A 112,388-nucleotide genomic window follows, 5' to 3' on the forward strand; every position below is an offset into this window, starting at 1 on the left:
CGTCCATGAGGGCGTCGACGGCGGAGGCGTCGGCGAGGCGCATCTCGAACATCCAGCCCTCGCCGTAGGGGTCGGAGTTGATCAGCTCGGGCGATGCGTCCAGGGCGGCGTTGGTGGCGGTGACCTCGCCCTCGAGCGGCGCGTAGACGTCGCTGACCGACTTGGTGGACTCGACCTCGCCGCAGGAGTCCCCGGGCGAGACGGTGTCGCCGACGGCCGGGAGGGAGACGTAGACGACGTCGCCGAGGGCGTCCTGCGCGAAGGACGTGATGCCGATGCGGACCACTCCGTCGTCGCCGACGCGGACCCACTCGTGGTCGCTGGTGTAGCGCAGGTCGGAGGGGTAGTCCAGGTCGCTCATGTCGCTCCTTCGTCGGTGGCCGGCCCGAGGAGGGCCGGGTTGGCTGCGGTGGCTTCGCGGAGCCGGTGCCGACGTCGCATGCGCCGGCACCTGAGAGGATGCCATGCCCGTGCCGCGTGCGCAGGAGGTGGTGCCAGCGAGTCGTGGAGATCTGCCCCGACGCGGGCACCGTCACCCGCGGATGGTCACTCCACCGGCTTGGCGTGGGTCATCTCGACGGGTCGGTGGAGCGAGGTGATCTCCACGAGGCTCGACTCGGTGATGGTGGCGTTGGCGCCCTTCTGGCGCACGGTCTCGACGATGCCACCGGGGATCGTCATGGCCGACGAGAGCGTCTTGGAGTCGCCGATCGCCTTGACCACGATCGGGCGACTCACCTGGGACCCGTCGACGACGAGCTCGCCGTTCCGGTCGCCGATGAACGACGACGCGACCACCCGGACCCCGCCGACGTCGATCGACTCGGCACCGGCGTCGCGCAGCTCCTGGATGAGATCGAGGACGATCGGCCCGTTGACCTGCTTGCCGGGGTCGGAGATGCGCAGCGTGATCCCGGGCCCCTTCGTGGCGATCGTGCCGGCGAGGATGCCCAGGGTGTCGACCCGCTTCTGGGCCTGGTCCAGGGCCTCGCCCGCGGTTCCTGTGCCGCTCTTGAGGCGGTCCCGGGTGACCTCGAGCTCGCGTACCTGCTGGTCGAGGCGCGACGAACGGGCGGAGACGTCGTCGAGCACGCGTACGAGGTCGGACTGGCTCAGCTCGTCCAGCCCGCGCTGGTTGGTCAGCTGCACCTGGGCGGCGATCCCGGCACCGAGCAGGATGGCCAGCAGCGCGGCCAGGAGGTTGGCGCGGGTGGCCCTCGGCCGGCTCATCTTGAAGAGCCGGCCCCAGGCGTCCTTGCCCTCGACGGGCGGGCGGGCCGTCACCAGCTCGCGTGCCTCGGGCGAGGTGAAGTCGGGGTCGGCGCCGTCGTCGACGGCCGTGCCGAAGACGGGGGCCGGCGGCGTGGCCTCGACCTGCTCGACCTGCTCGGCCTCGTCGACCTCTTCGACGGGCTCCGTGGCGTCCTTCTTCCGGCGATCGACCATGCGTCAGGCCCTGAAGAGGTGGCGGCGGATCGAGGCGACGTTGGAGAAGATGCGCACGCCGAGGACGACCACCACGCCGGTGGACAGCTGGGAGCCGACGCCGAGCTGGTCGCCGAGGAAGACGATGAAGGCCGCGACGACGACGTTCGACAGGAACGACACGACGAAGACCTTGTCGTTGAAGATGCCGTCGAGGATGGCGCGGAGCGCGCCGAAGACGGCGTCGAGGGCAGCGATGACGGCGATCGGAAGGTACGGCTGGAGCCACACCGGCACCGAGGGATCGAGGAAGAGCCCCACCGCGAGTCCGGCCAGCAGGCCGAGAACTGGGATCACGAGGGACGCTCCTGACTGGTCGGCGGTGTGGGGGTGCTGGTCCCGCCGGATCCCGGGCTCCGCTGCGGGTTGGTGGTGCCCTGCTGCAGCCCGGGCACGCTGGGCGCCGAGGAGCCTACGGGTGGTCGAACGGGTTCTGCGACCTCGAGGCGTGCCGCCGAGTCGCCCGGCACGGTGAGGTTGTCGCTGCCTGCGAGGATCGAACGGATCTTGAACTCCTCGGTCAGCTGCGACAGGTAGACGCCGGCGAAGGAGGGCTCGAAGAGCTGCTGCATCGCCTGGGCGTCGCCCAGGGCGGTGATGACGTAGGGCCGGGCCAGGGGCCGGAAGTCGACGATGATCGCCTGCCCGGCGAACCGGATCGCGGCCGTCGAGCTCAGCCGGTGGCCGTTGATCGAGATCGCCTCGGCGCCGGCGCCCCAGAGGCCGTTGACGATGATCTGGAGGTCGGCGGAGGTCACTCGCCCCTCCTCGAAGCCGCCACTCGGCCGGTTGCCCGCATCGGCGTCGGTGACGGTCGACGCGGCGTCGTCGAGCGTGAGGGTCAGCCCGGGTCCCTTGAGGGGCACGGCGGCCGCCTGCACCTCGAGGCTCTTGATGGTGCTCGTCAGGTCCGCTCCCCCGGACTGCTGGAGCGCGAGCGCCTCGTAGTCGCGCACCTGCTTGCCCAGCGCCGCGACCTTGGCCTCCTGCTGCACGCCGTGCTCCTGCAGCGCCTCGATGCGGGTGACCAGCTCGCCCTTGATGGCGGCGGCGGCCGTCGGCCTGGGCCGGAGCGACTGCGCGGCGACGGCGAAGAGGAACCCGGTGAGGATGGCGAGCACGACCACCAGCACGGTGCGGGTCGAGGTCGCCCGGGGCAGCCCGGCCGCGACCCTGCGGTCGGCGGCCTCCTGGTAGCCGGCGTCGAGCGGCCGCTCCATCATCGTCGTGAGGAGCGTCATCGAGGCGTCCGGCCGCCGGTCGGGCGTCACGGCGTGACCACCCTCGAGCGTCGCGACAGCACGATGCGGGCGTGGACGGCGTACAGCACCGCGGCGAGCCAGTAGAGGACGACGCCCCACCACGCGAACCCCCACCCGACGGGACGGGCGATGTCGCCCACCCAGTCGTCACGGTGGGCGAGCAGGAGCAACGGGAACGCGTACAAGAGGTTGAAGGTCGCGGCCTTGCCGACGAAGTGCACGGGCAGGCCGACCTGCCCCCGCGACTTGAGGTAGGCGAGCATCAGCGCCATGACGCCCTCGCGCGCCAGCAGCACGACGACGAGCCACACGGGGATGATCTCGCGCCACGCCAGCCCGAGCAGGGTCGTGAGGATGTAGAGGCGGTCGGCGATCGGGTCGAGGAACTGCCCGAGACGGCTTTCCATGTTGAACTGGCGGGCGATCTTGCCGTCGAGGTAGTCCGTGACGCCCGAGAAGAGCAGGAGCAGCAGCGCGAGGCCGTCGTGCTCCGACAGGATCGCCCAGAGGAAGACCGGCACCCCGAGGAGCCGCAGGACCGACAGGACGTTGGGAATCGTCAGCAGGCGCTCCGACACGACATGCCGCTCCCCCGCGTTCTCGACCTCCACGGCGGCAAGCCTAACCGCCGGGCCCGGCGGTCGTTGCGCGCGGTCGGCATCGATCCGGACACGGCCGCCGACCGCCCGGACCCGTGCGACCGCCGCCGCGGCGGGCGCCTCTGGCAGACTCGGTCGCATGGCGGGCGGACACTCCCACACGCACAGTCACGACGGACCCGGCAGCCGCGGCTCCGTCGCCGTGAGTGTCCTGGCCCGGGTCGGGCTGACGCTGCTGCTGGTGGCCGCGGCCGCCGTCACGGTCTTCGGTGTCGTGCGGTACTGGCCGGACGACGCCCGGACGGCGAACCAGGTCGGAGCCACGGCCTACGCAGCGCCCGGGGTCACGTTTCCCGTCGCGGAGGTGACCAAGGTGCTCCCGGCGTGCGAAGGGGCCGACGCCGCGACGGGGGCCAAGCCCGCAGCGGGACAGGGCGGCGACGTCGTGTCGGCCGACGCGACCTGTGGCGCCGTCACGGTGCAGCTCGAGCACCCCACGGCGACGTCGGGCGACGTGCGGCCCACGGTCTCCGTGTCGGTCCCACCGGCGGTGTCGACGTCGGGGCTGCAGCCGGGCGACACCGTCCAGCTGCTGCGGATCCCGGGCGGGAAAAGCCAGCCGGAGTCGTACTCCTTCCTCCAGGTGCAGCGCGGCGCCCCCCTGTCGCTCATGCTCGCCCTGTTCCTCGTTGTCGTGGCCGTCGTCGCCCGCTGGCGCGGAGTGCTGGCCCTCGCCGGTCTCGGGTTCGGTGGCCTGGTCGTCGTGAAGTTCATGCTGCCGGCGTTGATCTCGGGCCAGTCCGGTCTGCTCGTGGCCCTCATCGGCTCCTCGGCGATCATGTTCGTCGTCCTCTACCTGGCGCACGGGCTGTCGGTCCGCACGAGCACGGCGCTGGCCGGCACCCTCTTCGGTGTGGCCATCACGGCGGGGCTGGGCCTGCTGGCCGTCGACCTCGCGAGACTCAGCGGCGTCGCCGACGACGAGGGGGCCCTGGTCGCCGGCTTCGTCACGTCCCTGAAGCCGCAGGAGCTGCTCACCTGCGCGATCATCGTGGCCGGCCTCGGGGTGCTCAACGACGTGACGATCACGCAGTCGTCCGCGGTCTGGGAGCTGCGCGCCGCGGCGCCGTCGCTGGGACGTCGTGAGCTCTTTCGCTCCGGCATGCGCATCGGCCGTGACCACATCGCCTCGACGATCTACACGATCGTCTTCGCGTATGCCGGTGCCGCCCTTCCCGTGCTGCTGCTCCTCTTCCTCTACGAGCGTCCCGTTCTCGACCTGCTGCAGACGGAGTCGATGTCCGAGGAGATCGTGCGCACGCTGGCGAGCGCCATCGGCCTCGTCCTCGCCGTGCCGGTCACGACGGCCATCGCCGCGTTGACGGTCGGCGGCGCCAAGGAGGAGCCGCCGGTTCCCGCCGGCGTGGGCGGCGACTCGGCTGCGGGCCCGGACGGTCTGGGCCGGGACCCTGAGCACGATGGGCACCGCGGTCCGTCGGCTGCTGACCTGGTGGCAGCCGCAGGTGGTCCGCCTCCCCCGGCGACCCGGGCCGAGGCTCGCGCCAGGATGGCCGCTCGCTGACGGGTCCCGCCCTCAGGGCTTGAAGGCCACCGAGGCGACGTCCGTGACGACCGAGCCTCGGAGGCCACGGACCCAGAACGTCTGCTGGCCGCTCTTGGGGGTGAAGACGACACCGGGCGAGCAGGCGGTCCAGCCCGTCGGCAGCGGCGTGCTGCCGCCGTTGGTGTTCTGGCACTCGTAGGTGTATCCGGCCACGCTCGTCCAGGTCGCCGTCGCGCTCGTGGCCGATCCGCTGACCTGCAGGTTGCTCGGGGCGTTCGGAGCGGCCGCGACGAGGAAGGACTGCGTGATCCGGGGCGCAGCGTTGTAGCCCGCGTTGCCTGCCTGGTCCGCGTTGACGGTGCAGGTTCCGGCTGCGACGTAGCTGACCGTGGACGCACTGACCGTGCAGACGCTCGGAGTGGCGCTGGAGAAGGTGACGGCGAGCCCGGAGGAGGACGTCGCCGCCACCGTGAAGGCGGCGTCACCCATCGTCGCGCCGGTCGGAGCCGCCGACGTGAACGAGAGCGTCTGTGCGGCCTTGACGACCGCGAACGACTGGGACCGCTGGGGCGCGGCCGCGTATGCCGCGTTGCCGGCCTGGTCGGCCAGCACCGTGCACGTGCCGGCGCCGACGAACGTCACTGTGGAACCGCTGACCGTGCACACCGCCGGCGTCGCCGAGGAGAACGTGACGGCGAGTGCGGACGATGCGCTGGCGGCGACGGAGTACGTCGTCCCGCCCACGGTCGCGCCCGACGGTGCCGTCGAGGTGAAGCTGATCGTCTGGGTCTGCTGGTTGACGACCTGGCTGAGCGCGGGCGACGTGGAGGCCGTGAAGGGTGCCGATGCGGCATACGCGGCAGTGATCGAGCGGGTGCCGCTGGTGCCGAACGCGACGACGCACGTGGCCACGCCGGAGCTCAGGGTCTGGCTGCCCCCGGTGCACGAGATCGCAACGCCGCCGTTGCGGAAGACGACGGCGCCCGTCGGCGTGCCCGTGGCCGCGCTGACCGTGGCGGTGAAGGTGACGGACTGTCCGACCAGGCTGGGACTGCCCGATGACGTCAGCGCCGTCGCGGTGGCGACGCTCTGCTGGACCGTGACGGGGTTGCTGTCGGCGCTCGTCGCCGTCCATCCGGTGCGCAGGGCGAGCACGGCGTAGCGGTAGGTCCCGTCGGGAACCGAGCCGTCCACGCACGAGGTCGCGGTGACGGGGGACGTGACGGACGTGCCGCAGCCCGCGACGGCGGTGCCTGTCGCGGTGTCCGTGCGGAAGACCTGGTAGCCGGCCGGTGCCACCCCCGTGGCCGGAGCGGCCCAGGTGACGGTCACACTCGTGGCTCCGACGGGCGCCGAGGCCGTGACCCCCGTCGGTGGGGCGAGGGTGCTGGTGCTCGCCGAACCGGTTCCCGATCCGGTCATGGCACCCGTCTGGGTCCAGAACGCCATGGCAGGTCCTGAGAGCGTCATGAAGGTCAGGAACAGCACGCAGACGTGCAGGACGCGCGCGCCGCGGCCCGTGGCCGCGCGACGTGCGCGCCTGTGCTGCTGGACCCGTGGGCGCATCAGGTCGTCGCCGTTCCGGACCAGACGAGCATGAACGACTTGCCCTTGCAGACGTCCTGGTTGACCGTCGGCAGGTCACGCAGACGGATCCGCGGGTTCGCGACACCACGCTCGGCAAGCGTGACACGGCCCCCGGGCGGGACCGTGATGTCTCGGTTCGGATCCCAGTCGGCCTGCTCGATCTCGACGTTGGTGCTGGTCCGGCATCCCGGCGGCGCGCTGTCCATGGCGACGGACAGGACCAGGGAGGTGACCCGGATGGTGACGGCGTTGGGGTTGTGCACCGTGGCCGCGACCGGTCGCCACAGCCCCGGAGCGAGGCCCGTCACGCTGCCGGTGACGGTGAATGGGAGGCTGCCGGCGGCGTTCGCCGAACCGAGGCCGAACGAGGCGACGAGCGCGCGTTCGGCCGCGCGTCCTCCCCCGAAGCCGTCGGTGGCCGCGCCGGCACCCCCCGAGGGGGTGCTCGGCCGGCTCGTGCCGGCCGGCTGGTCGGCCGAGGTACCCGTGGCCACGACGGGCATGCCATGGACGGCGAGGAGGATCGCGGCGAAGACGGCGAGCAGCAGCAGCGCTGCCGGCTTGGCCTTCGTCCTCGTCGTCATCGGGTCCTCCGGGTGCTCGCGGTGCGTGTCGTGGGTGCGTGGCCTGCCACCGACGAAGGGATGGCCGCCGAAACCGGCGCCCATCCCTTCGTGGTTCAGCTGGCGATGTAGTGGACCGTCACCGTGGCGGCCTGGCAGGCGTTCTGGTTGGCGTTCGCCTTGTTGTTGAACTGGAGCGTGAAGTCCACCGTGGTCGTGCCGGCCGGCGCGAGATCCTTGGCGGTCAGGCCGAGGGAGACGGCCCCGGCGGCGGTGGTCGGTGCCACCGAGCCGTTGAGCTTGTAGTCGGTTCCGTCACAACCCGTCTTGTCGGTCGTGAGGTACGCCTTGACCGCGGAGACGGTGTAGGTCTCGGTGCCGTTGTTGGTGACCGTGGCGGTGACCGTCTGCGCGCTGTCACCCGGGAACATCGCCTGGGTGCTGCCGCCCGTGACGCCGAAGATGTTGCTGGCGCCGTCGCGGGTGGTGGCCGTCCCGCTGCCGCCGCCGGCGGACGTCCAGTAGGCGTAGGCCCCACCGGCGGTCGCGAGGCCGAGGACGCCCGCGGTGACGATGGCAGCGGCCTTCTTCTTCGAGCTCTTCTTCTGCTTCTGCGTGCCCATGGGAATCCATGACCCTTTCTTTACCGGTGCTTGGTGATCTGCTGGTCTGGACTTTGACATGGCAAATCGCCGTAGAACCCGCAAGTCGGGCAATGTTGCGCGTTCCTTGCGCATGACTTGTCGGACTTCGGGTGCCCTTGCAGGCATGACCGGGTCACGTTGCAGCACAGCCCCGTCCGCTCGGGCCGTCGAGGGGTGGCCGACGCTGGGTGAGGGAGGGTCGCGTGCACCGGTGCCGGTGGGACTCCATGACCCTCGGGCCGAGTTGCCCGGGACGACGAAGAAGGGCTTGTTGCCACGACTCTCGCCGTGCAACAAGCCCTTCCGCGTCTGTGTCGGGCTGTCAGTGTCCTGGTCGGGCACATAGGAAACGGGTGTCTCGGGACATAGGAAACCTCGGCACGGTCAGATGCGGCCATGTCCAAGGCGCGTCTGATCATCACCGCGGTCGTGGTGCAAGGCCGGTCCCAAGCCGACGTGGCCCACGCGTACGGGGTGTCCAAGGGATGGGTGTCCAAGCTCGTAGCCCGCCACCGCGCCGAGGGCGAAGCGGCGTTCGAGCCACGATCCCGCGCCCCGCACCGCCACCCGAACGCCACCCCCCAGGCGACGGTCGCGCTCGTCATCACGCTGCGCCGGCAGTTGCACGCCGCCGGACACGACGCCGGCCCGGACACCATCGCCTGGCACCTGCGACAGCACCACCGAACCACCATCGCCCGCTCCACGGTCGCCACGATCCTCACGCGCGCCGGCCTGGTAACCCCGGAACCGCGCAAACGCCCCAAGAGCTCCTGGACCCGGTTCGAGGCCGACCAGCCCAACGAGTGCTGGCAGTCCGACTTCACCCACGTACGCCTTGCCGACGGCACCGACGTCGAGGTCCTGGCCTGGCTCGATGACCACTCCCGCTACCTGCTGTCCCTGACCTGCCACCGTGCCGTGACCGTCACCGACGTCCTGGCCACCTTCACGGCTGCCTGCCAGCAGCACGGCACCCCTTACTCGACCCTGACCGACAACGGCCTGGTGTACACCGCCCGACACCGCGGCGGCCGCAACGCCTTCGAACACCAGCTGCGCCAGCTCGGCGTGGTGCAGAAGAACTCACGACCGAACCACCCGACCACCTGCGGCAAGGTCGAACGCTTCCACCAGACCCTCAAACGCTGGCTCGCCGCTCGACCCGCCCCGGAAACCCTCGAGGACCTACAACGCCTGCTCGAGACCTTCCAGCGCGAGTACAACACCCAACGCCCGCACCGCGCCTTGAACCGGCGCACCCCGCACGCCGCCTACTGCGCCACCCCGAAGGCCGCACCCACCGGCAGCCACACCGGAACCCAGGCCCGCGTGCGCACCGACCGCGTCGACAAGGCCGGCAAGGTCACCCTGCGGATCAACAGCACGATGTTCCACATCGCCGTCGGGCGAACCCACGCCCGAACCCCTCCATCAAGATGCTCGTCCACGACCTGGACGTCACCATCATCGACGCCACCACCGGCGAGCTCCTCACCGAACTGACCATCGACACGAGCCGCCGCTACCAACCCCTAAACGCCAGGAAACCCCCGAACCCGTAGGTTCGAGGGTTTCCTATGTCCCAAGAGAGGACATGTGTCGGGCTGACAGGATTTGAACCTGCGACCCCTTGACCCCCAGTCAAGTGCGCTACCAAGCTGCGCCACAGCCCGTTGCCCCGTGGGGCGAACGAGACGAAACCTTAGCGCACGGTGTGCCGCCCGTCCCAATCGGGCCCCGCGGGGCGGCGAGGGTCAGCGTCGACGCTTCTCCCGGACCCGGACGGACACCTCGATCGGGGTGCCCTCGAAGCCGAACTGCTCGCGCAGCCGGCGCTCGATGAAACGTCGGTAACCGGCCTCGATGAAGCCGGAGGCGAAGATGACGAACCTCGGCGGACGGGTGGAGGCCTGGGTAGCGAAGAGGATCCGCGGCTGCTTGCCACCGCGGATCGGGTGCGGGTGCGCGGCGACGATCTCGCCGAGGAACGCGTTGAGCCGGGCGGTGGGGATGCGGGTGTCCCAGGAGCCGAGAGCGGTCTCGATGGCGGGCACGAGGCGGTCCATGTGGCGGCCGGTCCGTGCCGACACGTTGGCGCGCGGAGCCCAGGGAACCTGCACGAGCTCCTTCTCGATTTCGCGCTCGAGGTAGTAGCGACGCTCCTCGTCGAGGGTGTCCCACTTGTTGTAGGCGATGACGAGGGCGCGGCCGGCGTCGATGACCTGCTGCACGACACGGACGTCCTGCTCGGCGATCGGCTGCTCGGCGTCGATCAGGACGACGGCCACCTCCGCCTTCTCCAGCGCCGTCTGGGTGCGCAGCGACGCATAGAAGTCGGCACCGCGGGACTGGTGCACCCGGCGACGGATGCCGGCGGTGTCGACGAAGCGCCACGTCTTGCCGCCGAGCTCGATCATCTCGTCGACGGGGTCGCGCGTGGTGCCCGCGACGTTGTCGACGACGACGCGCTCGGACCCCGCCAGGCGGTTGAGCAGGCTCGACTTCCCGACGTTGGGACGACCGATGAGCGCCACGCGTCGGGGACCGCCCTGGGCGTACGCGCCGTGTGCCGACACGTCGGGCAGGACCTCGAGCACGGCGTCCAGGGCGTCGCCGCTGCCGCGGCCGTGCGCGGCCGACACCGGCCACGGCTGGCCGAGCCCGAGGTTCCACAGCATCGCGGCGTCGGCCTCGCCGCGCTCGTCGTCGACCTTGTTGGCGACGAGAACGACCGGCTTGCCCGAGCGACGCAGCAGCTTGACGACGGCCTCGTCGTCGTCGGTGGCTCCGACCGTCGAGTCGACGACGAACATGACGACGTCGGCGAGGTCGATGGCGATCTCGGCCTGCTCGGCGACGCGCAGGTGGATGCCGGTGGCGTCGGCCTCCCAGCCACCCGTGTCGACGATGGTGAAGCGGCGACCACCCCACTCGGCCTCGTAGGACACCCGGTCGCGGGTGACGCCGGGCACGTCCTCGACGACCGCCTCCCGGCGGCGCAGGATGCGGTTGACCAGGCTCGACTTGCCGACGTTGGGGCGGCCGATGACGGCCACGACCGGCAGCGGACCCTGCTCGGCGGCGTCTCCGGCGTACGGCCCCTCTGCGTCGAGCAGGGCCTGGTCCTCCGGGCTCAGCTCGAAGTCGTCGAGCCCCGCGCGGAGCGCGCGCTCCACGGAGGCGTCGTCGACGGCGGGGTCGGAGGTCGAGATCGGAGCGCCCCCGTCGATGGGGCGGGCGGTCTCGTCAGTCACGGTGTCCTCGAATCAGTGAACGTCTGTTGACGGACCATTCTCCACCCGCGAGCGACGTACATGTGACGCGAGGGCGTCACGCAGCTGCTCGCTGGCCAGCCGGAGGCGGTCACGCCCGGGCACCGCGGGATCGACGACGAGCTGGAACGGGTCGCCGAAGTCGACGACCAGGCGGGACCGGAGGGAGGGCCAGTCGTCCTTGCCGGCACCCGGTACGCGTGTGCCCATGACGGCCACCGGCACGACCTGCGCCTTGGTGCGCAGCGCGATCCAGGCGGCCCCGGAGTTGATCTGCTGGACCTCGCCCGTACCACGATTGCCCTCGGGGAAGATGCCGACCGCTCCCCCGCGCTCGAGGACGGCGGTGGCGGTGGCCAGCGCCGCGCGGTCGCCGACGCTGCGGTCGATCGGGATCTGGCCGACGTTGCGGATGGTCCAGCCGAAGAAGCCCGAGAACGCCTCCTGCTTGACGAGGAAGCTGACGGGGCGCGGCGCGAGGCCGAAGACGAGCGGACCGTCGAGGAACGCCGCGTGGTTCGCCACCAGGATCACCGGCCCGGTCAGCGGGACGCGTTCGGGGTGCAGGGCCGAGCCGCGGTAGAGGGCGCTGAAGATGAGCTTGCCGATCGGGCGGCCGATCCGGGCCCGGTTCGGGTGGGGAGCGACCGGCTGGTTCACGCGCGCGCCGCCTCGACCACCTGGAGCACCGCCTCGACCGAACCCTCGAAGTCGAGGTCCGACGTGTCGATGGTCGTCACGCCGTCGGCGGCGACGGTGAACTCCGACACGGCCGAGTCGGCCTTGTCGCGGTCGACGACCTGCGAGCGGGTCGCCGCGACCGCGTCTGCGTCTGCGGCGCCGTGCAGCTCCCTCGAGCGTCGGGCGAGCCTGGCCTCCTCCGAGGCGGTGAGCAGGATGCGCACGGGGGCATCGGGGGCGACGACCGTCGTGATGTCGCGGCCCTCGGCGACGACGCCGCCGTTGGCGCGCCCCGTGTCGGAGATGAGCCGTCGCTGGAGCCGGCGGAGGATCTCGCGGACGGGGATCACCGTGGCGACGGCCGAGACGTTGGTCGAGATGCGCGTCTCGCGGATCGCGGCCGAGACGTCGGTGCCGTCGACCTCGACGGAGGGGGCGTCAGGGTCGGTGCCGATGGTCAGGGGGAACCGCTGCGCGGCGGCTTCGACGGCGTCGGCGTCGGTGAGGTCGACGCCCTGTTGGAGGCACCACCAGGTGAGGGCCCGGTACATCGCGCCGGTGTCGAGGAAGCCGTAGCCGAGGGACCGCGCGACCTGCTTGCTGACGCTGGACTTGCCCGAGCCCGAAGGTCCGTCGACCGCGATGACGAAACCGGACAGGTGCTCCTCGGGGCTCTCAGGCATGCGCTCGAGGATAGTGCCTCGTCGCGAACCGCCCGACCGGTGCCCGACCCTGCGGCAGTCAGTCGTGCAGTCTCCAGCCGAGGCGCGTCAGCTCGGCCCGCAGCGGCTCCACCGAGGCCGGCACGACCGAGAGCTCGGCGACGCCGACGGCCTGGCCGAGGCCGTGCTCGAGGTGCAGGTCCTCGAGGTTGATGCCGGCGTTGCCCATGTCGCCGAACAGCCGCCCGAGCGAGCCGGGCTCGTCGGGGACGATCACCGACACCACCTCGTATGCCGCCGGGGCAGCACCGTGTTTGCCGGGGATGCGCGCATGGCCGAGGTTGCCGGCCTCGAGGACCCGGCTCAGCGTGCCGAGGGAGCCCTCACCGTCCGACTCGACGAGCGAGTCCAGCGCGGTGACGACCTCGTCGACCTGGACGCGGACCTGGCGCAGGACGTCGCGGACTGCCGGCGCGTTGCCGGCGAGGATCTGGGTCCAGAGCCGCGGGTCGCTGGCCGCGATTCGGGTCACGTCGCGCAGGCCCTGCCCGGCGAGGCCGACGGCCGACTCGGGCAGCTCGCGCAGGCACGCGGCGACGATGCTCGCCGCGAGCTGGGGCACGTGCGACACGGCGGCCACGGCCTCGTCGTGATCGTGGGCGGGCATGACGCGCACGGCGCTGCCGACGGCTGTCGCGATCTCGCGCACGCGCCGGATGGCTGCGTCGGTCGAGCCCTCGTGGGGCACGACCACCCAGGCCCGACCGTCGAAGAGATCGCCTCGGGCAGCTGCGGTGCCGGATCTCTCGCGTCCGGCCATCGGGTGCGAGCCGACGTAGCGGCTGGAGTCGGCGCCCGAGTCGAGGATGTCGACCAGCACCGCCTCCTTGACCGAGGCGACGTCGGTGACGACGGCGTCGGGCCACCGGTTGAGCGCCGCGATGACAGCCTTGGCTGCGACGTCGGGCGGTGCTGCTACGACGACGACGTCGGGGGCGTCCGTGCCCTCGTCGGCGATCTCTCCGGCCCGCAGGTCTCGCGCGAGCCGGACCGCGGTCGGGGACGGGTCTTCGAGCGAGACGCGGAAACCGTTGCCGGACAGGCAGATTCCGAGGCTGGCCCCGATCAGGCCAACCCCGACGATGCGGACGTGCGTGGTCACCCCGTCAGCGTAGCGACGCTGCCGCGCCGTCGACGGGACGTCCGGCTCACAGACCGGCGGCCTTGTAGAGCGCGCCGATCTCTGCCTTGTTGAGGCGGCGGGTGCGTCCCGACTTGAGGTCGGCCAGGCGGATCGGGCCGACCTCGGTGCGCACGAGCTCCAGCACCGGGTGACCGACCGCCTCGAGCATGCGTCGCACGACGTGCTTGCGCCCCTCGTGCAGCACGACCTCGACCATCGCCTTGCCTGGCTGGTGGTCGACGATGCGGAACGAGTCGACCGTGACGGGCCCGTCGTCGAGCTCGACGCCCTCGCGCAGGCGCTTGCCGACGTCGCGCTGCACCGGCCCACGGATCGTCGCGATGTACGTCTTGAGCACGCCGTATGCCGGGTGCTGCAGACGGTGCGCGAGGTCGCCGTCGTTCGTGAGCAGCAGCAGGCCCTCGGTGTCGGCGTCGAGACGACCGACGTGGAAGAGGCGCTCCTCGCGGTTGCCGACGTAGTCGGCCAGCGAGATGCGGCCGAGCTCGTCGTTCATCGTCGTGACGACGCCCTTGGGCTTGTTGAAGGCGAGGTAGACGCGGTCCTCGTCGAGGTTCACGCGTACCCCGTCGACGTGGACGACCTGGGTGCGGGGGTTGATGCGCACCCCGAGCTCGGTGACGACCTGGCCGTCGACCTCGACGCGGCCCTGCTCGATGAGGTTCTCGCAGACGCGACGAGAGCCCACTCCCCCGGCGGCCATGAGCTTCTGGAGGCGCACGCCCTCGGGGTCGTGGACGTCGATCTCGGGGGTGGACCGACGCTCCGGCAGCTTGGTGGGCTGGCTCGCCTTGGTGGAGCCGGCGAACCGCGCTCCGCCGGCTGTGCCTCCCTTACCGCTCTTGCCGCCCTTGCCGACACGGGCAGCCCCGCCCCGGCTCGGGCCTCCACGGCCCTTGGCGCCACCCGCGGCCGTGCCCTTCTTGCGGGGCTGGCGGGGCGACCTGGAGTACTCGCTCATGCGTGTCCTTCCTCGATGAGCTCGTCGATGACATCGGCGTCCGGCAGGTACGGCGCGAGGGCCGGGAGCTCGTCGAGCGACGACAGCCCCATCCGCTGCAGGAAGTAGGGCGTGGTGCGGTAGAGGACCGCGCCGCTCTCTCCGGCGTCCTCCACCTCCTCGATGAGGCCTCGGGACGTCAGGGTGCGTACGACCCCGTCGACGTTGACGCCACGGACCGCGCTGACGCGGGCACGTGAGACCGGCTGGCGGTACGCGATGACGGCGAGCGTCTCCAGCGATGCCTGGGTGAGCTTGGCCTGCTGCCCGTCGAGCACGAACTTCTCGACCACGGGCGCGAAGTCGGAACGGCTGTAGACGCGCCACCCGCCCGCGACACTGCGCAGGGTGAACCCGCGCTGCGCGGCGGCATACTCCTCCTCGAGCGCCACCAGGTGCCCGCGGACGTCCTCGACCGGAAGCTCGAGGGCCGATGCGAGCGCGACCTCCGTCACCGGCTCGTCGACGACCATGAGCACGGCCTCGAGCGCCGACCGGGCGCCGCCCGGGAAGTCGTTGATGTCGAAGGCGATCTGCTCGTCGGCACCCTCACGGTCGTCGAGCACGTTGGGCTCGGCGGTCGCGTCGGGCCCCTGCGCCGACTGCTCAGTCATCGTCTGTTCCTCCTCCGGGGGCGGCGGTTCCGCCCGCGTCGTGCTCTGCCTCGTGGCGTCCTGTGACGGGCGCCGGGTCGTCCGCCGGGTCATCCACGCCGTCTTCCTCATCGTCCGCCTTGTCGGGCGCGTCGTCGAACTCGTCGTCGAACTCGTCGTCGAACTCGTCGTCGATGGCCACGTCACCGAGGTCGGCCCCGGTCCAGCGGATGTCGAGCTCGCCCAGCGCTTCGGCCTGCTCGAACGCGATAGCGGCCTCCTTGAACAGCTCGAGGAGCGCGAGGAAGCGGGCCACGATGACCAGCGTGCTGTCTGCGTCGGACACCAGGCTGCGGAACGACACCTGTCCGCGGCTGCGCACCCGCTCGACGATGATCGCCGCCTGTTCGCGGACGCTGACCTGCGGAGCGTGCAGGTGGTCGAGGCCGACGGTCGGCGGGATCTTCGGGGTCATCGCGCGGGCGGCGATACGGGCGAACTGCTGCGGCGTCACGGCGATGACGAGCTCGGGCAGCAGGCTCGTGAACTCCGCCTCGAGCCCCGCCTGTCGTGGCGTGATGCGCCCGGCGGTGGCCATGCGGTCGCGGAAGGTGTTCGCGATCTCCTTGTAGGCGCGGTACTGGAGCAGGCGCGCGAAGAGCAGGTCGCGGGCCTCGATGAGCGCGAGGTCCTCGTCGTCCTGGGGGCCCGACTGGGGCAGCAGCCGTGAGGCCTTGAGGTCGAGGAGGGTCGCCGCGATGAGGAGGAACTCGGAGGCCTGCCCGAGGTCCCAGTCGGCGTCGGCGGCCTGGGCGGCCTTGATGTGCGCGACGAACTCGTCGGTGACCCTGGCCAGGGCGACCTCGGTGATGTCGAGCTTGTGCTTGCTGATGAGGCCGAGGAGCAGGTCGAACGGGCCGGAGAAGACGTCGAGGTGCACCTCGAACGGCGCCGCGGTGCGCCGCGTGATGACACCACCTGGGACGAGCTCCGGGCGCGCGTCAGCACCAGACCCGGCCGAGGGCACGACGGGGTGGGGGTCGACCGCGTCGCGGTCGACGGTGTCCTGCCCGACCATCAGTTCACTGCGGATCAGGCTGCCCCACCGCGCGCGATGAGCTCGCGGGCGAGCTGGCGGTAGGCGTTGGCGCCGGAGTGGTCGGACGAGTAGGAGGTGATCGGCTCGGCGGCGAGCGTGGCGTCGGGAAACTTCACCGTGCGGCTGATGACGGTGTGGAAGACCTGGTCGCCGAAGTGGTCGACGACGGAGCGCACGACCTCACGGCTGTGCAGCGTGCGGCTGTCGTACATCGTCGCGAGGATGCCGTCGACCTGCAGGCGCGGGTTGAGCCGGTCGGTGATCTTGTCGATCGTGTCGATGAGCAGCGCGACTCCGCGCATCGCGAAGAACTCGCACTCGAGCGGCACGATGACGCCGTGCGCCGCCGTCAGCGCGTTGACCGTCAGCAGGCCCAGCGAGGGCTGGCAGTCGATGAGGATAACGTCGTACTCGTCGACGACGGGTCGCAGCACGCGTGCGAGGATCTGCTCGCGGGCGACCTCTCCGACGAGCTGCACCTCGGCCGCCGACAGGTCGATGTTGGCCGGCACGAGGTCGAGGTTGGGCGTGCGGGTCTGCTGGATGACCTCGTGGATCTCGTGGCCGCGCTCGACGAGCAGGTTGTAGATCGTCGTGTCGAGCTCCTGGGCGTTGACGCCGAGGCCGACGGAGAGCGCACCCTGCGGGTCGAAGTCGATGACGAGCACCTTGCGCCCCAGCTCGGCGAGGGCGGCCCCGAGGTTGATGGTGGTCGTCGTCTTGCCGACCCCGCCCTTCTGGTTGCACATGGCGATGATGCGCGCCGGACCGTGGCTGGAGAGCGGTCCGGGGTCGGGGAAGTCGGGAAGCGGACGACCCGTCGGGCCCATCGCACCCGAGCCTGCCGACTCGGTGCCGGGCAGCTGGGCGACGGCGACGGAGCTGAGGGTGGGGTGGCGGGGTGGGTCGAGGTCTTCGGACGGCACGGACTGCATGCTCTGGTGTGACTCCTCGTTCACCGGGTGTTCCACTCCGCTCGGCGTTGCCCCTGGGATGCTGTGGTCAGCCTCTCGCTGATCAGGTGCGACCCTATCAGCGGGCACGGGGGTGGGCGCCCGCATACACCTCGCGAAGTCGGTGCACCGAGACCATCGTGTAGATCTGCGTCGTGGTCACGGAGGCGTGCCCGAGCAGCTCCTGGACGACGCGCACGTCGGCGCCCCCGTCGAGCAGGTGGGTGGCGAAGGAGTGGCGCAGCGTGTGCGGCGAGACGTGCTCGAGGCCGGCGCGCGCGGCGGCTCGCTGGATGATCGCCCAGGCCGACTGGCGCGAGAGCCGGGCCCCGCGCTGGTTGAGGAACAGGGCCGGACCCCCCTTTCCGTGCGTGGCGAGGGCCGGACGGCCCCGGACGAGGTATGCCGTCACCGCCTCGAGGGCGTAGCGACCGACCGGCACGACGCGCTCCTTGCCGCCCTTGCCGTGCAGCCGCACGGAGCCGACTCCCCCGCGCGAGGGCGCGCCCGCGGTCGGGTCGACGGTCGGGTCGGCGGGGTCGGCGGCCTCGAGGTCGTCGACGTCGAGACCGACCGCCTCACTGATGCGGGCGCCCACGCCGTAGAGCACCTCGAGCAGGGCGCGATCACGGAGCGACTCGGGCGTGTCGCCGACCGCCGCGGCCGCCAGGAGCCGTTCGACGGCGTCCACCGGGATCGCCTTCGGCAGGCGAGCGGGCGGTTTGGGTGGGGCGACGTTGGCGGCCGGGTCGGCGGGCACCTCGCCCTCGAGGGCGAGGAAGCGGTGGAAGCCACGGACCGCGACCAGGGTGCGCGCAGCCGACGAGGCCGCGAGGCCGCGCTCGCGCAGCGAGGCGAGGAAGTCGGCGACGTCCGCCTCCGTGACGCGCGCGGCGTCGTCGATGCCCTTGGCAGCCAGGAACGCAACGTAGCTCCGGAGGTCGCGTGCGTAGGACTTCAGCGTGTTGTCCGAGGCGCCCTTCTCGACCCGGACGTGGTCGAGCCACCCGCGGACGTCGCGCTCGAGGCGCGTGACCCGTGCCGCGGGTGGACCGGTGGAGACCTGCTGCGTCAGGACAGCGCCTCGTCGAGGGTGACCGAGGCCATGCCGTGCGCCTCGGCGACGCCGGCGTAGGTCACGTGGCCGTCGTGCGTGTTGAGCCCGAGACCGAGCGCGTGGTCGCCGCGGAGCGCGTCGCGCCAACCCTGGTTGGCCAGCTTGACGGCATACGGGAGAGTGGAGTTCGTCAGGGCGTACGTCGACGTGTTGGGCACGGCGCCCGGCATGTTGGCCACGCAGTAGAAGACGGAGCCGTGCACCTGGTACGTGGGGTCGGCGTGCGTCGTCGCGTGGCTGTCCTCGAAGCAGCCGCCCTGGTCGATCGCGATGTCGACGAGCACCGAGCCCGGCTTCATCTGCGACACCAGCTCGTTCGAGACGAGCTTGGGCGCCGCGGCGCCGGGGATGAGCACCGCGCCGATGACCATGTCGGCCTGGAGCACCTGCTCCTGGATCGTCAGCTTCGACGAGGCGAGCCCGTGGACCTGGTTGTCGTAGCGCCAGAACGACATGCGCAGCTTGTCGAGGTCGGTGTCGAGCAGCGTCACGTCGGCGCCCATGCCGAGCGCGATGTTGGCGGCGTTCTGGCCCGAGACGCCCGCGCCGAGGATGACGATCTTGGCGTTCGCGACGCCGCCGACGCCTCCCATGAGCACGCCGCGGCCGCCCTGGGCCCGCATGAGCGCGTGCGCGCCCACCTGCGGTGCGAGGCAGCCGGCCACCTCGGACATCGGGTAGAGCAGCGGCAGGCCGCCAGAGGGCAGCTGCACGGTCTCGTACGCGATGCCGGTGACCTTGCGCTTGACGAGCTCCTCGGTGAGCGGCTTGTCGGCGGCGAGGTGCAGGTAGGTGAACAGCGTCAGGCCCTCCCGCATGCGGTGGTACTCCTCGGCCACGGGCTCCTTGACCTTGAGCACCATGTCGGCCTCGCCCCAGACGTCGTCGGCCGAGCCGATGATGCGGGCACCGGCCGCGACGTAGTCGTCGTCGCTGATCTGGGACCCGACGCCGGCGTCCTTCTCGACGAACACGTCGTGCCCGTGGTCGGTGAGCTCGTGCACTCCCGAGGGTGTGATGGCCACGCGGTACTCGTGGTTCTTGACCTCGCGTGGGATGCCGACCTTCATGCTGTTGCACTTCCTTCCGGGCTGACGCCGCCCGGCGCCGTTGCCGTGGCGGACGAGGGCCCCTCGCGGGGCCGCGAGCCAACTGTATCCACGGCAGTCCGGGCCCCGTCACGTCCTCGTGCTACTGCCATCCGGCCGTGTGCCGTGCTGCCGGAGGGGGCCACCGCACCCCTCGCGGTCACCGGGCAGGGACGAGCCTGCCGTCCGCAGTCTGCGTCGACCGGACGTGCGCGACGTGCTCCTCGACGCCTTGTTCGCCACGATGGTCCGGTGAAGCTCTACGCAGACAGCCCCGCCCGCCGCACCCGGCAGATCCTGGCCGACGTCCTGATGCTCCTCTGGGTCGGCGCCTGGGTGTATGCCGGCCGGCAGGTCCACGACACCGTGCAGGGCCTGCGCGCGCCGGCCGACTCGATCACGTCGGCGGGCCGGTCCGTCAACGGTGCCCTCACCGGGGCCGGAGACCAGGCCGGCCAGATCCCGCTCGTCGGCGACCAGCTGAGGACCTGGCTGAACCAGGCTGCCGGATCGGGCACCACGCTCCAGCAGGCGGGGACCTCGATGGCCGACACGGTCGAGTCCCTGGCGCTCGGGCTCGGCTTCGCGACGGCCCTCGTCCCGATCCTGCTCGTCCTCGCCGTGTGGCTCTACGTGCGGGTTCGCTTCGTACGCAATGCCACCCGGTCGCAACGCTTCATCGACGCGGGCGAGGACCTCGACCTGTTCGCGCTCCGGGCGATGGCGAACCAGCCGATGCGCGCTCTGGCGAAGGTCTCCGACGACCCGGTCGGCGCCTGGCGCCGTCAGGACCGAGACGTGATCCGCCGGCTCGCGCACCTGGAGCTGCGCGACCAGGGACTGCGCCCGCCACCCGGTGCCTGAAGCGGTCTTGCCGGCGTGCTCAGTCCCCGACGGCAGGCACCGGTCGGGTGGTCAGCCCTGTTCGGCGCGGGTGACCGTCGGCACGAGGTCATCGGCCGGGGGTGCCCACGTGTCGGCGGAGGCCGCCACCTGCGTGCCGGTGCGGATGTCCTTGACCTCGTGGCCCGACTCGGTCGCCCCGGGGAACCAGACGTACGGGATGCCGCGGCGTTCGGCATACCGGATCTGCTTGCCGAACTTGGCGGCCGAGGGCGCCACCTCGCAGGCGATCCCCCTGCGGCGCAAGGCCGTTGCGACGGCGACGGCGTCGTCGCGCGACTCGTCGTCCTTGAGGGCGACGAGCACCGCAGCAGGCGTGGAGCGTGACGCGGTCACGAGGCCCCGACCGATGAGGAGGCCGAGGATGCGGGTGACGCCGATAGAGATGCCGACACCGGGGTAGGTGGTGCGGCCGTCGCTGGCGAGAGCGTCGTAGCGGCCGCCGGAGCAGAAGGAGCCCCACGACTCGTGCCCGACGAACTGCGTCTCGTAGACGGTTCCGGTGTAGTAGTCGAGGCCGCGGGCGATGCGCAGGTCCGCGACGAGCTTGCCCGGCGCGTGTGCCATGCCGGTGCGGATGACGTTGGTGAGCGACTCGAGACCCTCCTCGAGGAGCGGGTGCTGGACGCCCAGGGCGCGCACCTGCTCGACGAACCCGAGGTCGGTGGAGCGGATCTCGGCCAGCGCGAGGCACTGGTCGGCCTGCGCGTCGGTGGCGCCCGCCTCCAGGAGCATCGCCTTGACCTTCTCGGGGCCGATCTTGTCGAGCTTGTCGACGATGCGCAGGGTGCCGATGACGTCGGTGATGCCGATGCCCTGGTAGAAGCCGTTCGGGATCTTGCGGTCGTTGACCTGGATGACGAAGTCGCCGACCGGGAACTTGCTGAAGACGTCGGCGATGACCAGGGGCATCTCCGCCTCGAAGTGCGACGACAGGTCGCCCACGTCGACGACGTCGATGTCGGCCTGGGTGAACTCCCGGTAGCGGCCCTCCTGTGGCCGCTCGCCGCGCCACGCCTTCTGGATCTGGTAGCGCCGGAAGGGGAACGAGAGCTTGCCGGCGTTCTCGAGGACGTAGCGCGCGAACGGCACGGTCATGTCGAAGTGCAGACCCCAGCGAGCGTCGTCGTCACTGCCGCCGGCGAGCCGCGAGACCGCGTAGATCTCCTTGTCGGCGTCCTCGCCCTGGGAGCTCAGCCGCTCGATCGGCTCGATCGAGCGCGTCTCGACCGACGAGAAGCCGTGCAGCTCGAACGTCTCACGGATGACGTCGAGGAACCGCTGCTCGACGATGCGCTCGGACGGGAGGTACTCGGGGAAGCCACTGATCGGCAGGACCTTCGTGGCCTTCGGCTGGGAGGTGCTCACGCGGACAAGTCTTTCAGGTAGGGGTTGGTGGCGCGCTCCTGGGCCATCGTCGTGGCCTGGTAGTGGCCGGGGAGCACGAGCGTCGTGTCGGGAAGCGGCAGCACCTTGTCGCGCAGGCTGCGCTGCATCGCTGCGGCGTCTCCTCCCGGCAGGTCGGTGCGCCCGATGGACCCGGCGAAGAGCACGTCGCCGGTCACCATGGTGCGGTCGACGTCGACCTGGTCGCGGATGCCGTCGGGAACCCGGTCCAGCCCGAACATCACCGAGCCCTCCGTGTGCCCGGGAGCGTGCAGCACGTCGACGTCCATGCCTGCCAGCGACAGCCTCGTGCCGTCGACGATCTCGACGACGTTGGTCGGCTCGGTCCACGTCGCGGCCGTGCCGAACTGCTGCTCGAGCATCGCGACGAGACCCGGGTTGCTGCGGGCCAGCAGGTCGTGCAGCCGGTAGCGGTCGTCCGGGTGGATGTACGCCGCGGTGTCGGCCCCGCACACCGGCGTGACCGAGTAGACGTGGTCGACGTGCCCGTGGGTGAGCAGCACCGCAGCGGGGCGGAGACGGTGCTCGTTCAGCACCTCGCGCAGCGTCTCCTCCACGCCGACGCCGGGGTCGACGATGAGGCACTCCTCCCCCGCGCCGGGCGCCAGCACGTAGCAGTTGGTGTCGAACGCCTGGGCGGGGAACGCGATCGTCAGCACGCTCGGAGCCTAGCGAGGGCGCACCTGCGGGGCACACGGCATACGTGGTCGGACGGGCGTCGGGCGGGGCGTCGGACGGGCGTCGGACGGGCGTCGGGCGGGGCGTCGGCGCCTGTCCCGCACGCTGGCGTATGCCGTCCGGCGAGCCTGCGGGCGTAAATCCGCCGGTCAGAAGGGAGTTGTCACGGACTCGTGACCCGTCCCGCTGCGTACGCTCAGCAGTCGTTCCATAAAATGACCGGACGCCCGGGGACAACCCATGTGGCCCGTACGAGGAGAGGTCAGTGACCAAAGAGCAGGAACGCGCACGTGCGCGCCGCCGCCACGAAGAGCAGCAGAAGACAGCGAAGCCGCCGGTGAGCGACTCGACGCGCGACAAGCAGGTCTTCGGCGTGATCCTCGCGGTCATCCTCGTCATCGCAGCCGTGATCGTCGTGCCGAAGCTCATCGGCAGCTCCGACACGCCGGCCGCGGCGAGCGCGAATCCCTCCGCCACGCCGACGGCAGGCGCGACCCCGACCTCGAAGGGCGGCCTCGTGGCCGGCCAGAAGCTGGCGGCCGGGTGCACCGCTCCCCCGGCCAACCAGGCCAACCCGAAGCAGCAGTCGACGGTGCCGCCCAAGGCCGAGGCCGCCGGCAAGACCTTCGTCGCCACGGTGAAGACCACCTGCGGCACCATCACCATGGAGCTCGACGGCACCAAGGCCCCCCAGACGGTCGCCTCGTTCCTCAACCTCGCCAAGACCGGCTACTGGGCCCCGAGCCCCTGCCACCGCCTCACCACCGAGGGCATCTACGTGCTCCAGTGCGGTGACCCCACTGGCAGCGGTGAGGGCGGCCCCGGGTACCAGTTCGGCATCGAGAACGCTCCGGCCGACGGGAAGTACCCCCGTGGCGTGCTGGCCATGGCGCGCATGCAGGACCCCAACTCCAACGGCGGCCAGTTCTTCATCACCTACAAGGAAACCCAGTTGCCCACCGAGGGTGGCGGCTACACGATCTTCGGGAAGGTGACCAAGGGTCTGGACATCGTCGACAAGATTGCGGCGGGCGGCCTGGTCACTGCAGGCCAGCCGACGCCCGTGAACCCGATCAGCATCCTCAGCGTCAGCGTGACGGAGAAGAAGGCATGACCGACATGAACCAGCCCGAGCCCGACGAGACCACCGGCGCGCAGGCCCCGGCGCCCTCGGAGCCGTCCGACTCGTCCACGCCGTCGGCACCCACGCCGTCGGCACCCACGGCGACGGCCGACGACGCCGCGGCCGCAGATACGGCGGACGCCGTGGACTCGGTGGCGTCGACGGAGTCGGGGGACGCGGTGTCGGCGAGGGAGCTCGAGGCCGAACAGGCGGCACCCGCTGCGGAGCCGGAGGCGTCCGCGCCGGCCGACACCGAGCCCGAGGCCGTTGAGGCGGCTCCCGCTGCGGAGCCGGATGCGTCCGAGCCGGCCGTCACCGAGCCCGAGGCGGCTGAGCCGGCTCCGGTTGCCGAGCCGGAGGCGTCCGAGCCGGCCGGCACCCAGCCCGAGGCCGTTGAGGGGGCTCCCGTTCCCGAGCCCGAGGCGTCCGAGTCGGCTGTCGAGGAGCCCGCCACGGAGCCCGCCACGGAGCCCGCCACGGAGCCCGCCGCCAAGGCCGAGCCTGCGCCCGCGGCGCCCACCCCCGCGCCGGCACCAGTGCCGACGCCCGCGTCAGTGCCCAAGCCGTCGGCGATCCCGACGCCGGCGGCCCTGGCCAAGGCCGTTCCGCACCCTGCGGTGACCACCGTCGCTCCCCCGGCCATCACGACCGACCACTCGGCGTCAGCGGCCTTCGGTCGCGTCGACGAGAACGGCACCGTCTTCGTGCGCACCAAGGAGGGCGAGCAGGAGGTCGGCTCCTACCCCGGCGCCAGCGACGCCGAGGCGCTGACCTACTTCGCGCGCAAGTACGACGAGCTCTTCGCCTCCGCGGTGCTCCTCGAACAGCGCCTCGGGCAGCCCGAGGTCCCGTCCAAGGACATCGCCGAGGGGCTGAAGACCCTTGCGGCACAGGTCAAGGACGCCACCGTCGTCGGCGACCTCGATGCCCTCGCGAGCAAGCTCGACGAGATCCAGTCGGGCCTTGCGGCCAAGCGAAACGTCGAGCAGCAGCACCGGGCCGAGGCCCGGGCCGCGGCCACCGCGGAGCGCGAGAAGATCGTGGCCGAGGCCGAGGCGATCGCTGCCCAGCCCGAGAGCCGCATCCAGTGGAAGAGCAGCGGCGCCCGCATGCGCGAGCTGCTCGACGAGTGGAAGGCGCACCAGCGCGCAGCCACGCGCCTCGACCGAGAGACCGAGTCAGCCATGTGGCAGCGTTTCAGCGCTGCCCGGAACGGGTTCGACAAGGCCCGCCGGAGCCACTTCGCCGGCCTCGACGCGGCGCACGCCGACGCCAAGTCGGCCAAGGAGCGCCTCGTCGGCGAGGCCGAGAAGCTGGCGACGAGCACCGACTGGGCTGCCACCGCAGGCGCGTTCAAGCGCCTCATGGACGAGTGGCGCCGCGCGGGTCGGGCGAGCCGTTCCGACGACGACAAGCTGTGGGCGCGGTTCAAGGCGGCCCAGGACGCGTTCTTCGCCGCCAAGGACGAGGTCGTCGCCGCCGAGGAGGAGCAGTTCCGCGGCAACCTCACCGTCAAGGAGGGCCTGCTCGCCGAGGCGGAGGCGATCCTGCCGGTCACCGACCTCGAGAAGGCCAAGGCGCAGCTGCGCGTCATCCAGGACAAGTGGGACGCGGCGGGCAAGGTGCCGCGCGCCGACATGGAGCGCGTCGAGAAGGCCATGCGCCGGGTCGAGCAGACCGTGCGCGACGCCGAGGACCGCAAGTGGAAGTCGAGCAACCCCGAGGTGGCTGCCCGCGCCAAGGCGATGGTCGACCAGCTCGAGCGCGCCGTCGCCGACCTCGAGGACGACCTGGCGAAGGCCGAGGCGTCCGGCAACGCCAGCAAGGTGCGCAAGGCCCGTGAGGCCCTCGAGGCCCGTCAGGTCTGGCTCGACCAGGCCCGGGCCGGCGTCGCAGAGTTCGGCGGCTGACGCGCGCCCCACCCCCAACCGTCGAGAGGCCAGCTCCTGCCCGCAGGAGCTGGCCTCTCGACGTCGGACAGGCGGCACATGGTGGCCACTCGACCGTTGATCTGTGGGGTCAGGAGCGCATGACGGCGTCGGTGGACTTGCTGCCGTTGACGCGGTAGACGTCGAAGACGCCGTCGATGCGCCGCACCGCCTTGATGACGTGGTCGAGGTGCGTCGGGTCGCCCATCTCGAAGGTGAACCGCGAGATCGCCACGCGGTCCCGTGAGGTCTGCACCGAGGCCGACAGGATGTTGACGTGCTGGTCGGACAGCACGCGCGTGACGTCGCTCAGCAGCCGGTTGCGGTCGAGCGCCTCGACCTGCAGCTGGACGAGGAAGACGCTGGCCGAGCTCGGCGCCCACTCGACGTCGATGAGACGCTCGGGGTTGGCCGTGAGCTGGTCGGCGTTCGTGCAGTCGACGCGGTGCACCGAGACGCCGTTGCCGCGGGTGACGAACCCGATGATCGGGTCGCCGGGCACGGGCGTGCAGCACTTCGCGAGCTTGACCCAGACGTCGGCCGTGCCGACCACGACGACACCGGGGTCACCGGTACGTCGACGGCTGGCAGCCCTCGTCGGGACCGTGGCCTCGGCGAGGTCCTCGGTGGCGCCATCGACGCCGCCCATCGACGCGACGACCTTGCCGACCACGTGCTGGGCGGAGACGTGCCCCTCGCCCACCGCGGCATACAGCGCCTCGATGTCCTGGTAGCGCAGGTCGGTGGCGACGGCTGTCATCGACTCGTGGCTCATGAGCCGCTGCAGCGGGAGGTTCTGCTTGCGCAGCGCCTTGGCGATGGAGTCCTTGCCGGCCTCGATGGCCTCCTCGCGGCGCTCCTTGCTGAACCACTGCTTGATCTTGTTGCGGGCCCGCGGGCTCTTGACGAACTGCAGCCAGTCGCGCGACGGCCCGGCCCCGTCGGCCTTCGACGTGAGCACCTCGACGACGTCGCCGTTCTCGAGGGTCGACTCGAGCGGCACGAGCCGGCCGTTGACGCGGGCACCGATGCAGTGGTGGCCGACCTCGGTGTGCACGGCGTACGCGAAGTCGACGGGCGTGCCACCCATCGGCAGCGCCACGACGGAGCCCTTGGGGGTGAAGACGTAGACCTCGCTGCTGCCCATCTCGAAGCGCAGGGAGTCGAGGAACTCGCCGGGGTCCTCGGTCTCGCGCTGCCAGTCGAGCAGCTGGCGCAGCCAGGCCATGTCGTTCTGGGGCGTGATCTCGCCGGGGCGCGCCGCGCCTCCGCCGTTCGTCTGGTCCTTGTACTTCCAGTGGGCCGCGACGCCGTACTCGGCGCGACGGTGCATCGTGTGGGTGCGGATCTGGATCTCGACCGGCTTGCCCTGCGGGCCGATCACGGTCGTGTGCAGCGACTGGTACATGTTGAACTTCGGCATCGCGATGTAGTCCTTGAACCGGCCGGGAACCGGGTTCCACCGCGAGTGAAGGGCGCCCAGCGCCGCGTAGCAGTCGCGCACCGTGTCGACGAGCACGCGGACCGCGACGAGGTCGTAGATCTCCTCGAAGTCACGGCCGCGCACGATCATCTTCTGGTACACGGAGTAGTAGTGCTTCGGACGGCCCGTGACGACTGCCTTGATCTTGGCGGCGGTGAGGTCCTCGGTGACCTGGCCGCGCACGCCCGCGAGGTACTCCTCGCGAGCCGGGGCCCGCTCGGCCACGAGACGCACGATCTCGTCGTAGACCTTCGGGTAGAGCGTCGCGAACGAGAGGTCCTCGAGCTCCCACTTGATGGTGTTCATGCCGAGGCGGTGTGCGAGCGGTGCGTAGATCTCGAGCGTCTCGTTGGCCTTGCGCTTGGCCGACTCGGGGCTGACGTAGCGCCAGGTGCGGGCGTTGTGGAGCCGGTCGGCGAGCTTGATGACGAGCACCCGGATGTCGCGCGCCATCGCGATGACCATCTTGCGCACGGTCTCGGCCTGCGCGGCCTCGCCGTAGGTGACCTTGTCGAGCTTGGTGACGCCGTCGACGAGCATCGCGATCTCGTCGCCGAAGTCGCGTCGCAGCTCGTCGAGGCCGTATGCCGTGTCCTCGACGGTGTCGTGCAGCAGCGCCGCCGCGAGGGTCGGGGGCGTCATGCCGAGCTCGGCGAGGATCGTCGTGACGGCGAGCGGGTGCGTGATGTACGCGTCACCGCTCTTGCGCATCTGGCCGTCGTGCGCGTGCTCCGCGACGGCATACGCCCGCTCGATGACCGAAAGGTCGGCCTTGGGGTGGTTCTGCCGGACAGCCGTCATGAGCGGCTCGAGGACGGGGTTTCCCGCGGGGCGGGCCGCCCCGAAGCGCGCGAAGCGGGCGCGCACCCGCGACGGGGTGGACAGCTCGCTGCGGACGTCCTCGCTCATGAAGAGAGTCTAGGCGTTCTGCTCGTGGTCACACCGTGAGGATGGCGTTGACGGGCCGCTGCGGGAGGCGGTCGCGCCCGTCGAGAAAGCCGAGCTCGATGACGAACTCGATGGCGCTCACCTTGGCTCCGCCGCGCTCGATGAGGTCGCAGGCGGCTGCTGCGGTTCCGCCCGTCGCGAGCACGTCGTCGATGAGCAGCACGCGGGCGCCGGACGCGAAGGCGTCGGACTGCACCTCGACCTCGGCGCTGCCGTACTCGAGGGAGTACGTCGAGGCGATGGTGTCGCCGGGGAGCTTGCCGGCCTTGCGGATCGGCACGAAGCCGACACCCAGGGCAAGGGCCACCGGCGCCCCGAAGATGAAGCCGCGTGCCTCGATGCCGGCGACGACGTCGACCTGGCCCGTGTAGCGCTGGGCGATGTCGTCGACGAGCGACCTGAAGGCCGCCCCGTCGGCCAGGAGCGGCGCGATGTCCTTGAACACGATGCCCGGCTTCGGGAAGTCGGGCACGTCGCGGACCCTCGCGGCCACGAGGTCACTGGTCTGGCTCACGCCGTCTCCTGCTGGGTGTCGAGAGCGGAACGCGGACGGGTGGCCCGCGTGGCGGGCCACCCGTGTCAGCGGCGGGACTTGGGAGCGCGCTTCGGCTGGTTGCGCGGGCCCGCGGCCTGGGCGTACTTGTGCACGGGTCGCGGGGCCCCGTCGGGCAGGCCCGCGGTGGCGGCAGCGCCGGTCGAGTCGGACCCGACCGGCACCGGCTCGCCTGCCTCGTCGGAGAGCTCGGGGGCACGCTCGGCGACCGCCTTGGCGCCGTGCCGCGCGACGTACTTGTCGAGCTCGCGGACGGCCGGCTCGTTGCGACGAAGGTCGACGAGCAGCGGGGTGGCGATGAAGATCGACGAGTAGGCGCCGACACCGATACCGATGAAGAGGGCGAGCGACAGGTCGAGCAGCGTGCCGGGGCCCAGCAGCGTGAAGCCGACGACGAGGACGGCCGCGATCGGCAGCAGCGCGACGACCGTGGTGTTGATCGAGCGCACCAGCGTCTGGTTGACGGCGAGGTTGGCCGCCGCCGAGTAGGTCATCCGCTTGGTGCGGAAGGCCTCGGCGGTGTTCTCGCGCACCTTGTCGAAGACGACGACTGTGTCGTAGAGCGAGTAGCCGAGGATCGTCAGGAAGCCGATCATCGACGACGGCGTGATCTCGAACCCGAAGAGGGCGTAGATGCCGACCGTGATGACGAGGTCGTGCAGCAGCGCCACGAGTCCTGCGACGGCCATCTTCCACGTGCGGAAGTAGAGCGCCATCACGATGGTCACGAGGATGAGGAAGACGATGAGGCCCTGGATCGCCTGCTGGCTCACCGACTGGCCCCAGCTCGGCCCGATGAGCGAGGCGCTCACCGAGCTCGTGGGCACCCCGAACTCCTTGGCGAGGGCGGTGGACGCCTCGTCGGTGCGCTCGGAGGCGGCTTCGGACTGAACACGGACGGTGTTCTGGCCGACGATCGTCGACACGACGTTGCCGTCGATGCCGGCGGCGCCGATGGCGGTCTGCGCCTTCTGCTCGTAGTCCTGGCTGTTCGTCACACCCTGCACGCGGAACTCCGAGCCACCGCTGAACTCGATGCCGAAGTTGAGGTGCTTGACGAAGATGCCGACGAGGGCGAGTGCGATGAGCACGGCCGAGACGGCGTACCAGGTCTTCTGGCGCTTGATGAACTCGATCGAGCGCTTGCCCGTGTAGAGGTCGTTGCCGACCTGAGCGAAGTTGATCATGCCTGGGCCTTCCCCTCGGCGACGCGGGCCGAGCCCACGGTGGCGGGCGGGCGCTGGGTGCCGGCCGTCCCGAACTGGCCGCGGCCGCGGTAACGGAGGGTCTCCTTGGCGCCGAGGCGCTGCGGGTCGAGACCCGACCACCTGTGGCCACCGCCGAAGAACTTCGTGCGGGCGAGCAGCTGCACCGTCGGGTGGGTGAAGAGCATCACGACCGCGAGGTCGATGAGCGTCGTCAGGCCGAGGGTGAAGGCGAAGCCGCGCACGTTGCTCGAGGCGAGGAAGTAGAGCACGCCGGCAGCGATGAAGTTGACGGCGTCGGCCGCGATGATCGTCCGCCGTGCGCGCTTCCAGCCCGTCTCGACGGCAGCGACGAGCGGACGCCCGTCGCGCACCTCGTCGCGGATGCGCTCGAAGTAGACGATGAAGCTGTCGGCGGTGACACCGATCGCGACGATGAGGCCGGTGACCCCGGCCATCGTCAGGCGGAAGCCGTGCGTCGTGCCGAGCACCGTGACCGCGAGGTAGGTGATAACCGACGCGACGACGAGCGAGGCGACGGTGACGAACCCGAGGGCGCGGTACTGCAACAGCGAGTAGACGACGACGAGCAGCAGGCCGACGAACCCGGCGAGCAGGCCGATGCGCAGCTGCTCCTCACCGAGCTGGGGCGTGATGTTGTCCTGCGTCTGCAGCGCGAACGAGATGGGCAGGGCGCCGAACTTCAGCTGCTCGGCGAGCTGCTTGGCCGAGTCGATGGTGAACGACCCGGTGATCGAGGCGCGACCGTCGGAGATGACGGCACGGGCCTGCGGTGCCGTGATGACGCTCTTGTCGAGCACGACGGCGAACTGGTCGAGCGGCGGCTCGGACTGCAGCCCGTAGAGGCGCTTGGTGACGGCCGCGAACTTGGCCTTACCGGTGTCCTTGAACGACAGCGCGACCTCGACGATCGAGGTGGGCTGGCCGTTCGGGCCGGGCTGGTAGCCGCTGCTCGCGTCGGCGATCTCGCTGCCGTTGATCTCGCTCGGACCGAGGACGTACTTCGTCGTGCGGTCGTCGCCGCAGGTGGCGATCGGCTGGTCGGGGTCGTCGACGATCTTGTCGATGGCGCCCGGGGTCGAGCAGTTCAGCGCGACGTACTGCTTGGCGACCTTGGTCGCTGCCTCGTCGGCCTTGGCTTGGGCCCAGCCGATACCCGTGAGGCCCTTGACGGCCTGGGCCTTGACGGCGGCCTCGGTCTGCGCCTCGGTGGGCGCAGCCGGCGCGGTGGTCGTTGCGGCGGGGGCCGGCGTGGTGGGCTTCGCGGTGGCCGTGCCGGTGGGTGTCGCCGGGGTCGTGGCCGCACGCAGGGCGTCGGGAACGGCGCCGTTCTGGGCCGTCGCGGACGTCGACGGGGTCGCGGCGCCCGTGGCGGAGGGCGTGCCGGTGGCAGGGGTGGTCGCGGTGCCGGTCGGGGTCGGGGTGCCGGTGGCGCCACCGCCCGGCTTGACCTGCGTCGCGTTGGTGTCGAGCGCCTGGACGTACACGGCGCGGAACCGCAGCTGCGACGGCTTGCGGATGGCGTCGAGCTGCTCCGGTGACGGCGACCCCGGGATCGACACGACGATGTTCTGGCCGCCCTGGGTGGCGATCTCGGCCTCGGAGACGCCGTTGGCGTCGATGCGCTGGCGGATGATGTCGACCGCGCGGTTGACCTGGCCCTCGTTGATCTTCTCGGTGCCGACGAGGACGGGCTGGAGCACGAGCTCCGTGCCGCCCTCGAGGTCGAGGCCCAGCCTCGGGGTGGCCGAGCCGCCACCCCACGCGGTGAGGCCGCCGACGAGGCCGCCGAGGCCGAGGATGACGACGATCAGCGCCAGGAGGCTGCGTCTCGCCGACTTCTTGGTGGAGCTGCGTGCCACGAAACCCTCACTGACCGTTCTGCTGCGGACCGGGAGCGTCCGTGGCGTCGTCGGGCACGGTGTCGTTGCCCGTGGTGCCCTGCGCCGCCGGCGCGCCGGGCGTCGAGGCGGCGTCGGCCTGCTTCATCGCGATGGCCCGGCGGTCGAAGCGGACCGTGGTGCCCTCGGCGATCTCGAGCCAGGCGGTGCTGTCGTCGAGGTGCTTGACGGTGCCGTACACCCCGGACGAGGTGACCACGTGGTCGCCGACGTTGAGCGACGAGCTGAACTCGCGCATCTGCTTCATCCGCTTGTTCTGGGTAAAGAACAGCCAGCCCAGCAGCAGCAGGGGCAGCGCGAAAATCAGCAACGAGAAGGCCCCGTTGTTGTTCATGTCAGCTCAGTCCTTCGTGTCTTCGTCGGTTGTCTGGCGCACACCTCGACCCTTCGGTTCGGGTCGGGTCTCGCGTCAACGACCGGGAGCACCGGATGGTGCCGCGGCAGCGGCGATGGTGCCCGCAGGAGTCTACGTGCGCCGGTGCAGTTTGTCAGACCAAGGGAGGCCTCGCGACGCAAGCCCGTGTCACGTTTTGGTCGCGCCCGAGGGGGCCACCCGCCGCCCCGCGGCGCCCGCTGGATCGGGGCGTCACGAGTCGAAACGGCCTCCGCCGGACTCCTCGATGGGCAGGGTCGCGGACCACATCGACTGCGCGTCGACAGCGGGTGTGAGGCCGAGGTGCTCCCAGGCGAGCGTCGAGGCGGCCCGTCCGCGCGGCGTACGCACCATGAAACCCTCGCGCACGAGGTAGGGCTCGGCGACGGTCTCGACGGTGTCGGGCTCCTCCCCCACGGCCACCGCGAGGGTCGAGAGACCGACCGGTCCACCGTTGAACCGGCGGCAGAGCGCCTCCAGGACAGCGCGGTCGAGACGGTCGAGCCCGCGCTCGTCGACGTCGAAGAGCTCGAGGGCCTGCCGGGCGGCAGCGTGGGTGACCCGGCCGTCGCCGTGCACCTGGGCCCAGTCACGTACGCGTCGCAGCAGGCGGTTGGCGATGCGGGGGGTGCCGCGCGAGCGGAGCGAGATCTCGCGGATGCCGTCGTCGTCGGCGTCGAGCCCGAGCAGCCGGGCCGACCGGTGCAGGATCGTCACGAGGTCGGCGGCCGTGTAGTAGTCGAGGTGTCCGGTGAAGCCGAACCGGTCGCGCAGCGGGGCCGGCAGCAGGCCGGCCCGCGTCGTCGCCCCGACGACCGTGAACGGCGGCAGCTCCAGCGGGATCGCCGTCGCGCCCGGGCCCTTGCCGATGATGACGTCGACGCGGAAGTCCTCCATCGCGAGATAGAGCATCTCCTCGGCGGAGCGCGACATGCGGTGGATCTCGTCGAGGAAGAGCACCTCGCCCTCCGCGAGCGAGGAGAGGACCGACGCGAGGTCTCCGGCGTGCTGGATCGCCGGCCCGGACGTGATGCGGATCGGCTGCTCGAGCTCGCTCGCGACGATCATGGCCAGCGTCGTCTTGCCGAGGCCGGGCGGACCGGAGAGCAGCACGTGGTCAGGCGGGGTGCCGCGGCGCCGCGCCGCCTTGAGGACGAGGCCGAGCTGCTCACGCACGCGGGGCTGCCCGGGAAAGTCGTCGAGGCGCTTGGGCCGCAGCGCCGCCTCGACCTGGCGCTCGTCGGTGTCGCTGCCGGCGTCGACGATGCGGGCGGTCGCGTCGTAGCCGTCGTGCCAGGTGTCGGGCGCCTCGTCGACGTCCCAGGAGCGGTCGACGCTCATCGTCCGAGCTCCTGCAGGGCGGCCCGCAGCAGGGCGGAGACACCGGCACCGTCGGCGGCCAGCGGGGCGACCTTGTCGAGCGCGTCGTCGGCCTGACGAGCCGTCCAGCCGAGCCCGACGAGGGCCTCGCCCACCTGCTCGCGCCACGCCTCGCCGGTGTCCAGGGCGACGGGCTCGGCCACGCCGCCCGTGCCCGGTAGCGCGCCGAGCTTGTCCTTGAGCTCGAGAACCAGGCGCTCGGCGCCCTTCCTGCCGATGCCGGGCACCTTGGTCAGGGCGACGAGGTCGCCCGTGCCGAGCGCCACCCGGACCGCGTCGGGCGTGTGCACGGCGAGGACTGCCAGGGCGAGCCGCGGCCCGACGCCCGAGACGGTCTGTACCGTCTCGAAGACGTGCTTCTCGTCGTCGGTGGCGAAGCCGTAGAGGGTCAAGGAGTCCTCGCGGACGACGAGGCTGGTGGCCAGCTCGGTGGGCTGCCCGAGCCGCACCGACGTCGCCGTCGCGGGCGTCGTGTGAACGAGCATGCCGACGCCGCCGACGCCGACCACGACGGAGTCGAGGCCGACCTTGAGAACGGTGCCGGAGAGCGAGGCGATCATCGGGGTTGGGCTCCAGGGTCGGTCGGGCTCGGGCGCGACTGCGGGGCCGAGCGTGCGGATCGGGCGGCGGCAGCGGTGCGCAGGCGCCGCTCGGCGGGTGCCCCAGCACGAGGAAGTCGACGGGGTATGCCGCCGCCCCCGGTGCCCGTACGCGCGAGCACGTCGAGGCGGGCCTGCTCGAGCCGGCTCTGGGTGCCGCCGCGCCAGACGTGGCAGATCGCGAGCGCCAGGGCGTCGGCGGCGTCGGCCGGCTTCGGCGGGGTGTCGAGCCCGAGCAGCCTCGTCACCATCGTGGTCACCTGCGCCTTGTCGGCGCGGCCGCTGCCGCTCACCGCGGCCTTGACCTCGGTGGGCGTGTGGAGCGTGACGGGCAGCCCGAGCCGCTCGGCGAGGATCATGACGATGCCGGTGACCTGGGCGGTGCCCATGACGGTCGAGACGTTGGTGTCGGCGAAGACCCGCTCGATGGCGACGGCCTGGGGCCGGTGCCGCTCGAACCACTGCCGCATCTCGTCCTCGACGGCGACGAGGCGCTTCGGCGTCGGGTCGCTCGACGGCGTGCGGATGACGCCGACCTCGACGAGCGACAGCCGCCGCCCCGGCACGCCGTCGACGACACCGACGCCGCAGCGGGTCAGGCCGGGGTCGACCGCGAGGACGCGCACGGCATACCTCCTGGGCTGCGGGTCGGACGGCGAGCTGATGCGAACAGGTGTTCGGGACAACGCTAACCGCCCTCCCCCGAAAGGACGGGAGGCACGCCGGTCACCGGCGTGCCTCCGCGGCTCGGCTCCGCCGAGCTCACTCCTCTTCGTCGAGCTGGGCCAGCACGTCGTCGGGGATGTCGCCGTTGGCGAAGACGTTCTGCACGTCGTCGCTGTCCTCGAGCGCCTCGATGACACGGATCATCTTCTTCGCGCCGTCGAGGTCGAGCGGGACCTGCAGGTTCGGGACGAACGAGGCCTCGGCCGACTCGTAGTCGATGCCGGCGTCCTGGATGGCCTTGCGGACCGCGACGAAGTCGGTGGCCTCGGAGATGATCTCCCAGGTGTCGCCGTTGTCGTTGACCTCCTCGGCGCCCGCCTCGAGCACGACCTCGAGGATGTCGTCCTCGGAGCCGGCCTCCTTGTGGACGGTCACGACACCCTTGCGGTTGAAGACGTAGGACACCGACCCCGGGTCGGCCAGCTGGCCACCGTTGCGGGTCAGTGCCGTGCGCACCTCGGCGGCGGCGCGGTTGCGGTTGTCGGTGAGGCACTCGATGAGCACCGCGACACCGTTGGGTGCGTAGCCCTCGTACATGATCGTCTGCCAGTCGGCCGCACCGGCCTCGGCGCCGGAGGCGCGCTTGACCGCACGGTCGATGTTGTCGTTGGGCACCGACGTCTTCTTCGCCTTCTGGATGGCGTCGTAGAGGGTCGGGTTGCCGGTGGGGTCAGCGCCGCCCTGACGGGCCGCGACCTCGATGTTCTTGATGAGCTTGGCGAAGAGCTTGCCGCGCTTGGCGTCCTTGGCCGCCTTCTGGTGCTTCGTGGTGGCCCATTTGGAGTGGCCGCTCATGCAGTGTCCTCGCGTTCCGGTGACTGGCTGGCACCGGACTGCTGGAGTCGGTGCGCTCTGACGATCGAGACGAACTCGGCGTGGATCCGGCGGTCGCCACCCACCTCGGGGTGGAACGAGGTGGCCATGAGGTTGCCCTGCCGGACCGCGACGATCCTACCGGCGGCGGCGCCCTCGCTCACGCGGGCGAGCACCTGCACGTCCGCGCCGGCCTCCTCGACCCAGGGTGCGCGGATGAAGACGGCGTGCACGGTGCCGCTCGAGTCGGGGTCGGACCACACGTACTCGAGGTCCTGCTCGAACGAGTCGACCTGGCGGCCGAAGGCGTTGCGGCGGACCGTGACGTCGAGACCCCCGAGCGTCTGCTGGTCGGGTCGGGCGTCGACGATGCGGTCGGCGAGCATGATCATCCCGGCGCACGAGCCGTACGCGGGCATGCCCTCGGCGATGCGGCGCACCAGGGGTTCCCGCAGCTCGAAGGCGCGCACGAGCTTGTCCATGACGGTCGACTCGCCGCCGGGGATGACGAGACCGTCGATCTGCTCCACCTCGGACGGTCTGCGCACGGTGACGGCCTCGGCCCCGAGCGCGGTCAGGGCGGCGAGGTGCTCGCGCACGTCGCCCTGCACGGCGAGGACGCCGATCCGCACCGTCTGGGCGGGTGCAGGCTGGGTGACGGTCTCGCCGCTCGTGGTCGTGGTGCTCACCGGGCAAGCGTAGGGCGGGCCGGCGGCCAGTTCGTCGCGGGGCCTCGCGATGCCCGAGGGCGACGAACCGTCTGGGATGCGAGACGATCCCGGGAGGTCCCCTGACATCTCCTCGCGGCCACCGGCTACGTTGCGGCCATGACGACGGTGCAGACCCACGACGCCCTTCTCGCCCGCGCCGAACGCGCCGACGCCGAGTCGCCCCTTCGGGGAACGCGCGACCTCTTCGACCTGCCCGACGGCCTCATCTACCTCGACGGCAACTCGCTCGGAGCCCTCCCCCGTGCCGTGCCGGCCGTCGTCGACGACGTCATGCACCGGCAGTGGGGCGAGCGCCTCATCCGTTCGTGGAACGAGGCCGACTGGTGGGGTGCCCAGACACGCGTCGGCGACGCCGTGGGCCACATCGTCGGGGCCGCACCCGGCCAGGTCGTCGTCACGGACTCGACCTCGGTCAACCTCTTCAAGGCGGTGGTCGGAGCCGGGCGTCTGCGCCCGGGACGCCACGTGGTGCTCACCGACCCCGACTCGTTCCCCACCGACCTCTACATGACCGAGTCGGCCGCCGCGCTGGCCGGGTTGGAGGTCCGGCGCGTCCACCCGCGGGACGCCGTGGCCGCGATCGCCGAGATCGGCGAGGCCCTGGCCCTGGCGTCGTACTCGAGCGTCGACTATCGCACCGGTGAGGTGTGGGACCTCCGCGCCATCACCTCGGCCGCCCACGCGGTCGGTGCGCTGGCCTGCTGGGACCTGTGCCACTCGGCGGGGGTGCTCGAGGTCGACCTCGACGCCGGAGGCGCCGACCTGGCCGTCGGCTGCGGCTACAAGTACCTCAACGGCGGTCCGGGTGCGCCGGCCTTCCTCTACGTGGCGCAGCGCCACCAGGACGACTTCGACCAGCCGCTCACCGGCTGGCAGGGCCACGCACGCCCGTTCGAGATGAGGCCCGACTACGAGCCGGCCCCCGGCATCACGCGTGCCCGGGTCGGCACTCCGCCGCTGCTGTCGGTGCTGGCCCTCGAGGCCGCGCTCACCGCGTACGACGGGCTCTCCCCCGCCGACGTGCGCGCCGTGTCGCTGTCGGTGACCGGCACGTTCGTCGACGCCCTCGACGAGCTCGGTGTGGACCTGCCGCTGGCGACGCCGCGCGACCCGGCTCGGCGCGGCTCACAGGTCTCGCTGCGCCACCCCGAGGCGTTCGCCGTGGTGCAGGCGCTCATCGCCCGCGGCGTCATCGGCGACTTCCGCGAGCCCGACATCATTCGGCTCGGCTTCGCCCCCCTCTACGTGACCCACGTCGACGCCGTCCGGGCCGCCGTGCACGTCAAGGAGGTGCTCGACGGGCGCGAGTACGAGCGGCCCGAGTTCGCCGAGCGTGGCGCGGTCACCTGACGGATGAACCCCCGAGCGGGGGGCACCTCCGCGAGGCCGTCGACGCGCGGCGTCGACGAGGACGTCGACGTTCTCGCTCCACTGTTCCGCCGACCCGACGCCACGGGGCAGCGCCTGCACGTCAGCGTCGGTCACAGACTCCTCCAGCAGCCGCACCACCTCCTCCCGCACTGCGAGGTACGGCCGGTCCCAGAACGGCTCGATCGGATCGGCCACGGCTGGCAGGCCCGCTGTTCGCTGGATGTCCGTCAGCAGGCGCAGTGCCTCGACGAGGCCCGCCTCACGATCCCTCCAGCTCGTGGTCGAGACGGCCTCGGTCAGCGGTCTTGTGACCGCCGACCCCTCAGGGAGCGCCAGCAGGCTCGTGCCGAGCCACTTCGCGTAGGGCGGCCACCGACGTTCGATCAGGTGCGCGAGGTGCATCGCCACGTGGACCAGCCGGGCCGCGATGACGCGTGAGCCCAGGTCGTCGCCGCGCTCCCCGGTGCGCCCCACGAACGGCAGCTCCTGGCGCAGCCGCGCCCAGTCGGTCGCCACGAGGTGACGCCAGAGGTCGTCGGGATACCAGACGAGCCGACGACGTATGCCGTCCAGCTCGCCGGCGTCGTCGCTGAAGACGGCGCCGGCCGTGGTCTCCAGCACGGCCTGGCCGGTCAGCGAGAGCCAGTCGTCGATGCCCAGGTCGCGTGTCGGGTCGATGCCGAGCCGCGACACAGCGAGGTCGCGCGCCGAGCCGACCTCGACGCGGTGTCGGACGACGGGGTCCCACGACGTCGCGAACCGCACCGGGTGGCCGAGGAACGACGCCGGCAGCGTCGCCTCGAGGTGGCTCTCCACCTCGGGCGCCGCCGACGCGGGGACGAGGAGGTTGAGTCGCAGGCCCCAGTCGTGGTCGCGGGACATCGCGTCGTCAAGGCCCAGCACATCCGAGCCGCTGCCGAGCCGGGCGGCGGCACACGGCATCCCGGGCCACCGGCCGCGCACGAGGGGCTCGACGACCTCCGCCCAGTAGGCACGTGACACCTCTGTTCCCGAAGGACCCATGCCCCGATGCTGCCAGCACGGGAACGCGGCCGCTGCCGCGTGGGCACGAAGCGGGGTCAGCACCCCCCCGGACGGTGCACACGCGGGGTGTGCCGGGCGACGACGCACGTGTGCCGCCGCACCCGGTGGGCACGGCGGCATACGTCAGCGGTGGGCCGGGTGGGCCGGGTACGAGCCTGAGGTCACCAGCCTCGCTCGGACAGGCGGTGCGGCTGGGCGATCTCGTCGACGTTGATGCCGACCATGGCCTCGCCGAGGCCGCGCGACACCTTCGCGATGACGTCGGGGTCGTCGTGGAAGGTCGTCGCCTTGACGATGGCCTCGGCGCGCTGGGCCGGGTTGCCCGACTTGAAGATGCCGGACCCGACGAAGACACCCTCGGCGCCGAGCTGCATCATCATCGCGGCGTCGGCCGGGGTGGCGATGCCGCCCGCGGTGAAGAGCACGACGGGGAGCTTGCCGGCCTCGGCGACCTCCTTGACGAGCTCGTAGGGCGCCTGCAGCTCCTTGGCCGCGACGTAGAGCTCGTCCTCGGGAAGGTTCTGGAGGCGGCGGATCTCCTGGCGGATCTGGCGCATGTGCGTCGTCGCGTTGGAGACGTCGCCCGTGCCTGCCTCGCCCTTGGAGCGGATCATCGCCGCACCCTCGGTGATGCGGCGCAGGGCCTCGCCGAGGTTGGTGGCGCCACAGACGAAGGGCACGGTGAACTGCCACTTGTCGATGTGGTTCGCGTAGTCGGCCGGGGTGAGCACCTCGGACTCGTCGACGTAGTCGACGCCGAGGCTCTGGAGCACCTGCGCCTCGACGAAGTGGCCGATGCGGGCCTTGGCCATGACGGGGATCGAGACGGCCTCGATGATGCCGTCGATCATGTCGGGGTCGCTCATGCGCGACACACCGCCTTGGGCGCGGATGTCGGCGGGGACGCGCTCGAGGGCCATGACGGCGACGGCGCCGGCGTCCTCGGCGATCTTCGCCTGGTCGGGCGTGACGACGTCCATGATGACGCCGCCCTTGAGCATCTCGGCCATGCCGCGCTTGACGCGGGTCGTGCCCTTCATGCTCGTGCCGGTCTGCTGGTCAGCCGCGGGCGTGCTGCCCGTGGTCGGGGTGGAGCTCACGATGTCCTGCTTTCCCGTGATCTTGGGCTGGGGATGCACACAGGGTAGGCCCACCCGGGCACTGCGCACGACACGGTCCGTTCCCGCCCGCACGAGCGCTGGCGGGCTGTGACGCAGGTCGCTCGTTCCGGCGGCTGCAGGCGGCTGCAGCCGCCGGTCAGGCGACCACGAGGTGCTCGGGAGCCTCGTCGTTGAACTCGACGGTGCGTGGCAGCGGTGTGTGGCCGGCCAGGTGGAACACCCGGATGGCCCACTTGCGGCGAACCCGCCGGACGTCGGTGACGGCGTCGTTGTGGAAGCGACGCGCCAGCTGCACACGGGTGCACGCCGAGCTGAGACGGGCGAGGACGTCGGTGCCCAGGGCCGTGGCCTTGAGGTCGGCGACGGTCTCGGGGGTCAGGGCGACGTCGAGGGCCTCGGTGAGGTCGTTCTCGGCGAGCTCGCGGGCGCCTCCGTGCTCGGAAGGTGCCTCCAGCGAGCCTGCCGCGGCGTTGGCGAGGATGAGCGAGGTCGCGCCGTCGAGCAGCCCGCTGTTGGCGAGCTCGACGGCGGCCTCGGCCCGGCGCACCAGCCGGGCGTCCAGCGCCGCCAGGGTGCCGCTCAGGCGCACGTGGAGCCGGTCGAGCCGCGCCGCCGTGTAGCTGAGGTACCACGCGATGACGACGAGGACGAAGAGGACCGCGAAGACCCAGGAGAGGACCTCGCTCACCGGGCACCCCCGCGCAGGAAGCGGTTCCAGCGGCCTTGCGGTGGTGTGGCGGCGGCGCGTCCCTCGATGACCGTCTCGTAGACGGCGAGGATCTTGTCGGCCACGACCGACCAGTCGAAGATGCGGGCACGCAGCTGGCCGGCCTCCGCCAGCGAGGCCCGCCGCTCGGGGCTGCGGAGCAGCTCGACGAGGGTGCGCGCGAGGTCGTCGGGCTGCTCGTTGGCGAACATCGCACCCGCGCTGCCACCGTCGAGCACGCGGGAGAAGGCCGACAGGTCGCTCGCCAGCACGCAGGCTCCGGCACTCATGGCCTCGATGAGGATGATGCCGAAGCTCTCGCCGCCGGTGTTCGGGGCGACGTAGACGTCGACCGACGCCAGCAGCGAGGCCTTGTCGTCGTCGGAGACGGCGCCGAGGAACTCGCACGCGCCGACGACCTCGGGAGGCCAGCCCTCAGTCACCTCGTCGGGGTCGCCGGGGCCCGCGACGAGAACCCGGAGCCCCGGCACGGCCTTGACGACGGCGGGCAGCGCGGCGGCGAGGACCGGCAGCCCCTTGCGGGGCTCACCCATCCGTCCGAGGAACGCGATGGTCGGCGCGGCGGGCGTGCCGATCCAGGCCGACCGCCGTGGCGCCGAGGCGAACCGGTCGACGTAGACCCCGTTGGGGATGACGACGGCGTCGCCGCCCACGTGCGTGGTGACCGTGCGGCGGGCGTCCTCGCTCACCGCGATACGGCCCGCGATCTTCTCCAGGCTGGGCCGGATGATGGGGTATGCCGTCTGCATCGTGCGCGAGCGCAGCATCGACGTGTGGAACGTCGCCACGATGGGGCCGTCGGCCGCCATGAGCGCGAGCACGCTCACGCTGGGCGTCACGGGCTCGTGCAGGTGGAGCACGTCGAACTCGCCCTGGTCGAGCCAGCGCCCCACCTTGGACGCCGTCACCGGCCCGAAGTTGAGGCGCGCGACGGAGCCGTTGTAGCGCACGGCCGTGGCGCGGCCGGCCGACGTGACGTACTCGGGCAGCTCGGTGTCGCTGTCCGCGGGCGCGAGAACCGAGACCTCGTGCCCCTGTCCGATGAGGTGCCCGGCGAGATCGCGGACGTGGAACTGCACCCCGCCCGGGACGTCGAAGGAGTACGGGCAGACGATGCCGATCCTCATGGCGTGGCCCGGGTGCTGGCAGCCGCGGCGGTGGGGTCGTGCACGGGATCCTTGGTGGGGTCGAGGTCGTCGACGAAGACCCGCTGCAGCATGTGCCAGCTCGACGTGTGCTCGCGGATCGTGACGGCGAGGTGGTCCGCGCACTGCTGGATGAGGTCGGCGGCCTTCGCCCCCGTCGGGCCCTCGACCCGTGGCACGAGCCGTTCGCTGAACTCGATGACGGTGCGGTGGCCGCCGAGCCCCTCGCCGCGCGGTGCCTTCTCGTACCAGATGCGGGCGGCGTAGAGCGGCACGCCCGTCATCAGCGAGAGCACGGCGGGTCCCTTGGCCATGCGTGCGCGGTGCCCGAGCAGGTCGACCTCGACGCCGCCGTTGGTGAGGTCGCGGTCGGCGGCCAGGGCGATGATCCGGCCTCCGCCGCGGGCTGCGGAGAGCAGCCCGTGGAAGGGGTCGTCGCCGCCGGTCAGCGGGATGATGTCCATGTCGATCAAGCGCCGGAAGGTGACGAACTCCTGGTAGACCTCCTCGGGCTTCAGCCGTTCGGCGACGGTCGTCACCGGCATGAGGTTGCCCGCCGACCACGCCGCTGCGAGGTCGAAGTTGCCGAGGTGGCCGACGAAGACGACGACCGCCTCGCCGCGTGCCGACAGCTCGGCGACCTCGTCGGCGCCCTTCGTGACGACGGCGCGGTCGATCTGCCCGCGCTGCAGCGACGGGAGTCGGAACGCCTCGCAGTAGTAGCGCATGTAGGAGCGCATCCCTGCCGTCACGAGGTCGTCGAGCTCGCGCTCGCCCAGCTCGGGGCGTACGCGCCGGTAGTTGGAGCGCAGCCGCTGGATCCCCTTGCCGCCGCGGCGCACGGCGAGGTCTGCCACGCGGTCGAAGAGGCCGTATGCCGCCCACTCCGGGAGGGCGCGTACGGCCGACCAGCCGACCTTGAAGCCGAGCACGCTGACGGTGTCGGTGGCCCGGCGCACGACGGAGGTCACGTGTTGACCTCACCCGAGGCGAGAGCCTGGCGACGCACGGTGACCATGCGCTGCAGCACGGTCACGAAGCTGGCGACCGCCAGCAGGCCGAGCACGACACCGAGGAGCAGCGTCGAGCTGAGGAGATCGGCGAAGAAGGCCGCGACGAGCACCGCCACGAGCCGGTCGGCCCGCTCGGCGATGCCGACGTCGGCCGTGTAGCCGAGCCCCTCGGCGCGTGCCTTGGCGTAGGAGACGACGCTGCCGAGGATCAGGCAGGCGAGTGCGAGGCCCGCCATCCAGAAGTTCGCGCCCGGGCCGGCGTAGTAGAGCACGAGGCCACCGAAGATGGCGCTGTCACCGATGCGGTCGAGGGTCGAGTCGAGGTAGGCACCCCACTTGCTCGAGCGCCCGGACTCGCGGGCCATGATCCCGTCGACGTTGTCGGAGAAGACGAACGCCGTGATGACGAGGACGCCGACCCAGATGTTGCCGCGGGGGAAGAAGGCCAGCGCTCCGACGCAGACCCCCAACGTGCCGACGATCGTGACGACGTCGGGACTGATGCCCAGACGGAGGAACAGGTGGGCGATCGGTGCGAGGAGCCGGGTCATCGACGCGCGCAGGAGTCTGTTGAGCATGGTGGTGACAGCGTAACGACCGGGGCTCAGCCTGCGGGCCAGGCGGCCACGAGGCGGGCTCGGGTGTCCTCCAGGAGCACGGGAAGCGCCTTGGTCTGGCCGACGATCGGCAGGAAGTTCGAGTCCCCGCTCCAGCGGGGCACGACGTGCTGGTGCAGGTGTGCGGCGACGCCGGCCCCGGCTACGGCGCCCTGGTTCATCCCGAGGTTGAAGCCGTGCGGCTCGGAGGCCCCCTGCAGCGCACGGATCGCCTGCTTCGTGAGGGCCGTGAACTCCGTCGTCTCCTCGTCTGTGAGCTCGACGTAGAGCGACACGTGACGGTAGGGGCAGACGAGCACGTGGCCGGGGTTGTACGGGAACAGGTTCATCACGACGTAGCAGTGCTCGCCGCGGTGGACGATCAGGCCCTCGGCGTCGGTCTTCTGCGGGGCGGTGCAGAAGGGGCAGCCGCGGCCCGCCGCCTCCGTCGGCTTGTCGCCGAGGATGTAGGCCATGCGGTGCGGCGTCCAGAGCCGCTGGAAGCCGTCCTCGACGTGGGCGAAGTCCTCGGCCAGCTCGGGCGCGCTCCCCTGGTCGGTCATGGTTGTCGATCCTAGGGTGGGGCGCCGGGGAACGTGAGCGGCCCTGCGGTCTCACACACCGCAGGGCCGAACCCCATTCAACCGTGCGGCGGGGCCGAAGCCGAAATCGACACGCCTCGCGGGCGCGGCGGCGCGAGGAGCTGGGCCGGGACGCAGATCAGCCCCGCGGGTGTGAGAGCCGCGGGGCCGAGGTGCCCAGGCGTGCCGGATCGCTGCGGACGGTGCGCTGGGAGACCTGAGAGAGGTGAAGGCCCGGGAAGTATGAGTTCCCGGGCCTTCTGTTCTGTCTCACCGAGGTGAGTCAGAAACCGTTCCGCCGAAGCGGATCGGTAAGGACAGTTCTAGACCACGACGAGGCGTCTGGCAAGAGACGACCAGGGGAATTCTCGCCGCACGTGACCAGAACCGGCGTGTCCCGCCCGACACCCCGTGAAGGGCCGTCAACAGACCCGTCGGCGCACGTCGTCGCCGGACCCGGAACCCGCGTCGGTCAGCCCAGGCTGACGGCGTAGACCTCGAAGCGGTCGTCGCCGGGCAGCGTGATCGACTGCAGCTGCCTGCCCGGGTCGGCGGCCACCGTGGTGCCGAACAGCTGGACGGGCGGCCCGTCGACGCCCGAGCCACCCTTGATGCGGTGGTTCATGGCGATGGCGACCCGGTTGCCGTTGTGGCCGCTGCCCGCCGCCCAGTCGGTCAGCGAGATGGGCACCGACTGCACGCTGCCGTCGGTGTAGGTCAGGCGCAGGGCCGTCGAGACGTCACCGTTGTGGGTCGCCCCGATGACGTGGATCGCACTGCCGCCGGCGGCCCGGACGAGGATGGTCTGCCCACGCCCCTCGACGAAGTTCGGCGTCGTGCCCGAGGTGACCGGGGCGGCATACGTGGTGCCGTTCCACGACCACGTCGCGCCCGTCGGCAGCAGCGCGGCGTCGTAGCTCCAGCCGCTGCTGTCGAAGTTGCCCTCGCTCGGGGACGTCACGGTCGCCGTGCCGTCGTGGTTGCGGGCCGGCGTGAGGTCGAGGGCGCAACCCGTGACTCCGGGCACGCAGTCGAGGGCCTCCTGCAGCTGCACCGTCACCACCTTCGTCACCGGGTCGACCCCCGGGGCAGACGCCGTGACCCGCACCTCATGGGTGCCGACGCCGAGTCCGGCCGGCAGTGTCAGGGTGACGCGCACGGAGGTGCCTGCGGGCACACCGTCGCTGTGCAGCACGACCGCACCGTCACCGCCGCGGCCCACCGTGGCCGACCAGCCCTGCGGGGCTGCGGCGTCGACCTGCACCGGGAGGCTCTTGGGCGCCTGACCGACGAGGTCGACGGACAGCCTCGCCTCCCGGGCCCCGGCCGGCACGACGACGGGGTCGGGGCGCGCCGTCATGGACAGCGACAGGCGCGGGTCGCGGCCGGCCGAGACCGCCGAGGGCGGGACGTCCGCCGGCGTCGTGCCCCATCGGCTCGGCGTGGTGGCCACGGTGTGGGCGAGGGAACCACCTTGGCGCAGGTCGTCCCAGCCGACCCAGCTCTTCGTGCTCTTCACACCGTTGACCGCCAGGGTCTGGACGTAACGCCGCTCGTCGGAGACACCGGGGGCCGTGATGGTGAGCGACCCGCCCTGCCCGCTGCGGACGGACGTCGGCGTGGCCACGTCGATGTCGACCCGCTCGAACTGCGGCGAGCTGACGACGAAGGAGTTCGCGCCGCTCATCGTCGGGTAGAGGCCCCACGAGGAGAAGACGTACCAGGCGCTCATGGTGCCCAGGTCGTCGTTGCCGGTCATGCCGTCGGCGCCGTCGGTGAAGAGGGTGAAGGCGGCTCGGGCCACCGTCGCGATCTTCGCCGGCCGCTGGACCCACGCGTACGTGTAGGGCGCGAGCAGGTCGGGCTCGTTGTTCGGGTTGTACGTCGGCTTGCTGTAGTAGGCGTAGGTCGCCTCGATCCAGTCGGTGCGCGCGGTGCCGGCCGGGTCGGTGAGCAGCTTGTCGTAGGCGAAGAAGTCGTCGAGGCGCTTCTCGGTGGGTGCGCGCCCACCCATGAGCGTGACGAGACCTGCCGGGTCCTGGGGCGCCAGCCACTGGTACTGGTACGAGCCCCCCTCATGGAAGGCGTGCGAGGCCTCGACCGGGTCGTACGGGTCGAGCCACGTGCCGTCGCTCAGTCGCGGCCGGAAGGTCTGCGTGCCCGCGTCCCAGAGGTTCTTGTACCACCCGCTGCGCTCGGTGAGCATCGATGCGTCGGCGGTGTGCCCGAGTGCCCTCGCCATGATCGCCAGGGACGCGTCGGCCGCGGCGTACTCCATCGTGGCGGACGCGGGGTGGGCGCAGTCGTTGTCCCCGCCGTGCGAGACGCAGTCGGTGCCGACGCGCAGGCCGAACGGGATGTAGCCGAGCCTCTCGTAGTAGTGCTGCCCCGACCGCCCGTTGTACTGGCTGTCGGCCGGCGGCTGCTCGGTCGCGTTCTGCTCGAGCAGGGCGTAGGCCTCCGCCTCGTGTCCGGCGAGGAAGCCCTTGCTCCAGCCCTCCACGAGGAAGGGGGTGACCGGGTCGCCGGTCATGATGTTGGTCTCGCTGTTGACGAGCGCCCACCGCGGCAGCCAGCCGCCCTCGCGGCCGATGGCGAGCACCGACAGGTACGACTCGCGCGCGACGTCTGGGGCGAGCATCTCGAGCAGCTGGTTCTGCGGCCGGTAGGTGTCCCAGAGCGAGAAGTTCTGCCGCGGCGTGTAGCCGTCGGCGACGTGGTTCCTCCCGTCCCAGCCGTGGTAGGTCCCGTCGACGTCCGAGGCGAGGTTCGGGTGCATGAGCGAGTGGTAGAGGGCTGTGTAGTACGCGGTGCGCCGCTGCTCGGAACCGCCGGTGATCCGGGCGTGGCCGAGCTGCTGCTCCCACCGCTTGGTGAGGGCGGCGCGGGTCGCGTCGAAGTCGAACCCGTCGCCTGTCTCCTTCGCGAGGTTGGCGCGGGCGCCGTCGGCGCCGGTGTAGCTGAGGCCGACCTTCATCGTCACCGACGTCGTGCCGGACGGGAACGTCACGGCCGCACCGTTGCCGCCGTCCTTGGTCGACGCCTCCCGCGCGCCGGAGGTGAGGGTGGATCCGCTCCAGGTGCCGAATGAGCTGAAGGGGCGGTCGAACTCGGCGCGGAACCACACGGTGTGCTCGTCCTTGCCGGCGCAGAAGTTGCCGTCGTGGATGCGTCCCTCGACGACGCGGTCACCGACGACGTGCACCTCGGAGTCGAAGACCCGCATGTTGGCCTTGCCGGTGTTGAGCAGCACGTTGGCGGCCTTGTCGGCCGGGAAGGTGAACCGCTGCCACCCCGTGCGGTCCGTCGCCGTGAGCTCGGCCCCTACCCCGTAGGTGGGCAGACCGACGCGGTAGTAGCCGGGGCCCGCCTCCTCGTCGGAGTGCGAGTAGCTCGACGCGTAGCGCGAGGGGTCCACGGTCGTGACGGCACCGCTCGTCGGCATGACGGGCAGCTCACCCACGACCGGGCAGCCGACCCCGGAGAGGTGCGTCTGGCTGAAGCCGTAGATCGACTTCTGCGAGTGGTCGTAGCCGCCCTCTCCCCCGGTGTCGGGGCTGACCTGCACCATGCCGAAGGGCGCGCTCGCGCCGGGAAAGGTGTTCCCGTTGTCCTGCGTGCCGATGAACGGGTTGACCGACCCGACGAGGGGTTCGGCGGCCGCGGCCGTCGGTGGCGCCCCGGATGGGAGCACCGGCCCGAGGGCGGTGGCGGCGAGGACGACGGTGCCGAGCGATCTGAGCACGATGCGCATGGACGTTCCTTCACGGGGGACGACGGTGTCGTGCCCGACACTTGTGCCGTCCCGCAGGTCCGGCAACCCGATCCCGTTGTCCTGTCCGATGGACGCGCGACATCGGACAAGAAGGACGTATGCCGCCGGGCGGGGTCACGTTGACGCGGACCCGGCCCGGCGGCATATGTCGTCGGGCGTGCGGGTGGTGCTCAGACCTGGGCGCGGCTCTCGATCGCGGCCAGCACCTCGGCGATGGCGTCGTCGACGGGCACGCCGTTCTTCTGCGACCCGTCGCGGTAGCGGAACGACACGGCACCCGCCGCGCGGTCCTCCTCACCGGCGATGAGCGTGAAGGGCACCTTCGACTTGCTCGCGTTGCGGATCTTCTTCGGGAAGCGGTCGTCGCTCGCGTCGAGCTCGACGCGAACTCCCTTGCGCCGCATGCGATGCAGCACCTCACCGAGGTAGTCGGCGTAGTCCTCGGCGACGGGCACGCCGAGGACCTGCACCGGCGAGAGCCAGACAGGGAACGCACCGGCGTAGTGCTCGACGAGCACCCCGAGGAAGCGCTCGATGGAGCCGAACTTCGCCGAGTGGATCATGACGGGCTGCTGGCGCGAACCGTCGGCGGCCTGATACTCGAGGCCGAAGCGCTCGGGCTGGTTGAAGTCGTACTGGATCGTCGACATCTGCCAGGTGCGCCCGATCGCGTCGCGGGCCTGGACCGAGATCTTCGGGCCATAGAAGGCGGCACCGCCCGGGTCGGGCACCAGCTGCAGGCCTGAGGCGACGGCGACGTCCTCGAGGACCTTCGTGGCGACGGCCCACTGCTCGTCGCTGCCGATGAACTTGTCCTTCTTGTCGCCGTCCTCGTCGCGCGTCGACAGCTCGAGGTAGAAGTCGTCGAGGCCGAAGTCGCGCAGCAGGCTCAGCACGAAGTCGAGCAGGTGCTGGATCTCGGCGGGCGCCTGCTCCGGCGTGACGTAGCTGTGCGAGTCGTCCTGCGTCATGCCGCGCACGCGGGTCAGCCCGTGCACGACGCCCGACTTCTCGTAGCGGTAGACCGACCCGAACTCGAAGAACCGCAGCGGCAGCTCGCGGTAGGAGCGACCGCGGGAGCTGTAGATGAGGTTGTGCATGGGGCAGTTCATCGCCTTGAGCTGGTACTTCGCGCCCTCGAGCTCCATCGGCGGGAACATCGTGTCGGCGTAGTACGGCAGGTGGCCCGAGGTGTGGAAGAGGCCGTCCTTGGTGATGTGCGGCGTGCCGACGTAGTCGAAGCCCTCCTCGATGTGGCGGCGGCGGACGTAGTCCTCCATCTCGCGCTTGATGACGCCGCCCTTGGGGTGGAACACGGGCAGGCCCGAGCCCAGCTCGTCGGGGAAGCTGAAGAGGTCGAGCTCGGCGCCGAGCTTGCGGTGGTCGCGGCGCTCGGCCTCGGCGAGGCGGTCGAGGTAGGCCTTGAGGTCGTCCTTCGTCGGCCACGCGGTGCCGTAGACACGCTGCAGCTGCGGGTTCTTCTCGGACCCGCGCCAGTAGGCGGCGGCGGAGCGCATGAGCTTGAACGCGTTGCCGATGAGCTTGGTGCTCGGGATGTGCGGACCGCGGCACAGATCGCCCCAGGCGCGCGTGCCGTCGCGGCGGATGTTGTCGTAGATCGTCAGCTCGCCGGCCCCGACCTCGACGCCGGCGCCCTCCGCCGCGTCGTCGGCGTTGCCGCCCTTGAGCCCGACGAGCTCGCACTTGTACGGCTCGTGGGCGAGCTCCTCGAGCGCCTCGGCGTCGGTGACCACGCGGCGCTCGAAGGTCTGGCCCTCGTTGACGATCTTCTGCATGGCCTTCTCGAGGGCCTTGAGGTCGTCGGGGTGGAACGGGGTCTCGACGTCGAAGTCGTAGTAGAAGCCGTCGCGGATGGGAGGGCCGATGCCGAGCTTGGCGTCGGCACGCAGCTGCTGCACCGCCTGGGCGAGCACGTGCGCCGTGGAGTGGCGCAGCACCGCGAGGCCGTCCTCGCTGGTGACCGTCACGGGCTCCACGACGTCACCGTCGGACACGACGTGGAAGAGGTCACGCAGCTCGCCGTTGACGCGAGCCACGACGACGTCACGCCCTCCGGCGCCGGCCTCCTCGAGGAGGGCTCCGGCCGTCGTCTGCTCCGTGACCGTTCGCTCGCTCCCGGCGACGGTGACGGTGATCTGTGCAGACACGGTGGGTGCTCCTTCGTGAGTGATCCGACCGTGGCCGGTCGGATCCGTGGCGTTCGCCGTGGGGTGCGGCAGGTGCCCAGCGTATCGACCGAGTCGAGCGGCCCCGTGACGGCATACGAAACCGGTCATTCGGCTGTGCGGGCGCACGGAGGCTCCGATACTGGGCGGATGAAGGTCCCCACGGACGTCGGGGCCATGGGCGTCACGCAGGCAACGGCCCTGGCGGAGTCGGCCGAGGCCGAGTTCATGTACGCCTTCGAGACGGGCGCCCCGCCCTCTGCCCGGAGTGCCCTCGGCATGACAGCGGTGCGGCTCGGTGGCGGCGTGGTCCTGGCGATGGGGGCCGACCCGACGGGCGGCTACTGGAACAAGGCGCTGGGCTTCGGCGTCACCGAGCCGGTGACCGACGCCCTCGTGCGGGCGGTGCTCGAGGTGTACCGCGCGAGCGGCTCGGCGGTGGCCGTGCTCCAGCTGGCGCCGGCGGCACTTCCCGAGGACTGGGACGACATCTGCGGGCGGCACGGCATCGTCGGGGGCACGGTGTGGGCCAAGCTGCTGCGCTCGGCCGGGCCCGAGATCCGCCCGACGACGACGGAGCTGCGGGTCGGGCGGATCGGGCCCGGCGACGTCGACGACTGGTCGCGCGTCTACTGCGCCGGGTTCGAGATGCCCGAGGACCCCGACCTCGTCGCGTTCTTCGGGTCGGGGACCGACGAGGCGCGCGGGTTCCACTCCTTCGGGGCGTGGTCGGGTGACCGGCTCGTCGCGGCGGCCAACCTGCACGTCTCAGGCACCGTGGCGGCGTTCTGCGGTGCGGCGACCCTCCCGGGCGAACGTCGGCGGGGAGCGCAGTCGGCGTTCATGGCCGCTCGCCTCGCCGAGGCCACGCGCCTGGGCTGCGAGTGGATGAGCGCCGAGACGTGGCAGGAGTTCGACGGGCACGTCAACCCGTCGCTGCACAACATGGAGCGGGCCGGCTTCGTGCAGGTGTACGACCGGCGCAACTGGGTCTGGCGCGAGGAGCACGTGTGATGGAGCCCGTGGACGTGGTCGGTTTCGAGGGGCTGTGGTCGCCGGCGGCGCCGGACCCCGACGAGGTGCGCGTGGTGCCGCTCCCCGCGTCACGGCAGCAGGAGGCCGTCGACCTCGTCTGCGAGCGGCTTCCGCACACCACCAGGGGTGAGGCCGGGTGGCACTTCGACGCGCCGGAGGTCTTCGACGGCCTCGCGTCGGTCGAGGCGGTCGACCGCCACGGTGGGATGCTCGGTGTCGGTTTCACCGGCCACCCACGCTTCGCCCCGGACGGGCGGGCGTTCCAACGGGTCGTCGTGGCGCGCGAGCACGAGGGCCGCGGCATCGGCAGGGCCCTGCGGCAGGCTCTGCTCGAACGTCTTCCCGACGCCACGACCGACCTCGTCACCGGCACTTTCGACGACGAGCCCCGCTCGCTCGAGGTCGCCGCGCACTGGGGTTTCGGTGTCGAGGAGCACGCCATCGAGTCGCAGCTCGACCTCGCGGACCTGCCGACGCCCGCTGCTCCCCCCGGCGTGACGCTGCACGACGTGCCGGACCTCGTCTTCGACGACGCCGAGGCCGTCGAGCGCATGCTCCTGACGAGCCAGACGAACCCCGAGGCCGAGCAGGGTTGGGTGTTCGACCTGGCCAGGCTGCGGGCCCTCGTCTCCGACAACGAGACGCCGGTCTGCGTCGTCGCGCGCGTCGACGGCGCGCCCGCCGCGATCACCTTCGGAGGCGTCTCCGGCGCGACCCTGATGATCGCCTACAGCGGCGTGGCGCCCGACCACCGCGGGCGTGGCCTCATGACGCTCGTCAAGCAGCGAGCCCACCTGTCGGCCCGCGCCGTCGGTGCGACGGTGAGCCGCACCGCCAACGAGGAGCACAACCGCGGCATCCGCAGGATCAACGAAGCCCTCGGTTACGTCGTGCACAGCGGCGTGTACCGGATGTCGCAGAAGCTCGCGGGATGAGCTGAGTGAGGGCCGGCCCCGTGCGGCTGGGCCGGCCACCCTCATCGCTTCGCAGCCGTCACCAGGCGTTCTCGACGACGGCGTGGTCGATCTCGCCCCTGGCGCTCTCGAGGACCGACAGCGTGCGCCCGGCGGCGAAGGCCGTGCGGAGGCGCACCGTCGACGGGAGCCGCACCGGCTTGTGGAACCACACGCGGCTGGAGAGCCCGGCTCCAGGGAGTCGCGGGCCGAGCGACGCGAGAACCCTTGCGTAGGAGTACATCCCGTGGGCGATGGCCGTCGGGAAACCCAGTGGACGTGCCGCGAGGGCGTGCACGTGGATGGGGTTCCAGTCGCCCGACACGGCGGCGTACTCACGCCCTGTGCCCTCCCCCAGCCGCCAGACGGGGCCGGCGGCGACCGCCGTGAGCGCGTCCAGGGCAGGCGGTTCGGACGCCGGGGCGTCCGGGTGCTCCTGCCCCCGCGAGAGGTAGGTGCTGACGCCACGCCAGACCGGGGTGCCGCGGACCTCGACCTCCGTGACGAGGTCGACCTGACGGCCGCGACGGTGTGGGCGGAGGTCCTGTGCCCACACGGAGACGTCGAGCACCTCGTCGGTGGTGACCGGCCGCACGACCTCGATGCGGTTCTCGACGTGGACGGCGCCCATGAGCGGCAGCGGGAACCGGTCGTCGCTCATCACGGTCATCTGGAGCGGGAAGGCCAGCAGGTGCGCGTACGTGACCGGCAGTGTGCCGTCGACCGCGAAACGGCAGACGTGCGAGTAGGCCACGAGGTCGTCGAGGTCGACCCTGACTCCCGCGCGAGCGACCCGCACGTCGGGCAGCGTGTCGCTCGAACCGCCTCGGCGCAGCGCTGCCCGGGCATAGATGCGTCGCAGGTCCGGGGCGCCCTCGAGGGTGATCTCCTTGGTCATCGTGGCCTCACGCCCCCAGCAGGCTCTGGCCGCAGACCCGCACGACCTGACCCGTGACGGCTGCAGCACCCGGCTGGGCGAACCAGGCGATGGTCTCGGCGACGTCCTTGGGGTGGCCACCCTGCTGGAGCGAGTTCATACGACGCCCGATCTCCCTGGTGGCGAATGGGATCCGCGCCGTCATCTCGGTCTCGATGAAGCCGGGAGCCACGGCGTTGACCGTGATGCCGCGGTCGGCCAGCTGGCGCGAGAGCGCTGTGACGAGGCCGATGACCCCGGCCTTGCTCGCGCCGTAGTTCGTCTGGCCACGGTTGCCCGCGATGCCCGCGATCGACGCCACGCACACGATGCGCCCGCCCTCGCCCAGACCGCCGTCTCCGAGGATGGCCTCGTTCATCCGGAGGATCGACCGGAGGTTGACGTCGATGACGCTGCTCCAGCGGTCCTCGTCCATGTTGACGAAGAGCTTGTCGCGGGTGATGCCGGCGTTGTGCACGACGACGTCGATGGCGCCGTGACGGCTCGTCGCGTGCTCGACGATGCGCGAGCCGGCGTCGTCGGCAGTGACGTCGAGCTGGAGCGCAGTGCCCTTGACCTCGTTGGCCACGGCGGCGAGGGCGTCGCCCGCCGCGGGGATGTCGACGGCGACCACGGTCGCGCCGTCGCGGGCCATGACCCGTGCGATCTCGGCACCGATGCCCCGGGCCGCACCCGTGACGACAGCGACCTTCCCCGCGAGGGGTCGCAGGGCATCAGCGTCGCCGCAGGTCGTCTCGTCGACGCGCACGACCTGGCCGTCGACGTATGCCGAGCGGCCGCTGAGGAAGAACTCGACCGCAGACCGCACGCCATCCTGGGCATCGCCCTGTGCGAGAACGAGATTGGCGGTTGCGCCAGCGCGCAGCTCCTTGCCGATGGAGCGCACCACGCCCTCGAGGGCGCGCTGCGTCGTCACCTCGGCGACCTCGCTCAGCGTGGCGGGGTCGGTGCCGATGACGACGACGCGACCGTTGCGCTTGAGAGCCTTGACAGCCGGGGCGCCCAGCAGGCGCAGGTCGTCGAGGTGGGCGGGGTCGGTGGCAGCACTGAGGTCGAGGACGACTGCACCGACCTCGCCGGAGGCGTCGGCGGCCGCGGCGACCGTGGGCACCCCGACCGTACCGAGCCACGATGCGATCGCGGCGGCGAAGCGGCCCTTGCCCGCGACGAGGACCGGTCCCTCGCAGAGCGGCATGCCGGGCTCGTACCGACGCAGACGTGTCGGCTGCGGGACGCCCACCCTCTTCGCGACGGGTGAGCGGACGATGGTGGTGAACAGGTCGGTCATGCTCACGCCTCCAGGATCGCGACGACGCCCTGGCCGCCGGCCGCGCAGATGGAGATGAGGCCTCGGCCCCCGCCGGCCTCGTGGAGCTGCTTGGCGAGGGAGGCGACGATGCGACCGCCGGTCGCCGCGAAGGGGTGCCCGGCCGCCAGCGAGGAGCCGTTGACGTTGAGCTTGCTGCGGTCGACCGACCCGAGCGGTGCGTCGAGGCCGAGCCGGCCCTTGCAGAAGTCGGGGTCCTCCCACGCCTTGAGGGTGGTGAGGACGGTCGCCGCGAAGGCCTCGTGGATCTCGTAGAAGTCGAAGTCCTGCAGCGACAGGCCGTTTCGCGCGAGGAGACGTGGCACGGCGTACGCGGGAGCCATCAGCAGCCCCTCGTCGCCGTGGACGTAGTCGACGGCCGCGGTCTCGGCGTCGACGAACCAGGCGAGCGGGGTGAGCCGGTGCTGCTGGGCCCACTCCTCGCTCGCGAGCAGCACGGCCGAGGCGCCGTCGGTCAGCGGCGTCGAGTTGCCGGCCGTCATCGTGGCGCCCTCGCCCCTGCCGAAGACCGGCTTGAGCGTCGCGAGCTTCTCGACCGAGGAGTCGGGGCGGAGGTTGTTGTCGCGGGCGACGCCGAGGTAGGGGGTGACGAGGTCGTCCTGGAAGCCTCGCTCGTACGCGGCGGCGAGCTTCTGGTGGCTGGCGGCCGCGAGCTCGTCCTGGTCCTCGCGGGCGATCCCCCACTGGGCAGCAGTCAGTGCCATGTGCTCGCCCATCGAGAGGCCGGTGCGGGGCTCGAGGTTCTCCGGAATGGCCGGCACGAGGTGGCTCGGGCGCAGACCGGCCAGGGCCTTGGCGCGCTCGGTTGCCGACCGGGCCCGGTTGGCGGCGAGCAGGGACTGCCGCAGGCCCTCGTTGACGGCGATCGGCGCGTCGCTGGCGCTGTCGACGCCACCGGCGATGCCCGCGTCGATCTGCCCGAGGGCGATCTTGTTCGCGACGAGGATCGCCGCCTCCAGACCCGTTCCGCAGGCCTGCTGGATGTCGTACGCCGGGGTGGTCGGGTCGAGTCGGGTGCCGAGCACCGTCTCGCGGGTGAGGTTGAAGTCGCGGCTGTGCTTGAGCACGGCGCCGGCGACGACCTCACCGAGGCGCTCGCCCGCGAGGCCGTAGCGCGCGACGAGGCCGTCGATGCTCGCGGTCAGCATGTCCTGGTTCGACGCCTTGGCGTACGTGCCGTGGGCCCTCGCGAAGGGGATGCGGTTGCCGCCGAGGACTGCGACACGACGAGGTGGGCGCGGGCTGGTCTTGGACGCCATGGATCTCTACCTGCTCTCGATGTGGTGGCTGTCGATCAGTAACCAAGATAACCGAAACTAGTAGTAGTCGATACAGCCAGTACCTGTTACTTTCGTGAGATGGACGACGACGTGGAGCCCACCGCCACGCCCCGGACGGCGCCGCGCGACGGCCGCGACGCGCGCTGGGAGCGACACCGCGAGGAGCGTCGGGCCGCGCTCGTCGACGCGACCATCCGCGCCATCCGCAGGCACGGCGCCGGGGTCGGCATGGACGACATCGCAGCCGAGGCCGGCACGTCGAAGACCGTCATCTACCGGCACTTCGACGACAAGGCCGGTCTCTACCGCGCCGTGGCCCACCGCATCGACGGCCGGGTGGTCGGCAACGTCGGTGCGGCCCTGGGGCGGTCGAGCACGCCGCACGGCGACACCCGCGAGCTCGTCGCCTCGACCGTCGATGCGTACCTCGCGCTCGTCGAGTCCGACACCGAGGTCTACCGCTTCGTCGTCAACCGTCCGCTCGTCGACCTGCCGTTGCCGGACGACCCCGTCGGCGGCACCGTCGACCAGGTCACCGACCAGCTGACCGGCCTGCTGCTCGTCTCGCTCAGCGCCGCCTCCGCCACCGACCACTCCCGGGCCCGCACCTGGGCCATCGCCCTCGTCGGCTCGGTGCGCGCCGTCGCCGACGACTGGCTCGCCACCCCCGAGTCCGACCGTGCCCCCCGCGCAGACGTCGTCGAGTCCCTCACCGAGCTCGCCTGGCACGGGCTAGCACCCGCTCTCGCCGGCACGAAAGGCAGATGAGATGTCCATCGCTGCAGACGTTCCCGTCCCGAGCCCGTCGATGCCGACAGTGTCCTCGCCCCAGCTCGTGGCGCGGCTGCGGGCGCACCTCGACGGGCCGTTCGGCCCGGTCCGCGACCACTGCAGGGGGCTCGACCCCGTGACCTTCGGGCCACCGCCGGAGCCCCTGCCGACCGAGGAGCACCGCGCTCGCGTCACGGCCCAGCTCACAGCCCTCGCCGAGCAGCCGTATGCCGCTGACGGCTTCCCCCCGCAGCAGGGCGGCACCGCGCGCTACGCGCAGGCCGTCGCCGCCTTCGAGATGCTCGGCCACACCGACCTCTCGCTCTTCGTCAAGGCCGGCGTGCAGTGGGGGCTCTTCGGCGGAGCGGTGTCGCTCCTCGGGACGCGACGCCACGACCACCTGGTGCCCCTCATCACGTCAGGCGAGCTGCAGGGCTGCTTCGCGATGACCGAGACCGGCCACGGCAGCGACGTGCAGAGCCTGCTGACAACGGCCACCTTAGACCCCGCGACCGACGAGATCGTGGTCCACACCCCCGAGCCGGCGGCCCGCAAGGACTACATCGGCAACGCGGCCCGTGACGGCCGGCTGGCCGCCGTCTTCGCCCAGCTCATCGTCGCCGGCGAGTCCCACGGGGTGCACTGCGTGCTGGTGCCGATCCGCGAGACCGACGGCACGACGGCGGCCGGCGTCACTGTCGAGGACTGTGGCGCCAAGCTCGGCCTCGGCGGTGTCGACAACGGACGGCTCTCCTTCGACCACGTTCGGGTCCCGCTCACCAACCTGCTCGGCCGCTACGGCGACATCGACGACACCGGCACCTACTCGAGCCCCATCGACAACCCCGGCCGCCGCTTCTTCACGATGCTCGGCACCCTGGTGCGCGGGCGCATCTCGGTCGCCGGCGGCGCCGGGGCGGCCGCACGCTCGGCCCTCGCGGTCACCACGAGGTATGCCGCCGGGCGACGCCAGTTCGCCGCCCCCGGCGCCGATGTGGAGACGACCGTGCTCGACTACCGCACCTACCAGCGGCGGCTGCTGCCGAGGATCGCGACGGCATACGCCCTGCAGGTGGCCCAGCACGAGCTCGTCACGGCCATGGACGACGTGCTCTCGGGGCGCGCCTCCTCGGAGCAGGACCAGCGGAGGCTCGAGACGCGCGCCGCCGGCATCAAGGTGCTGACGACCCGCCACGCCACCGACACGATCCATGAGTGCCGCGAGCTCTGCGGCGGGGCCGGCTACCTCTGGGCCAACCGTCTCGCGGCCCTCAAGGCCGACACCGACATCTTCACCACCTTCGAGGGCGACAACACGGTGCTGCTGCAGCTCGTGGCCAAGTCGCTGCTCGCCGAGTACCAGGCGACGTTCGGCGACCTCGACACGCTCGGCATCGTGAGGTTCGGGGCCCGGCTCGTCGGCGGGACGGTCATCGAGCGATCCTCTGCCCGCGGCATCGTGCAGCGGCTCGTCGACGCAGCCCCGGGCCGCGAGGAGGACGTCACCTTCGGCATCCGGGGCACCCAGCTGCGTCTGCTGCGCGAGCGCGAGGAGCACCTGCTCGAAGGCCTGGCCCGACGGCTGCGCCGGGCCACCGCACCCGACGCCGACGCCTTCGCGGTCTTCAACGCGACCCAGGACCACCTCGTCGAGGCCGCGGCGGCCCACGTCGAGCGGATCGTCGCGGAGTCGTTCGCCGCCTCGGTCGAGGAGTGCGCAGACAGGCAGGCGAAGGAGGTGCTCGCTCGCGTCTGCGACCTGCACCTGCTGGCGACGATCGAACGGCACAAGGCGTGGTACCTCGAGCACGACCGGCTCAGCCCGGCGCGCACCAAGGCGCTCACGGCGCTCGTCAACGAGATCTGCGCCGAGCTGCGTCCGCTCGCGACCGACCTCGTCGACGCGTTCGGCATCCCGGACGGGCTGCTCACGACGGAGATGTCGGGCACGGCCTGATCCAGCGCGACCTCGCGCACGATCTGATGCGCGGTCCGGTCAGGCGTGGGGGCGCTGGTAGCGGCCGCGTCGGTGGACGAGCGCATCGTCCTCCGGCCCGATGACGACGTGCTCGAGCACCGCCTCGACCAGCACCGACCAGCCGACGTCGTGGCGGGTCGACGCGTCGAGCCGCACGCCCGCCCACGTGGCCGACGAAGAGGGCCGGGGGCCCCACTCGGTCTGCTCCCAGGCTCCGAGGCGGAACGGCCCGCCCGGGGCGGGCATGACGCCCGCGAACGCGTCGGCGAGCCGCTGGTCGCTCAGGCCGAGCAGAGAGACGACGGCCGTGCCGGTCTCCTCGAGCTGCTCGAGCAGGTCGGAGTCGGGGTGCAGCAGCCCCACCACCCGACCGGGGTCGCCGGTGGCGACGAGGTAGGACGACACGGTCAGGCCCGCGCGCTCGACACCCCGTCCGGCCGTCCAGAGCGAGACGGTGCCACCGATGCGTCCGCGGAGGCGCCGGACGGGGTCGCGCTCCTCGTCCGGGGTGTCGAAGGGGTGCTCGGAGTGGATCGTCACCCGCGGACCCACCGCGGTCGGAGGGGCGGCGTCACTCGGACTCGGCGACCATCAGCGCGTCGTCGACCGACACGGCGCCGGGCGAGAGCACCTCGGCGTAGACGCCGGCGCACTGCGACGGCGCCTGGGTCACCTTCAGCGTGCACTCCCCCAGTCGGATGACCCGCCCGACGAGCTGGTCGAGCACCGCCGACTCCATGTCGAGCACGACGTTGGCCTTCGGGTGGGTCTCGACGTAGTCGTCGGCCGTCACCAGGTGCACGGCGTGCTTCTTGGCGCGGTTTCCCTCAGGCCCCGTGGGAGTCACGTCGACCGATTCGAGCTCTTGCCCCGGCGAGTCCGAGTCGGGGTAGATGAAGAGGCTGGAGACCGTCGCGACCATGAATCACACGCTAGTGCTTGTCAGCCGGGTCTGGCGCGTCGGCCGGGCACCGAGCCGGGAGGGTGGACGTGAAGGGACTCGAACCCCTGACCTCTCGCGTGTGAAGCGAGCGCTCTAACCAGCTGAGCTACACGTCCGGGCACCCCTGTGGCGACAGGCTGTCGGGGTGACGGAGGGAAACAATAGCCGCTACGGGTGCGGAGGCGGAAATCGCCCCCACGTCAGCCGCGTCGAGGCCGCCCCGGTCAGTCGATGCCCGGCACCTGGATCAGGAGGTCCTCGGCCCACCGGGGCACGAACTGCGGCACACCGGCCCAGGCCAGGTAGCCCCAGATCACGGCCCACACGATGAGCACGGTGCCGAGCGCCACGAGGCCCCGGACCCAGACCGACTGCGCCAGGATCCAGTCGTTCCAGCGGCTCACGTGGCGCTTGCCGAAGTCGAGCCAGCGCTGCGCGAACTCGAACTCGCTGGCGAGGATGAGCAGGCCGAAGAACACCACGAGCCACCCGGGCCCGGGCGCCGGCACCATGATCAGCCCGGCAACGGTGACGACGGTCCCGACGACCCCGACGGCCGTGCGCCAGACCAGGTGCGTGACGCGGTTGCGACGGAGCCGCGCACGCCAGGCCCATCGGTCCTCATCGGCGTCGAGGGTCCCGTTGGGGTCGGAGTAGTCGACGTCGTCGCCCGCCCCGGGTGCTCGTGACTCGCCGCGGCCGGTCACGGGTCGTTGTCCTGCTCGGCGTTGCTGCGGAAGACGCGCAGCAGCTCGCGTGTCACCGGGTTGCTCTCGGGCAGCACCCGGTCGTCGACGGCGTGGATCGGCAGGACGTCCTTGGTGGAGCTCGTGATGAACAGCTCGTCGGCCGTCTGCAGGACGTCGAGCGGCAGTGCCTCCTCACGGATGTCGACGCCGGCCGCGCGTCCCCACTCGATGGTCAGCTCGCGCGTGATGCCGGCCAGCAGGCCCGACCCGACCGGCGGGGTGAGCGCGACGCCGTCCACCACGACGAAGATGTTGCTGCCGGTGCACTCGCACAGCTCGCCGCGCGTGTTGGCGAAGACCGCCTCGATGGCGCCCTCCTGCTTGGCGCGTGCCAGCGCGACGACGTTCTCGGCGTACGACGTGGTCTTGAGCCCCGCCACAGCGGAGCGCTCGTTGCGGGTCCACGGCACCACGGTGAGCTTGCCGCTCTGGGGAGGCAGCGCCTGCGGGGCGGCCAGCACGATGTGGGTGAGGGACGAGTCGTCGCGGTCGGAGCCCAGCGGCCCGATGCCGCCCGTGACGCTGTAACGCAGGCGTCCGAAGGGGATCGCGGGGCCGTCGAGCACCGCTGCGACGCCCTTGTCGACCACCGCGAGGTCGAGGGGCGGCAGGCCGAGCCCGGCAGCGGAACGCTCGAGCCGCCGGTGGTGGCGCGAGAGCGCGAACGGTCGTCCGTCGACGATCTTCGCGGTCTCGAAGACGCCGTCGCCCACCGTCACCGCGTGGTCGAGGGCGGACACCGATGGTCCGGTGGGGTCGACGAGGACGCCGTCGACCCAGACGCGCATGGTCGTGCTCATGGTCCCTTCCCTGTGGCCCGGCCCAGTCGTTCGGCCCAGTCGCTCGCGAGCGCCCTCATGGTGTCACAGTGCCGGCGGCGAGCCCGATGAGGCGGGCCGCCTTGAGCTCGGTCTCCGCCCACTCCCCCTCGGGGTCGGAGTGCCAGGTGATGCCGGCCCCGGTGCCGAAACGCAGCCACCGGCGGCCGGCCTCGTCGTGCTCGGCCCAGAAGGTGCGGATGCCGACCGCGAGGTCGGCCTCGCGGGCATCGGCGTCGACCCAGCCGATCGCCCCGCAGTACGGCCCGCGCGGCCGTGTCTCGAGGTCGCGGATCGCCGTGAGGGCGCTCGACTTGGGGGCGCCCGAGACCGACCCCGGGGGGTAGGCGGCCGCGAACACCTCGCCCCACGCCACGTCGTCGCGCAGGCGCCCACTCACTGTCGAGACGAGGTGCACGAGGCCGGGGTGCTCCTCGACCGCGCAGAGCTCGTCGACCGACACGGTGCCGGGCTCACACACGCCCGAGAGGTCGTTGCGCATGAGGTCGACGATCATGACGTTCTCGGCGTGGTCCTTGGGCAGCATCTGGTCGGCCGTCGCGGCCGTGCCCTTGATCGGCCGCGTCACGACGGTGTCACCGCGGCGGGCCAGGAAGAGCTCCGGCGAGGCGCTGACCACGTCGAGACCGGCTGCCTCACACCGGATGCGGGCCGCATGCGGTGCCGGGTTGCCTTGTCGCAGAAGGATGTCCAGGCCGTCGAGGTCAGCCCCGTCGCCCAGCTCGTGGCTGAGCACCCGGCACACGTTGACCTGGTAGACGGTGCCCGCCGCGATGCGCTCGCGAACCTCACGGACCGCGCCGACGTATGCCGCACGATCGAGCGACGTGCACCAGTGGCGGTCGAGCGGCCGCCAGGCCACCGCGTCCCGGGGTGTCGACGCCCCCGGCGCCGTGCGGCTGACCTGCCCGAACCGGACCGCCGTGACGTCGCCCTCGAAGGACGCCACGACGGCCCAGAAACCCTCGCGCGTGATGGCGTCGAGGGCCGCTGGGCCGCGGCGGACGTCGATGACCTCGCGGGCGACCCGGTCGGCGAAGCGGGCGTGGTCCACCCGCAGATCGTAGGCCCTACCGGGCGAGGGCCTTCTCGATGTCGGCGGCGATGGCGGAGGGCTCGGTGGTCGGCGCGTAGCGCTCGATGACGGCGCCGTCGCGGCCGACGAGGAACTTGGTGAAGTTCCACTTGATCTTGCTGCCGAGCAGGCCACCCTGCTCGGACTTGAGCCACGTGAAGAGGGGGTGCTCGTCGTCGCCGTTGACGTCGACCTTCGAGAACATCGGGAAGGTGACGCCGTAGTTCTTCTGGCAGAACTCGCCGATCTCCTCGTCGCTGCCGGGGTCCTGCGCACCGAACTGGTTGCACGGGAAGCCGAGCACCGTCAGCCCCTGGGCGCGGTAGGTCTGGTAGAGCTCCTCGAGGCCGGCGAACTGTGGCGTGAAGCCGCACGCGCTGGCGGTGTTGACGACGAGGACGACGTCTCCGGCGTACTCGTCGAGCGACACCTCCGAGCCGTCGATGGCGGTGGCCTTGAAGTCGTGCAGGACGGTCACGGGGTCTCCTCGGGGTCATGACGCGTCGTGGTCACGCGTAGGTGGCATCTTCGCCCGGGAGGAGCCCGCACCGCCAATCGGTGTCGAGGGTTGCCGGTCTCAGGACGCGTCGGCCTCGTCGGGCTCGGGCGGGAGGTCCTTGCCCTCGCGCTCGTCACGGTCGGCCCACTCGAGCAGTGTGCTGAAGTCGAACACGGCGTCGTCGATCCCGGCGTGGAGGTCACCGAGGCGCGCGAACCGCTCGGGCATCGTGGCGATGGTGAAGTCCTGCGGCTCGGCGTCCGTGATCTCCTCCCAGCGCAGGGGCGCCGACACGGTGCCGCGCGGGTTGCCGCGCACGCTGTAGGCGGCCGCGATGGTGTGGTCGCGTGCATTCTGGTTGTAGTCGACGAACAGGTCCTCCGGCGAGCGGTCGCGCCGCCACCAGGTCGTGGTCACGTCGTCAGGCAGGCGCCGCTCCACCTCGCGGGCGAACGCGAGGGCCCCACGGCGGACGTCCTTGAAGCCCCACTCGGGCGCGATCCGCACGTAGACGTGCAGGCCCGAACCGCCGGAGGTCTTCGGCCAGCCGACGGCGCCGAGCTCGTCGAGGATCTCGTGGGTCGTGGCGGCGGCCCGCCGGACCTTGTCGAAGCCGCACCGCGGCATCGGGTCGAGGTCGATGCGCCACTCGTCGGGCTTCTCGGTGTCGGCACGGCGGCTGTTCCAGGGGTGGAACTCGACGGTCGACATCTGGACGGCCCAGACGACGTCGGCGAGACGGGTCACGCAGAGCTCGTCCGCGTGCAGTCCGTAGCGCGGGAAGTGCAGCCGGACCGTCTCGACCCACGGGGGCGCCCCGGCCGGGAGGCGCTTCTGGTGCACCTTCGGCCCGTCGACCCCCTTGGGGAACCGGTGCAGCATGCAGGGCCGCTCGCGCAGGGCGTTGACGATGCCCGGACCGACCGACTCGTAGTAGCGAGCCAGGTCGAGCTTGGTCTCGCCCCGCTCGGAGAAGTAGACGCGGTCGGGGCTCGAGAGCCGCACCGTGTGGTCGCCGACCTCGATCTCCATCGCCGGGCTCTTGCTCGCCGCCATGCCGACAGCCTACGTATGCCGCCGGGTCGCCGAGCGCTGCGACGCGTGCGCCGGAGGGCGCTGTGACGGCATACGGCCCCGGGATGGGTCGAAGGGCCCGCCGACGGAGTCGACGGGCCCTTCGAGCGGAGCGGACGACCGGGCTCGAACCGGCGACCTCAACCTTGGCAAGGTTGCGCTCTACCAACTGAGCTACGTCCGCTTGCCGGCCCTCGGAGCCGAGGCCCCGTGGGTGCGAGGTAGACCATAGCGGACGGTCGCGCCCGGTGCGAAACCCGCTCTCCGAGTGGCCGTTCGGGCACCGACTGCACGCGGTGCGAGACCGGCTGTTCAGGGCGTGCCGCGACACGAGAGGATGTGACCCATGGCGAAGCCCGGTGGCCTGCGGTTCCTCAGACGCAAGGGTCACGACCTGACCGTGAGGGATCGAGACGGCGACCAGCACCGCGCCACGCTGGAGAAGCTGGCCAGGGTCGAGGACGGCACGCAGGAGGACGGTGCCTTCTCGTTCGGGTACTGCAAGAGCTGCGACTGGACGGGTCCGGCCCGTCGCGCGCGTGAGAAGGCGCGCAAGGACGCCGTGGCGCACCAGGGCGACTGCGAAGGCAAGGGCAAGATCCGCATCGGCGTTAGCGACCCCGACCAGGACTAGTGCCGGCTGACCTCCGGTGGGGCCGTTCCGCGCAGGCCGGTCGGCTACCGGTCGACGGCCATCTCCCCCAGGTCGGACCACTCGTCGCCCTCGATGGTGGTGTTGACGATCTTCGGCGTGGCGGCCAGGTAGCCGGGCAGGCTGGACGTCGCCTCCTTGAAGTGGTCGCTCTGCACGTGCGCCCCGCCGGCCTCGTCGTCGCGGAACGCCTCGACCAGGACGTACTCGGTCGGGTCGTCGAGGCTGCGCGACCAGTCGAACCAGAGGCAGCCCTCCTCGGCACGGGTGGCCTCGGTGAAGGCCCGCGAGATCTCGGGCCAGTCGTCGGCGTGCTCGGGCTTCACGGGGAACTTGGCGGTGATGAAGATCAAGGTGGTCACTCCTGTCGGTGTGGTGTCGGTCAGGCCGCGGCCGGTGTGATCGGGTCGGCCGGCTCGGCAGGCCCCGCCGCCGGGTGGCCGTCGACCACCTTCTCGATGCGCTCCCCCAGGATGCCGCAGGCCCACCCGAGGCATGCTCCCACGACGAGGGCGAGCACCCGGGTCGACACCGTCGTCGAGGTGCCTCCGCTGCGCGAGCGCACCGGCGAAGTCATGCCCTTGGCGCGCCACGTGGCGGAGCGCACGCGTGGGCGTCCGATCGACGTCACGGCGGTTGCCGAGCGGGCCCTGACCAGCTGCGGGTGGCCGGGCAACGTCGACCAGCTCGTCCGCGCCGTGAGGCAGGCCGTCGGAGGCGGCGACGTCGTCGACGTGGCCCAGCTGCCGTCCAGGGCGACGGGCGGCTCGCGTCGACGCCTGACGCGCATCGAGGCGTTCGAGCGCGACGAGATCGTGCGGTGCCTGACAGGTCCCGGCGCGACGATGAAGATGGCTGCCGTCGAGCTGGGGATGAGCCGGGCGACCCTCTTCCGCGAACTCGCCCAGTGCGACCTGCACGCGCTAAAGGAGTGACCCGCGCAGCCGACTCGCTGGCACGGGCACGTTGCTAGGTTCTGCAGCGTGGACATCACGACGATCGGGCCGGACGACTGGGAGACGTTCCGAGAGGTGCGGCTCGCGTCGCTGACGGAGTCACCGGAGGCGTTCGGCTCGCATCACTCCGACTGGGTCGACGCCCCGGCCGAGCGGTGGCGCAGTCGCCTGACCACGGTGCCCCTGACGCTCGTGGCACGCGATGCGACGGGCGTCGTCGGCGTCGTGAGCGGCCAGCGCGTCGGTGCGGACGAGGTCGAGCTCGTCTCGATGTGGGTGGCGCCCGCTGCTCGGGGCCATGGCGTCGCTCGCGCGCTCATCGACGGGGTCGTCGACTGGGCCGCCGGCCAGGGTCGCTCCACGTACCTCATGGTCCGCAGCGGCAACACCCGCGCGCGCACGGCGTACGAGCGTGCAGGTTTCGTCGACACGGGCGTGCCTCAGGACTGGCCCGCCGACGAGCCCGCGGAGAACCGGATGGAGCTGCGCCGCTGACGGCGACGCTGTTGCCGCTCGGGAAGCAGAACAGCCCCCGACCGGCGTCTCCGCTGGTCAGGGGCTGCTCTCTCTTCTGGTGGGCGATACTGGGTTTGAACCAGTGACCTCTTCCGTGTCAAGGAAGCGCGCTACCGCTGCGCCAATCGCCCGAGGGTCCTGCTGTGGTGGTGCTTACCGAGGTGGAGACGGGATTTGAACCCGTGTACGCGGCTTTGCAGGCCGCTGCCTCGCCTCTCGGCCACTCCACCGTGGAAGGCAAGTGGATCTTTGCCTCCGAGCGGACGACCGGGCTCGAACCGGCGACCTCAACCTTGGCAAGGTTGCGCTCTACCAACTGAGCTACGTCCGCGGGAACACCAGCGGTGTAACTTCTCCGCTCGGTGCGAGGTAGACATTAGCCCATCGGTCCGGGCGACACAAAACCGGCCGTCGCAGCGCCGATCACACCCTCAGCGACCGGCCCTTCGCCGCTGCTCGGCCGGTGCTGCGCCGCCCTCGTCGACCTCGCGCTCGCCCGCCTCGTGGAGCTCTCCCGGACGGCTCCGGGCGTACTGCCGGTCCTCGGCGCGCCGCCGGGCGATCCAGTCGACGACGGAGGTCGGGTCGTGCTCGCCGAGCCGGACGGGCCACAGGGTGCGCGAGGCCGAGTTGACCCCCGCGCCGATGAGGATCGCGATGGCCAGGAAGTAGAGCCAGATGAGCAGCACGATCGGTGCCGTCAGTGGTCCGTAGATCGTCGTGCCGCCGAGCGACGCCTCGAGGGAGACGCGCACGAGGTAGGAGGCGCCGAGCCAGATCGCGAGTGCGAGCAGCGCACCGGGCACGTCGCGCAGCCATGGCGCGCGGCGGGGCGTCGCCACGTGGTAGAGCGTCGTGAGGGCGACGACACTCAGCACGAGCACGGTGGGCCAGTAGAGGTAGCGCAGGAAGGCGAGGCTGTCGGGCAGCCAGTCCGACACGAGCGCCGGACCGAGGAGCACCAGGGGCAGCAGCAGGATGCCGGCGACCGTGCTCACGGTGTAGATGGCGAGGCTGAGGGCGCGGAGGCGGATGATGCCTCGAACGTCCTTCTGGCCGTACATGATCGACACGGTGTCGATGAAGACGTTGAGCGCGCGAGAGCCCGACCACAGGGAGAGCAGGAACCCGAGCGACACGATCTCGGGCCGTCCCCGACCCAGGACGTCCTCGACGGTCGGCACGAGCAGCTGGCTGATGCTGTCCTCGGTGAGGAAGCGTTCGGCGTACTCGCGGATCGTGGCCACCACCCGAGCGACGTTCTCCGGCCCGATCCACGCGCTGACGTAGCCGAGCCCACCGAACAGGCCGAGGACGAGCGGCGGGAGCGAGAGCAACATGAAGAAGGCCGCCTCCGCTGCGAGCCCGGTGACCCGGTAGTCGAGGCAGACGTCGACGGTCCGCAGGGTCAGGCGAGCGGTACCCAACCCGCCGGGCACCCGCGTCAGCACCGCGCGCACGCGTTCCTTGACCGTCATCGCCACGAATCTAGCCGTGCCCGACTGCCGTCGACGTGACCCGTCCGACACGCGCCGCGCCGGCGTGGTGTCCCGCGAGCGCCCTACTCTCGGCGGGTGAGCACACACGAGGTGACCAACCAGGCTCCGCCCTATGTCGGTGGGGACTTCTACGCCGACGACGTGGCGCTCTCGGAGGCCGTCGAGCGTTGGGGTGGCACGTCCGCCCCAGCGGAGCTCGGTGCGCTCGGGCGGCTGGCCGGGTCGGCCGAGGCGCAGGAGCACGGCCGCCTCGCCGACGCGCACCGCCCCGTCCTGCGCACGCACGACGCCCGCGGCCACCGGGTCGACGAGGTGGAGTTCCACCCCTCGTGGCACTGGCTCATGACGCAGGCCGTGGGGGCCGGTCTCACGGCCGAGCCGTGGGTCGCGCCGACGGGATCGGGTGCGCACCTGCGCCGGGCGGCCGGCTTCGTCCTGTGGTCGCGCGTGGAGGCCGGCCACGGGTGCCCCATCTCGATGACGTATGCCGCCGGGTCGGCCCTCAGGCACGACCGCACCCTGGGCGAACGCTGGCTCCCGGCCCTCGCGAGCCGCTCCTACGACTTCGGCATCCGGCCGGTGACCGCCAAGGCGGGGGCCGTCGCCGGCATGGGAATGACCGAGAAGCAGGGCGGGTCCGACGTCCGGGCCAACACGACGCAGGCGGTTCCGGCTGCCGGCGGTCCCCTGCCGGGCGAGACGTACCGCCTCACCGGTCACAAGTGGTTCTGCTCGGCCCCGATGAGCGACGTGTTCCTCGTGCTCGCGCAGGCACCCGGTGGGCTCACCTGCTTCGTCGTGCCACGCGCCCTCGACGACGGCTCGCGCAACGTCTTCGCGCTGCAGCGGCTGAAGGACAAGCTCGGCAACCACTCGAACGCGTCGAGCGAGGTGGAGCTCGACGGCACGTGGGGCAGCCGGCTCGGTGACGAGGGCCGCGGTGTGCGGACCATCATCGACATGGTCGGGGCGACCCGCCTCGACTGCGTGCTCGGCTCGACGGCGACGATGCGTGACGCGGTCGCGCGGGCCCTGCACCACGCGCGGCACCGCAGCGCCTTCGGGGCCCTGCTCGTCGACCAGCCGCTCATGCGCAACGTCCTCGCCGACCTCGCCCTGGAGGCCGAGGCGGCCATGGTGCTGGGCCTGCGCCTCGCCCGCGCGGTCGACGACGGCGAGAGCGACCTCGCGCGGCTCGGCGTCGCCCTCGGCAAGTTCTGGGTGTGCAAGCGCACGGCCCCGATGGTGGCCGAGGCGCTCGAGTGTCTGGGCGGCAACGGCTACGTCGAGGAGAACGGGCTGGCCCGCCTCTACCGCGAGGCACCGCTGAACTCCATCTGGGAAGGCTCCGGCAACGTCAACGCCCTCGACGTCATGCGCGCCGTCAGCCGCGAACCCGCCAGTCTGGAGGCCCTGACCAAGGAGCTGCACGAGGTCCGTGGTCGCAGCGCCGAGCTCGATGTTTTCGTGGACTCCTCTCTGGCACAAGCCCGCTCACTCGATGCCTCGCCCAGCGACGCGGCCTTCGGCGCCAGGTTGGTCGTCGAGCGGCTCGCGCTGGCCCTGCAGGCGAGCCTTCTGGTGCAGCACTCCCCCGGGCCCGTCGCCGACGCCTTCGTCGCGAGCCGCCTCGCCGGTCGTCGCGGCCACACCTTCGGCTCGCTCGACGTCGACCTCGCCGGTGCGGCCGGCGCAGTGCTGGACCGCGCCGGCTGACGAGCAGGGACCTCAGCCGGCCGCGAGCCGCTTCTTCTCGGCCTCGACGTCGAAGTCCGCAGGCGGCCAGGTGAGGTCCATGCCCCGCAGCGCCTCGAGGAGCAGCTGCTGCACGGCGAGGCGTGCGTACCACTTGCGGTCGGCCGGCACGACGTACCAGGGCGCGCCCACGGTCGAGGTCGTGTCGAGGACCGCCTGGTAGGCCTGCATGTAGTCCCCCCAGCGCTCGCGCTCGTCGACGTCGCCCGGGTTGTACTTGTAGTACTTGTCGGGGCGCTCGAGCCGCTCCATGAGGCGGGTCTTCTGCTCGTCCTTGGAGATGTGCGTCATCACCTTGACGACGGTCGTGCCCTTCGCTACGACCTCGCGCTCGAAGGCGTTGATCTGGGCGTAGCGCTTGGACCACACGTCCTCCGGCACGAGGTCGTGCACGCGCACGATGAGCACGTCCTCGTAGTGCGACCGGTCGAACACGCCGAGCTGACCGGGGCCCGGCAGGGCCTTCTCGACGCGCCACAGGAAGTCGTGGGCGAGCTCCTCCTCCGTCGGCGCCTTGAAGGCAGTGGCCTTGACACCTTCGGGGTTCACGGAGATGACGTGACGCATGATGCCGCCCTTGCCGGACGTGTCCATGCCCTGCACCACGAGCAGCACCGACCGTCTGGAGCCCGCCGTCGACTCGGCGAAGAGCCGTTCCAGCAGGTCGGCCAGCTCGGCCTGGCTCGCGGCGAGCGCCGCTGCCCCGAGGGCCTTGTCGCCGCTGAAGCCGGGGGTCGACGACGGGTCGAGGTCGGCCAGCACGAAGCCTGTGCTCACCCTCAGCTCGCCTCCGATGTCGCCGATCGCGGTGGGGGCGTCGGCCTCGAGGCGGGCCCTCGCCTCGTCGCGGGCTGCCTGCTCCTTGGCCTGCTTCTTGGCGGACTTCCCGGCCGACTTCCCTGACTTCCCCGACTTCTTCGCGCCCTTGCCCATGGCGTCATCCTGCCCGACGTCGGGGCGCGGCGACGGGATCGACGGGCCCGGATCGTGCGTCGCGGGCTCGGCTCCCGGATACTGACGCCATGCGCCTGCTCGTGCCCGGACGTTCCGGCCTGCCCGCCCTGGCCGACCTCGACGACGCCGACCTGTTCCGTGCGTATGCGAGCCCGTGCGGTCGATGGGTGCGCTGCAACATGGTGACCTCCCTCGACGGCGCGGCGACGGGTGCAGACGGCAGGTCCGGGTCGATCAACAACGAGGCCGACCACGTGGTCTTCGAGGTGCTGCGGGCCCTGACCCACGTCGTCGTCGTGGGCGCGGGAACGGTCCGCGCCGAGGGTTACCCACCTCTGGCCGTCAAGCACTCCCTCCTGGGGATGCGCCGCGACCACGGGTTGCCCGACGCACTCCCCCTCGTCGCGGTCAGCAACCGGGGCGGTGTGCCACCGACCCTGAGCGGGTGCCGTGACGGCAAGGCCCTGATGGCCGTGCCGGCCTCGGCCCCCGGGCTCGACGCAGCCCGCGCGGACATCGGTGACGACAACGTCATCGTCTGCGGCGACGACGAGGTGGACCTGCGCCTGCTCCTCGACGAGCTGCACGCACGAGGGATGGACCACGTGCTGACGGAGGGGGGCCCGGCCCTGCTCGGCTCGTTCCTCGCCGCCGGTGCCGTCGACGAGCTCTGCTACACCGTGGTCCCGCAGGTCGTCGGGAGCGTCGCCCGCCGCACGGTCGGCGCCGACGGGGTTCCCGCCGACCTCGACCTCGAGCTCCTCGTCGAACAGGACGGCACGATCATGGGGCGCTGGTTCGTGCGACGCTGACCGTGGGCCACCGACCGACCCACGACCGACACACGTACGAGGGCCCGCTCAGCGGGACGCGACGAACTCGCGCAGCACGCGCTCCCAGCGCTCCGAGTCGTTGTTCCACTCCCGGCAGTGCCGGGCGACGTCCCAGCGCTCGAACCGGACGAGGTCAGGACGCCGGCCGGCGAGTGCCACGGCAGGGCCCATCGGCACGAAGTCGTCGCCCTCCGACGCGATGACGAGCATGGGGTGTCGCAGCTCGTCGGCTCGGGCCACCCAGTCGGTGCGGGCCACGTCGATGGGCTCGCGCACCCCCACGAGGCGTCGGCTGCGACGCGATCCCAGCAGTCCGGAGGCCATCCGCACGAGCGGTGGCGGCACGCGGCGCAGGCGGCCGTGGTGGCGCAGCACGACTCCCCAGTCGATGACCGCGGAGTCGAGCACCACGCCGACGACGTACTCCGCGAGCGGCGAGTGGTCGAGGGTCTGCAGCACGATGGCGCCGCCCATCGACCACCCGAGCAGGATGATCCGACGGGCACCGTGCGACACGGCATACCCCATGGCTGCCTCTACGTCGCGCCACTCCGACAGACCGAGGTTGTAGCGTCCGTCGGGGCCCAGCGGGGCGTCGCGGTCGTTGCGGTAGGCGGCCACGAGGCTGGTCCAGCCGGCGTCGCGCAACACCGGGACGGCGCGCAGCGTCTCCTCCTTGCGCGCGCCACGCCCGTGCACGAGCACGGCCCAGTCGGAGCCGCTGCGCCCGCCCTCGGGCCGCACGACCCACCCGGGAAGTGCCCCCACGTCGGAGACGATGCTGACGTCCTCGTCGGGCAGGCCGAGGCTCACGGACGGGCGGTCCCAGTAGTAGTACTGGTTCCATCGCGCCGGACCCACCTCGAGGGCACCCCGGTCGACGGACAGCAGCCGACGGGTCACCGACGTGGCGTCGCTGTCGAGGATCTCGCCGACCCGCGCGTGCCCCGCTCCGCCGTCCAGCCACACGCCGTAGCGGCCCGGAACGACCGGATCGGGACCTGCCGCGAAGGTCACCGACCCTGCGTCATGGCCCAGGATCGCGACGTCGTCCGGCTGGAGCTCGTCCGGCGTGATCACCTTGCGCGCGAAGTACGCGGCCGCAGCGACGGAGCCGCTCGCAGCGCCGAGCAGAGAGCCGGTGCCCGCCGCCGCCGCGACGAGCACCGGTCGCGAGACGAGCCTGCGCACCTGCACGCGGCCATCGTCGCAAACCCGCCGCCGCAGCCGACGACGGCGTGCCGCGAGGGCGCAGTTGATCCCTTTTGTCGGTATCAGGCGCGCACCTCGCGCCACCTACCTGTCGAGAGTCCGGGGGGCATGAGCCGGGCATCTCTCGGGTGCGGCGCATCGGTGCACCGTCTCCCGACGTCTGGTTCGCAACGAAAGGGACATCCATGTTCGCAGCAGTCCGCCGCAGTGCCTTGACACTCGCGGCCGCCGGGGCGCTCGTCGCGACCCCGGCCCTCGCCATGGGCGCCGGCGTGAGCCCGGCCTCCTACGACGCCTCGGTCGACCCGGGCGACACGGTGCACGTCGCGAAGACGGTCACGACGCCCGAGATCCCGCCGAAGCCCGACATCGTGCTCGTCGTCGACGAGACGGGGAGCATGGGCCCGGCCATCGCGAACGTCAAGGCGGAGATGGGATCGATCGTCTCGGGCGTGCAGTCGGCGCAGCCGCAGGCGCAGTTCGCCGTCGCCTCCTACAAGGACGAGTCGGACGGTGCCGCGCTCTTCGAGGTGGAGTCCGGCCTCACCGCCAGCCAGGCGACGGCACAGGGCGCCATCAACAGCCTCGTGGCCTCCGGCGGCGGCGACACCCCGGAAGGCCAGCTCAACGCGCTCTGGCAGGTGGGCTCGGGCGGCAACGCGATCGCCTTCCGTCCCGGGTCGTCACGCATCGTGGTGTGGTTCGGTGACGCGAGCGGGCACGACCCGAGCGCCGGCCACAGCGAGGCCGACGCGACAGCATCGCTCGTCGGCGTGGGCGCGCAGGTCATCGCGATCAACGTGGCCTCCGGCGGCGCCGACGGCCTGAACGCGACGGGACAGGCGCAGCACATCGCCACGGCGACCTCTGGCACGTTCTTCCCGAGCGTCACCCCGGGCAACGTCGCCAGCACGATCCTGGCGGGCCTCGGGAACCTCCCGGCGGAGGTCACGGCGGACGTCAGCTGTGACACCGGGCTCTCGATCGCCTTCTCCCCCAGCCTTCCCCGCACCGTCACGAGCGGCAGCGACGTCGTGCTCGACGAGGCCATCTCTGTCGCGCCCGACGCGCCCCAGGGCTCGACGCTCGCGTGCACGACGACCTTCAGGATCAACGGGGCCGATGCCGGACCCGAGTTCGTGCAGACCGTGTCCATCAAGGTCAACGACGTCACCCCGCCCACGGTGTCGTGCGGCCCGGGCGTCAACCCCGACGGCCACACGCCGGGCGGCTGGAGCAACGCGGGCTTCTTCCAGATGGTCGCCACGGACAACCTTCCCGGTGTCACCGTCGCCGTCACCGACGACGCCACCGGGACCACCTTCCAGCCCTACGCCGCCGGCACCTTCTTCAAGCTGACGCAGGCGCCCGGCACGACCGCCTCGCGCGTCGCCCCGTTCTCGGGCGCGGTCGACTGGCACTTCACCTTCAAGGGTGACGCCACGCTGACGGCCACCGACGCGGCCGGCAACACCGCGACCGCCACCTGCTCGGTCCCGCCGAAGAGGAAGTAGCAGCTCGAGCGTCCGCGCCACGTCATCCGGGCACAAACCCGGGTGACGTGGCGTTGGTCTGGACATGAGCCACGACAGCACCCACAGCACGTCCAAGCCGTATGCCGTCCAGCGCACCGACGACGAGTGGCGCGCCGCCCTCAGCCCCGCTGAGTACCAGGTGCTGCGCCAAGCCGGCACCGAACCCGCGTTCCGGGGCGAGTACACCGACACGAAGACCCAAGGTGTCTACTCCTGCAGGGCATGCGGCGCCGAGCTCTTCCGCAGCGACACGAAGTTCGAGTCGCACTGTGGCTGGCCGTCGTTCTACTCGCCCCTCGCCGGCGACACGGTCGAGTACATCGAGGACCGCAGCTTCGGCATGAAGCGCGTCGAGGTGCGCTGCGCCACCTGCGGCTCGCACCTGGGGCACGTCTTCGAGGGTGAGGGCTACGACACCCCCACCGACCAGCGCTTCTGCATCAACTCGATCTCGCTGCGCCTGCGGCCCGACGAGGACACTGCCCCGCCGGCCTGACCGGGCTGCTGCGCGAGCAGGGCCTGGTCGCCTAGATTCGTGACATGGTCGGCGACGGCGACATCCGCATCGGCACAGCCGAGCGCGAGGAGGCCCTGGCCGCCCTCGCGGAGCACCACGCCGCGGGCCGCCTCGACGCGAACGAGTACGAGGACCGTCGGGGGCGGGCGACCGACGCCGTGCTGCGTCGGGAGCTGACGGCGCTCTTCGTCGACCTGCCCGAGCCGCGCCCGAAGCTGCGACCGTCGCGCAGCTCGGCGCTCGCCCAGCCCTCGACCTCGAGACGGCCGTCGGCGCAGGGCAAGGTCGCACGAACCCTCGTGAGCCTGTCGCCGTTCATCGCGATCGCCGCGTTCTTCCTGACCCGCTCGTGGCTCGCATTCCTGCTGATCCCGGTCATCGCCATCCTGGCGAGGACCATCGACGACTGAGCGCGCCACCTCGACGACGCCCACGCGTACGCGGACGCGGTCTCAGCGCAGGTTGGCGACGAGCTCCGCCGGGGTCACCTTCGGCCCGGTGAAGAAGGGGATCTCCTCGCGCACGTGCCGGCGCGCGCGCGACGCGCGCAGCTCGCGCATGAGGTCGACGATGCGGTGCAGCTCGTCGGCCTCGAACGCCAGGAGCCACTCGTAGTCTCCGAGGGCGAAGGAGGCAATCGTGTTGGCTCGCACGTCGGGGTAGTCGCGAGCCATCTGTCCGTGCTCGCGCAGCATGTCGCGGCGCTCGCCGTCCTCGAGGAGGTACCACTCGTACGAGCGCACGAACGGGTAGACGCAGATGTACTTGCGGGCCACCTCGTCGGCCATGAAGGCGGGGATGTGGCTCTTGTTGAACTCGGCGGGCCGGTGCAGGGCCGCGTTGCTCCAGACGGGCTCCAGGTGCTGGCCGAGCTCCGTGCGCAGCAGCCGGTGGTAGGCCGACTGGAGCTGCTCGATCGACTCGGCGTGCCACCACACCATGAAGTCCGCGTCGCCGCGCAGCCCCGCGACGTCGTAGATGCCGCGCACGACGACGCCCTCGCCGTCGATCTCGTCGAGGAAGGCCTGGAGCTCGCCGAGCAGCTTGTCGCGGTCGTCGCCCAGCGGGGTCACCGTGCTGAAGACGGACCACATGCAGTAGCGGATCGTGTCGTTGATCTCTCGCATCCGGGCGGGGGTCATGCGCTCGCTCATGCGCCCATCATCCCAAGACCGTCCCGGCACTCGTCCGCCGGGTCAGGAGCGCACGTGCCGCTGCCCGCCCCGAGGCTATGCACGCCGGGATGCCGACGCCGTCGTATGCCGCCCCGCAGAGGGCGAGCCCGGGCGGCAGGTCGCGGGTGGGCGCCAGACGCGTACGGTGCCCGACGGCATACTGCGGCAGGCCGCCGCCCCAGCGCTGGACATGGGTGGCGACGGGCTCGGGAAGGGCGTCCCCCAGCACCGCGCGCAGGTCGGCGACGGCCACTTCGACGAGCTCGTCGTCGCTGCGCTGCAGCGAGGCCTCCTCACGGTGCCGTCCGACCGAGGCGCGCAGGTAGGTGCGGTCGGGGTGGGCGTCCGCGAGCCACGGCCACTTCACCGAGCTGAAGGTCGACGCCTTGATGGTCAGGGGTTCGGTCGGAGGGACGAGGAACCCGCTGCCGTCGAGCACCTGCAGCACCGGCCCGTCCAGCGCGAGCGTGATGATGGCCATCGAGGCGTACTCCAGCCCTGCCAGCGCCTCGGCGGCCGCCGGCGCCACATGGCGCAGCAGCCGGGAGGTCGGGGCCGCGGGCGTGGCCAGCACCACGTCGTCGAAGCGCTCACGCAGCACCGCCGTCGTCGGGCCGGTGGACACGACCCAGCCGGCGCCGTCGCGGGCGAGCTCGCGCACCACGGACCCCGAGCGGAGGGCCACCCCGGCCTCGGTGAGCCTGGCGCGCAGCACCTCGGGCAGCGTGCCGAGTCCGCCGACGAGCGTCGCGAAGACCGGGAGCGCCGCCATGGGGCCGCTGGCCGCCGCGGCGACCGCCTCTCGGGCGACGTCGGTCAGCTTCCTTCCCTCGCGGGCTGCCGCGGCGAGCACGGGGACGGCCTGCTCGACGGAGATCTCGCGGGCGTGCCCGGCGTAGACACCGGCGAGAAGGGGTTCGACGAGACGGTCGGTCACGGCGGGCCCGAGGCGGGTGTCGACGAGGTCGCCGACCGACAGGTCGTGTTCGGTCCGACCGTCGACGACCTCGTCGACGAGGCGCCGCACCTCGTCGTCGTCGAGGAGGCCACGAACGGACTCGGGGTCGGACGGCACCCCCATCACGGTGCCCTTGGGCATGGGCCAACGAGCCCCGCGCGACACGATCGAGGCGCCGACCGGGGCCGGGTGGGTCGTCAGGCTGGCAACGCCGAGCTCCTCGAAGAGCGTCATGGCCTCCGGTCGACGAGTTAGGACGGACTCGGCGCCCACGTCGATGCGCACGCCCCCGACGTCCTCCAGGCGCAGCTTGCCGCCGAGCCGGTCACTCCCCTCGAGCACCGTCACCTCGACGTCGGCGCCGGACCGGCTCAGCTCCCAGGCGGCGGCCAGTCCGCTGATCCCCCCACCGATGACCGCGACCGTCCTTGCCATGGGGCCACTCTCCCACCCGTCGGCAGGGCACCAGCCGCTGGGTGCAGGCGGCCGGGACGCGTCGGTCGAGACGGTGGGTCCGCCGATCGTCGCCGTCCGGGTCGTCGTGCGCCGACCCGACGCGACCGGTGACCACGGGCGTCCGGAAGGACGCGGCCTGGGCGCCGCGGAACCGTCCCGGCAACGATCGACCGGGAGGGGGTGTCTGTTGAGTCAAGGACGTCGCCACGGACACCCGTCCACGCCAGCCGGCACACTGCGGGGGGCGACCTGTCGAAAGGCTCGCCATGACCGCCAGCTCGAATCTCCCCCGGCTCTCGTCGGTCCCGTCTGCGCGCCGGCGGGCCCTCGCCGTCGTCGCCGCGGTCGTCGTCGTCGTTGCTCTGGCCTTCACGCTGGGCTCCACGGCGCTCCAGCGGTCGGCGTCGACGGTCGGCCCCGCTGCCGGCTTCGGATCCAGCTCCGGGTCAGGCACCGCGGAGTCGTCGCGCGACGGGGCCGCGGTCGGCCTCGGAGCGCCTGCCGTCGCTCCTGCGCCCGGCTCCGGCACGGCCAAGACACCCGGTGACGTCGCCACCCCGGGTGCCGGGACGCTGGCAGGGGTGGTCGCAGCAAAGATCGCGCGCACCGCCTGGCTGGGCATCAAGGTGGGCGACCTCACGGGCTCTGCCGCACGGGCCCGCGTCATCGCCACCGGGGCAGGTGGACAGGTCACCTCGGAGAACGTCGTCACGAGCATCGACCCGACGGGCAGCAGACGGTCGGCCGACCAGCGCACCGAGTCCGGAGCCGCCGTGCCGGACGTCGGCGTCGACGAGGCACGGATGGTGCTCAGCGTGCCGGCCAAGGCGCTGGACCAGGTGCTCACCGACCTGTCGAAGCTCGGCTCCGTCTCGTACCGCTCGTCGCAGTCCGAGGACGTCACCGACACCTACATCGACACGAAGGCCCGGATCGAGCCGATGCGTGACGGCATCGACCGCGTGCGGGCGTTGCTGGCCAGGACGACCGACCTGCAGCAGGTGATCACCCTCGAGAGCGAGCTGACGCGGCGCCAGGCCGACCTCGACTCCCTCACGCAGCGGCTGGCCCAGCTCGACGAGATGACGACGACGAGCGACGTCACGTTGACCCTCTGGACCGACGCGACCACCCCGGCCGCCACCTCCGACGGCGGGATCGCCGGCGGTCTGCGCACCGCCTGGGACAGCCTGCTCGGGTCGGTCACCGTGATCCTGACGGGCCTGGCGGCACTGCTGCCCTGGCTGGTCCTCCTCGTCCCGCTCACCCTGCTGGCCCTCCGGATCAGGCGTCGCCGCGGTGCGGTCGCCGTTCAGGCCCCTGCCGCGCCGGAGGGCAAGGCACCCGAGCTCGTCGGGGCTCCGGCAAGGGCCGGCGCCGAACCCGGTGCAGCAGCCGGAGGATCGACCCCCGGAGCTGGACGTACCGACCCGGACGACTGACGGACCCGGACGACTGACGGACCCGGACGACTGACGGACCCGAGCGCGACCGGTGTCGGGGGCTCGGTCTAGCGACCGAGGCGCCCGCGCACCAGGTCGGCGGCCTGCCGGATCTCCCTGACGCGCAAGGCGTGCGCCAGGCCCAGGTAGATCACGAGGAACACGAGGCCGACGAGGCCGATCTCGAGCGTGCTGGCGAACATGCGCTTCGCGGTGGACGACGTGCCGTCGATGGCGCCGGTGGTGATGGGTTCGAGAACCTGCGTGACCCCCCAGGCCACGATCCCGGCGACGGCTGCGGCGACACCGACCCGCGAGGCGGTCACGAGGGCGCTGTCGAGGCCGAGCGTCCCGGTGCGACGCCTCAGCAGGTAGAGGCCGACGCCCGAGCTGACGACGTTGCCGACGGTCTGTCCCATCGCCATGATCCCGATGGCCCAGATCGGGTTGATGAAGAGCGTGACGACCCCGGCGAGTGCGCTGATGCCCGTCAGGAGCACCTGCATGATGACGGTGGGCTTGCCGTCCTCGAGCGCGAAGAACATGCGGTAGCACAGCAGGTCGAGGCCGAACGGGATGAGCCCGAGGATCATGATGATGAGGACGCTCGCGGACGTCTGGACCGAGAGCGGGTCGATTCCGGGGTTGAGCAGGGCGACGATCGGGTCGGCCAGGACGATGACGCCGACCATGATCGGCACGTTGGCCACGAGCGGCACCGCGAGGCCGGTGCGGAAGTAGCGTCGCAGTCCGGCGCGGTCGCCGGCCGCCGCAGCCGCGGAGAAGCGGGGGAAGAGCGAGGTGATGACCGACACCGTGATGAACGCGTGCGGCAGCATGAACAGGGTGAAGGCGATGCTGTAGGCCATCGGGCCGCGGGCGGCGTCCTCGAGGCCGATCGCCTTGGCGCGGGCGGTCGCGTTGTTGAGGACGCCCTGGCTGATGAAGAAGCCGACCTGCGAGACCGCCAGCCCGCCGAACGCCCAGATGGCCAGGCGGCTCACCCCGCCGAGGCCGACACCGCGCAGTCCCCACCGGGGCCGGTAGCGGAAGCCGGTGCGACGCAGCGCCGGGATGAGCGACAGGGCCTGCACGACGACCGAGAGCGTGGCCGAGCCGGCGAAGAGCCAGATCATCGGCCCGGTCCACTCCGTGGGCCCCCGCGGGCCGGCACGGCCCGGGCCGTCATGGTGCGGCTGTGGGAAGAGCACGATGAACAGCAGCAACCCGGCGACCGCCACGACGTTGGCGATGAAGGGGGCCCACGCGAAGGCGCCGAACCGACCACGCGCGTTGAGGATCTGTCCGAGCAGCGCGAAGAGGCCGTAGAAGAAGATCTGCGGCAGGCAGATGAGCGAGAAGGCGAGCGCGAGCTGCCGGAACTCCGGTGAGTTCTTGCTGGCCAGCAGCCACACGAAGCCGCCGGCGCCGGCGGTGACGAGCACGGTGATGAGCGCCATACCGGCCAGCGCGACGGTGATGACGCGGTCGGTGAACTCCTGGCCGCCGTCCTCGAGCTTCATCGCCCTCGCCAGCGACGGTATGAGCACCGCGTTGAGGATGCCGCCGGCGGCAAGGACGTAGAGGACGTTGGGCAGCGTGTTGGCGAGCGAGAAGGCGTCACCGGCGAGCTTGGCGCCGATGATGGCCGTGATGAGGGCGTTGCGCACGACCCCGAGGACTCGTGAGGCCACCGACCCACCGAGCATGGTGAGGCTCGAGCGGGCGACCGACGGTGCCGCGGTCACGGTGGGGGCCGCCGTCATCGGCGGCTCGAGCACTCGTGCACGAGCGCGGTCACGCGGGTGAGCACGTCGGGGTCGACGTCGGGAAGCACCCCGTGGCCGAGGTTGAAGATGTGGCCGGGGGCCCTGCGCCCCTCCTCGACGATCTCGCGCACCCGGCGCTCCAGGGCGTCCCAGGGCGCGAAGAGCAGGGCGGGGTCGAGGTTGCCCTGCACGGCATACGTCGGCCCGAGGCGATCGACGGCGTCGGTGAGCGACACGCGGTAGTCGACGCCGACGACGTCGGCACCGGCCTCCCCCATGAGGGTCAGCAGCTCGCCGGTGCCGACCCCGAAGTGGATGCGCGGCACGTCGAGGTCGGCGACGGCGCCGAGGGCGACGGCCGAGTGCGGCATCGCCCTCGCGGCGTAGTCGGCCCGCGAGAGGGCACCGGCCCAGGAGTCGAAGAGCTGGACGGCGCTGGCCCCGGCCTCGGCCTGCACCCGCAGGAACTCACCGGCGATCTGGGCCAGGCGTGCACAGAGCGCGTCCCACAGCTCGGGGTCGCCGTGCATGAGCGCCTTCGTCTTCTCGTGGTTCTTCGACGGGCCACCCTCGACGAGGTAGGACGCGAGCGTGAACGGCGCCCCGGCGAAGCCGATCAGCGGTGTCTCGCCGAGCTCGGCGACGAGCAAGCGCACGGCCTCGGAGATGAACGGGACGTGCTCGGGAGTGAGCGGCACGAGCTGGTCGAGGTCGTCGCGCGTGCGGATGGGGCGCGCCACGACCGGGCCGACGCCCGGGACGATGTCGAGGTCGACCCCGATGGCCTTGAGCGGCACGACGATGTCGCTGAAGAAGATGGCGGCGTCGACGCCGTGGCGGCGCACGGGCTGCAGCGTGATCTCGGTGACGAGCTCGGGGCGCATGCACGACTCGAGCATCGGGATGCCCTTGCGGACGGCGCGGTACTCGGGCAGCGAACGGCCGGCCTGGCGCATGAACCACACGGGCGTCCGCGTGACCGACTCGCGGCGGGCGGCCCGCACGAGGTCGCTCTGGCGAGTGGCTGGGGGGGCAGTGGTCGGCACCGGACAATCCTGCCACGGCCCGGCGGGGCGTCTGCGCCACGCGCGCTCGGCGCGCCCTGAGGACAGATCGCCCGACTCCGGCATACCCTCGTCTGGTGCACACGAGAACGTTGCCGGGCAGCCACGGCGCGGTCTTCGCGAGGACGCTGAGCGCCCTGCGAGACGTCCGTCTGCGCTCGGAGGTGCGCCTCACCGAGGTGCCCGCCCCGACGCGCATCGCTCCGTATGCCGCCGCGCTGACCGCCGACGTCATCGACGTCTCCGACCCCGAGGCCGACCTGGCCACCGGTCGGTTCGTGCTCCTGCACGATCCCGCCGCGCCCGAGACGTGGGACGGCCAGTGGCGCGTCGTCACGTTCGCCCGCGCCGAGCTCGAGCCCGAGCTCGCCGGTGACCCGATGCTCGGCGCCGTCGGCTGGTCCTGGCTGACCGACTCGCTCGCCGAGCGCAACCTCTCGTGGACGGCCGAGGCCGGAACGGTGACCCGCGTGGTCAGCGAGAGCTTCGCCGGGCTGGCCGACCGCGAGGCGAGCGTCGAGATGGAGATCCGCGCGTCGTGGACGCCGGTCGCCGGCGACGTCGTCGACCACCTGCGCGCCTGGGCCGACATGCTGTGCACCATCGCCGGCATCCCGCCCCTGCCTGACGGGGTCGTCCCCCTCCCGGGGCAGCGCCGGTGACGGCAGAGCCGAACGCACCTGCCGCCGACCTCGACGACGTCGCCGCCGACCTCGTCCCGCTGACCCACCCCCGTGACGGCGTTCCCGACGTCGTGGTCGAGGAGCGTGACCTGCTGCGAGCGGCCGAGGCCATCGCGGCCGGCACCGGCCCGGTCGGCATCGACGCCGAGCGCGCCTCGGGCTACCGCTACGGGCAGAGGGCCTACCTCGTCCAGATCCGTCGCGAGGGTTCCGGCACCTGGCTCATCGACCCCATCGCCTGCCCCGACCTCTCGCCCGTCGGCGAGGCCATCGGCGGTGCCGAGTGGATCCTGCACGCCGCCACCCAGGACCTCCCGTGCCTCGCCGAGGTCGGGCTGCGTCCCGAAGCGCTGTTCGACACCGAGCTCGGTGGCCGGCTCGCCGGGCTCCCCCGCGTCGGCCTCGGGGCGATGGTCGAGCACTACCTCGGCCTGCAGCTCGCCAAGGAGCACTCGGCGGTCGACTGGTCGGCCCGTCCACTGCCCGAGCCGTGGCTGCTCTATGCCGCGCTCGACGTGGAGGTGCTCGTCGACCTGCGCGACGCGGTGGCGGCCGAGCTCGCCGCCCAGGGCAAGGCCGCCTGGGCGGCCGAGGAGTTCGAGCACCTGCTCCACTTCACCGGGCCCGAGCCGCGCACCGACCCGTGGCGCCGCACGTCCGGCATGCACAAGGTGCGGGGCCGGCGTGGGCTCGCCATCGTGCGCGAGCTGTGGCTGTGGCGTGATGCGCTGGCGCAGCAGCGTGACACCTCGCCGGGCCGGGTGCTTCCGGACGCCGCCATCAGCGAGATCGCGCTGGCCAACCAGCGCGCGACGGAGCCGCCCGGCTCGGTCGGCTCCGCCGAGCCCCGCCTCGCTCGCTCGGTGCGTCGCCACCAGGAGGCGATCATCGAGGTCGTCACCCGGGCACTCGCGCTGCCCGACGCCGACCTGCCGGTGGTCTCCCTGCCGCCCACGGGGCCGCCTCCGCCGAAGGCCTGGGCCGACCGTGACCCCGTCGCCGCGGGCCGCCTCGCTCGCGCGCGTGAGCTGCTCGGCGCGGTGTCGGAGGAGCTGTCGGTGCCCGTCGAGAACCTCCTGACCCCCGACCTGCTGCGTCGGTTCCTCTGGGAGGGCCCGGCTGCCCCCACGACCGCGGAGGTGGCCGAGGGCCTGTCGGCCCTGGGTGCCCGCCGGTGGCAGACGACCATCGCGGCGCCTCTCATCTCGCTCGCCTGCAGCGAGAACCCGCCCGCCTGAGCAGGTGTCCGCGGCCCTCCCGGTGGTGAGGATGGTCACCCGAGCGACCGTTGGCCCGGAAGTTACCCGGAAGTAGTATCGAGGTGTCGCGCTCCCCGCGGCCCACCGACCCTCGATCCCACTGGAGGCACCGTGCCCCGCGCACTCAATGAGGTCGTCTTCGTCGACGGCGTCCGCACGCCGTTCGGCAAGGCGGGCGAGAAGGGCATGTACGCCCAGACCCGCGCCGACGACCTCGTCATCCGGTGCATCCGCGAGCTGCTGCACCGCAACCCGAACCTGCCGAAGGACAGGGTCGAGGAGGTCGCCATCGCGGCCACGACCCAGATCGGCGACCAGGGCCTGACCCTCGGCCGCACGGCGGCACTGCTCTCGGGCCTGCCGAACACGACGCCCGGCTACTCCGTCGACCGGATGTGCGCCGGAGCCATGACCGCCGTCACCAACACCGCGAGCTCGATCGCGTTCGGCGCCTACGACATCGCCATCGCCGGCGGCGTCGAGCACATGGGCCGCCACCCGATGGGTGAGGGTGTCGACCCCAACCCGCGCATCGTCGCCGAGAAGATCGTCGACCCCGACGCCCTCGTCATGGGCAAGACTGCCGAGAACCTGCACGACCGCTTCCCCGCGCTGACGAAGCAGCGCTCCGACGCCTTCGCCGTCGGCAGCCAGGACAAGCTCGCCAGGGCGTACGCCGACGGCAAGATCCAGCGCGACCTCGTCACGGTCGCGACCCGTCACGCCGAGCAGGGCTGGGGCATCGCCACCGCTGACGAGCCGCCGCGCCCCGGCACGACGGTCGACGACCTCGGCCAGCTCAAGACCCCCTTCCGTGCCCACGGCAACGTGACCGCGGGCAACGCCGCCGGCCTCAACGACGGTGCCACCGCCTGCCTGCTCGCCTCCGAGCAGGCCGCGACCGAGCTCGGCCTGCCGGTCCGGATGCGTCTCGTCTCGTTCTCGTTCGTGGGCGTCGAGCCCGAGGTCATGGGCGTCGGGCCCGTGCCGGCGACCGAGAAGGCCCTCGCAAAGGCGGGCCTCACCATCGACGACATCGGCCTGTTCGAGCTCAACGAGGCGTTCGCCGTGCAGGTGCTCGCCTTCCTCGACCACTTCGGCCTGGCCGACGACGACCCACGCGTCAACGAGTACGGCGGCGCCATCGCCACCGGTCACCCCCTCGCCAGCTCGGGCGTGCGCCTCATGACCCAGCTGGCCCGCCAGTTCGAGGAGCACCCCGAGGTGCGCTACGGCCTGACGGCCATGTGCATCGGCATCGGCATGGGCGGCGCCGTCATCTGGGAGAACCCCCACCACGCCGAGTACGCCACCACCGTCACCGCCGGCACGACCGAGGAGGCCGCCAAGTGAGCGCCACCACCACCGAGAAGCCCACCGCCGCCGCCGACTTCGCGGCCGAGGTGGTCACCCGCACGCCAGTGCGCGACGTCGCCCTGCCCGGCGGTGCCGGCACGCTCTCCCTCGTCACGCTCGACAACGGGTTCGACCACACGAAGCCCAACACGTTCGGGCCCCAGTCGATCGCGGGGCTCACCGAGACCGTCGCACGCCTGCGTGAGCGCGCCGAGCGTGGCGAGATCGCCGCGGTCGCCGTCACCGGCAAGCCGTTCATCTTCGCGGTCGGTGCGGACCTCACGGGCGTGCCGTTCATCCGGTCGCGCGAGCAGGCGCTCGAGATCGCGCGGGCCGGCCACGCGGCATACGCAGCCTTCTCCGACCTGCCCGTCCCGACGTTCGCCTTCGTCAACGGTGCAGCGATGGGCGGCGGTGTCGAGCTCGCACTGTCGGCGACCTACCGCACGATGAGCGCGGGTGTGCCCGCAGTCGCGCTGCCCGAGGTGTTCCTCGGGCTCGTGCCCGGCTGGGGCGGCTGCTGGCTGCTGCCCAACCTCATCGGTGTCGAGAAGGCGATCACCGTCGTCATCGACAACCCGCTGAGCCAGAACCGCATGCTGGGGGGCGTCGAGGCGTACCGGCTCGGGATGGCCGACGCACTCTTCGAGCCCGCCGACTTCCTCGAGGAGTCGGTTGCCTGGGCGGCGCGCGTGCTCACGGGCGAGGTCACCGTCGAGCGGCCCGAGGTCGACCGCGACGAGACCGCCTGGGCCGCTGCGGTCGCCAAGGCCAGGGGCCTCGCCGACGTCAGGACCGGCCGGCAGGCGAAGAGCCCGTATGCCGCCCTCGACCTGCTCGCTGCCGCACGCACCGCAACCCGCGAGGAGGGTTTCGCCGCCGAGGAGGAGGTGCTGGCCGACCTGCTGATGAGCGACGAGCTGCGCGCCGGGCTCTACGCCTTCGACCTCGTGCAGAAGCGCGCCAAGCGGCCTGCCGCGGCACCCGACAAGAGCCTCGCCCGGAAGGTGACCAAGGTCGGCATCGTCGGCGCCGGTCTCATGGCGAGCCAGCTCGCGCTGCTCTTCATCCAGCGCCTCCAGGTGCCGGTGGTCCTCACCGACATCGACGACGAGCGCGTCGCCAAGGGCGTCGGCTACGTCCATGCAGAGCTCGACAAGCTCGCCGGCAAGGGCCGGCTGAACCCCGACAGGCTGAACCGCTACAAGGCCCTCGTCTCCGGCTCGACGAGCAAGGACGGCTTCGCCGACGCCGACTTCGTTATCGAGGCCGTCTTCGAGGAGATGTCGGTCAAGCAGCAGGTCTTCGCTGATCTCGAGGCCGTGGTCTCGCCCGAGTGCGTGCTCGCCACGAACACCTCGAGCCTGTCCATCGCCGAGATGGCCTCGCAGCTCGCGCACCCCGAGCGGGTCGTCGGCTTCCACTTCTTCAACCCGGTCGCTGTCATGCCCCTGCTCGAGGTCATCCCGGGCGAGCGCACCGACGACGCCACGCTGGCGACGGCCTTCGCCGTCGGCAAGGCCCTGAGGAAGACGTGCATCCGAGCGGCCGACCGACCCTCGTTCATCGTCAACCGCCTGCTCGGCCGTTTCATGGGCGAGGCGGCGAGGATCCTCGACGAGGGCACCCCGATCGAGGTCGTCGACCGCGCCTTCGCCGGGCTCGCCCCGATGCCGCCGTTCGTCCTCATCGGCCTGGTGGGACCCGCCATCGCGCTGCACAACGGCGAGACGCTCGTACGGGCGTTCCCCGACCGTTTCTACGCCTCTCCGACGCTCCAGCGGATCGTGGCGGCCGGCAAGCGAGGCTTCTACGACCTCAGCTCGGGCCGTCCGGTGCTCGACCCCGAGGTCGCCGAGCTCATCGAGAAGCCCGCCGAGCGCGTCGTGCTCGACGTCGCCCAGGTGCGCCAGCGCGTGCTGACCGTGCTCGCCGACGAGGCGCGTCGCATGCTCGACGAGGGCGTCGCCCAGGCGCCCATGGACATCGACCTCGCGATGATCACCGGCGCCGGGTTCCAGTTCTGGAACGGCGGCATCACGCCGCTCCTCGACCGCACCGGCGTCGCGGAGACCGTCACGGGCTCCCGGTTCCTGCCCTCGGGCGTCGCGAACGCCCCGGCCTGACGAACGCCGCCCGGCGGCATACGGACGGAGCGCCACGAACCGGAGGACACGGTTGGTGGCGCTCCGTCTTCCGCGGCGTGTGTGCGCGTTGATTTGCCTTAACTCATATATGAGTTAGCCTCGACGTCGTGCCAAAGACCTACCTGACTCGCATCGGAACCCTCATCCGCGACGCGCGGCGCCACAAGGGGATGACCCAGTCCGACCTCGCCGAGCTCCTGGGGACCTCCCAGAGCGCGGTCACCCGCATCGAGCAGGGCAAGCAGAACCTCAGCCTCGACACGCTCGCCAAGATCGGCGACGCCCTCGACTCCGAGTTCGTCTCGCTCGGCCACTCCGGCCCGCAGCACCTGCGCATCGTCGGCGGCCAGAAGCTCACCGGCTCCATCGACGTCAAGACCTCGAAGAACGCAGCCGTGGCGCTGCTCTGCGCGGCCCTGCTCAACCGCGGCCGCACGACGTTGCGCAACCTGGCCCGCATCGAGGAGGTCAACCGCATCCTCGAGGTGCTCGCCTCCATCGGCGTGCGCACCCGGTGGCTGCCCGACAGCAGCGACCTCGAGATCATCCCGCCCGCCGAGCTCAACCTCGACGACATCGACGTCGCGGCCGCCCGGCGCACGCGGACGGTGATCATGTTCCTCGGTCCGCTCCTGCACGAGCACGAGTCCTTCCAGCTGCCGTACGCCGGTGGCTGCGACCTCGGCACCCGCACCGTCGAGCCCCACCTGAGCGCCCTGCGCTCGTTCGGGCTCGAGGTGACCGCGACCCACGGCTTCTACGAGGCTCGCTCGGACCGGACGATCAACCCCGAGCGGGCCATCGTGCTCACCGAGCGCGGCGACACGGTGACCGAGAACGTCCTCATGGCCGCGGCCCGCCACGCCGGCACGACCGTCATCCGCAACGCGAGCCCCAACTACATGGTGCAGGACCTCTGCTTCTTCCTCGAGAAGCTCGGGGTGCGCATCGAGGGCATCGGCACGACCACCCTGACCGTGCAGGGCCTCGCCGAGATCGACGTCGACGTCGAGTACGCCCCGAGCGAGGACCCCATCGAGGCGATGAGCCTCATCGCGGCCGCCGTCGTCACCGACAGCTCCATCACGATCCGCCGCGTGCCGATCGAGTTCATCGAGATCGAGCTCGCGACGCTCGACGGCATGGGCATGAAGTACAACCTGACGGGCGAGTACATGTCGGCCAACGGCAAGACCCGCCTCGTCGACCTCACGACGGTCCCCGGTCCGCTCAGGGCGCCGACCGACAAGATCCACCCGATGCCGTTCCCGGGCCTCAACATCGACAACCTGCCGTTCTTCGCGCTCATCGGTGCGGTCGCCGACGGCAGCACGATGATCCACGACTGGGTCTACGAGAACCGGGCCATCTACCTCACCGAGCTGACGAAGGTCGGCGCGCGCGTGCAGCTGCTCGACCCGCACCGCGTCATCGTCGAAGGACCCACGCGGTGGCGTGCCGCCGAGGTCGTGTGCCCGCCCGCCCTGCGGCCCGGTGTCGTCGTGCTGCTCGCCATGCTGGCCGCGCCCGGCACGTCGGTGCTGCGCAACGTCTACGTCATCAACCGCGGCTACGAGGACCTCGCCGAGCGACTCAACGCGCTCGGCGCGACCATCGAGGTCTTCCGCGACATCTGACAACAGGTCCTCGCGACGCACATGGGTTCGACCGTTTTGTGTCAGGTGGCCACACAGGTGACTTCGGAGGCCGTCCCTAGTCTTCCCGCATGGCCGACGCCCGCACCGACGCACGCGACGCCGCCCCGGACTCCTGCACGCGGGTCCGCACAGCGGTCAACGAACCCATCGACCTGAGCGGACGGACAGCACTCGTGACGGGCGCCGCGAGCGGCATCGGTGCGAGCATCGCCAGGGCGCTGGCCGGGGCCGGCGCGAAGGTGCACGCGGTCGACCGCGACGAGGAGGGACTCGCCGCCCTCGCCGACGGGGCTGCGCTCTCGACCATCACGGCCGACCTCGCCGACCTCGAGGCGCTCGGCCACCTCCCGACGGAGGTCGACATCCTCGTCAACAACGCGGGCATCCAGCACGTCAGCCCGATCGAGGAGTTCCCGCTCGAGAGGTTCGACCTCATCCTCGACCTGATGCTCGTCTCGCCGTTCCGGCTCATCCGGCAGAGCCTCCCGCACATGTACGACCGCGGCTGGGGTCGAGTCGTCAACATCTCCAGCGTCCACGGCCTGCGGGCCAGCGCCTTCAAGTCCGCGTACGTGACGGCCAAGCACGGCCTCGAGGGGCTTTCCAAGGTGGTCGCCCTCGAGGGCGGTCCGCACGGTGTCACCTCGACGTGCGTCAACCCGGCCTACGTGCGCACTCCCCTCGTCGAGCAGCAGATCGCCGACCAGGCCCGCACCCACGGCATCCCGGAGTCCGAGGTCGTCGAACAGGTCATGCTGGCACCCGTCGCCGTGAAGCGGCTCGTGGAGCCCGACGAGGTGGCCGCCCTCACGCTCTTCCTGTGCGGGCCGGCATCCGCCTCGGTCAACGGGACCTCGTTCTCCATGGACGGCGGCTGGACCGCGCACTGAGCGTGCCGTCCCGCCACCGATCGGGGAGCCACCCCATCCGCCACCCTCGACGCGCCTAGGATCTGCCCGTGGCCACCCGCAGCGAGACGTCACAGACCGCCGAGCCGGCCGTCGCCGCCGAGCACGCCCGGCAGGTCATGCACCTGCTCGAGCTGCTCGCCGCAGATGCCCCGGTCGCCGAGGTGGCCGCAGCCGCGGCGCCGGCCGGGGCCCGCGACCTCGCGCTGCGCATCGCGAGCGCGCGCGAGGTCCACCAGCACCGTGAGGCCGGCCTCGCGCACTCCTCGACACCGCCCGCGAGCTCGCCACCGAGAGCGACCCGGGGTCGGTCCTCGACGCGATCGTCCGCCGTGCGCGCCGCCTCGTCGGCACCGACCTCGCGTACCTCACCCTCTACGACCCCGAGGCGGGCGACACGTTCATGCGGGCCACCGACGGGTCGGTGTCGGCGGCCTTCCAGTCGGTACGGCTCGCGCTCGGCGCGGGCCTCGGCGGCCTCGTCGCCTCGACCCACAAGCCGTACTGGACCGCCGACTACTGGTCCGACGAGCGGTTCCGGCACACCGAGGCGATCAACAGCGCCGTCGGCGAGGAGGGCATCATCGCGATCTGCGGCACGCCGCTCATCGTCGAGTCCCACTTCGTCGGCGTGCTCTTCGCGGCGAACCGCTCGTCACGACCGTTCACGCGCGAGGAGGTGGGGCTGCTCGGCAACCTGGCCACTCTGGCGGCCGTGACTCTCGTGCAGACGCGTGCGCTGGCCGACGCCGAGAACGCCCTGGCGGCGCTCTCCGACGCGCACGAGACCGTCCGGCAGTACGCCGAGGGCGTGGAGAAGGCGGCCGCGGCGCACGACAGGTTCGCCTCGCTCGTGCTCGGCGGTGGCGGAGTCGACGACATCACCCATGCGCTCGCCGAGCTGCTCGGTGGCTGGGCGGTGCTCGTCGACGAGAACAGCCAACGGCACAGCGCCGCCGGGCCGGCGCCGGAGCAGTCGAGCAGTGGCGCAGACCCGTTCGCGAGCCTCAACGCGCTGCCGGGTCTCGGCACCGGGCGCCTGGTGGAGCAGGACGGTGTCTACGCCGTGGCCGTCACGGCAGCGCGTGAGCGCCTCGGCACGATCTACGTGGGCGGACTCACCCTGGCCGACTCCGACCAGCGCACCGTCGAGCGGGCCGGAGTCGTCACCGCTCTCGTGCTGCTCTTCGAGCGGCAGGCCGCCGATGCCCGGCAGTCCGCCCGCAACCGCCTCGTCAGCGACCTCGTCAGCGCCCGGGGCTCACGCGACGAGCGGCTGTCCCTCGCGCAGACCGTGGGCTTCGACCCGCAGCGACCCTTCTGCCTGCTCGTCCTGCGCGGTGAGGAGGCGGGTGGCCACCGGGCGCTGCTGATCTCCGCCAGCGCCGCGACCGGCGAGGCCGCCCTCGTCGGGTCACACGACGGCGACGTGATCGCCCTCGTGCCCGGCAGCGATGCCGACGGCCTGGCGCGTTCCGCCGCGGCGCGCATCGGCAAGCGCACCTGTGTCACCGTGGCCGGCGTGGGACCGGTCAACGACGTCGACGGCATCACGGAGGCGTACGAGGAGGGCCACCGCACGGTCGGCGCCCTCATCGCGCTCGGCCACCGGGGCAAGGGAGCCGCGGCCACCCAGCTCGGTTTCGCCGGCCTCATCGTCGGCTCGGCACCTGACGTCGACGAGTACGTACGCCGCCTGCTCGGCCCCGTGGTCGACTACGACGAGCGCAGAGGCACCGACCTCGTGGGCACGCTCGCGGCGTACTTCGGTGCCGGAGGCAGCCCGCGCCACGCGGCCGGCACCCTCCACGTGCACGTCAACACGGTGTCGCAGCGGCTGGAGCGCATCACGGCACTGCTCGGGGAGTCGTGGCAGCAGCCCGAGCACGCGCTCGAGCTGCAGATCGCGCTGCGCCTGCGCGCCCTTCAGGCCCCGAGCTGACGGTCGACCGCCTCGACGCGGTCGGCGAAGCGCACGTCAGCCGGTCCATGGCCGGGCCTATGACCGACTGGAGGGCCGCATCCACGGCGACACCACCAACCTGCTCACCCTGTGCCCCTTGCACCACGACGGCCACGAGCGCGGCGAGTTCGCCATCACCGGCGACCCCACGCGACCCGACGGCCTGACGTTCACCACCCGACACGGCCTGCACATCGGCCCACCCCATCAGCGAGCCACTCCGCCCAGCCGGGCCCGCACTGCGAAGCGGGCACAGGCGACGACGGCGAGCCCGCCGAGGACCGTCGGCCAGGTCAGCTGCTCGCGCAGGATGAGCGCTGCCCACAGGATGCTCAGGACGGGCTGCACCAGCTGCACCTGGCTCACGTGAGTCATCGGCCCGATGGCCAGGCCGCGATACCAGGCGAAGAAGCCCAGGTACATCGACACGATGCTCAGGTAGGCGAACGCCAGCCACTGCGTCGGCGCTGCGACCGGGACACCGTCGACGACCGAGACGAGGGCCAGGGCGGACATCGGCGGGGCAGAGAGCACCAGCGCCCAGGAAACGGTCTGCCAGGCCCCGAGCTCGCGCGCCAGTAGGCCGCCTTCGGCGTAACCGATCGCGGCGGCGAGGACGGCCCCGAAGAGCAGCACGTCGGAGCCGTGCAGCCCGCCCAGGCCGCCGTTCTGCAATGCCGCGAACGCCACGACAGCGACGGCGCCGAGGGCGGCGAACACCCAGAACGAGCGGGACACCCGCTCCTTGCCGCGCAGGACCGCCATCACCGCGGTCGCCGCCGGCAGCAGGCCGATGACGACCGCCCCGTGGCTGGCCGGCGTCGTCGTCAGTGCGTACGAGGTCAGGAGCGGGAAGCCCGCCACCACGCCTCCGGCCACGATCGCCAGCCGCACCCCCTGCCGCCTGGTCGGCCGCGCCTGCCGTGTCGCCGCCAGGGCCACGGCAGCGAGGATCGCGGCCACGACCGCGCGCCCCGAGCCGATGAACAGCGGCGACAAGCCTCCGTGGGCGGCGACCCGGGTGAACGGCACCATGAAGGAGAACGCCGAGATCCCGACCATGCCCCACCCGAGGCCCGACCTGGATCGCGGGTGCGATAGCGGTCCCGGCGAAAGTGCGATAGCGCTACTCTGGTGCGTCATGGACAACGATAGCGCAGCGCGCATCGTCAGCGCTCTTCGTTCGTGGGTCGGAACGGTCCCGTCGGGGAGTCGGCTGCCCTCGACCCGTGAGCTGGTCAGCCAGTTCGGGGCCAGCCCGGTCACGGTCCAGAAGGCGCTGCGACAGCTGACCGGTCAGGGGCTCGTGGAGACCCGCCCCGGCGTGGGCACCTTCACCCGGCCCGCCCGACCAGCACGACCGGCCGACTTCGGCTGGCAGACCGCCGCTCTCGGTGCGCCCAGAACCCGAGCCGGCGCGCTGTCCTCGACCCAGCGGGCAGCGGCCCCCGACGCCATCCAGCTGCACTCCGGCTACCCGGCTCGTGAGCTGCTGCCCGAGAGGCTCGTGCGAGCCGCCATCACCCGCGCCGCACGCACCGACGCCGCGACGACCCGATCGCCGGTCGGCGGCCTGCCGGAACTCCAGGCCTGGTTCGCCAGCCAGGTCGCCGACAGCACGCCACCCGGCTCCACACCGCCGTCCCCCCGTGACGCGCTCGTCACCGCCGGCAGCCAGAGCGGGCTCAGCTCGATCTTCCGTGCACTGGTCGGCCCGGGTCAGCCCCTGCTCATCGAGTCGCCCACCTACTGGGGCGCCATCCTCGCCGCCCGACAAGCCGGCGTCGTCGTCGTGCCCGTGCCCAGCGGCCCGACCGGCCCCGACCCCGACGACGTCGAGCGCGCCTTCGTCCTCACCGGCGCACGAGCCTTCTACGCCCAACCCAACTTCGCCAATCCGACTGGGGCACAGTGGTCGCCAGCTACCGGGCTGGCCCTCCTCGACATCGTCAAAGCACGCCACGCCTTCCTCGTCGAGGACGACTGGGCCCATGACCTCGGCATCGATGCCGACCCGACCCCGCTCATCGGACACGACCGCGACGGGCACGTCATCTACCTGCGCTCGCTCACCAAGAGCGTCTCACCGGCCCTGCGCGTCGCCGCCGTCATCGCGCGCGGCCCCGCGCGCGACCGCATCCTGGCCGATCGGGGCGCCGAGACGATGTACGTCAGCGGCCTGCTGCAGACAGCTGCGCTGGACGTCGTCACTCAACCCGGCTGGAACACCCACCTGCGCGCCATGCGCCACCAGCTCAGGGCCCGCCGCGACCTGCTCGTCCAGAGCCTGCACGACGGCGCGCCGGACGTGCACCTGCACCAGATCCCACCCGGCGGGCTCAACCTCTGGGCGCGGTTGCCTGACGGCACCGACGTCCGCCACCTGGTGCGCGAGTGCGAGGCTCGTGGGCTGGTCGTCGCACCGGGCACCGAGTGGTTCCCGGCCGAACCTGCCGGCCCCTACATCCGCCTGAACTACTCCGGCGAGGACCCAGGCCGCTTTTCCGAGGTCGGCCCGCTCCTCGCGCAGGCGATGTCCGTCGCGCCCTGACCGCGTCGGACGCGAGCGCCCGTCCGCTGTCCGGGCGGTCGCGGCGTTCGGCGTACAGGGAGCGAAGCGCCCGGTCAGGCGAGCCGCGGCTCGAGGTCGGCGACGACCTGGTCGGCGGTGAGGCCGAGCTCCTCGAGGATCTGCCCACGTGACGCGTGGTGCAGGAACTGCTTCGGGATGCCGTAGGTGTGCACGGGCACGTCTAGCCCGGCCGCGCGCAGGGCGAGTGTCACGGCGGACCCGACGCCGCCGCTGACGAGGTTGTCCTCGACCACTGCCACCGCACCTGCATGCCGCGCGAGCTCGACGAGGCCGTCGCTGACGGGCAGCACCCAGCGTGGGTCGACGACGCGTACGTCGCGGCCGTGGGCCGCCACCTTCTCGCCCGCCTCGATGGCGAGTCCCGCGAAGGCGCCGACGCCGACCACGAGAAGGTCGACCTCCTTGCCGGAGTTCTCGAACAGGACGTCGACGTCGCCGATCGTGCGCACTGCCGTGAGCGGGTCGGCGACGTCGCCCTTGGGGAAGCGGATGACCGTGGGGGCGTCGGAGACGTCGAGGGCCTCGCGCAGCTGCCGTTTGACCTGCTCGCCGTCGCGGGGTGCCGCGAGGCGCAGGCCGGGGACGATCGAGGTGAGGGTCATGTCCCACATGCCGTTGTGCGAGGCACCGTCGCTGCCGGTCACGCCGGCACGGTCGAGGATGAAGGTCACGCCGGCCTTGTGCAGGGCGCAGTCCATGAGGAGCTGGTCGAAGGCCCGGTTGAGGAACGTCGCGTAGACGGCGACGACCGGGTGCAGGCCGGAGTACGCGAGACCGGACGCCATGGTGACGGCGTGCTGCTCGGCGATGCCGACGTCGAAGACGCGGTCGGGGTAGGCCGCGGCGAAGCCGTCGAGGCCGACCGGGATGAGCATCGCCGCGGTGAGGGCCACGACGTCGGGCCGCTCGGCCCCGATCGCCACCATCTCCTCGTTGAACTCGTCGGTCCAGATGCGCCCCGACACCTCGAACGGCAGTCCCGTCTCGGGGTTGAACTTGCCGACGCCGTGGAACTGGTCGGCCTCGTCGTCGATGGCCGGCTGGTAGCCGCGGCCCTTCTGGGTGATGACGTGGACGATGACGGGACCGCCGAAGTCCTTGGCCTTGCGCAGCGCTCGTTCGACCGCCTGCTCGTCGTGCCCGTCGACAGGGCCGATGTACTTGAGGCCGAGGTCCTCGAACATGCCCTGCGGGGCGACGATGTCCTTGATGCCCTTCTTGACGCCGTGCAGCGTCTCGAACATCGCTCCGCCGACGACGGGCGTCCTCGCGAGCGACCGCTTGCCCCAGTCGAGGAACCGCTCGTAGCCACGGGTCGTGCGCAGGGTCGCGAGGTGGTCGGCGAGGCCCCCGATGGTGGGCGCGTAGGAGCGTTCGTTGTCGTTGACGACGATGGTCAGGGGCAGCGTCTTGTCGACGGCGATGTTGTTGATCGCCTCCCAGGCCATGCCGCCGGTGAGGGCGCCGTCGCCGATGAGGGCCACCGTGTGCCGCCCGGTCTCTCCGCGCAGCCGCCGGCCCTTGGCGATGCCGTCGGCCCACGACAGGGCGGTCGACGCGTGCGAGTTCTCGACGACGTCGTGCTCGGACTCGGCCCGGCTCGGGTAGCCGGAGAGCCCACCCTGCTTCTTCAGCTTGCTGAAGTCGTGGCGGCCGGTCAGCAGCTTGTGCACGTAGGACTGGTGGCCGGTGTCGAAGACGAAGGTGTCGCGGGGTGAGTCGAAGACGCGGTGCAGGGCGATCGTCAGCTCGACGACGCCGAGGTTGGGGCCCAGGTGGCCGCCGGTCTTGGAGACCTCGGTGACGAGGAAGGTGCGGATCTCCTCCGCCAGGGCCGGGAGCTGGGTCGCCGGCAGCGCCTTGAGCGCCGCGGGGCTCGTGATCGTCTCCAGCAGGGCCACGCTGTGTCGTCCTCTCGGGTGTTCGTTCGTCGTGCGACTCGGGGAAGTCGATCGAGTCTACGGGGCAACGTCCCGGCCCTCGCAAAGGTGCGGCAGGCAGCAGGGAACCCTGTCACGCTCGTCACACCGCCCTCACAACCGTGGCGCGAACACCTTCCCCTGCAGTGCCTCGTGCAGCAGCCTGACCGACCGCGACGCCGCCATCAGCCGGATGCCCTCCGCCTCGATCTGCCCGAGGATCTCGGTGAGCGCCTCGGCCGGCACGTGCGGCCCGATGGCGACCCGCGCCTCGCGCCAGGCCTCCCGCATCGCGACGACCTGCCCGTCGACGTGCCGACCGGCCAGCCACGCGAGGGCGATGGGATGGCGCCGCCACCCGGCATACGCCCGGTAGTCGGGCGGGCACTGGTCGAGCAGCCAGAGGACGGCGCGGTCCTCCCACCCCGGCGTGTGCGCCGGCGGGACCCCCTGCGGCCACCCTGGCGGGGTGTGTCCGGTCGGCGTGGGCATGCCCCCAGTGTGCCTCCCCTAGTCTGCGGCCATGACGACGGTCAGCTGGGTGACGGCCTTCATCGACCTGCCGCCACACGTGCACGAGGCGGGCATGCGTTTCTGGGCGAGCGCCACCGGGTATGCCGTCTCGCCGCCGCGGGGTGAGGAGGCCGAGTTCACGACGCTGCTGCCTCCGCTGGGCGACCCGTTCCTCAAGCTCCAGCGCACCGGTGCGGGTGGTGGCGCACCAGTCGGCCCGTCGGTCCACCTCGACCTGCACGTCGGATCACCGACGGGCGCGGCTGCCCGCGCGGGGGCGCTCGGGGCGGCAGAGGTCACCCGCGCACCCGAGGGCTACGTCGTGCTCCGCTCCCCCGGCGGCTTCACCTTCTGCCTCGTCCACGAGCCGCTGGCCGCTCGACCGGGCCCGACCCGGTGGCCGCAGGTGCACGAGAGCATCGTCGACCAGGTGTGTCTCGACATCCCGCCAGACGCGTACGACGTCGAGTGCGCGTTCTGGTCCGAGCTGACGGGCTGGCCACAGCGACGGTCGGCCGACCGCACGGAGTTCCGCCATCTCGTGCGGCCCGACGGCATCCCGATCCGGCTCCTGCTCCAGCGACGCGACGACGGCTCGGGACCGGTCACCGCCCACCTCGACCTCGCCTGCGACGACCGGCCCGCGGAGGTGTCGCGGCACGAGCACCTGGGCGCACGCGTCGTGGCCGACCACGGTGGCGGGTGGACGACGTTGCGCGACCCGGCGGGCGCTCTCTACTGCGTGACCGACCGTGACCCCGCCGTGGCGTCGCGTTGACCGTCGAACCGCTCCTGGGCCCGGGTCAGGCCCAGTTGGCCTCGACGGGCGGCGGCGGCAAGGGCACCCCCTGCGGGTGCAGGACGTAGGTGAGGCCGCCGTTGTCGCCGAGCCAGACGCGCTCGAACTGGTCGCGCCGGTAGACCCGGCGCACCTCGTCGTTGCTCGCGATCCGACCGGAGTTCGGGTCGTTGGACACGACGTCGCCGTCCGGGGTGAATCCCACGATCGTCAGCAGGTGGCCGTCCGTGTCGTAGCCCGCGCCGTCCAGCTCGTGCTCCTGGAAGGTCACCGAGACGACGAGCGGCACGCCCGCCGCGACGAACGCCTCGGCCTCGGTGAGGTCGCGCAGGCGGGTGACGTAGGCGCGCAGCCCGCGGGCGCCGGCGTACGCCGCGTTGAACGCCCAGTTCCCCGCTCCGCCGTAGGAGCGGTCGTAGACGCGACGCACCCCGTGGACGACCTCCGGGTCGGTGTCGTGCCCGACCCACGAGACCTCCTCGCGGCTCGGCGCGACCCCCCAGTGCTCGAGGAGCATCGTCGTCGACGTCGGCGAGCACCACGACTGCCCGCCCCGGTCCCAGTCGGGGAAGCTGTCGACGTGCAGGCGCTGCGAGTGGCGTGGCACCGGCACCTCGTGCCCTCGGCCGACTCCGGGCTCGCTCGTCGGCGCGTCCGGGGCGATCGCCATCCGTTGCGCAGCCCCGGCCACGAGGCTGAGCGTCACCTCCCCGGATGCCGAGTCACCGGCCAGCGCGGTGAGGCGCAGCTGCCAGCGGTCGAAACCACGTCCCGGCGCGGCGACCCACGTGTCGGTCGACACGCGACCGGCCTCGAGCCGCTGGCCGCGCACGGTGGTGCGCGTGATCGGCGACTCCCCCGCCGGGTCGTCCTCGGCCCACCGCGCGAAGGTGAACCACGGCGTCCACCCCGTGTCGTCCCCGACGCGGCCCTCGACGTGCAGCCACGTCCCGGGCGGAGTGCGGGCATTCCACGACGGGATGAGCTCCGTTGCTGCGAAGGGCAGCTCGACGACCGGCGACTCCCACGAGCGCGCCGAGTAGGTCACCTCGGACGTGCCGTCGACGTGGTCGTCGGCGTAGGTCAGCGCTGCCGCCGGCGTCCAGTCGAACCCGGACTCCCAGACCGTCAGGACCGCGTGTCGCTCGCTCACCGGACGAGCATGCCACCCGGGACCACCGCACGCCGCGTGGGGTCGCGCTGCCGCACCACACGGCATACGTGGTCGGATGCCGAAGGGCCCGGTCACCGCACTGTGCGGTGACCGGGCCCGTGGGGCTGCGGGTGCGTCAGCTCGCGACGAGCGAGCGGAGGACGTACTGCAGGATGCCGCCGTTGCGGTAGTAGTCGGCCTCACCGGGGGTGTCGATGCGCACGACCGCGTCGAACTCGACGGTCTCGCCGCCGTCCTTCGTCGCGACGACCTTGACCGTCTTGGGGGTGCGGCCCTCGTTGAGCTCGGTGATGCCGGTGATCGAGAAGGTCTCGGTGCCGTCGAGTCCGAGCGAGTCGGCGTTCTGGCCCTGGGGGTACTGCAGCGGGATGACGCCCATGCCGATGAGGTTGGAGCGGTGGATGCGCTCGTAGCTCTCGGCGATGACCGCCTTGACGCCGAGCAGGCTCGTGCCCTTGGCCGCCCAGTCGCGCGACGAGCCGGAGCCGTACTCCTTGCCCGAGAGGATGACGAGCGGTGTGCCGGCAGCGGCATAGCTCTGCGCCGCGTCGTAGATCGTCGTCTGCTCACCACCCTTGGTGAAGTCGCGCGTGAAGCCGCCCTCGACGCCGTCGAGGAGCAGGTTCTTCAGGCGGATGTTCGCGAACGTGCCACGGATCATGACCTCGTGGTTGCCGCGGCGCGAGCCGTAGGAGTTGAAGTCCTTGCGCTCGATGCCGTGCTCGGCGAGGTACTTGCCCGCCGGGCTGTCGTTCTTGATCGCACCGGCCGGGCTGATGTGGTCGGTCGTGACGGAGTCGCCGAGCTTGGCGAGCACGCGGGCGCCCTCGATGTCGGCGACCGGGGTCGTCTCCATCGACATGCCGTCGAAGTACGGGGGCTTGCGGACGTAGGTCGACTCCCCGTCCCAGGCGAACGTGTCGCCCTCCGGGGTCGGCAGCGACTGCCAGCGCTCGTCGCCCGCGAAGACGTCCGCGTAGTCGTCGGTGAACATCTGCTGGTTGATGCTCGCCGCGATCGTCTGCTCCACGTCCTCCGGCGCGGGCCAGATGTCCTCGAGGAAGACGTCGTTGCCGTCGGTGTCCTGGCCGAGCGGCTCGGACTCGAAGTCGAAGTCCATCGTGCCCGCCAGGGCGTAGGCGATGACGAGCGGCGGGCTCGCCAGGTAGTTCATCTTCACGTCGGGGTTGATGCGGCCCTCGAAGTTGCGGTTGCCCGAGAGCACCGAGGTGACGGCGAGGTCGGCGTCGTTGATCGCCTTGGAGATCTCGTCGTTGAGCGGCCCCGAGTTGCCGATGCACGTCGTGCAGCCGTAGCCGACGAGGTGGAAGCCGAGCTTCTCGAGGTAGGGCCACATGCCGGCCTTGTCGTAGTAGCCCGTGACGACCTTGGAGCCGGGCGCCATCGACGTCTTGACCCACGGCGCGACCGAGAGGCCCTTCTCGACGGCGTTCTTGGCCAGCATCGCGGCGGCCATCATGACCGACGGGTTGGACGTGTTGGTGCAGCTCGTGATCGAGGCGATGGACACGATGCCGTGGTCGATCTCGAACTCGCGGCCCTCGGCGTCGGTGACCGACACCTTCGTGCTGGGGCGGCCGTTGGCAGCGCCGTCGGCCGGGCGGTCCCCACCGTTGTCGACACCCGGGTCGCTCGCCGGGAAGGACTCAGCGTCGCCGGAGTCACCCTCGTCGTGCGCGACGTAGGTCGGGAGGACCTTGCGGAAGGACTCCTTGGCGTCGGTCAGGGCGATGCGGTCCTGCGGGCGCTTCGGCCCCGCGATCGAGGGCACGACCGTCGACAGGTCGAGCTCGAGGTACTCGCTGTAGCGGGCCTCGGGCTGATCGGGGCCCGCCGTGAGCCACATGCCCTGCTCCTTGGCGTACGCCTCGACGAGCGCGACGCTCTCGTCGGAGCGGCCGGTGAGGCGCAGGTAGTCGAGAGTGACCTCGTCGATCGGGAAGATCGCGCAGGTGGAACCGAACTCGGGGCTCATGTTGCCGATGGTCGCGCGGTTGGCGAGCGGCACCTGCGAGACGCCCTCGCCGTAGAACTCGACGAACTTGCCGACGACACCGTGCTTGCGGAGCATCTCGGTGATGGTGAGCACGACGTCCGTCGCCGTCGCCGCCGTCGGGATGGTGCCGCTCAGCTTGAAGCCGACGACGCGCGGGATGAGCATCGAGACGGGCTGGCCGAGCATGGCCGCCTCGGCCTCGATGCCGCCGACGCCCCAGCCGAGCACGCCGAGGCCGTTGACCATCGTCGTGTGCGAGTCGGTGCCGACGCACGTGTCGGGGTAGGCGACGCCGTCACGCACCATGACGGTGCGGGCGAGGTGCTCGATGTTGACCTGGTGGACGATGCCGGTGCCCGGCGGGACGACCTTGAAGTCGTCGAAGGCGGTCTGGCCCCAGCGCAGGAACTGGTAGCGCTCCCTGTTGCGCTGGTACTCGATCTCGACGTTGCGCTCGAAGGCGTCGGCGCGGCCGAAGACGTCGATGATGACCGAGTGGTCGATGACGAGCTCGGCCGGGGCGAGCGGGTTGATCTTGGCCGGGTCGCCACCGAGCTCGGCGACGGCCTCGCGCATCGTGGCGAGGTCGACGACGCACGGGACGCCGGTGAAGTCCTGCATGATCACGCGCGCGGGCGTGAACTGGATCTCCGTGTCGGGCTCGGCGTTCTCGTCCCACGAGCCGACCGCACGGATGTGGTCGGCGGTGATGTTCGCGCCGTCCTCGGTGCGCAGGAGGTTCTCGAGGAGGACCTTGAGGCTGTAGGGCAGGGTCTCCTGCCCTTCGACGCCTGCGAGGCGGTAGATCTCGTAGGACTGACCACCGACCTCGAGGGTCCCCTTGGCCTTGAAGCTGTCAACACTGCCCACGACGGGCTCCTTCCAGCAACTCTGATGTCACGGTGCTCGATTTATCTTGACGTCAAGATATATCTAACCACACGCGGTGGTCGTTGTCAGTCCACCCCTACCCGCCCATCCTGTCCCCAGCGAGGGTCGTTGTCTGCCCGTGGGGCGCCCCGTCCCGTATGCCGGGTGGCCGGGTCGGGGCAGCACGCCTCAGCCCGCGACCGGCTCGAGGACGGCGATGCACTCCACGTGGTGGGTCATCGGGAAGGCGTCCCAGGCCTCGAGCGAGACCAGCGCGTAGCCGTGGTCGGCCGCGGCCCTGACGTCACGCGCGAGCGCCGACGGATCGCAGGCGACGTAGGCCACCCGACGCGGCGCGAGACGCGCCAGCTGGGCCATGACGTCCTTGCCGGCGCCCGTGCGGGGCGGGTCGAGCACGGCGAGGTCGGCCGAGATCCCTTGCGACACCAAGGATCTCAGCTCGCGGTCGACGCGGTTGGTGCGCCACTCGACGTTCTCGAGGTGCTCGGTGTTGCTGATGCCGTTGTCGACGGCGCGAGCGTCGCCCTCGACACCCAGCACGAAGCCGTCGGGCGCCACGAGCTCGCCGAGCCGCATCGTGAACAGGCCCGACCCGGCGTACAGGTCGAGCACCCGGTCGCCCGGCTGGGCGCCGAGCAGCGCGACGACCCGCGAGAGGAACGTGGAGGAGGCGCCCGGGTGCACCTGCCAGAAGCCGCGCGCCGCGACGACGTACTCGCCCTCCCAGTCGCCGTCGTGCGCCCGCTCGCCCACGAGACCCCCGGACGTCCGGCCGTCGGGATCCCCCGCGGGCACGGCGACGAGGACGGGCTCGTCGGGGTGGGCCGCGTCGACGACGTCGACGGACTCGACGTCGGGCCACTCGGTGTCGAGCACGCCCGAGTCGATGACGCCGTGCGTGGCGATCAGGCAGTCGGTGACGGGAACGACGTGGCGGGAGCGATGGCCCCGCAGGCCGGCACGGCCCGATGCGTCGACGGCGAACTCGACGCGTGTGCGCCAGCGCAGGCCGTCGTGGTCGCCGGGGACCGGCTGGACCTCGACGGAGACGTCCATCCCGGCGATGCGCGCGAACTGCTCACGCACGACGTGGGCCTTGAGCGCCCGCTGCGTCTCGAGGTCCGCGTGCTGGAAGTCGCACCCCCCGCACTGGCCGGGGACGGCATACGGGCACGGCCGCTCGACCCGACCGCGGGCCGGCTCGAGCACCTCGACGGCGTCGGCGCGCACGAAGCTGTCACCGACGCGCCCCTCGGTCACCCGCGCCACGACCCGCTCGCCGGGCAGCGTGTGGCGCACGAAGACGACCTGCCCCTCGTGGCGGGCGACGCAGTGGCCACCGTGCGCGACCGGGCCGACCTCGACGGTCCACTCCTGCCCGACGAGCGACTCGCCACCGGCGGCGCGCTCACGGGTGCGACGTGCGCTCACAGCGCTCCGCCGCGCACCGAGCCGCTGATGGGCGGCTCGTCGATCCAGTCGCGCTCAGCACCCTCGGACGACTGCAGCTGCCACGGCACGCTGACGACCATGACGCCGGGCGTGAAGAGCAGGCGCGCCTTGAGCCGCAGGGCGCTCTGGTTGTGCAGCACCTGCTCCCACCACCTGCCGAGGACGTACTCGGGCAGGTAAACGGTCACGATGTCGCGCGGGTTGCCGCTGCGGATCGACCGGACGTAGTCGAGGATCGGCTTGGTGATCTGCCGGTAGGGCGAGGCCAGCACCTTGAGCGGAACCGGGATGTCGCGCCTGTCCCACTCGGTCAGCAGCGCCTGCGTCTCGTCGGGGTCGACGTCGACGGTGACGGCCTCGAGGATCGAGGGCCGGCTCGCGCGGGCGTACGCGAGGGCCCGCATCGTCGGCTTGTGGATCTTGGAGATGCACACGATCGCGTGCACGTGGCTGGGCAGCATCGGGCGGTCGACGTCCCAGTCGATGGCGAGCTCGTCGCGCACCCGGTTGTAGTGCTTGCGGATGCCGAGCATGAGGGCGAAGAGCAGCACCATCGCGAGGATGGCGTACTTGGCGCCGGCCTGGAACTTCGTCGCGAGAACCACCGCGAGGACGGTCGCCGACATCGCCGCGCCGATCGCGTTGATGACGCGAGAGCGCTGCATGCGGCTGCGCTCCTTGGCGTTCCGCTCGAGCCGCAGGTGACGGGTCCAGTGGCGCACCATGCCGACCTGGCTCGTCGTGAACGACACGAAGACGCCCACGATGTAGAGCTGGATGAGGGCCGTCACCTCGGCCTTGAACACGATGACGAGCAGGATCGCCGCACCGGCCAGCATGAGGATGCCGTTGGAGAACGCGAGCCGGTCGCCGCGGGTGTGCATCTGCCGGGGCAGGTAGCCGTCGCGCGCGAGGATCGAGCCGAGGACCGGGAACCCGTTGAAGGCCGTGTTGGCGGCGAGCACGAGGATCAGGCCGGTGACGATGGAGACGAAGATGACGCCGATGTGGAAGTTGGCGAAGACGGCGGTGGCCAGCTGGCCGATCACGGTGTGCTGCACGTAGCCGTCGCCCACCGGCTGGCCGTCGCGGAGCAGCTGGGTCGCGGGGTCCTCGGCCATCTTGACGCCGGTCCACTGGCCGAGCGCGATGATCGAGCTGAGCATCGCGATCGAGAGACCACCCATGAGCAGCAGGGTGCTGGCCGCGTTGTCGCTCTTGGGCTTGCGGAAGGCGGGCACGCCGTTGCTGATCGCCTCGACGCCCGTGAGGGCCGCACAGCCCGACGAGAACGCCCGCAGCAGCAGGAACGCCGCCGCGACGCCGGTCAGCTCGTCGCCGTTCTCCGAGACGAGCGTCAGGGAGGAGCTCTCGGCCGGGGTGAGCGTGCCGGTGAAGTGCTGGACGAAGCCGTAGAGGCCCATCCCGATGATGGCCACCATGAACGCGTAGACGGGCACCGCGAAGGCCTTGCCCGACTCGCGCACGCCGCGCAGGTTCATCGCCGTGAGGAACAGGATGAGCGCGACCGCGACCAGCACCTCCCGTCCGCGCACGAAGCCGAGCACGGTGGCGGCGTTCTGCACGCCCGACGAGATCGAGACGGCGACGGTGAGCACGTAGTCGACGAGCAGCGCACTGGCCACGGTGAGCCCGGCCTTCGGGCCCAGGTTGACGGTCGCCACCTCGTAGTCGCCGCCCCCGGACGGGTAGGCGTGGACGTTCTGGCGGTAGGACGCGACGACGACGACCATGACGAGCACGACCGCGACGGTCACCTGCCAGCTGTGCGTCACCGCGAACGCACCACCGGCGAGACCGAGCATGAGCAGGATCTCGTCGGGTGCGTACGCCACCGACGACAGGGCGTCGCTCGCGAAGATGGGCAGCGCCAGGCGCTTGGGAAGCAGCGTCTCGCCCAGCTTGTCGCTGCGCATCGCGCGGCCGAGGAGAAGGCGCTTGAACAGCGAACCGGTACCGGGCACGACGCCACTGTATGACGGATCGCCGGGTCGCACTCACCCCGCGCGACGGCTGCGAGACGGGGCGTGGCGGGGCGTCGACGACGTCTGCCGTCACGGGGGTTCGGGAGGCACCTCACGCCCGCCCGTCCGCTTGCTGGGCAGCCCGTCACGCCTGCACGGTGGGCCGCCGTCCACGGTGTAGCGTCGCGTCCGTGCACTTCGTCATCATGGGATGCGGCCGCGTCGGGTCGACCCTCGCCCGCACCCTCGGCCGCGGTGGTCACGACGTCGCGATCATCGACGTCGACGCCTCGGCGTTCCGCCGCCTCGGCACCTCCTTCGAGGGCCAGACCGTGACCGGCGTGGGCTTCGACCGCGACACGCTCGTCGCCGCCGGCATCCGTGACGCCTACGCCTTCGCGGCGGTCAGCAGCGGCGACAACTCCAACATCCTCGCCGCCCGCGTCGCGCGCGAGACGTTCGGCGTCGAGCACGTCGCGGCTCGCATCTACGACCCGCAGCGCGCCATGGTCTACCAGCGCCTGGGCATCCCCACCGTGGCGACCGTCCGCTGGACGGCCGACCAGATGATCCAGCGGCTGCTCCCCCAGGGCGCGGTGCCCGAGCTGACCGACCCCAGCGGCAAGATCGTCATCGCCGAGGTGCCGCTCGCCGAGGCGTGGGTCGGCCGCCCCCTCACCGAGGTCGAGCAGCAGACCGGCGCGCGCGTCGCCTACGTCACCCGGCTCGGCGAGGGCACCATCCCCCGCCCCGAGATGGTGGTGCAGCAGGGCGACCTGGTGCACCTTGCCGTGCAGAGCGAGGAGCTCGCCCGCGTCGAGCGGCTCTGCGACTCGGCCCCCGCCGCCCACTGAAACGGCACAGGAGAGAAGAAGCATGCGCGTCGTCATCGCCGGGGCCGGGAGCGTCGGCCGGTCCATCGCCCGCGAGCTGCTCGGCAACGGGCACCAGGTGCTGCTCATCGACAAGGACGCCGACGACGTCCAGGCCTCCCGCGTGCCCGAGGCGTCGTGGCTGCTGGCCGACGCGTGCGAGCTCGCGGCGCTCGAGGAGGCCCGCCTCGAGGAGTCCGACGTCTGCGTGGCCGCCACGGGTGACGACAAGGCCAACCTCGTGCTGTCGCTGCTCGCCAAGACGGAGTTCGGCGTGCCGCGCACCGTGGCCCGCGTCAACAACCCGAAGAACGAGTGGATGTTCGACGAGTCGTGGGGGGTCGACGTCGCCGTCTCGACGCCGCGTCTCATGACGGCCCTCATCGAGGAGGCCGTCAGCATCGGTGACCTCGTGCGCATCTTCGAGTTCCAGCAGGGGCGCGCCTCGATGGTCGAGATCACGCTGCCCGAGGGCAGCCGGTTCGCGGGCCGCCGCGTGGGCGACGTCGACTGGCCCACGGACACGGTGCTCGTTGCCATCATCCGTGACGAGCGACCCCTGGCCCCGACGCCCGACGACGCGATGGAGGCCGGCGACGAGCTGCTCTTCATCACGACGCCCGAGCAGGAGGACCGCCTCCAGGATCTCGTCGCCCCCGACGAGCGCCACCACAACAACGACGCCGGTTGAGTCTCAGGACTTGGCGTCAGGCCCGCGCGCGGCTCGGGTCGATCGGGGTGTGGCCCCTCACCAGGATCGCGCCCATCGCCGTCACGGCGAGCAGGTATGCCGGCCAGCCCAGCACGACCTTCGCGACGCCGAGCGCCGCGACCTGCTCGGCGAGGTAGAGCGGCACCATGATCGCCAGGCGCACGACGTTCAGGGCGATGAGCACCCAGGCGAGGCGGGCGGCGACGGTGACGATGCCGGCGTGTCGGCGCCACCAGGTCGGGTTCTCGGCGAAGGCCTCCGGCTCCGCGACCCCGACGACGAAGCCGAAGAGTGGCCACCGGGTCAGGTTCGTGACGAGCAGCAGCACGAGCAGCCCGGCATTCTGGAGCATGCCGGGCAGGAACGCGTCTTCCGCCCGCCCCGACCGCAGCGCGAAGAGGGCCGAGATGCCCACTCCCACAGCGGCATACATGATGAAGCGAGGGTCCTGGCGCTGGACCACGCGAACCACCAGGAGTGCGGCGACGCAGGCACCCGCGACGACGAGGGCGGTGCGGAGGTCCTGCGTGCGTGACCAGGCGATCGCGAAGGCGAGGGTCGGCACGGCCGACTCGACGGCGCCTCGCCAGCCGCCGATGGCCTCGGACAGCTTGTCGCGGAGCAGCTCCTCGACCGTCTCGTAGCGGCGCAGGTCGGCCTCGGACCGGACGACGCCGTCGCCGTGGCGCTCGGAGCCCGGCGCCGCGGCCTGGTGCTTGGCCTCGCGCCCGGCGTCAGCCATGCTGCTGCCCCGCGCGCCCGATGATCTCGTAGGCGGGGTTGAACATCGTCGTGACCTTCCGGCGGGTGGTGATGCGGCCCGTGGCCTGGATCTTGATGCCCGGCACGATGCCGGCGATGCGTCGGCGGCCGAGCCACACGAGGTGCAGCGACTCCGTGCCGTCCCAGACCTCGACGTCGAGGGCCGGGGTCTCGTCCCGGGGACGCAGCGTCACCGAGCGCACCTCGCCGAGGACGGTCACCTTGGTGCGCTGCTGGGCGTCGCTGATGTGCACCACGCCGAGGTCGATGGACTCGCGCCGCAGCTCGTCGGCCTCGAGCTCGTGCGACGAGCGGGTGAGGCGGTGGGTGAGGCGGCGAAACGCACCGGGCTGGCCCGTGCTCACGAGAGGGTCCGGAAGGGACACGGCGCGGGAGTGCACGGGCCGGCCATCAACGCACCTCGGTGATCTCGGGGCCGCGTTCGAAGGGGTTGAGGTCGGTGGCACCGGGTTCGGGTGCCGGCTGCTCCGCCTGGGCCGCGCCGTCGGCGTCGGGCAGACGCAGCGGCAGCAGCTCGCGTGGCGGCATCGCGTCGTCGCCGCGGTCGACGACCGCCGTGCGGATCACCTCGTGCACGGCTTCGGCCGCGGCGGCCTCGATCGCGGCCCGACCCGACACGACGGCGCGCAGGAACCAGCGCGGCCCGTCGACCCCGACGAAGCGGGCGGGCATGAAGACGGTGCGACCGTCGGGCCCGGCCTGCGGCATACGGGTCAGCAGCTCCTCGCCGAAGTCGCCGGTCAGCACCTCGGCGGTGCCACCCGCGTCGACGATGCTCGCGGCGATCTCGTTGCGGATGTCGACCCAGACGCCCTCGGTGCGCGGGGCGGCGAAGGCCTGCAGCTGCACGGCCGACTCGCCGATGACGGCCGTCACACCGGTGATCTGCTGCTCCTGCTCGTTGATCTCGAGACGCAGCTCCATGCCCTGCTGGCCACGCAGCCAGATGGCCCCGAGGTTGAGGTAGTCGCTGTCGTCGTCGACCTCGGCGCGGTCGAACGGGCCGGTGGAGCGGTCGCGACCCTGGTCGGCGGAGGCTCCGTCGACGTCGTCCGGGTCGGAGAGGTCGTCGACCTCGGTGTCCACGGCATCGGTGTCCGGGCGGTCCTTCGACTTGCCCCGGCTGAAGAGTCCCACGTCATTCCGTCCTTAGAAGTCCTGCGGCCCGACTCGCGTCGTGCCCGGCCGTGTCGTCGCGGCGCTGACGCAGCGCCCGGCGAACCGTATCCGATGATCACGCCCCGGTGGGCGTCTCCCCCGCCGTCGACGAGGTGGCCGCCCCCGGACCGAACCCGCCGGTGGATCCGTGTCCAGTGTCCCCCCGACTGGTCCGGTCGAGCGAATCCACCTCGATGAACCGCACGCGCTCGACCCGCTGCACCACGAGCTGGGCGATGCGGTCGCCCCGGCGCACCGTGAACGGCTGTCGCGGGTCGAGGTTGACGAGGTTGACGAGGATCTCGCCGCGGTAGCCCTCGTCGACCGTGCCGGGCGCGTTGACGATGGAGATGCCGTGCCGAGCCGCCAGGCCCGAGCGCGGGTGCACGAACCCGGCGTGGCCCGGTGGCAGGGCCAGGGCGACGCCCGTCGGCACCAGGACGCGCTCGCCCGGCTCGATGGTCACGTCGACGCGCGCGCACAGGTCGGCACCCGCGTCACCGGGGTGCGCGTAGCCGGGCAGCGGGAGGTCGGCGTCGAGGCGTCGCACCGGAACCTCCGGCACGGCGTCCGGAAGCACGTCGGGGACAGCACAAGGGTCGGTCACGAGGACCGACCCTACTTGCCCGACGTGCTGCGGGCGCTGCTGCCCGGTGGGCTCGGAGGCGCTCAGGCCGCGCACTCCGTGCAGATCATCATGCCGTTGCTCTCCTTGGCGAGCTGGCTGCGGTGGTGGACCAGGAAGCAGCGGCCACAGGTGAACTCGTCGGCCTGCTTCGGCAGGACTCGCACCGACAGCTCCTCACCGGAGAGGTCGGCACCCGGGAGCTCGAAGCCCTCGGCCTGCTCGGTCTCGTCGACGTCCACGCTCGACGACGTCTTGTCAACCCGACGCGACTTGAGCTCCTCGATGGAGTCCTCGTTCAGGTCGTCGTCGGTTTTGCGTGGCGCGTCGTAATCAGTTGCCATGTGTCGTCTCGCTTCTACTCGTGCTGCGCCTTGCGGTCTTGTGAGGCGGTGAACGCTCGTGGGCCCGTGCTTGTTCCCGAGGGAAAGGGCGCTGTCGACGCCCTTGTCGCAGCCACGAAACATGTCCGCGTGCGCGTATGGTGCCCGATCCCCGCGGCATTGTCACGTCGCACCCGCCACCGTCTGAGACGGGGCGGTCCCGACCCCCGGTCCAACTCGGGCACACCTTCCCTTTTCGGACCAACAGTTCACCTACCCTTTGCCCTCCACCGACCCGGTCGGGTGCACATTGGGGGTCCTACGCCGCGGTAGGGTCTCCGGACCCGACCGATCGACTACCAGGCCCGGAGGTGGCACATGACCGAGTTCGTCGACCAGATCAGGCAACGTGTCAACGACGCGCTGGGCGACCTCGCGGACGCCCGGAGGGCGGGCGACGACTACCGCATCCAGGTGCACACCGGAGAGCTCGAGTCGTTCGCACGGCTCGCCGCCGAGAACGGCATCCGGGTTCCCGAGCTCGAGCCGTTCAGAGCGGCCTGAGCCTGTCGCCCCGCGGGCGTATGCCGTCCGCAGCGTCACACGACGAACGCCCCTCCCGGTCCTGCCGGAGGGGCGTTCGTCATGTCCTGCTCGGTCACGTCCTGCAGCGTCGTCAGCGATCCGGCTGGGCGCCTGCGAGGAACAGCGTCCTGACCTGCTCGACGAGGGCGGGCCCGGCGGCGACGGTCAGGGCCTTGCCCGGGTGCTCGCCCTCGCCGACGACGACGGCCCCGGCCTCCTCGGCGATGAGCCAGCCGGCCGCGAGGTCCCAGGCGTTGAGCCCGCTCTCGGCGTAGGCGTCGACCGAGCCGTCGGCGACGCGCACGAGGTCGAGGGCCGCGCTGCCGATGCGACGGATGTCGCGCACCTGCGGGAGGACCCGCAGCAGGACCTCGGCCTGCCGGGCGCGGACCTCGGGTGCGTAGCCGAAGCCGGTGGCGAGGAGGGTGCGAGCGAGCCGGTCCTCGCCCGAGGCGACGAGGCGCCGGACTGCCGGCTGTGCCGAGGCGTCCTGGGCGGCGGTCGAGGTGGCGCGCTGTCCCTCGGGACGGGTCCATGCCCCGGTCCCGACGCCGGCGTGGTGGACCAGGCGTAGACAGGGATCGGCGACGGCGCCCGCCACCGGTCTCCACCCGCCCTGCGAGCGGGCATCACCCACGACGACGGCGACCGACACGGCGTACGCGGGCACCTCGTAGAGGTAGTTGACGGTGCCGTCGATGGGGTCGACGACCCAGGTGAGGCCCGAGGTCCCCTCGACGTCGGCGCCCTCCTCGCCGAGGATGCCGTCGTCGGGGCGCACCTGCTGGATCAGCCGGTGCAGCAGCTCCTCCGAGCGGCGGTCCATGACGGTGACGACGTCCGTCTCGGTGGACTTCGTGGCGGCGACCCCCATGCGCTCGGGGCGCTCGTCGCGGATGAAGCGGGCCGCCTGGGTGGCGAGCTCGACGCAGAGCAGCTCGAGCTCGCCGACGGTGACGCCGTCGGGCAGGGCGGGCACGGTGCGGGTGGTGCTCATCGGGACCTCTCAGTCGCTGCCACAGAGGGCGGGTCGGGCCTGGCGGAGGTTGGGGCAGCAGCCGGGTTCGCAGACCGACGGCCGGCGCCCCTCGAACTGCGGGACCGGTTCGCCACGGGCCTCCGCGGCCCGCTCGAGCAGGGCGTCCGCGAGGTCGCTCACGAAGACGGGCGAGGTGCCGACGGTGGGCACCCGCACGAGCCGCAGGCCCAGCTCGTCGGCGGTCTGCTGCGCCTCGGTGTCGAGGTCATAGACGACCTCCATGTGGTCGCTGACGAAGCCGATCGGCGCGACGACGGCGGTGCGCACCCCCTCCGCGGCGAGCTCGCGCAGACGGTCGTTGACGTCGGGCTCGAGCCAGGGAACCGTCGGCGGTCCGGACCGCGAGCAGAACACGAGCTCGCCGGTGAGCTCGCGTCCGAGCAGCGTGCCGGCCTCCTGCGCGAGCTCCGAGGCGAGGGCCAGGTGCTGGCGCCGGTAGAGGTTTCCCTCGCCGTCGCCCGGGCCGGACGTGTCGTCCATGGCCTCGGGGATCGAGTGGGTGACGAAGAGGAGCGCGATCTCGTGGTCCGGTGCCCCGTCGAGGGCCCGCAGTGAACGGACGAGCTCGTCGAGGTTGGCGGCAGCGAAGCCGGGGCGCGGCGCGTACTGGGCGACCTTGTCGACCGACAGCTCGATGCCCTCCTCGGCGACGGTCGCGGCCGCGTCAGCGAGGTTCTCGCGGTACTGGCGGCACGACGAGTAGCTGGAGTAGGCGCTCGTCGTCAGGGCCACGACGCGGCGGTGCCCGTCGGCATGCATCGCACGGAAGGCGTCGTCGATGAAGGGCGCGCTGTTGCGGTTGCCCCAGACGATCGGCGTCGTGATGCCGCGGCTGTCGAGCTCGCCGCGCAGGGCCGCGATCAGGGCACGGTTCTGGTCGTTGATCGGGCTGCGGCCGCCGAAGTGGTCGTAGTGCGAGCCGACCTCGGCGAGGCGCTCGTCCGGGATGCCCCGGCCTGCCGTGACGCGCCTGAGGAACGGCATCACCTCGTCGGGCCCCTCCGGGCCGCCGAAGCCGAGCAGCAGCACGACGTCGTACGGCGCGAGGCCCTGCTTCTCGGTGGTCGCCTGCTGTGCCTCGGTGCCGGGCTGGTCGGGCGTTCGCGGTGTGTCTGTCATGTCTCCGCCGTCAGAGGGCTGTGGGTCTCGATGGGTCTCGATGAGTCTCGGTGGGTCCCGATGGGACTCGGTCGGTCTGGCTGGGTCTCGGTCGGTGTCGTCAGGGTCAGGTCGGCGTGGATCGCAGCGGTGTGGGCGCGTTGAGGTCGAGACGTACGGCGACCATGCGGACCGCGAACACGAGGGCTGCAGACGTCCACAGCACCCAGTCCTGCAGCGACTCCAGCTGGGCGGCGACCACGACGATCACGCCGCCGAGCATGGCCGGCAGCGCGTAGAGCTCGCGCCGCAGCACCTCCGGCACCTGGCCGGCGAGCAGGTCGCGCACGATGCCGCCGCCGATGGCCGTGATGACGCCGACGAGGACCGACGCGACCGGCGAGACGCCGGGTGTGGTGACGGCCTTGAGGCTTCCGGCGACGGCGAAGGCCGCCAGCCCGGCCGCGTCGAGCACCCGCACGAATCGGGTGACCCGCTCGACGCCGGGATGGAAGAGGAAGGTCACCAGGCCGCCCAGCGCCGCGGCCGTCAGCAGCCGCCAGTCGCTGATGCCGACCGGTGGGACGCTGCCGATCAGCAGGTCGCGCATGATGCCGCCGCCGAGTGCTGCGGCACAGGCGAGAACGAGCACGCCGAAGAGGTCGAACCGCTTCTTCACCGCGACCAGGCCGCCGGAGAGGGCGAAGACGAAGACGCCCACGAGGTCGAGGGCGAGCTGTGCGGACGCGAAGGTGGTTGGCATGCCAGAGCAAACGGTACCCGTGCGGCGTGGTCGCTTTGGTGGGTGCCCGCGCCGGTGGCATGCTCGACTGCACAGCAGGACCGCACCACCCCGCAGACTCGCTACCGGGAGACCCACCCATGCAGCACCTCAGGCTCGTCGGCGTCCACGAGGACGGAATGCACCTGCTGCTGGCCGACGACGACGGCAACCGTTTCTCGCTCCCGCTCGACGAGGGGCTCCGCGCCGCGGCTCGCCGCGACCGCCCCCGACCGGGTCAGCTTCAGGTCGAGGTGCCCGGTGGCCTGCGACCCAAGGACGTCCAGTCGATGATCCGGGCCGGCATGACGGCCGAGGAGGTCGCGGAGCGCGCCGGGTGGCCGGTCGAGAAGGTCCACCGCTACGAGGGGCCGATCCTCGCCGAGCGCGAGCACGTGTCGGGCATGGCGCGCCAGGCGAGGCTGCGCGCCCGCGGCGGCTCGCACGGCGGCGCCCCCACCCTCGACGCCCGGGTCACCGAGCGCCTGCGCAGCCGCGAGATCGACGGCGGGTCGGCCCGCTGGGACTCCCGGCGCACCGACAAGGGGGCGTGGACCGTCCTGCTCTTCTTCAACGCCGGCGGACGCCAGCGAGAGGCGGCCTGGCAGTTCGACCCGCTGGCGCGCACCCTGTCC

At 71.5% G+C, this 112,388-nt stretch carries 104 protein-coding genes, 6 tRNA genes and 2 pseudogenes (2 of these 112 running past the window's edge); 32 read left to right on the plus strand and 80 right to left on the minus strand.

Translation table 11 applies throughout. From position 1 onward, the window contains the following. From gcvH to ACFQ2V_RS06185, 5 genes are all read right to left on the minus strand, one after another. Nucleotides 1–361, minus strand: partial view of a glycine cleavage system protein GcvH gene (gene gcvH, locus ACFQ2V_RS06165; RefSeq protein WP_386051727.1) — the 5' portion only. The gene continues 29 nt to the left of window position 1, outside the view; 361 of the gene's 390 nt are visible here — the first part of the coding sequence; its start codon is at nt 359–361; its stop codon lies beyond the left edge, outside the window. 185 nt (nt 362–546) lie between these two features. Continuing rightward, nucleotides 547–1,446, minus strand: a complete 900-nt coding sequence (locus ACFQ2V_RS06170) for a DUF881 domain-containing protein (protein ID WP_386051729.1) — start codon at nt 1,444–1,446, stop codon at nt 547–549. 3 nt (nt 1,447–1,449) lie between these two features. Then, complete coding sequence (locus ACFQ2V_RS06175; protein ID WP_386051730.1) at nt 1,450–1,782, minus strand: small basic family protein; 333 nt, start codon at nt 1,780–1,782, stop codon at nt 1,450–1,452. Further along, nucleotides 1,779–2,756 carry a DUF881 domain-containing protein gene (locus ACFQ2V_RS06180; RefSeq protein ID WP_386051732.1) on the minus strand — a complete coding sequence of 326 codons (978 nt, stop codon included), beginning with the start codon at nt 2,754–2,756 and terminating at the stop codon, nt 1,779–1,781. Before ACFQ2V_RS06180 ends, ACFQ2V_RS06175 begins: the two co-directional genes overlap by 4 nt. Then, nucleotides 2,753–3,358, minus strand: coding sequence for a CDP-alcohol phosphatidyltransferase family protein (locus tag ACFQ2V_RS06185; protein ID WP_386051734.1), 606 nt, complete (start codon nt 3,356–3,358; stop codon nt 2,753–2,755). The genes ACFQ2V_RS06180 and ACFQ2V_RS06185 overlap by 4 nt, the downstream gene beginning before the upstream one ends. A 127-nt stretch (nt 3,359–3,485) precedes the next feature. Between ACFQ2V_RS06185 and ACFQ2V_RS06190 the strand changes: the two genes are divergently transcribed. Then, complete coding sequence (locus ACFQ2V_RS06190; protein ID WP_386051736.1) at nt 3,486–4,928, plus strand: YibE/F family protein; 1,443 nt, start codon at nt 3,486–3,488, stop codon at nt 4,926–4,928. A 12-nt stretch (nt 4,929–4,940) separates the two neighbouring features. On the opposite strand, the gene ACFQ2V_RS06195 is transcribed toward ACFQ2V_RS06190, so the two are convergent. The 3 genes from ACFQ2V_RS06195 to ACFQ2V_RS06205 all read right to left on the minus strand — a co-directional run bounded on the left by ACFQ2V_RS06195 (nt 4,941) and on the right by ACFQ2V_RS06205 (nt 7,683). Continuing rightward, nucleotides 4,941–6,359 (minus strand): Ig-like domain repeat protein, encoded by a 1,419-nt coding sequence (locus ACFQ2V_RS06195; protein ID WP_386051738.1) that lies wholly within the window; start codon nt 6,357–6,359, stop codon nt 4,941–4,943. Between the two features lie 116 nt (nt 6,360–6,475). Beyond that, the gene (locus tag ACFQ2V_RS06200) at nt 6,476–7,081 is read right to left on the minus strand and encodes a hypothetical protein (RefSeq protein WP_386051740.1); all 606 of its coding nucleotides are present in this window, start codon (nt 7,079–7,081) and stop codon (nt 6,476–6,478) included. Between the two features lie 95 nt (nt 7,082–7,176). After that, nucleotides 7,177–7,683: a hypothetical protein gene (locus ACFQ2V_RS06205; RefSeq protein ID WP_386051741.1), complete on the minus strand. Its 507-nt coding sequence runs from the start codon at nt 7,681–7,683 to the stop codon at nt 7,177–7,179. Nucleotides 7,684–8,100: 417 nt separating this feature from the next. Here ACFQ2V_RS06205 and ACFQ2V_RS06210 point away from each other — a divergent pair. Continuing rightward, nucleotides 8,101–9,269 (plus strand): annotated as a pseudogene (locus ACFQ2V_RS06210) (IS481 family transposase). Between the two features lie 37 nt (nt 9,270–9,306). Here the strand turns inward: ACFQ2V_RS06210 and ACFQ2V_RS06215 are convergent. The 11 genes from ACFQ2V_RS06215 to ald all read right to left on the minus strand — a co-directional run bounded on the left by ACFQ2V_RS06215 (nt 9,307) and on the right by ald (nt 19,358). Continuing rightward, a tRNA-Pro gene (locus ACFQ2V_RS06215) sits at nt 9,307–9,380 on the minus strand. Nucleotides 9,381–9,461: 81 nt separating this feature from the next. Further along, entirely contained in the window at nt 9,462–10,961 is a 1,500-nt protein-coding gene (gene der / locus ACFQ2V_RS06220; RefSeq protein WP_386051743.1) for a ribosome biogenesis GTPase Der, read from the minus strand. 12 nt (nt 10,962–10,973) lie between these two features. After that, entirely contained in the window at nt 10,974–11,639 is a 666-nt protein-coding gene (locus tag ACFQ2V_RS06225; RefSeq protein ID WP_386051745.1) for a lysophospholipid acyltransferase family protein, read from the minus strand. Beyond that, on the minus strand, nt 11,636–12,343 hold the full coding sequence (gene cmk, locus ACFQ2V_RS06230) for a (d)CMP kinase (RefSeq protein WP_386051747.1): 708 nt from the start codon (nt 12,341–12,343) through the stop codon (nt 11,636–11,638). Before cmk ends, ACFQ2V_RS06225 begins: the two co-directional genes overlap by 4 nt. A 58-nt stretch (nt 12,344–12,401) precedes the next feature. Next, nucleotides 12,402–13,484: a prephenate dehydrogenase gene (locus tag ACFQ2V_RS06235; RefSeq protein ID WP_386051748.1), complete on the minus strand. Its 1,083-nt coding sequence runs from the start codon at nt 13,482–13,484 to the stop codon at nt 12,402–12,404. Between the two features lie 46 nt (nt 13,485–13,530). Then, a complete protein-coding gene (locus ACFQ2V_RS06240) occupies nt 13,531–14,487 on the minus strand; it encodes a pseudouridine synthase (protein WP_386051750.1) in 957 nt (318 codons plus the stop codon). Continuing rightward, nucleotides 14,484–15,140 (minus strand): SMC-Scp complex subunit ScpB, encoded by a 657-nt coding sequence (gene scpB, locus ACFQ2V_RS06245; protein ID WP_386051752.1) that lies wholly within the window; start codon nt 15,138–15,140, stop codon nt 14,484–14,486. The genes ACFQ2V_RS06240 and scpB overlap by 4 nt, the downstream gene beginning before the upstream one ends. Continuing rightward, on the minus strand, nt 15,133–16,197 hold the full coding sequence (locus ACFQ2V_RS06250) for a segregation and condensation protein A (protein WP_386051754.1): 1,065 nt from the start codon (nt 16,195–16,197) through the stop codon (nt 15,133–15,135). Before ACFQ2V_RS06250 ends, scpB begins: the two co-directional genes overlap by 8 nt. Before the next feature lie 14 nt (nt 16,198–16,211). After that, the gene (locus ACFQ2V_RS06255) at nt 16,212–17,048 is read right to left on the minus strand and encodes a ParA family protein (RefSeq protein WP_386052041.1); all 837 of its coding nucleotides are present in this window, start codon (nt 17,046–17,048) and stop codon (nt 16,212–16,214) included. A gap of 202 nt (nt 17,049–17,250) precedes the next feature. Next, nucleotides 17,251–18,246, minus strand: coding sequence for a site-specific tyrosine recombinase XerD (gene xerD, locus ACFQ2V_RS06260; RefSeq protein ID WP_386052042.1), 996 nt, complete (start codon nt 18,244–18,246; stop codon nt 17,251–17,253). After that, nucleotides 18,243–19,358, minus strand: a complete 1,116-nt coding sequence (ald, locus tag ACFQ2V_RS06265) for an alanine dehydrogenase (protein WP_386051756.1) — start codon at nt 19,356–19,358, stop codon at nt 18,243–18,245. The genes xerD and ald overlap by 4 nt, the downstream gene beginning before the upstream one ends. Nucleotides 19,359–19,628: 270 nt before the next feature. On the opposite strand from ald, the gene ACFQ2V_RS06270 reads away from it, so the two are divergent. Continuing rightward, nucleotides 19,629–20,240 carry a hypothetical protein gene (locus ACFQ2V_RS06270; RefSeq protein ID WP_386051757.1) on the plus strand — a complete coding sequence of 204 codons (612 nt, stop codon included), beginning with the start codon at nt 19,629–19,631 and terminating at the stop codon, nt 20,238–20,240. 51 nt (nt 20,241–20,291) lie between these two features. Here ACFQ2V_RS06270 and hisS read toward each other — a convergent pair whose 3' ends face one another. Both hisS and ACFQ2V_RS06280 read right to left on the minus strand, forming a co-directional pair. After that, nucleotides 20,292–21,647, minus strand: a complete 1,356-nt coding sequence (hisS, locus tag ACFQ2V_RS06275; RefSeq protein ID WP_386051759.1) for a histidine--tRNA ligase — start codon at nt 21,645–21,647, stop codon at nt 20,292–20,294. Continuing rightward, on the minus strand, nt 21,644–22,345 hold the full coding sequence (locus ACFQ2V_RS06280) for an MBL fold metallo-hydrolase (RefSeq protein ID WP_386051761.1): 702 nt from the start codon (nt 22,343–22,345) through the stop codon (nt 21,644–21,646). Before ACFQ2V_RS06280 ends, hisS begins: the two co-directional genes overlap by 4 nt. A 284-nt stretch (nt 22,346–22,629) precedes the next feature. Between ACFQ2V_RS06280 and ACFQ2V_RS06285 the strand changes: the two genes are divergently transcribed. Further along, the gene (locus tag ACFQ2V_RS06285) at nt 22,630–23,478 is read left to right on the plus strand and encodes a peptidylprolyl isomerase (RefSeq protein ID WP_386051762.1); all 849 of its coding nucleotides are present in this window, start codon (nt 22,630–22,632) and stop codon (nt 23,476–23,478) included. Next, nucleotides 23,475–25,397: a DUF349 domain-containing protein gene (locus ACFQ2V_RS06290; RefSeq protein WP_386051764.1), complete on the plus strand. Its 1,923-nt coding sequence runs from the start codon at nt 23,475–23,477 to the stop codon at nt 25,395–25,397. Before ACFQ2V_RS06285 ends, ACFQ2V_RS06290 begins: the two co-directional genes overlap by 4 nt. 109 nt (nt 25,398–25,506) lie before the next feature. Here ACFQ2V_RS06290 and ACFQ2V_RS06295 read toward each other — a convergent pair whose 3' ends face one another. From ACFQ2V_RS06295 to pdxT, 10 genes are all read right to left on the minus strand, one after another. Continuing rightward, on the minus strand, nt 25,507–27,807 hold the full coding sequence (locus tag ACFQ2V_RS06295) for a RelA/SpoT family protein (protein ID WP_386051766.1): 2,301 nt from the start codon (nt 27,805–27,807) through the stop codon (nt 25,507–25,509). 28 nt (nt 27,808–27,835) lie between these two features. Then, complete coding sequence (locus tag ACFQ2V_RS06300) at nt 27,836–28,360, minus strand: adenine phosphoribosyltransferase (protein WP_386051768.1); 525 nt, start codon at nt 28,358–28,360, stop codon at nt 27,836–27,838. A 65-nt stretch (nt 28,361–28,425) separates the two neighbouring features. After that, nucleotides 28,426–29,586, minus strand: a complete 1,161-nt coding sequence (secF, locus tag ACFQ2V_RS06305; RefSeq protein ID WP_386051770.1) for a protein translocase subunit SecF — start codon at nt 29,584–29,586, stop codon at nt 28,426–28,428. Then, nucleotides 29,583–31,487 (minus strand): protein translocase subunit SecD, encoded by a 1,905-nt coding sequence (gene secD / locus ACFQ2V_RS06310; protein ID WP_386051771.1) that lies wholly within the window; start codon nt 31,485–31,487, stop codon nt 29,583–29,585. The genes secF and secD overlap by 4 nt, the downstream gene beginning before the upstream one ends. Nucleotides 31,488–31,494: 7 nt before the next feature. After that, nucleotides 31,495–31,860 (minus strand): preprotein translocase subunit YajC, encoded by a 366-nt coding sequence (yajC, locus tag ACFQ2V_RS06315; protein ID WP_386051773.1) that lies wholly within the window; start codon nt 31,858–31,860, stop codon nt 31,495–31,497. 252 nt (nt 31,861–32,112) lie between these two features. Beyond that, nucleotides 32,113–33,240, minus strand: a complete 1,128-nt coding sequence (gene ruvB / locus ACFQ2V_RS06320; protein ID WP_386051775.1) for a Holliday junction branch migration DNA helicase RuvB — start codon at nt 33,238–33,240, stop codon at nt 32,113–32,115. Further along, nucleotides 33,237–33,839 (minus strand): Holliday junction branch migration protein RuvA, encoded by a 603-nt coding sequence (gene ruvA / locus ACFQ2V_RS06325; protein ID WP_386051777.1) that lies wholly within the window; start codon nt 33,837–33,839, stop codon nt 33,237–33,239. Before ruvA ends, ruvB begins: the two co-directional genes overlap by 4 nt. Then, nucleotides 33,836–34,504, minus strand: a complete 669-nt coding sequence (gene ruvC / locus ACFQ2V_RS06330; protein WP_386051779.1) for a crossover junction endodeoxyribonuclease RuvC — start codon at nt 34,502–34,504, stop codon at nt 33,836–33,838. The genes ruvA and ruvC overlap by 4 nt, the downstream gene beginning before the upstream one ends. 136 nt (nt 34,505–34,640) lie before the next feature. Beyond that, nucleotides 34,641–35,399: a YebC/PmpR family DNA-binding transcriptional regulator gene (locus tag ACFQ2V_RS06335; protein WP_386051780.1), complete on the minus strand. Its 759-nt coding sequence runs from the start codon at nt 35,397–35,399 to the stop codon at nt 34,641–34,643. Beyond that, nucleotides 35,396–36,106 carry a pyridoxal 5'-phosphate synthase glutaminase subunit PdxT gene (pdxT, locus tag ACFQ2V_RS06340; RefSeq protein WP_386051782.1) on the minus strand — a complete coding sequence of 237 codons (711 nt, stop codon included), beginning with the start codon at nt 36,104–36,106 and terminating at the stop codon, nt 35,396–35,398. Before pdxT ends, ACFQ2V_RS06335 begins: the two co-directional genes overlap by 4 nt. Before the next feature lie 138 nt (nt 36,107–36,244). Between pdxT and kynU the strand changes: the two genes are divergently transcribed. Continuing rightward, complete coding sequence (gene kynU, locus ACFQ2V_RS06345) at nt 36,245–37,498, plus strand: kynureninase (RefSeq protein WP_386051784.1); 1,254 nt, start codon at nt 36,245–36,247, stop codon at nt 37,496–37,498. Between the two features lie 381 nt (nt 37,499–37,879). On the opposite strand, the pseudogene ACFQ2V_RS06350 reads toward kynU, so the two are convergent. From ACFQ2V_RS06350 to thrS, 9 genes and pseudogenes are all read right to left on the minus strand, one after another. Beyond that, a pseudogene (locus ACFQ2V_RS06350) lies at nt 37,880–38,683 on the minus strand (DUF4037 domain-containing protein); the annotation flags it as partial. A gap of 41 nt (nt 38,684–38,724) precedes the next feature. Then, the gene (pdxS, locus tag ACFQ2V_RS06355; RefSeq protein WP_386052043.1) at nt 38,725–39,603 is read right to left on the minus strand and encodes a pyridoxal 5'-phosphate synthase lyase subunit PdxS; all 879 of its coding nucleotides are present in this window, start codon (nt 39,601–39,603) and stop codon (nt 38,725–38,727) included. Between the two features lie 217 nt (nt 39,604–39,820). Continuing rightward, nucleotides 39,821–40,372 (minus strand): hypothetical protein, encoded by a 552-nt coding sequence (locus tag ACFQ2V_RS06360; RefSeq protein ID WP_386051785.1) that lies wholly within the window; start codon nt 40,370–40,372, stop codon nt 39,821–39,823. Then, entirely contained in the window at nt 40,369–41,538 is a 1,170-nt protein-coding gene (locus tag ACFQ2V_RS06365; RefSeq protein ID WP_386051787.1) for a glycosyltransferase family 4 protein, read from the minus strand. The genes ACFQ2V_RS06360 and ACFQ2V_RS06365 overlap by 4 nt, the downstream gene beginning before the upstream one ends. Then, nucleotides 41,535–42,527, minus strand: coding sequence for a phosphatidylinositol mannoside acyltransferase (locus ACFQ2V_RS06370; protein ID WP_386051788.1), 993 nt, complete (start codon nt 42,525–42,527; stop codon nt 41,535–41,537). Before ACFQ2V_RS06370 ends, ACFQ2V_RS06365 begins: the two co-directional genes overlap by 4 nt. Further along, complete coding sequence (pgsA, locus tag ACFQ2V_RS06375; RefSeq protein ID WP_386051790.1) at nt 42,524–43,147, minus strand: phosphatidylinositol phosphate synthase; 624 nt, start codon at nt 43,145–43,147, stop codon at nt 42,524–42,526. The genes ACFQ2V_RS06370 and pgsA overlap by 4 nt, the downstream gene beginning before the upstream one ends. A 26-nt stretch (nt 43,148–43,173) precedes the next feature. Next, complete coding sequence (locus tag ACFQ2V_RS06380) at nt 43,174–43,728, minus strand: HIT family protein (RefSeq protein WP_386051792.1); 555 nt, start codon at nt 43,726–43,728, stop codon at nt 43,174–43,176. A gap of 490 nt (nt 43,729–44,218) precedes the next feature. After that, the gene (locus ACFQ2V_RS06385) at nt 44,219–47,500 is read right to left on the minus strand and encodes a GH92 family glycosyl hydrolase (RefSeq protein ID WP_386051794.1); all 3,282 of its coding nucleotides are present in this window, start codon (nt 47,498–47,500) and stop codon (nt 44,219–44,221) included. A gap of 191 nt (nt 47,501–47,691) precedes the next feature. After that, entirely contained in the window at nt 47,692–49,689 is a 1,998-nt protein-coding gene (thrS, locus tag ACFQ2V_RS06390) for a threonine--tRNA ligase (protein ID WP_386051795.1), read from the minus strand. Nucleotides 49,690–49,857: 168 nt separating this feature from the next. Here thrS and ACFQ2V_RS06395 point away from each other — a divergent pair, with 168 nt between their 5' ends. Beyond that, nucleotides 49,858–50,721 carry a GCN5 family acetyltransferase gene (locus ACFQ2V_RS06395; protein WP_386051797.1) on the plus strand — a complete coding sequence of 288 codons (864 nt, stop codon included), beginning with the start codon at nt 49,858–49,860 and terminating at the stop codon, nt 50,719–50,721. Further along, entirely contained in the window at nt 50,721–51,677 is a 957-nt protein-coding gene (locus ACFQ2V_RS06400; protein WP_386052044.1) for a GNAT family N-acetyltransferase, read from the plus strand. The genes ACFQ2V_RS06395 and ACFQ2V_RS06400 overlap by 1 nt, the downstream gene beginning before the upstream one ends. A 58-nt stretch (nt 51,678–51,735) precedes the next feature. On the opposite strand, the gene ACFQ2V_RS06405 is transcribed toward ACFQ2V_RS06400, so the two are convergent. From ACFQ2V_RS06405 to ACFQ2V_RS06415, 3 genes are read right to left on the minus strand one after another with little or no spacing between them, the layout of a single operon-like run. Further along, complete coding sequence (locus ACFQ2V_RS06405; protein WP_386051799.1) at nt 51,736–52,593, minus strand: MaoC family dehydratase; 858 nt, start codon at nt 52,591–52,593, stop codon at nt 51,736–51,738. A gap of 7 nt (nt 52,594–52,600) precedes the next feature. Beyond that, on the minus strand, nt 52,601–53,920 hold the full coding sequence (locus ACFQ2V_RS06410; RefSeq protein WP_386051801.1) for a 3-oxoacyl-ACP reductase: 1,320 nt from the start codon (nt 53,918–53,920) through the stop codon (nt 52,601–52,603). 2 nt (nt 53,921–53,922) lie between these two features. Next, entirely contained in the window at nt 53,923–55,218 is a 1,296-nt protein-coding gene (locus tag ACFQ2V_RS06415) for an acetyl-CoA C-acetyltransferase (protein WP_386051802.1), read from the minus strand. A gap of 99 nt (nt 55,219–55,317) precedes the next feature. Here ACFQ2V_RS06415 and ACFQ2V_RS06420 point away from each other — a divergent pair, with 99 nt between their 5' ends. After that, on the plus strand, nt 55,318–56,007 hold the full coding sequence (locus ACFQ2V_RS06420; protein ID WP_386051804.1) for a TetR/AcrR family transcriptional regulator: 690 nt from the start codon (nt 55,318–55,320) through the stop codon (nt 56,005–56,007). Nucleotide 56,008: 1 nt separating this feature from the next. Continuing rightward, complete coding sequence (locus tag ACFQ2V_RS06425) at nt 56,009–57,967, plus strand: acyl-CoA dehydrogenase family protein (protein ID WP_386051806.1); 1,959 nt, start codon at nt 56,009–56,011, stop codon at nt 57,965–57,967. 39 nt (nt 57,968–58,006) lie between these two features. Here the strand turns inward: ACFQ2V_RS06425 and ACFQ2V_RS06430 are convergent, their stop codons facing one another. From ACFQ2V_RS06430 to ACFQ2V_RS06470, 9 genes are all read right to left on the minus strand, one after another. Further along, on the minus strand, nt 58,007–58,528 hold the full coding sequence (locus ACFQ2V_RS06430) for a flavin reductase family protein (protein ID WP_386051808.1): 522 nt from the start codon (nt 58,526–58,528) through the stop codon (nt 58,007–58,009). Between the two features lie 31 nt (nt 58,529–58,559). After that, nucleotides 58,560–58,910: a hypothetical protein gene (locus ACFQ2V_RS06435; protein ID WP_386051810.1), complete on the minus strand. Its 351-nt coding sequence runs from the start codon at nt 58,908–58,910 to the stop codon at nt 58,560–58,562. A gap of 63 nt (nt 58,911–58,973) precedes the next feature. Beyond that, nucleotides 58,974–59,047 (minus strand) — tRNA-Val (locus ACFQ2V_RS06440). A gap of 108 nt (nt 59,048–59,155) precedes the next feature. Further along, nucleotides 59,156–59,638: a TIGR02611 family protein gene (locus tag ACFQ2V_RS06445; protein WP_386051812.1), complete on the minus strand. Its 483-nt coding sequence runs from the start codon at nt 59,636–59,638 to the stop codon at nt 59,156–59,158. Then, on the minus strand, nt 59,635–60,480 hold the full coding sequence (locus ACFQ2V_RS06450; RefSeq protein ID WP_386051813.1) for an aminotransferase class IV: 846 nt from the start codon (nt 60,478–60,480) through the stop codon (nt 59,635–59,637). The genes ACFQ2V_RS06445 and ACFQ2V_RS06450 overlap by 4 nt, the downstream gene beginning before the upstream one ends. 55 nt (nt 60,481–60,535) lie before the next feature. After that, nucleotides 60,536–61,573: a chorismate-binding protein gene (locus ACFQ2V_RS06455; RefSeq protein WP_386051815.1), complete on the minus strand. Its 1,038-nt coding sequence runs from the start codon at nt 61,571–61,573 to the stop codon at nt 60,536–60,538. A gap of 16 nt (nt 61,574–61,589) precedes the next feature. Continuing rightward, the gene (locus ACFQ2V_RS06460) at nt 61,590–62,072 is read right to left on the minus strand and encodes a glutathione peroxidase (protein WP_386051817.1); all 483 of its coding nucleotides are present in this window, start codon (nt 62,070–62,072) and stop codon (nt 61,590–61,592) included. 99 nt (nt 62,073–62,171) lie between these two features. Next, nucleotides 62,172–63,149: a non-homologous end-joining DNA ligase gene (ligD, locus tag ACFQ2V_RS06465; RefSeq protein ID WP_386051819.1), complete on the minus strand. Its 978-nt coding sequence runs from the start codon at nt 63,147–63,149 to the stop codon at nt 62,172–62,174. Between the two features lie 129 nt (nt 63,150–63,278). Continuing rightward, a tRNA-Gly gene (locus ACFQ2V_RS06470) sits at nt 63,279–63,351 on the minus strand. 162 nt (nt 63,352–63,513) lie between these two features. Here ACFQ2V_RS06470 and ACFQ2V_RS06475 point away from each other — a divergent pair. Further along, nucleotides 63,514–63,801, plus strand: a complete 288-nt coding sequence (locus ACFQ2V_RS06475) for a hypothetical protein (RefSeq protein ID WP_386051821.1) — start codon at nt 63,514–63,516, stop codon at nt 63,799–63,801. A 44-nt stretch (nt 63,802–63,845) separates the two neighbouring features. Here ACFQ2V_RS06475 and ACFQ2V_RS06480 read toward each other — a convergent pair whose 3' ends face one another. Both ACFQ2V_RS06480 and ACFQ2V_RS06485 read right to left on the minus strand, forming a co-directional pair. Beyond that, nucleotides 63,846–64,172 (minus strand): putative quinol monooxygenase, encoded by a 327-nt coding sequence (locus tag ACFQ2V_RS06480; protein WP_386052045.1) that lies wholly within the window; start codon nt 64,170–64,172, stop codon nt 63,846–63,848. Nucleotides 64,173–64,201: 29 nt separating this feature from the next. Further along, complete coding sequence (locus ACFQ2V_RS06485) at nt 64,202–64,426, minus strand: hypothetical protein (protein ID WP_386051823.1); 225 nt, start codon at nt 64,424–64,426, stop codon at nt 64,202–64,204. On the opposite strand from ACFQ2V_RS06485, the gene ACFQ2V_RS06490 reads away from it, so the two are divergent. Together ACFQ2V_RS06490 and ACFQ2V_RS06495 are read left to right on the plus strand one after the other, a co-directional pair. Next, nucleotides 64,413–64,754, plus strand: coding sequence for a hypothetical protein (locus tag ACFQ2V_RS06490; protein WP_386051824.1), 342 nt, complete (start codon nt 64,413–64,415; stop codon nt 64,752–64,754). The two genes, ACFQ2V_RS06485 and ACFQ2V_RS06490, sit on opposite strands and share 14 nt — an antisense overlap. A gap of 48 nt (nt 64,755–64,802) precedes the next feature. Continuing rightward, entirely contained in the window at nt 64,803–65,270 is a 468-nt protein-coding gene (locus ACFQ2V_RS06495; RefSeq protein ID WP_386051826.1) for a GNAT family N-acetyltransferase, read from the plus strand. A 77-nt stretch (nt 65,271–65,347) separates the two neighbouring features. On the opposite strand, the gene ACFQ2V_RS06500 is transcribed toward ACFQ2V_RS06495, so the two are convergent. The 4 genes from ACFQ2V_RS06500 to ACFQ2V_RS06515 all read right to left on the minus strand — a co-directional run bounded on the left by ACFQ2V_RS06500 (nt 65,348) and on the right by ACFQ2V_RS06515 (nt 66,769). After that, a tRNA-Val gene (locus tag ACFQ2V_RS06500) sits at nt 65,348–65,422 on the minus strand. A 28-nt stretch (nt 65,423–65,450) separates the two neighbouring features. Beyond that, nucleotides 65,451–65,521, minus strand: a tRNA-Cys gene (locus ACFQ2V_RS06505). A gap of 28 nt (nt 65,522–65,549) precedes the next feature. Beyond that, a tRNA-Gly gene (locus ACFQ2V_RS06510) sits at nt 65,550–65,622 on the minus strand. A gap of 100 nt (nt 65,623–65,722) precedes the next feature. Next, a complete protein-coding gene (locus ACFQ2V_RS06515) occupies nt 65,723–66,769 on the minus strand; it encodes a YihY/virulence factor BrkB family protein (protein WP_386051828.1) in 1,047 nt (348 codons plus the stop codon). 96 nt (nt 66,770–66,865) lie between these two features. On the opposite strand from ACFQ2V_RS06515, the gene ACFQ2V_RS06520 reads away from it, so the two are divergent. Next, nucleotides 66,866–68,506, plus strand: coding sequence for an acyl-CoA dehydrogenase family protein (locus ACFQ2V_RS06520; RefSeq protein ID WP_386051829.1), 1,641 nt, complete (start codon nt 66,866–66,868; stop codon nt 68,504–68,506). 12 nt (nt 68,507–68,518) lie between these two features. Here ACFQ2V_RS06520 and ACFQ2V_RS06525 read toward each other — a convergent pair whose 3' ends face one another. Then, a complete protein-coding gene (locus ACFQ2V_RS06525; RefSeq protein ID WP_386051831.1) occupies nt 68,519–69,478 on the minus strand; it encodes a PPK2 family polyphosphate kinase in 960 nt (319 codons plus the stop codon). A gap of 89 nt (nt 69,479–69,567) precedes the next feature. Here ACFQ2V_RS06525 and ACFQ2V_RS06530 point away from each other — a divergent pair, with 89 nt between their 5' ends. Beyond that, nucleotides 69,568–70,311: a dihydrofolate reductase family protein gene (locus ACFQ2V_RS06530; protein ID WP_386051832.1), complete on the plus strand. Its 744-nt coding sequence runs from the start codon at nt 69,568–69,570 to the stop codon at nt 70,309–70,311. A gap of 48 nt (nt 70,312–70,359) precedes the next feature. Here ACFQ2V_RS06530 and ACFQ2V_RS06535 read toward each other — a convergent pair whose 3' ends face one another. After that, nucleotides 70,360–71,529, minus strand: a complete 1,170-nt coding sequence (locus tag ACFQ2V_RS06535) for an alpha/beta hydrolase family protein (protein ID WP_386051834.1) — start codon at nt 71,527–71,529, stop codon at nt 70,360–70,362. Nucleotides 71,530–71,729: 200 nt separating this feature from the next. On the opposite strand from ACFQ2V_RS06535, the gene ACFQ2V_RS06540 reads away from it, so the two are divergent. From ACFQ2V_RS06540 to ACFQ2V_RS06550, 3 genes are all read left to right on the plus strand, one after another. Next, nucleotides 71,730–73,058, plus strand: coding sequence for a vWA domain-containing protein (locus ACFQ2V_RS06540; RefSeq protein ID WP_386051835.1), 1,329 nt, complete (start codon nt 71,730–71,732; stop codon nt 73,056–73,058). A 64-nt stretch (nt 73,059–73,122) separates the two neighbouring features. Then, entirely contained in the window at nt 73,123–73,575 is a 453-nt protein-coding gene (gene msrB, locus ACFQ2V_RS06545; RefSeq protein WP_386051837.1) for a peptide-methionine (R)-S-oxide reductase MsrB, read from the plus strand. 44 nt (nt 73,576–73,619) lie between these two features. Further along, entirely contained in the window at nt 73,620–74,006 is a 387-nt protein-coding gene (locus tag ACFQ2V_RS06550) for a DUF1707 SHOCT-like domain-containing protein (RefSeq protein ID WP_386051839.1), read from the plus strand. A 42-nt stretch (nt 74,007–74,048) separates the two neighbouring features. Here ACFQ2V_RS06550 and hemQ read toward each other — a convergent pair whose 3' ends face one another. Both hemQ and hemG read right to left on the minus strand, forming a co-directional pair. Continuing rightward, nucleotides 74,049–74,750 carry a hydrogen peroxide-dependent heme synthase gene (gene hemQ / locus ACFQ2V_RS06555; RefSeq protein WP_449343040.1) on the minus strand — a complete coding sequence of 234 codons (702 nt, stop codon included), beginning with the start codon at nt 74,748–74,750 and terminating at the stop codon, nt 74,049–74,051. Nucleotides 74,751–74,757: 7 nt separating this feature from the next. Beyond that, entirely contained in the window at nt 74,758–76,164 is a 1,407-nt protein-coding gene (hemG, locus tag ACFQ2V_RS06560) for a protoporphyrinogen oxidase (protein ID WP_386051840.1), read from the minus strand. A gap of 287 nt (nt 76,165–76,451) precedes the next feature. On the opposite strand from hemG, the gene ACFQ2V_RS06565 reads away from it, so the two are divergent. Beyond that, on the plus strand, nt 76,452–77,627 hold the full coding sequence (locus tag ACFQ2V_RS06565) for a DUF4349 domain-containing protein (RefSeq protein ID WP_386051842.1): 1,176 nt from the start codon (nt 76,452–76,454) through the stop codon (nt 77,625–77,627). 68 nt (nt 77,628–77,695) lie between these two features. On the opposite strand, the gene murJ is transcribed toward ACFQ2V_RS06565, so the two are convergent. After that, nucleotides 77,696–79,393, minus strand: coding sequence for a murein biosynthesis integral membrane protein MurJ (gene murJ, locus ACFQ2V_RS06570; protein ID WP_386051844.1), 1,698 nt, complete (start codon nt 79,391–79,393; stop codon nt 77,696–77,698). Then, complete coding sequence (gene hemE / locus ACFQ2V_RS06575) at nt 79,390–80,442, minus strand: uroporphyrinogen decarboxylase (protein WP_386051846.1); 1,053 nt, start codon at nt 80,440–80,442, stop codon at nt 79,390–79,392. Before hemE ends, murJ begins: the two co-directional genes overlap by 4 nt. 95 nt (nt 80,443–80,537) lie before the next feature. On the opposite strand from hemE, the gene ACFQ2V_RS06580 reads away from it, so the two are divergent. The 6 genes from ACFQ2V_RS06580 to ACFQ2V_RS06605 all read left to right on the plus strand — a co-directional run bounded on the left by ACFQ2V_RS06580 (nt 80,538) and on the right by ACFQ2V_RS06605 (nt 88,453). Then, nucleotides 80,538–81,122, plus strand: a complete 585-nt coding sequence (locus tag ACFQ2V_RS06580; RefSeq protein WP_386051847.1) for a DUF3000 domain-containing protein — start codon at nt 80,538–80,540, stop codon at nt 81,120–81,122. Then, nucleotides 81,119–82,381 (plus strand): HRDC domain-containing protein, encoded by a 1,263-nt coding sequence (locus ACFQ2V_RS06585; RefSeq protein ID WP_386051849.1) that lies wholly within the window; start codon nt 81,119–81,121, stop codon nt 82,379–82,381. Before ACFQ2V_RS06580 ends, ACFQ2V_RS06585 begins: the two co-directional genes overlap by 4 nt. Before the next feature lie 132 nt (nt 82,382–82,513). Continuing rightward, nucleotides 82,514–83,755: a thiolase family protein gene (locus tag ACFQ2V_RS06590; RefSeq protein WP_386051850.1), complete on the plus strand. Its 1,242-nt coding sequence runs from the start codon at nt 82,514–82,516 to the stop codon at nt 83,753–83,755. Further along, complete coding sequence (locus tag ACFQ2V_RS06595; protein WP_386051852.1) at nt 83,752–85,884, plus strand: 3-hydroxyacyl-CoA dehydrogenase NAD-binding domain-containing protein; 2,133 nt, start codon at nt 83,752–83,754, stop codon at nt 85,882–85,884. The genes ACFQ2V_RS06590 and ACFQ2V_RS06595 overlap by 4 nt, the downstream gene beginning before the upstream one ends. 128 nt (nt 85,885–86,012) lie before the next feature. Then, entirely contained in the window at nt 86,013–87,542 is a 1,530-nt protein-coding gene (locus tag ACFQ2V_RS06600) for a helix-turn-helix domain-containing protein (RefSeq protein WP_386051854.1), read from the plus strand. 89 nt (nt 87,543–87,631) lie between these two features. Then, nucleotides 87,632–88,453, plus strand: a complete 822-nt coding sequence (locus ACFQ2V_RS06605) for a 3-hydroxybutyrate dehydrogenase (RefSeq protein WP_386051855.1) — start codon at nt 87,632–87,634, stop codon at nt 88,451–88,453. 89 nt (nt 88,454–88,542) lie between these two features. Here ACFQ2V_RS06605 and ACFQ2V_RS06610 read toward each other — a convergent pair whose 3' ends face one another. Beyond that, entirely contained in the window at nt 88,543–88,734 is a 192-nt protein-coding gene (locus ACFQ2V_RS06610; protein ID WP_386051857.1) for a hypothetical protein, read from the minus strand. A 59-nt stretch (nt 88,735–88,793) separates the two neighbouring features. Here ACFQ2V_RS06610 and ACFQ2V_RS06615 point away from each other — a divergent pair, with 59 nt between their 5' ends. Continuing rightward, on the plus strand, nt 88,794–90,413 hold the full coding sequence (locus ACFQ2V_RS06615; protein WP_386052047.1) for a helix-turn-helix domain-containing protein: 1,620 nt from the start codon (nt 88,794–88,796) through the stop codon (nt 90,411–90,413). A gap of 228 nt (nt 90,414–90,641) precedes the next feature. On the opposite strand, the gene ACFQ2V_RS06620 is transcribed toward ACFQ2V_RS06615, so the two are convergent. Beyond that, the gene (locus tag ACFQ2V_RS06620) at nt 90,642–91,577 is read right to left on the minus strand and encodes a DMT family transporter (protein ID WP_386051859.1); all 936 of its coding nucleotides are present in this window, start codon (nt 91,575–91,577) and stop codon (nt 90,642–90,644) included. On the opposite strand from ACFQ2V_RS06620, the gene ACFQ2V_RS06625 reads away from it, so the two are divergent. Next, on the plus strand, nt 91,576–92,985 hold the full coding sequence (locus ACFQ2V_RS06625; protein ID WP_386051861.1) for an aminotransferase-like domain-containing protein: 1,410 nt from the start codon (nt 91,576–91,578) through the stop codon (nt 92,983–92,985). The genes ACFQ2V_RS06620 and ACFQ2V_RS06625 overlap by 2 nt on opposite strands. A gap of 74 nt (nt 92,986–93,059) precedes the next feature. Here the strand turns inward: ACFQ2V_RS06625 and dxs are convergent, their stop codons facing one another. Then, on the minus strand, nt 93,060–94,928 hold the full coding sequence (gene dxs / locus ACFQ2V_RS06630) for a 1-deoxy-D-xylulose-5-phosphate synthase (RefSeq protein ID WP_386051863.1): 1,869 nt from the start codon (nt 94,926–94,928) through the stop codon (nt 93,060–93,062). Between the two features lie 132 nt (nt 94,929–95,060). Continuing rightward, a complete protein-coding gene (locus ACFQ2V_RS06635; protein ID WP_386051865.1) occupies nt 95,061–95,438 on the minus strand; it encodes a hypothetical protein in 378 nt (125 codons plus the stop codon). A gap of 31 nt (nt 95,439–95,469) precedes the next feature. Here ACFQ2V_RS06635 and ACFQ2V_RS06640 point away from each other — a divergent pair, with 31 nt between their 5' ends. After that, complete coding sequence (locus ACFQ2V_RS06640) at nt 95,470–96,237, plus strand: VOC family protein (protein WP_386051867.1); 768 nt, start codon at nt 95,470–95,472, stop codon at nt 96,235–96,237. 25 nt (nt 96,238–96,262) lie between these two features. On the opposite strand, the gene ACFQ2V_RS06645 is transcribed toward ACFQ2V_RS06640, so the two are convergent. The 4 genes from ACFQ2V_RS06645 to ACFQ2V_RS06660 all read right to left on the minus strand — a co-directional run bounded on the left by ACFQ2V_RS06645 (nt 96,263) and on the right by ACFQ2V_RS06660 (nt 103,729). Next, the gene (locus tag ACFQ2V_RS06645) at nt 96,263–97,411 is read right to left on the minus strand and encodes a C39 family peptidase (protein WP_386051868.1); all 1,149 of its coding nucleotides are present in this window, start codon (nt 97,409–97,411) and stop codon (nt 96,263–96,265) included. A 136-nt stretch (nt 97,412–97,547) separates the two neighbouring features. Continuing rightward, entirely contained in the window at nt 97,548–100,319 is a 2,772-nt protein-coding gene (gene acnA / locus ACFQ2V_RS06650) for an aconitate hydratase AcnA (protein WP_386051870.1), read from the minus strand. Between the two features lie 189 nt (nt 100,320–100,508). Beyond that, nucleotides 100,509–101,771 (minus strand): class I SAM-dependent RNA methyltransferase, encoded by a 1,263-nt coding sequence (locus ACFQ2V_RS06655; RefSeq protein WP_386051871.1) that lies wholly within the window; start codon nt 101,769–101,771, stop codon nt 100,509–100,511. Continuing rightward, the gene (locus ACFQ2V_RS06660) at nt 101,768–103,729 is read right to left on the minus strand and encodes an APC family permease (RefSeq protein WP_386052048.1); all 1,962 of its coding nucleotides are present in this window, start codon (nt 103,727–103,729) and stop codon (nt 101,768–101,770) included. Before ACFQ2V_RS06660 ends, ACFQ2V_RS06655 begins: the two co-directional genes overlap by 4 nt. A gap of 239 nt (nt 103,730–103,968) precedes the next feature. Between ACFQ2V_RS06660 and ACFQ2V_RS06665 the strand changes: the two genes are divergently transcribed. Together ACFQ2V_RS06665 and ACFQ2V_RS06670 are read left to right on the plus strand one after the other, a co-directional pair. Continuing rightward, nucleotides 103,969–104,631 carry a potassium channel family protein gene (locus tag ACFQ2V_RS06665; protein WP_386051873.1) on the plus strand — a complete coding sequence of 221 codons (663 nt, stop codon included), beginning with the start codon at nt 103,969–103,971 and terminating at the stop codon, nt 104,629–104,631. Between the two features lie 22 nt (nt 104,632–104,653). Then, nucleotides 104,654–105,340 carry a potassium channel family protein gene (locus tag ACFQ2V_RS06670; protein WP_386051874.1) on the plus strand — a complete coding sequence of 229 codons (687 nt, stop codon included), beginning with the start codon at nt 104,654–104,656 and terminating at the stop codon, nt 105,338–105,340. Between the two features lie 16 nt (nt 105,341–105,356). On the opposite strand, the gene ACFQ2V_RS06675 is transcribed toward ACFQ2V_RS06670, so the two are convergent. The 5 genes from ACFQ2V_RS06675 to ACFQ2V_RS06695 all read right to left on the minus strand — a co-directional run bounded on the left by ACFQ2V_RS06675 (nt 105,357) and on the right by ACFQ2V_RS06695 (nt 108,271). After that, nucleotides 105,357–106,103 (minus strand): DUF3159 domain-containing protein, encoded by a 747-nt coding sequence (locus tag ACFQ2V_RS06675; RefSeq protein WP_386051876.1) that lies wholly within the window; start codon nt 106,101–106,103, stop codon nt 105,357–105,359. Continuing rightward, entirely contained in the window at nt 106,096–106,488 is a 393-nt protein-coding gene (locus tag ACFQ2V_RS06680) for an OB-fold nucleic acid binding domain-containing protein (RefSeq protein ID WP_386051878.1), read from the minus strand. Before ACFQ2V_RS06680 ends, ACFQ2V_RS06675 begins: the two co-directional genes overlap by 8 nt. A 46-nt stretch (nt 106,489–106,534) precedes the next feature. Further along, nucleotides 106,535–107,281 carry a DUF3710 domain-containing protein gene (locus ACFQ2V_RS06685; RefSeq protein ID WP_386051880.1) on the minus strand — a complete coding sequence of 249 codons (747 nt, stop codon included), beginning with the start codon at nt 107,279–107,281 and terminating at the stop codon, nt 106,535–106,537. 97 nt (nt 107,282–107,378) lie between these two features. Then, a complete protein-coding gene (gene dut / locus ACFQ2V_RS06690; RefSeq protein ID WP_386051881.1) occupies nt 107,379–107,909 on the minus strand; it encodes a dUTP diphosphatase in 531 nt (176 codons plus the stop codon). 62 nt (nt 107,910–107,971) lie between these two features. Continuing rightward, nucleotides 107,972–108,271: a DUF4193 domain-containing protein gene (locus tag ACFQ2V_RS06695; protein ID WP_030146251.1), complete on the minus strand. Its 300-nt coding sequence runs from the start codon at nt 108,269–108,271 to the stop codon at nt 107,972–107,974. A gap of 357 nt (nt 108,272–108,628) precedes the next feature. On the opposite strand from ACFQ2V_RS06695, the gene ACFQ2V_RS06700 reads away from it, so the two are divergent. After that, on the plus strand, nt 108,629–108,814 hold the full coding sequence (locus ACFQ2V_RS06700) for a hypothetical protein (protein ID WP_386051883.1): 186 nt from the start codon (nt 108,629–108,631) through the stop codon (nt 108,812–108,814). A 112-nt stretch (nt 108,815–108,926) separates the two neighbouring features. On the opposite strand, the gene ACFQ2V_RS06705 is transcribed toward ACFQ2V_RS06700, so the two are convergent. The 3 genes from ACFQ2V_RS06705 to ACFQ2V_RS06715 all read right to left on the minus strand — a co-directional run bounded on the left by ACFQ2V_RS06705 (nt 108,927) and on the right by ACFQ2V_RS06715 (nt 111,735). Beyond that, nucleotides 108,927–109,832: an inositol monophosphatase family protein gene (locus tag ACFQ2V_RS06705; protein WP_386051885.1), complete on the minus strand. Its 906-nt coding sequence runs from the start codon at nt 109,830–109,832 to the stop codon at nt 108,927–108,929. Nucleotides 109,833–109,841: 9 nt separating this feature from the next. Next, nucleotides 109,842–110,993 (minus strand): ferrochelatase, encoded by a 1,152-nt coding sequence (gene hemH / locus ACFQ2V_RS06710; protein WP_386051886.1) that lies wholly within the window; start codon nt 110,991–110,993, stop codon nt 109,842–109,844. 106 nt (nt 110,994–111,099) lie between these two features. Beyond that, nucleotides 111,100–111,735 (minus strand): trimeric intracellular cation channel family protein, encoded by a 636-nt coding sequence (locus ACFQ2V_RS06715; RefSeq protein ID WP_386051887.1) that lies wholly within the window; start codon nt 111,733–111,735, stop codon nt 111,100–111,102. 119 nt (nt 111,736–111,854) lie between these two features. On the opposite strand from ACFQ2V_RS06715, the gene sepH reads away from it, so the two are divergent. Continuing rightward, nucleotides 111,855–112,388, plus strand: partial view of a septation protein SepH gene (gene sepH / locus ACFQ2V_RS06720; RefSeq protein ID WP_386051888.1) — the 5' end (the start) only. Its footprint extends 849 nt past the window's final position; the window shows 534 of its 1,383 coding nt (coding positions 1–534); its start codon is at nt 111,855–111,857; its stop codon lies beyond the right edge, outside the window.

The sequence above is a fragment of the Terrabacter terrigena genome, from assembly GCF_042676085.1.
In the GTDB taxonomy this organism is placed as follows: domain Bacteria; phylum Actinomycetota; class Actinomycetes; order Actinomycetales; family Dermatophilaceae; genus Terrabacter; species Terrabacter terrigena.

Excerpts from the sequence above, each read along its gene's own strand:
- ACFQ2V_RS06170 (WP_386051729.1), bottom strand. The coding sequence starts at position 1,446 with ATGGTCGATCGCCGGAAGAAGGACGCCACGGAGCCCGTCGAAGAGGTC.
- ACFQ2V_RS06190 (WP_386051736.1), top strand. The coding sequence starts at position 3,486 with ATGGCGGGCGGACACTCCCACACGCACAGTCACGACGGACCCGGCAGC.
- ACFQ2V_RS06195 (WP_386051738.1), bottom strand. The coding sequence starts at position 6,359 with ATGGCGTTCTGGACCCAGACGGGTGCCATGACCGGATCGGGAACCGGT.
- ACFQ2V_RS06200 (WP_386051740.1), bottom strand. The coding sequence starts at position 7,081 with ATGACGACGAGGACGAAGGCCAAGCCGGCAGCGCTGCTGCTGCTCGCC.
- ACFQ2V_RS06205 (WP_386051741.1), bottom strand. The coding sequence starts at position 7,683 with ATGGGCACGCAGAAGCAGAAGAAGAGCTCGAAGAAGAAGGCCGCTGCC.
- cmk (WP_386051747.1), bottom strand. The coding sequence starts at position 12,343 with ATGCCTGAGAGCCCCGAGGAGCACCTGTCCGGTTTCGTCATCGCGGTC.
- ACFQ2V_RS06240 (WP_386051750.1), bottom strand. The coding sequence starts at position 14,487 with ATGAGCGAGTACTCCAGGTCGCCCCGCCAGCCCCGCAAGAAGGGCACG.
- scpB (WP_386051752.1), bottom strand. The coding sequence starts at position 15,140 with ATGACTGAGCAGTCGGCGCAGGGGCCCGACGCGACCGCCGAGCCCAAC.
- ACFQ2V_RS06250 (WP_386051754.1), bottom strand. The coding sequence starts at position 16,197 with ATGGTCGGGCAGGACACCGTCGACCGCGACGCGGTCGACCCCCACCCC.
- ACFQ2V_RS06255 (WP_386052041.1), bottom strand. The coding sequence starts at position 17,048 with ATGGGCCCGACGGGTCGTCCGCTTCCCGACTTCCCCGACCCCGGACCG.
- ald (WP_386051756.1), bottom strand. The coding sequence starts at position 19,358 with ATGAAGGTCGGCATCCCACGCGAGGTCAAGAACCACGAGTACCGCGTG.
- ACFQ2V_RS06290 (WP_386051764.1), top strand. The coding sequence starts at position 23,475 with ATGACCGACATGAACCAGCCCGAGCCCGACGAGACCACCGGCGCGCAG.
- ACFQ2V_RS06295 (WP_386051766.1), bottom strand. The coding sequence starts at position 27,807 with ATGAGCGAGGACGTCCGCAGCGAGCTGTCCACCCCGTCGCGGGTGCGC.
- secF (WP_386051770.1), bottom strand. The coding sequence starts at position 29,586 with ATGATCAACTTCGCTCAGGTCGGCAACGACCTCTACACGGGCAAGCGC.
- yajC (WP_386051773.1), bottom strand. The coding sequence starts at position 31,860 with ATGAACAACAACGGGGCCTTCTCGTTGCTGATTTTCGCGCTGCCCCTG.
- ruvB (WP_386051775.1), bottom strand. The coding sequence starts at position 33,240 with ATGAGCGTCGACCGCTCCTGGGACGTCGACGAGGCGCCCGACACCTGG.
- ruvA (WP_386051777.1), bottom strand. The coding sequence starts at position 33,839 with ATGATCGCCTCGCTCTCCGGCACCGTTCTCAAGGTCGGCCTCGACTCC.
- ACFQ2V_RS06335 (WP_386051780.1), bottom strand. The coding sequence starts at position 35,399 with ATGAGCGGCCACTCCAAATGGGCCACCACGAAGCACCAGAAGGCGGCC.
- kynU (WP_386051784.1), top strand. The coding sequence starts at position 36,245 with ATGACGACGGTGCAGACCCACGACGCCCTTCTCGCCCGCGCCGAACGC.
- pdxS (WP_386052043.1), bottom strand. The coding sequence starts at position 39,603 with ATGAAGGGCACGACCCGCGTCAAGCGCGGCATGGCCGAGATGCTCAAG.
- ACFQ2V_RS06365 (WP_386051787.1), bottom strand. The coding sequence starts at position 41,538 with ATGAGGATCGGCATCGTCTGCCCGTACTCCTTCGACGTCCCGGGCGGG.
- pgsA (WP_386051790.1), bottom strand. The coding sequence starts at position 43,147 with ATGCTCAACAGACTCCTGCGCGCGTCGATGACCCGGCTCCTCGCACCG.
- ACFQ2V_RS06380 (WP_386051792.1), bottom strand. The coding sequence starts at position 43,728 with ATGACCGACCAGGGGAGCGCGCCCGAGCTGGCCGAGGACTTCGCCCAC.
- ACFQ2V_RS06385 (WP_386051794.1), bottom strand. The coding sequence starts at position 47,500 with ATGCGCATCGTGCTCAGATCGCTCGGCACCGTCGTCCTCGCCGCCACC.
- ACFQ2V_RS06395 (WP_386051797.1), top strand. The coding sequence starts at position 49,858 with ATGAAGGTCCCCACGGACGTCGGGGCCATGGGCGTCACGCAGGCAACG.
- ACFQ2V_RS06400 (WP_386052044.1), top strand. The coding sequence starts at position 50,721 with ATGGAGCCCGTGGACGTGGTCGGTTTCGAGGGGCTGTGGTCGCCGGCG.
- ACFQ2V_RS06405 (WP_386051799.1), bottom strand. The coding sequence starts at position 52,593 with ATGACCAAGGAGATCACCCTCGAGGGCGCCCCGGACCTGCGACGCATC.
- ACFQ2V_RS06410 (WP_386051801.1), bottom strand. The coding sequence starts at position 53,920 with ATGACCGACCTGTTCACCACCATCGTCCGCTCACCCGTCGCGAAGAGG.
- ACFQ2V_RS06415 (WP_386051802.1), bottom strand. The coding sequence starts at position 55,218 with ATGGCGTCCAAGACCAGCCCGCGCCCACCTCGTCGTGTCGCAGTCCTC.
- ACFQ2V_RS06420 (WP_386051804.1), top strand. The coding sequence starts at position 55,318 with ATGGACGACGACGTGGAGCCCACCGCCACGCCCCGGACGGCGCCGCGC.
- ACFQ2V_RS06425 (WP_386051806.1), top strand. The coding sequence starts at position 56,009 with ATGTCCATCGCTGCAGACGTTCCCGTCCCGAGCCCGTCGATGCCGACA.
- ACFQ2V_RS06435 (WP_386051810.1), bottom strand. The coding sequence starts at position 58,910 with ATGGTCGCGACGGTCTCCAGCCTCTTCATCTACCCCGACTCGGACTCG.
- ACFQ2V_RS06450 (WP_386051813.1), bottom strand. The coding sequence starts at position 60,480 with ATGAGCACGACCATGCGCGTCTGGGTCGACGGCGTCCTCGTCGACCCC.
- ligD (WP_386051819.1), bottom strand. The coding sequence starts at position 63,149 with ATGGCGGCGAGCAAGAGCCCGGCGATGGAGATCGAGGTCGGCGACCAC.
- ACFQ2V_RS06475 (WP_386051821.1), top strand. The coding sequence starts at position 63,514 with ATGGCGAAGCCCGGTGGCCTGCGGTTCCTCAGACGCAAGGGTCACGAC.
- ACFQ2V_RS06515 (WP_386051828.1), bottom strand. The coding sequence starts at position 66,769 with ATGACGGTCAAGGAACGCGTGCGCGCGGTGCTGACGCGGGTGCCCGGC.
- ACFQ2V_RS06525 (WP_386051831.1), bottom strand. The coding sequence starts at position 69,478 with ATGGGCAAGGGCGCGAAGAAGTCGGGGAAGTCAGGGAAGTCGGCCGGG.
- ACFQ2V_RS06530 (WP_386051832.1), top strand. The coding sequence starts at position 69,568 with ATGCGCCTGCTCGTGCCCGGACGTTCCGGCCTGCCCGCCCTGGCCGAC.
- ACFQ2V_RS06540 (WP_386051835.1), top strand. The coding sequence starts at position 71,730 with ATGTTCGCAGCAGTCCGCCGCAGTGCCTTGACACTCGCGGCCGCCGGG.
- msrB (WP_386051837.1), top strand. The coding sequence starts at position 73,123 with ATGAGCCACGACAGCACCCACAGCACGTCCAAGCCGTATGCCGTCCAG.
- ACFQ2V_RS06550 (WP_386051839.1), top strand. The coding sequence starts at position 73,620 with ATGGTCGGCGACGGCGACATCCGCATCGGCACAGCCGAGCGCGAGGAG.
- hemQ (WP_449343040.1), bottom strand. The coding sequence starts at position 74,750 with ATGAGCGAGCGCATGACCCCCGCCCGGATGCGAGAGATCAACGACACG.
- hemG (WP_386051840.1), bottom strand. The coding sequence starts at position 76,164 with ATGGCAAGGACGGTCGCGGTCATCGGTGGGGGGATCAGCGGACTGGCC.
- ACFQ2V_RS06565 (WP_386051842.1), top strand. The coding sequence starts at position 76,452 with ATGACCGCCAGCTCGAATCTCCCCCGGCTCTCGTCGGTCCCGTCTGCG.
- murJ (WP_386051844.1), bottom strand. The coding sequence starts at position 79,393 with ATGACGGCGGCCCCCACCGTGACCGCGGCACCGTCGGTCGCCCGCTCG.
- ACFQ2V_RS06605 (WP_386051855.1), top strand. The coding sequence starts at position 87,632 with ATGGCCGACGCCCGCACCGACGCACGCGACGCCGCCCCGGACTCCTGC.
- ACFQ2V_RS06625 (WP_386051861.1), top strand. The coding sequence starts at position 91,576 with ATGGACAACGATAGCGCAGCGCGCATCGTCAGCGCTCTTCGTTCGTGG.
- ACFQ2V_RS06620 (WP_386051859.1), bottom strand. The coding sequence starts at position 91,577 with ATGACGCACCAGAGTAGCGCTATCGCACTTTCGCCGGGACCGCTATCG.
- ACFQ2V_RS06635 (WP_386051865.1), bottom strand. The coding sequence starts at position 95,438 with ATGCCCACGCCGACCGGACACACCCCGCCAGGGTGGCCGCAGGGGGTC.
- ACFQ2V_RS06640 (WP_386051867.1), top strand. The coding sequence starts at position 95,470 with ATGACGACGGTCAGCTGGGTGACGGCCTTCATCGACCTGCCGCCACAC.
- ACFQ2V_RS06660 (WP_386052048.1), bottom strand. The coding sequence starts at position 103,729 with ATGCGCAGCGACAAGCTGGGCGAGACGCTGCTTCCCAAGCGCCTGGCG.
- ACFQ2V_RS06670 (WP_386051874.1), top strand. The coding sequence starts at position 104,654 with ATGCGCGTCGTCATCGCCGGGGCCGGGAGCGTCGGCCGGTCCATCGCC.
- ACFQ2V_RS06675 (WP_386051876.1), bottom strand. The coding sequence starts at position 106,103 with ATGGCTGACGCCGGGCGCGAGGCCAAGCACCAGGCCGCGGCGCCGGGC.
- ACFQ2V_RS06695 (WP_030146251.1), bottom strand. The coding sequence starts at position 108,271 with ATGGCAACTGATTACGACGCGCCACGCAAAACCGACGACGACCTGAAC.
- ACFQ2V_RS06700 (WP_386051883.1), top strand. The coding sequence starts at position 108,629 with ATGACCGAGTTCGTCGACCAGATCAGGCAACGTGTCAACGACGCGCTG.
- ACFQ2V_RS06705 (WP_386051885.1), bottom strand. The coding sequence starts at position 109,832 with ATGAGCACCACCCGCACCGTGCCCGCCCTGCCCGACGGCGTCACCGTC.
- hemH (WP_386051886.1), bottom strand. The coding sequence starts at position 110,993 with ATGACAGACACACCGCGAACGCCCGACCAGCCCGGCACCGAGGCACAG.
- ACFQ2V_RS06715 (WP_386051887.1), bottom strand. The coding sequence starts at position 111,735 with ATGCCAACCACCTTCGCGTCCGCACAGCTCGCCCTCGACCTCGTGGGC.